This window comes from Duganella sp. FT27W (genome assembly GCF_009295655.1).
Taxonomy (GTDB): domain Bacteria; phylum Pseudomonadota; class Gammaproteobacteria; order Burkholderiales; family Burkholderiaceae_D; genus Rugamonas; species Rugamonas zoogloeoides.
In genome coordinates, this window is record NZ_WHIV01000001.1 from 1,202,829 (window position 1) to 1,318,171 (window position 115,343).

The 115,343-nt window shown below is 63.4% G+C and carries 92 protein-coding genes, 4 tRNA genes and 1 pseudogene (2 of these 97 cut by a window edge); 36 read left to right on the forward strand and 61 right to left on the reverse strand.

Features of this window, described 5'->3' with window-relative positions; translation table 11 throughout:
* Together F8197_RS05130 and F8197_RS05135 are read left to right on the forward strand one after the other, a co-directional pair.
* Positions 1–359, forward strand: partial view of a diguanylate cyclase domain-containing protein gene (locus F8197_RS05130; RefSeq protein ID WP_227012072.1) — the final stretch only. 1,630 nt of this gene lie to the left of the window's left edge; the window shows 359 of its 1,989 coding nt (coding positions 1,631–1,989); its start codon lies off the left edge, out of view; its stop codon occupies positions 357–359.
* 70 nt (positions 360–429) lie between these two features.
* A complete protein-coding gene (locus tag F8197_RS05135) occupies positions 430–1,734 on the forward strand; it encodes an NCS2 family permease (protein ID WP_373996794.1) in 1,305 nt (434 codons plus the stop codon).
* A 221-nt stretch (positions 1,735–1,955) separates the two neighbouring features.
* Here F8197_RS05135 and F8197_RS05140 read toward each other — a convergent pair whose 3' ends face one another.
* The 4 genes and pseudogenes from F8197_RS05140 to F8197_RS05155 form a co-directional block, all read right to left on the reverse strand.
* On the reverse strand, positions 1,956–2,345 hold the full coding sequence (locus F8197_RS05140) for a hypothetical protein (RefSeq protein ID WP_152880482.1): 390 nt from the start codon (positions 2,343–2,345) through the stop codon (positions 1,956–1,958).
* Between the two features lie 151 nt (positions 2,346–2,496).
* Positions 2,497–2,955 (reverse strand): hypothetical protein, encoded by a 459-nt coding sequence (locus F8197_RS05145; protein WP_152880484.1) that lies wholly within the window; start codon positions 2,953–2,955, stop codon positions 2,497–2,499.
* Between the two features lie 854 nt (positions 2,956–3,809).
* A pseudogene (locus F8197_RS05150) lies at positions 3,810–4,112 on the reverse strand (transposase); the annotation flags it as partial.
* A gap of 341 nt (positions 4,113–4,453) precedes the next feature.
* Entirely contained in the window at positions 4,454–4,900 is a 447-nt protein-coding gene (locus tag F8197_RS05155; protein WP_152880488.1) for a hypothetical protein, read from the reverse strand.
* A gap of 269 nt (positions 4,901–5,169) precedes the next feature.
* Between F8197_RS05155 and F8197_RS05160 the strand changes: the two genes are divergently transcribed.
* Entirely contained in the window at positions 5,170–6,207 is a 1,038-nt protein-coding gene (locus tag F8197_RS05160) for a hypothetical protein (protein ID WP_152880490.1), read from the forward strand.
* On the opposite strand, the gene F8197_RS05165 is transcribed toward F8197_RS05160, so the two are convergent.
* Positions 6,191–6,487 carry a hypothetical protein gene (locus F8197_RS05165; RefSeq protein ID WP_152880492.1) on the reverse strand — a complete coding sequence of 99 codons (297 nt, stop codon included), beginning with the start codon at positions 6,485–6,487 and terminating at the stop codon, positions 6,191–6,193. The genes F8197_RS05160 and F8197_RS05165 overlap by 17 nt on opposite strands.
* Before the next feature lie 122 nt (positions 6,488–6,609).
* Between F8197_RS05165 and F8197_RS05170 the strand changes: the two genes are divergently transcribed.
* Both F8197_RS05170 and F8197_RS05175 read left to right on the forward strand, forming a co-directional pair.
* The gene (locus F8197_RS05170; protein ID WP_152880494.1) at positions 6,610–7,068 is read left to right on the forward strand and encodes an Lrp/AsnC family transcriptional regulator; all 459 of its coding nucleotides are present in this window, start codon (positions 6,610–6,612) and stop codon (positions 7,066–7,068) included.
* An 87-nt stretch (positions 7,069–7,155) separates the two neighbouring features.
* Positions 7,156–8,226, forward strand: coding sequence for a diguanylate cyclase (locus F8197_RS05175; protein WP_056145192.1), 1,071 nt, complete (start codon positions 7,156–7,158; stop codon positions 8,224–8,226).
* Here F8197_RS05175 and F8197_RS05180 read toward each other — a convergent pair.
* Complete coding sequence (locus tag F8197_RS05180) at positions 8,216–8,641, reverse strand: DUF4124 domain-containing protein (protein WP_193333335.1); 426 nt, start codon at positions 8,639–8,641, stop codon at positions 8,216–8,218. The two genes, F8197_RS05175 and F8197_RS05180, sit on opposite strands and share 11 nt — an antisense overlap.
* A gap of 172 nt (positions 8,642–8,813) precedes the next feature.
* Here F8197_RS05180 and F8197_RS05185 point away from each other — a divergent pair, with 172 nt between their 5' ends.
* Positions 8,814–9,563, forward strand: coding sequence for a YdiY family protein (locus F8197_RS05185; protein WP_056145188.1), 750 nt, complete (start codon positions 8,814–8,816; stop codon positions 9,561–9,563).
* 13 nt (positions 9,564–9,576) lie between these two features.
* The gene (gene purT, locus F8197_RS05190; protein ID WP_152880498.1) at positions 9,577–10,785 is read left to right on the forward strand and encodes a formate-dependent phosphoribosylglycinamide formyltransferase; all 1,209 of its coding nucleotides are present in this window, start codon (positions 9,577–9,579) and stop codon (positions 10,783–10,785) included.
* 65 nt (positions 10,786–10,850) lie between these two features.
* On the opposite strand, the gene F8197_RS05195 is transcribed toward purT, so the two are convergent.
* From F8197_RS05195 to F8197_RS05210, 4 genes are read right to left on the reverse strand one after another with little or no spacing between them, the layout of a single operon-like run.
* Positions 10,851–11,660, reverse strand: coding sequence for a LytTR family DNA-binding domain-containing protein (locus F8197_RS05195; protein WP_152880500.1), 810 nt, complete (start codon positions 11,658–11,660; stop codon positions 10,851–10,853).
* A 32-nt stretch (positions 11,661–11,692) separates the two neighbouring features.
* On the reverse strand, positions 11,693–12,832 hold the full coding sequence (locus F8197_RS05200; protein ID WP_152880502.1) for a sensor histidine kinase: 1,140 nt from the start codon (positions 12,830–12,832) through the stop codon (positions 11,693–11,695).
* The gene (locus tag F8197_RS05205; RefSeq protein ID WP_152880504.1) at positions 12,829–14,313 is read right to left on the reverse strand and encodes a carotenoid oxygenase family protein; all 1,485 of its coding nucleotides are present in this window, start codon (positions 14,311–14,313) and stop codon (positions 12,829–12,831) included. The genes F8197_RS05200 and F8197_RS05205 overlap by 4 nt, the downstream gene beginning before the upstream one ends.
* A gap of 8 nt (positions 14,314–14,321) precedes the next feature.
* Positions 14,322–14,738: a DUF2141 domain-containing protein gene (locus tag F8197_RS05210; RefSeq protein ID WP_152880506.1), complete on the reverse strand. Its 417-nt coding sequence runs from the start codon at positions 14,736–14,738 to the stop codon at positions 14,322–14,324.
* A 161-nt stretch (positions 14,739–14,899) separates the two neighbouring features.
* Between F8197_RS05210 and F8197_RS05215 the strand changes: the two genes are divergently transcribed.
* Positions 14,900–18,643, forward strand: coding sequence for a CHASE domain-containing protein (locus F8197_RS05215; protein ID WP_152880508.1), 3,744 nt, complete (start codon positions 14,900–14,902; stop codon positions 18,641–18,643).
* Here F8197_RS05215 and F8197_RS05220 read toward each other — a convergent pair.
* Positions 18,588–20,252 (reverse strand): methyl-accepting chemotaxis protein, encoded by a 1,665-nt coding sequence (locus tag F8197_RS05220; RefSeq protein WP_152880510.1) that lies wholly within the window; start codon positions 20,250–20,252, stop codon positions 18,588–18,590. The genes F8197_RS05215 and F8197_RS05220 overlap by 56 nt on opposite strands.
* A 94-nt stretch (positions 20,253–20,346) precedes the next feature.
* Positions 20,347–21,297: a 2-hydroxyacid dehydrogenase gene (locus F8197_RS05225; RefSeq protein ID WP_152880512.1), complete on the reverse strand. Its 951-nt coding sequence runs from the start codon at positions 21,295–21,297 to the stop codon at positions 20,347–20,349.
* Between the two features lie 135 nt (positions 21,298–21,432).
* Between F8197_RS05225 and F8197_RS05230 the strand changes: the two genes are divergently transcribed.
* Positions 21,433–26,514, forward strand: coding sequence for a response regulator (locus F8197_RS05230; protein ID WP_227012073.1), 5,082 nt, complete (start codon positions 21,433–21,435; stop codon positions 26,512–26,514).
* Between the two features lie 10 nt (positions 26,515–26,524).
* On the opposite strand, the gene F8197_RS05235 is transcribed toward F8197_RS05230, so the two are convergent.
* From F8197_RS05235 to cyoA, 7 genes are read right to left on the reverse strand one after another with little or no spacing between them, the layout of a single operon-like run.
* Positions 26,525–27,091: a response regulator transcription factor gene (locus F8197_RS05235; RefSeq protein ID WP_152880514.1), complete on the reverse strand. Its 567-nt coding sequence runs from the start codon at positions 27,089–27,091 to the stop codon at positions 26,525–26,527.
* Positions 27,081–28,442, reverse strand: coding sequence for an ATP-binding protein (locus F8197_RS05240; protein WP_056145155.1), 1,362 nt, complete (start codon positions 28,440–28,442; stop codon positions 27,081–27,083). Before F8197_RS05240 ends, F8197_RS05235 begins: the two co-directional genes overlap by 11 nt.
* Complete coding sequence (locus tag F8197_RS05245; protein WP_152880516.1) at positions 28,429–29,256, reverse strand: SURF1 family protein; 828 nt, start codon at positions 29,254–29,256, stop codon at positions 28,429–28,431. Before F8197_RS05245 ends, F8197_RS05240 begins: the two co-directional genes overlap by 14 nt.
* Complete coding sequence (cyoD, locus tag F8197_RS05250) at positions 29,253–29,669, reverse strand: cytochrome o ubiquinol oxidase subunit IV (RefSeq protein ID WP_026637143.1); 417 nt, start codon at positions 29,667–29,669, stop codon at positions 29,253–29,255. Before cyoD ends, F8197_RS05245 begins: the two co-directional genes overlap by 4 nt.
* On the reverse strand, positions 29,666–30,295 hold the full coding sequence (cyoC, locus tag F8197_RS05255; RefSeq protein ID WP_019921061.1) for a cytochrome o ubiquinol oxidase subunit III: 630 nt from the start codon (positions 30,293–30,295) through the stop codon (positions 29,666–29,668). Before cyoC ends, cyoD begins: the two co-directional genes overlap by 4 nt.
* On the reverse strand, positions 30,288–32,303 hold the full coding sequence (gene cyoB / locus F8197_RS05260; protein WP_373996795.1) for a cytochrome o ubiquinol oxidase subunit I: 2,016 nt from the start codon (positions 32,301–32,303) through the stop codon (positions 30,288–30,290). The genes cyoC and cyoB overlap by 8 nt, the downstream gene beginning before the upstream one ends.
* Positions 32,300–33,307: a ubiquinol oxidase subunit II gene (cyoA, locus tag F8197_RS05265; RefSeq protein ID WP_082488895.1), complete on the reverse strand. Its 1,008-nt coding sequence runs from the start codon at positions 33,305–33,307 to the stop codon at positions 32,300–32,302. Before cyoA ends, cyoB begins: the two co-directional genes overlap by 4 nt.
* Positions 33,308–33,438: 131 nt before the next feature.
* On the opposite strand from cyoA, the gene F8197_RS05270 reads away from it, so the two are divergent.
* Entirely contained in the window at positions 33,439–34,788 is a 1,350-nt protein-coding gene (locus F8197_RS05270; RefSeq protein ID WP_056145145.1) for an MFS transporter, read from the forward strand.
* A 165-nt stretch (positions 34,789–34,953) separates the two neighbouring features.
* Entirely contained in the window at positions 34,954–35,826 is an 873-nt protein-coding gene (ppk2, locus tag F8197_RS05275) for a polyphosphate kinase 2 (protein WP_227012120.1), read from the forward strand.
* Between the two features lie 57 nt (positions 35,827–35,883).
* On the opposite strand, the gene F8197_RS05280 is transcribed toward ppk2, so the two are convergent.
* The 8 genes from F8197_RS05280 to F8197_RS05315 all read right to left on the reverse strand — a co-directional run bounded on the left by F8197_RS05280 (position 35,884) and on the right by F8197_RS05315 (position 39,666).
* A complete protein-coding gene (locus F8197_RS05280; RefSeq protein ID WP_152880520.1) occupies positions 35,884–36,330 on the reverse strand; it encodes a hypothetical protein in 447 nt (148 codons plus the stop codon).
* A gap of 37 nt (positions 36,331–36,367) precedes the next feature.
* Positions 36,368–36,787: a hypothetical protein gene (locus tag F8197_RS05285; RefSeq protein WP_227012074.1), complete on the reverse strand. Its 420-nt coding sequence runs from the start codon at positions 36,785–36,787 to the stop codon at positions 36,368–36,370.
* Positions 36,788–36,906: 119 nt separating this feature from the next.
* Positions 36,907–37,335 carry a hypothetical protein gene (locus tag F8197_RS05290; protein WP_152880524.1) on the reverse strand — a complete coding sequence of 143 codons (429 nt, stop codon included), beginning with the start codon at positions 37,333–37,335 and terminating at the stop codon, positions 36,907–36,909.
* Between the two features lie 26 nt (positions 37,336–37,361).
* On the reverse strand, positions 37,362–37,796 hold the full coding sequence (locus F8197_RS05295) for a hypothetical protein (RefSeq protein WP_227012075.1): 435 nt from the start codon (positions 37,794–37,796) through the stop codon (positions 37,362–37,364).
* A 38-nt stretch (positions 37,797–37,834) separates the two neighbouring features.
* A complete protein-coding gene (locus F8197_RS05300) occupies positions 37,835–38,239 on the reverse strand; it encodes a hypothetical protein (protein ID WP_152880526.1) in 405 nt (134 codons plus the stop codon).
* 28 nt (positions 38,240–38,267) lie between these two features.
* Complete coding sequence (locus F8197_RS05305; protein WP_193333336.1) at positions 38,268–38,711, reverse strand: hypothetical protein; 444 nt, start codon at positions 38,709–38,711, stop codon at positions 38,268–38,270.
* Between the two features lie 26 nt (positions 38,712–38,737).
* On the reverse strand, positions 38,738–39,214 hold the full coding sequence (locus tag F8197_RS05310; protein ID WP_152880530.1) for a hypothetical protein: 477 nt from the start codon (positions 39,212–39,214) through the stop codon (positions 38,738–38,740).
* Between the two features lie 32 nt (positions 39,215–39,246).
* A complete protein-coding gene (locus F8197_RS05315; protein ID WP_152880532.1) occupies positions 39,247–39,666 on the reverse strand; it encodes a hypothetical protein in 420 nt (139 codons plus the stop codon).
* 151 nt (positions 39,667–39,817) lie between these two features.
* On the opposite strand from F8197_RS05315, the gene F8197_RS05320 reads away from it, so the two are divergent.
* Positions 39,818–40,189: a glyoxalase superfamily protein gene (locus tag F8197_RS05320; protein WP_152880534.1), complete on the forward strand. Its 372-nt coding sequence runs from the start codon at positions 39,818–39,820 to the stop codon at positions 40,187–40,189.
* Positions 40,190–40,293: 104 nt separating this feature from the next.
* Here the strand turns inward: F8197_RS05320 and F8197_RS05325 are convergent, their stop codons facing one another.
* The gene (locus F8197_RS05325) at positions 40,294–41,478 is read right to left on the reverse strand and encodes a cyanophycinase (protein WP_227012076.1); all 1,185 of its coding nucleotides are present in this window, start codon (positions 41,476–41,478) and stop codon (positions 40,294–40,296) included.
* Between the two features lie 173 nt (positions 41,479–41,651).
* On the opposite strand from F8197_RS05325, the gene F8197_RS05330 reads away from it, so the two are divergent.
* The 3 genes from F8197_RS05330 to F8197_RS05340 are packed head-to-tail and all read left to right on the forward strand — an operon-like array spanning position 41,652 to position 44,235.
* Complete coding sequence (locus F8197_RS05330; protein ID WP_152880536.1) at positions 41,652–42,113, forward strand: hypothetical protein; 462 nt, start codon at positions 41,652–41,654, stop codon at positions 42,111–42,113.
* Positions 42,110–43,003 carry a lipopolysaccharide assembly protein LapB gene (locus tag F8197_RS05335; protein WP_152880538.1) on the forward strand — a complete coding sequence of 298 codons (894 nt, stop codon included), beginning with the start codon at positions 42,110–42,112 and terminating at the stop codon, positions 43,001–43,003. Before F8197_RS05330 ends, F8197_RS05335 begins: the two co-directional genes overlap by 4 nt.
* 5 nt (positions 43,004–43,008) lie before the next feature.
* A complete protein-coding gene (locus F8197_RS05340; RefSeq protein ID WP_193333337.1) occupies positions 43,009–44,235 on the forward strand; it encodes an ATP-binding protein in 1,227 nt (408 codons plus the stop codon).
* Between the two features lie 10 nt (positions 44,236–44,245).
* On the opposite strand, the gene F8197_RS05345 is transcribed toward F8197_RS05340, so the two are convergent.
* Entirely contained in the window at positions 44,246–44,515 is a 270-nt protein-coding gene (locus F8197_RS05345) for a GlsB/YeaQ/YmgE family stress response membrane protein (protein WP_019921041.1), read from the reverse strand.
* Positions 44,516–44,744: 229 nt separating this feature from the next.
* Between F8197_RS05345 and F8197_RS05350 the strand changes: the two genes are divergently transcribed.
* The 3 genes from F8197_RS05350 to F8197_RS05360 all read left to right on the forward strand — a co-directional run bounded on the left by F8197_RS05350 (position 44,745) and on the right by F8197_RS05360 (position 50,389).
* Entirely contained in the window at positions 44,745–45,254 is a 510-nt protein-coding gene (locus F8197_RS05350; RefSeq protein WP_152880542.1) for a TspO/MBR family protein, read from the forward strand.
* A gap of 115 nt (positions 45,255–45,369) precedes the next feature.
* Entirely contained in the window at positions 45,370–47,616 is a 2,247-nt protein-coding gene (locus F8197_RS05355; protein WP_227012077.1) for a TonB-dependent receptor, read from the forward strand.
* Between the two features lie 7 nt (positions 47,617–47,623).
* Complete coding sequence (locus F8197_RS05360; RefSeq protein WP_227012078.1) at positions 47,624–50,389, forward strand: hybrid sensor histidine kinase/response regulator; 2,766 nt, start codon at positions 47,624–47,626, stop codon at positions 50,387–50,389.
* A 99-nt stretch (positions 50,390–50,488) separates the two neighbouring features.
* Here the strand turns inward: F8197_RS05360 and F8197_RS05365 are convergent, their stop codons facing one another.
* From F8197_RS05365 to F8197_RS05395, 7 genes are all read right to left on the reverse strand, one after another.
* Positions 50,489–53,848, reverse strand: a complete 3,360-nt coding sequence (locus tag F8197_RS05365; RefSeq protein WP_227012079.1) for a DUF6250 domain-containing protein — start codon at positions 53,846–53,848, stop codon at positions 50,489–50,491.
* A 25-nt stretch (positions 53,849–53,873) separates the two neighbouring features.
* Entirely contained in the window at positions 53,874–56,462 is a 2,589-nt protein-coding gene (locus tag F8197_RS05370) for a TonB-dependent receptor (protein ID WP_152880544.1), read from the reverse strand.
* Positions 56,463–56,619: 157 nt separating this feature from the next.
* Positions 56,620–57,615: a FecR family protein gene (locus F8197_RS05375; RefSeq protein ID WP_152880546.1), complete on the reverse strand. Its 996-nt coding sequence runs from the start codon at positions 57,613–57,615 to the stop codon at positions 56,620–56,622.
* Positions 57,612–58,121, reverse strand: coding sequence for a sigma-70 family RNA polymerase sigma factor (locus tag F8197_RS05380; RefSeq protein WP_152880548.1), 510 nt, complete (start codon positions 58,119–58,121; stop codon positions 57,612–57,614). Before F8197_RS05380 ends, F8197_RS05375 begins: the two co-directional genes overlap by 4 nt.
* A gap of 105 nt (positions 58,122–58,226) precedes the next feature.
* Positions 58,227–60,884, reverse strand: coding sequence for a hybrid sensor histidine kinase/response regulator (locus F8197_RS05385; RefSeq protein ID WP_152880550.1), 2,658 nt, complete (start codon positions 60,882–60,884; stop codon positions 58,227–58,229).
* A gap of 66 nt (positions 60,885–60,950) precedes the next feature.
* Complete coding sequence (locus F8197_RS05390) at positions 60,951–62,105, reverse strand: glycerate kinase (RefSeq protein WP_152880926.1); 1,155 nt, start codon at positions 62,103–62,105, stop codon at positions 60,951–60,953.
* A gap of 17 nt (positions 62,106–62,122) precedes the next feature.
* Entirely contained in the window at positions 62,123–63,445 is a 1,323-nt protein-coding gene (locus F8197_RS05395; protein ID WP_152880552.1) for an MFS transporter, read from the reverse strand.
* Positions 63,446–63,665: 220 nt separating this feature from the next.
* On the opposite strand from F8197_RS05395, the gene F8197_RS05400 reads away from it, so the two are divergent.
* A complete protein-coding gene (locus tag F8197_RS05400) occupies positions 63,666–64,823 on the forward strand; it encodes a sugar diacid recognition domain-containing protein (protein WP_152880554.1) in 1,158 nt (385 codons plus the stop codon).
* 101 nt (positions 64,824–64,924) lie between these two features.
* On the opposite strand, the gene F8197_RS05405 is transcribed toward F8197_RS05400, so the two are convergent.
* Positions 64,925–66,526: a methyl-accepting chemotaxis protein gene (locus F8197_RS05405; RefSeq protein ID WP_152880556.1), complete on the reverse strand. Its 1,602-nt coding sequence runs from the start codon at positions 66,524–66,526 to the stop codon at positions 64,925–64,927.
* Positions 66,527–66,806: 280 nt separating this feature from the next.
* Here F8197_RS05405 and F8197_RS05410 point away from each other — a divergent pair, with 280 nt between their 5' ends.
* From F8197_RS05410 to F8197_RS05435, 6 genes are all read left to right on the forward strand, one after another.
* Positions 66,807–68,204, forward strand: a complete 1,398-nt coding sequence (locus F8197_RS05410; protein ID WP_255472827.1) for a protein adenylyltransferase SelO — start codon at positions 66,807–66,809, stop codon at positions 68,202–68,204.
* Between the two features lie 14 nt (positions 68,205–68,218).
* Positions 68,219–68,617 (forward strand): peptide-methionine (R)-S-oxide reductase MsrB, encoded by a 399-nt coding sequence (gene msrB / locus F8197_RS05415; protein ID WP_019921027.1) that lies wholly within the window; start codon positions 68,219–68,221, stop codon positions 68,615–68,617.
* Positions 68,618–68,634: 17 nt separating this feature from the next.
* A complete protein-coding gene (locus F8197_RS05420) occupies positions 68,635–69,264 on the forward strand; it encodes a septation protein A (RefSeq protein ID WP_019921026.1) in 630 nt (209 codons plus the stop codon).
* Positions 69,261–69,533, forward strand: coding sequence for a BolA family transcriptional regulator (locus F8197_RS05425; protein WP_019921025.1), 273 nt, complete (start codon positions 69,261–69,263; stop codon positions 69,531–69,533). The genes F8197_RS05420 and F8197_RS05425 overlap by 4 nt, the downstream gene beginning before the upstream one ends.
* A 134-nt stretch (positions 69,534–69,667) precedes the next feature.
* Positions 69,668–70,450 carry a peptidylprolyl isomerase gene (locus F8197_RS05430; RefSeq protein WP_019921024.1) on the forward strand — a complete coding sequence of 261 codons (783 nt, stop codon included), beginning with the start codon at positions 69,668–69,670 and terminating at the stop codon, positions 70,448–70,450.
* A gap of 98 nt (positions 70,451–70,548) precedes the next feature.
* Positions 70,549–71,328, forward strand: a complete 780-nt coding sequence (locus tag F8197_RS05435) for a peptidylprolyl isomerase (protein ID WP_152880558.1) — start codon at positions 70,549–70,551, stop codon at positions 71,326–71,328.
* 258 nt (positions 71,329–71,586) lie between these two features.
* On the opposite strand, the gene purL is transcribed toward F8197_RS05435, so the two are convergent.
* The gene (gene purL / locus F8197_RS05440) at positions 71,587–75,597 is read right to left on the reverse strand and encodes a phosphoribosylformylglycinamidine synthase (protein WP_152880560.1); all 4,011 of its coding nucleotides are present in this window, start codon (positions 75,595–75,597) and stop codon (positions 71,587–71,589) included.
* A gap of 273 nt (positions 75,598–75,870) precedes the next feature.
* Between purL and F8197_RS05445 the strand changes: the two genes are divergently transcribed.
* Entirely contained in the window at positions 75,871–77,508 is a 1,638-nt protein-coding gene (locus F8197_RS05445) for a response regulator (protein ID WP_193333339.1), read from the forward strand.
* 11 nt (positions 77,509–77,519) lie between these two features.
* Here the strand turns inward: F8197_RS05445 and F8197_RS28505 are convergent, their stop codons facing one another.
* The 5 genes from F8197_RS28505 to F8197_RS05465 form a co-directional block, all read right to left on the reverse strand.
* Entirely contained in the window at positions 77,520–77,669 is a 150-nt protein-coding gene (locus F8197_RS28505; RefSeq protein WP_157094826.1) for a hypothetical protein, read from the reverse strand.
* Positions 77,670–77,779: 110 nt separating this feature from the next.
* Complete coding sequence (locus F8197_RS05450) at positions 77,780–78,592, reverse strand: sterol desaturase family protein (protein WP_152880564.1); 813 nt, start codon at positions 78,590–78,592, stop codon at positions 77,780–77,782.
* Between the two features lie 9 nt (positions 78,593–78,601).
* Positions 78,602–79,375, reverse strand: a complete 774-nt coding sequence (locus tag F8197_RS05455; protein ID WP_152880566.1) for a PEPxxWA-CTERM sorting domain-containing protein — start codon at positions 79,373–79,375, stop codon at positions 78,602–78,604.
* Between the two features lie 165 nt (positions 79,376–79,540).
* On the reverse strand, positions 79,541–81,595 hold the full coding sequence (locus F8197_RS05460) for an ATP-binding protein (protein ID WP_152880568.1): 2,055 nt from the start codon (positions 81,593–81,595) through the stop codon (positions 79,541–79,543).
* Complete coding sequence (locus F8197_RS05465; RefSeq protein WP_152880570.1) at positions 81,592–85,227, reverse strand: hydantoinase B/oxoprolinase family protein; 3,636 nt, start codon at positions 85,225–85,227, stop codon at positions 81,592–81,594. Before F8197_RS05465 ends, F8197_RS05460 begins: the two co-directional genes overlap by 4 nt.
* Positions 85,228–85,323: 96 nt before the next feature.
* Here F8197_RS05465 and F8197_RS05470 point away from each other — a divergent pair, with 96 nt between their 5' ends.
* Entirely contained in the window at positions 85,324–87,108 is a 1,785-nt protein-coding gene (locus F8197_RS05470) for an NAD(P)H-hydrate dehydratase (RefSeq protein ID WP_152880572.1), read from the forward strand.
* A gap of 145 nt (positions 87,109–87,253) precedes the next feature.
* Here F8197_RS05470 and F8197_RS05475 read toward each other — a convergent pair whose 3' ends face one another.
* Positions 87,254–88,798 carry a hypothetical protein gene (locus tag F8197_RS05475; RefSeq protein WP_152880574.1) on the reverse strand — a complete coding sequence of 515 codons (1,545 nt, stop codon included), beginning with the start codon at positions 88,796–88,798 and terminating at the stop codon, positions 87,254–87,256.
* Between the two features lie 14 nt (positions 88,799–88,812).
* Positions 88,813–89,541, reverse strand: coding sequence for an ABC transporter ATP-binding protein (locus F8197_RS05480; RefSeq protein WP_056145050.1), 729 nt, complete (start codon positions 89,539–89,541; stop codon positions 88,813–88,815).
* Positions 89,542–89,572: 31 nt separating this feature from the next.
* On the opposite strand from F8197_RS05480, the gene F8197_RS05485 reads away from it, so the two are divergent.
* Positions 89,573–90,223 carry an arylesterase gene (locus tag F8197_RS05485; protein ID WP_152880578.1) on the forward strand — a complete coding sequence of 217 codons (651 nt, stop codon included), beginning with the start codon at positions 89,573–89,575 and terminating at the stop codon, positions 90,221–90,223.
* Complete coding sequence (mnmH, locus tag F8197_RS05490; protein WP_152880580.1) at positions 90,220–91,281, forward strand: tRNA 2-selenouridine(34) synthase MnmH; 1,062 nt, start codon at positions 90,220–90,222, stop codon at positions 91,279–91,281. Before F8197_RS05485 ends, mnmH begins: the two co-directional genes overlap by 4 nt.
* Before the next feature lie 64 nt (positions 91,282–91,345).
* On the opposite strand, the gene F8197_RS05495 is transcribed toward mnmH, so the two are convergent.
* The 12 genes from F8197_RS05495 to F8197_RS05550 form a co-directional block, all read right to left on the reverse strand.
* Positions 91,346–93,256, reverse strand: a complete 1,911-nt coding sequence (locus tag F8197_RS05495; RefSeq protein WP_152880581.1) for a SurA N-terminal domain-containing protein — start codon at positions 93,254–93,256, stop codon at positions 91,346–91,348.
* A gap of 239 nt (positions 93,257–93,495) precedes the next feature.
* Positions 93,496–93,572, reverse strand: a tRNA-Asp gene (locus F8197_RS05500).
* A 47-nt stretch (positions 93,573–93,619) separates the two neighbouring features.
* Positions 93,620–93,696 (reverse strand) — tRNA-Asp (locus tag F8197_RS05505).
* 54 nt (positions 93,697–93,750) lie between these two features.
* A tRNA-Val gene (locus F8197_RS05510) sits at positions 93,751–93,826 on the reverse strand.
* Positions 93,827–93,879: 53 nt separating this feature from the next.
* Positions 93,880–94,152: an HU family DNA-binding protein gene (locus tag F8197_RS05515; RefSeq protein ID WP_019921008.1), complete on the reverse strand. Its 273-nt coding sequence runs from the start codon at positions 94,150–94,152 to the stop codon at positions 93,880–93,882.
* Positions 94,153–94,367: 215 nt separating this feature from the next.
* Positions 94,368–96,779 (reverse strand): endopeptidase La, encoded by a 2,412-nt coding sequence (gene lon, locus F8197_RS05520; protein WP_026637127.1) that lies wholly within the window; start codon positions 96,777–96,779, stop codon positions 94,368–94,370.
* A 280-nt stretch (positions 96,780–97,059) separates the two neighbouring features.
* Positions 97,060–98,328, reverse strand: a complete 1,269-nt coding sequence (clpX, locus tag F8197_RS05525) for an ATP-dependent Clp protease ATP-binding subunit ClpX (RefSeq protein ID WP_019921006.1) — start codon at positions 98,326–98,328, stop codon at positions 97,060–97,062.
* A gap of 159 nt (positions 98,329–98,487) precedes the next feature.
* Positions 98,488–99,126, reverse strand: a complete 639-nt coding sequence (gene clpP, locus F8197_RS05530) for an ATP-dependent Clp endopeptidase proteolytic subunit ClpP (protein WP_056145035.1) — start codon at positions 99,124–99,126, stop codon at positions 98,488–98,490.
* Positions 99,127–99,249: 123 nt separating this feature from the next.
* Positions 99,250–100,590: a trigger factor gene (gene tig, locus F8197_RS05535; protein WP_026637126.1), complete on the reverse strand. Its 1,341-nt coding sequence runs from the start codon at positions 100,588–100,590 to the stop codon at positions 99,250–99,252.
* Between the two features lie 31 nt (positions 100,591–100,621).
* A tRNA-Leu gene (locus F8197_RS05540) sits at positions 100,622–100,708 on the reverse strand.
* Between the two features lie 170 nt (positions 100,709–100,878).
* Positions 100,879–103,986 (reverse strand): efflux RND transporter permease subunit, encoded by a 3,108-nt coding sequence (locus tag F8197_RS05545; RefSeq protein WP_152880583.1) that lies wholly within the window; start codon positions 103,984–103,986, stop codon positions 100,879–100,881.
* Positions 103,983–105,065 carry an efflux RND transporter periplasmic adaptor subunit gene (locus tag F8197_RS05550; RefSeq protein ID WP_227012080.1) on the reverse strand — a complete coding sequence of 361 codons (1,083 nt, stop codon included), beginning with the start codon at positions 105,063–105,065 and terminating at the stop codon, positions 103,983–103,985. The genes F8197_RS05545 and F8197_RS05550 overlap by 4 nt, the downstream gene beginning before the upstream one ends.
* Positions 105,066–105,281: 216 nt before the next feature.
* Between F8197_RS05550 and hpnC the strand changes: the two genes are divergently transcribed.
* The 5 genes from hpnC (at position 105,282) to F8197_RS05575 (ending at position 110,025) form a co-directional block, all read left to right on the forward strand.
* The gene (hpnC, locus tag F8197_RS05555; RefSeq protein ID WP_152880587.1) at positions 105,282–106,133 is read left to right on the forward strand and encodes a squalene synthase HpnC; all 852 of its coding nucleotides are present in this window, start codon (positions 105,282–105,284) and stop codon (positions 106,131–106,133) included.
* Between the two features lie 38 nt (positions 106,134–106,171).
* Positions 106,172–107,005, forward strand: coding sequence for a presqualene diphosphate synthase HpnD (gene hpnD, locus F8197_RS05560; protein WP_152880589.1), 834 nt, complete (start codon positions 106,172–106,174; stop codon positions 107,003–107,005).
* The gene (gene hpnE, locus F8197_RS05565; protein ID WP_152880591.1) at positions 106,992–108,452 is read left to right on the forward strand and encodes a hydroxysqualene dehydroxylase HpnE; all 1,461 of its coding nucleotides are present in this window, start codon (positions 106,992–106,994) and stop codon (positions 108,450–108,452) included. Before hpnD ends, hpnE begins: the two co-directional genes overlap by 14 nt.
* Before the next feature lie 147 nt (positions 108,453–108,599).
* Positions 108,600–109,208: a DUF1700 domain-containing protein gene (locus tag F8197_RS05570; protein ID WP_227012081.1), complete on the forward strand. Its 609-nt coding sequence runs from the start codon at positions 108,600–108,602 to the stop codon at positions 109,206–109,208.
* A gap of 10 nt (positions 109,209–109,218) precedes the next feature.
* A complete protein-coding gene (locus F8197_RS05575) occupies positions 109,219–110,025 on the forward strand; it encodes a head GIN domain-containing protein (RefSeq protein WP_152880595.1) in 807 nt (268 codons plus the stop codon).
* An 87-nt stretch (positions 110,026–110,112) separates the two neighbouring features.
* On the opposite strand, the gene F8197_RS05580 is transcribed toward F8197_RS05575, so the two are convergent.
* Positions 110,113–111,372, reverse strand: coding sequence for a TIGR03862 family flavoprotein (locus tag F8197_RS05580; protein WP_152880597.1), 1,260 nt, complete (start codon positions 111,370–111,372; stop codon positions 110,113–110,115).
* A gap of 33 nt (positions 111,373–111,405) precedes the next feature.
* Between F8197_RS05580 and F8197_RS05585 the strand changes: the two genes are divergently transcribed.
* Positions 111,406–111,645 (forward strand): hypothetical protein, encoded by a 240-nt coding sequence (locus F8197_RS05585; protein WP_152880598.1) that lies wholly within the window; start codon positions 111,406–111,408, stop codon positions 111,643–111,645.
* Here F8197_RS05585 and moaD read toward each other — a convergent pair.
* Genes moaD through thrC form a run of 3 tightly spaced genes read right to left on the reverse strand, consistent with a single transcriptional unit; the run spans position 111,642 to position 114,606 of the window.
* The gene (gene moaD, locus F8197_RS05590) at positions 111,642–111,896 is read right to left on the reverse strand and encodes a molybdopterin converting factor subunit 1 (RefSeq protein WP_152880600.1); all 255 of its coding nucleotides are present in this window, start codon (positions 111,894–111,896) and stop codon (positions 111,642–111,644) included. The genes F8197_RS05585 and moaD overlap by 4 nt on opposite strands.
* Complete coding sequence (gene glp, locus F8197_RS05595) at positions 111,896–113,101, reverse strand: gephyrin-like molybdotransferase Glp (RefSeq protein WP_152880930.1); 1,206 nt, start codon at positions 113,099–113,101, stop codon at positions 111,896–111,898. The genes moaD and glp overlap by 1 nt, the downstream gene beginning before the upstream one ends.
* Before the next feature lie 26 nt (positions 113,102–113,127).
* Positions 113,128–114,606 (reverse strand): threonine synthase, encoded by a 1,479-nt coding sequence (gene thrC, locus F8197_RS05600; protein ID WP_152880602.1) that lies wholly within the window; start codon positions 114,604–114,606, stop codon positions 113,128–113,130.
* Positions 114,607–114,842: 236 nt separating this feature from the next.
* On the opposite strand from thrC, the gene F8197_RS05605 reads away from it, so the two are divergent.
* On the forward strand, positions 114,843–115,343 hold the beginning of the coding sequence (locus F8197_RS05605) for a bifunctional diguanylate cyclase/phosphodiesterase (RefSeq protein ID WP_152880604.1). It continues 2,259 nt past the right edge of the window; the window shows 501 of its 2,760 coding nt (coding positions 1–501); its start codon is at positions 114,843–114,845; its stop codon lies off the right edge, out of view.

Below are 115,343 nucleotides of genomic sequence, written 5' to 3' on the forward strand. Positions count from 1 at the left end.
CCATCAACGACAGCCTGGGCCACGCGGCCGGTGACGCCGTGCTGTGCGAATTCGCCACCCGCCTGGGCGCCAACGTGCGCGCGGCCGATACGGTGGCGCGCATTGCCGGCGACGAATTCGTGATCATCTTCGAGCAGGTGGACCAGGCCGACGAAGCGGCGCGGATGGCGCAAAAAATCGTCGCCGCGATCCGGGTGCCATTCACCGTGGAAGGCGCGTCCAGGCTGGTCACCACCAGCATCGGTATTGCCCTGCTCGACGGCGACGACCTGGCCCCAGCCGCGCTGGTGGCGCGCGCCGACGCCGCGCTGTACCAGGCCAAGCGCCAGGGCCGCGACGGCTACGCGCTGGCCCCATGAAAAAAAAGATAGCCCATCCGTGCTATTGTTCGCCCTCGAAAAAAAAACGCCGCTACCGCAGGAGCCCCCCGTGTACTCTCATCAGTCCCCGATTTCCCGATTTTTCCAGCTCCCCGAGCATGGCAGCAATGTGCGCACCGAGGTGGTGGCCGGCATTACCACCTTCCTGACGATGGCCTACATTATCTTCGTCAACCCCACCATCCTCGGCGACGCCGGCATGCCGCGCGACGCAGTGTTCGTGGCCACCTGCGTGGCTGCCGCCATCGGCAGCCTGATCATGGGCCTGTACGCCAACTACCCGATCGGCATGGCGCCAGGCATGGGCCTGAACGCCTATTTCGCCTACGCCGTGGTGCTGGGCATGGGGGTGCCGTGGCAATCGGCGCTGGGTGCGGTCTTCATTTCCGGCTGCCTGTTCTTCCTGGTGAGCATTTTTAAAGTGCGCGAGCACATCGTCAACGGCATCCCGCACTCGTTGCGGGTGGCCATCACCGTGGGCCTCGGTTTGTTCCTGGCCCTGATCGCCATGAAAAGTTCGGGCTTGGTGGTCGGCAGCCCCGCCACCCTGGTCACGGTAGGCGACATGCACAATCCGCATACCATCATGGCCGTGTTTGGCTTCCTGCTGATCGTCACGCTCGACCGCCTGAAAGTGCCTGGTGCTTTGCTGATCGGCATCGTTGCCGTCACCGTATTGAGCTTCTTCTTCGGCGGCAATACCTTCAACGGCTTCATGTCGCTGCCGCCGTCGATCGCACCGACCTTCTTCCACCTCGACCTGTCCGGCGCCCTGTCGATCGGCTTGTTCAACGTGGTGCTGGTGTTCTTCCTGGTGGAATTGTTCGACGCCACCGGCACCCTGATGGGCGTGGCCAGCCGCGCCGGCCTGCTGGTGGGCGGCAAGATGGCACGCCTGAACAAGGCGCTGATGGCCGACAGCGGCGCCATCCTGGCCGGTTCGATGCTGGGCACGTCCAGCACCACCGCCTACCTGGAGAGCGCGGCCGGCGTGCAGGCCGGTGGCCGCACGGGCCTGACCGCCGTAGTAGTCGCGGCACTGTTCCTGGCCGCACTGTTCTTCGCGCCGATCGCCGGCGTGGTGCCCGCCTACGCCACCGCGCCCGCGCTGCTGTTTGTCGCTTGCCTGATGCTGCGCGACCTGGTGGAAGTCGACTGGACCGAGACCACCGAAAGCGTGCCGGCCGCCATCACCGCGCTGGTGATTCCGTTTACCTATTCAATCGCGCACGGCATCGCCTTCGGCTTCATCACCTACGCCGGCCTCAAACTGCTGACCGGCCAGGCGCGCCAGGTCAAGCCGGTGGTGTGGATTATCGCCGTGGTATTCCTGGTCAAGTACAGTTACACCTGATATGGCTGTAAATGAGCGATAAGGTTTGACACCAGGGCTGGTATAAAGCCGGCTTTTTTTAAATATTCCGTGAACACATTCATATTTGCCACAAACGGTCTCCAAACCGCGGGAGTTACGCTAATTGATGTAGTAAAGTCTGGGTAATTTACAGGGTTAGCGAAATATTGCGAATGACCGTTGTCGCCCCAAAGCAGTCGTTGGCCATCGTGTGTCAATGCCTAAACCTTGGCGGGCCAGATTGCTTCACGAATCTCTGGTTCATGCTTCGAAAAAACGCTGACGCATGCACCAGCGGTCACGATGATCCACTCACGTTGCTGCTCGGTGTAGCCCAAGCGCACTTCTTCTTCCTTCGCCCAGCCACCATCGAAGACCTCAAGGACGGGATAACCTGAAGGAAAGTCCTCAGACATCCAATACTCCGCTAGCGCGACTTCGTCCAAAAGCCTGAAGCCATCAACCTGGGAAAACGTAACCTCGACGCCGTCATCCCTGTTGCGGTTTCGAAGGACGCGTATCGACAAGCGGCCGTCGTAGGAAACAGAGTGGATGTCTGCGCCCCAGTCAAATTGCTCTTGGCATCCAAATGGCCGCGCTTTGATTGGCATATATGTCGTCTCTATAAGGCTTGATGTGCGTGGTACAACGGTTATGGAGACACGGCCGGGCAGTCGATGGGCAACGACCGCTCCTGGCCGGTTGTAGCCGTAAGGCGAACGGATGCTTCTGGCTGGTCACGGTCCAATATCGCAGCATAACTTAGAGTTGAGGATACAGGTAGCCAGCCCTTCCGGAAAAAAGGCCGGGTGCCCACGCTGCGCAGTGGCCTACGCAGCTGACAGTCGCACTCTGCCCTGCTACGGACTCAAGTTCCACAATGCATACAAAGGGTTCACCTCTGATATCGGTATAGCCGACCTGTACTCGAGCGTTAAACTGCACAGTAACCGTCGCTCGTTTTAGGGAATTCCAGGCGACGTTCTGCTTAAACAGCGCTGGGCGCAAAATAGCCGATTGCTCAGCAGCGACGCTAGTGGTGATTTTATTAGCTGGGTAGACATCCCCAGAAATGAGATTAAGCTCGACGCGCCACGGTGCAGCGCGCGCAATGCTATACAGCACACCTAATGTCCAGAAACCTTGGTAGTCATTGTTGCGGCTGATGAATCTCGCAAGTAGGCCGGAAGCGCCGTGCTTGAGGCGGGAACGAATTTTCATGAGTGGTCCTAAAAGGGCAAGCGCCCTTTAAGCCCATCCGCGATGCGGAGCACTCCATCATATCACCACTGTGACGCTCCAGGCCATGTCGCATTACCCACTGTCGCGGCAAAATTCCAAGGTCCGCTCTTGGCCGAAAGCTGACAATCGGCAGCGCTAATTTATCTGTCGAATTTCGTACCACATTTCGAGCAATGAACAGCGGGAGAAAATGGATTTTGACTTCTATTGGTGGCACCGCATGATAAACAAAATTTGATGCCTCTCAAGTTCATAACAGTGATAAGCACTAACATTGCCATGAAAAACCATGAAAACGGTTGAGAAAAGTCAAGACGCGACGAGGCGAAGGCTCCGAACAATACTGAGGCTCCGACCACCAATACGGGGTGTATCCTCCGTTTCAAAGCTGCATTTTTACTCCCGAATAAAAATACGGTCGATACGATTCCAAGAATTATCCATATGATCAAAAAAAAATTATAGCTGCCACTACTACTCATGATTCCTCATCTATTAATCTGATTAAGATATACCCAATCGTTGTTGAACTATTAAATTTAGCTGTCGTAAAAAATGTCCGCTCTTGGCCGCTTGCCGCCTATCGCTGCATTTCACATTTTGACCCCTGATAGTTCCAGCGGCCGCCACTGTCCAGGCATCCGTCAATCGCAATCTCACGCCAAGCCCATACCGAAACAGCAGCAATACCCAGGAGCGCTCCAACCAAAAGAAGATAACGACTTCGTTTCTTACTCGGTTTTTCCATTCCGTCTGCTTGTGGCCGTTCTCGACCGGTCGTGTCAGCATAGCATGTTGCTGCTGAGAAAACATCATGATCTGCCCCGATACGCTGCTGTGAGGGCCTTCGCGGCCGTCCTGCGCGGCTCGAGAAATCCGGGAAAATAGCTGCCTATATGGGGCTTTGGAATCTTTAAGTCGACCTTACCGGCCCGGGTTTCGTAGCCACGGTCTCGATAACCGTTGCGGCTGTTGATACGTTCGTCGCTGCGCTCGCCGTAAGCTGCCTGGCAAAGCGCCTCGACGTCCATTTCCATGAGTCGCTGCAGAGCGTGCTGCAACGTCTGGCGGATGAAATCTGCATCTGCCCCCCCCTTTTCGGCAAGCTCAGATAATGCGATAGTGGTGTCGGTCATTGCGATTCCTAAAGTGGTTTTGTTAAGGTCTTCGTCAACCCAACATTACCTCAAAAATCACAATGACCACCTTCTCGCAACCTTCCTAAACGCCATCTCTGGCGAAGTCTTCATACACCACGTCGTGGGACACCATCCATCCACGAACCGAATCCGGAAGTGTAGCTGTGGGAACCGTTCATAATTAGGTAGTTCCGCTTTACATCTGCTGGTAGCTTGATGCCATGGCGTCGTTCCACTTGTTCAAATAAGGCCTGGTCTGCGGGTGCTTCAGGATGTTCGTTTTCGGACGCAAGTTGGTGGTGGATGTCAGGCCCGAAGCGACCAAAGCGATCTTCGCTTCAGTAACTTGCTGAGGGAGCTGACCGGCTCTCCCGGGCGGGATCATGCGTCCGGCAATAGCCGGCGTGATGCACGATACCAGCGGCCTGACCGTCCGCGTTAATGGTCACGGTCAGGGTGAACTGATCACCCCAGTGGTGCTTGTAGTAGTGAATGCGGGGCCAAGGTTGAGGTGCGAAGTCGAGCGTGATTCGTGCTGCCGAGATTTCTTCTAGTCGGATATTCGAGAGGTCTGCCAACTTTGCAAGAAGGCGGCGATAGCGCACCAATACGATTCCGAACTCGGACGACGGCGGTTGAATGGTTGACGTCAGAAGGTCGAATATTACCGTGGACTCACCATGTTGCTCTGCAAGCGAGCGCAGTTGGCCAATTGACCAGTAGCCATCCAATTCGTTGTTCCGGCTAGCAAACGAGCCGCACAAACCGCTGGCGATATTCGTCAAGTGCGCCCCTCTTGGCATACGTCGGTCCTTTTCAATTAATCTGGGGCGCTACGCTGAGCTGCGACCGCACGTTATTGGCTGACAGGATATCAGCTTGCCTACCAAAAAAAACTCACTAATTATCACCCACGCCTGCGCCAACAACAGCGATCCCGACAGCATTCCGTACCAGTGCATGCGGCTTTCAATTCATATTAATTTGACAAACCTGCGCCAAGTGTTATACCTTGGTAGAACGGTAAATCAGTGATCAACGGCGAAATGCGCGTATGAAAAGCGAAGCGGACGAAATTGCCGCCAGGTTCTTGGTTGCAGCCCAGAATGCGGGCGGGACGCCAGCGGATGAGAGGGGCCCGGTTCCGCAGGATATAGTTCGCCTTGCAAGGAAGATTAGCAACGCCGCCCGTGAAGTCTGCAGCTCGCGTTTCAAGCATTGGGCCTGTGCGATCTCCGCGCTGGCGCTGTGCAGCGTCTTAATGGCTGCCCATGCAGCATCACCTGTGAACCAGGCATCGTCGACTCCTGGCGAAGTCGAAGTCGTCAACATCACCGGTACCAGAGATCCGGCCATGCGCACCTATCGCAGCGTGGTACGGGGCCTCGACGCTTTTGACGAACACCGGCACCTGGCGCCCAACGCCGCACTACGTTTCCGCTTCGCCCACACTGCAACAGTGCTTAAGCCGGGTACCGTGACCAATAAACTGGAGGCCGGCCCAGCAGCCAGCGATGTCGATGGGCTATCCCTCCGCTTGGCCAGCGACGATGGATCGGTTCCGAGAACCATCGACGCCGACGGCCGATTCGATATTCTACACAGCCAGGCCGCTTATGACGCCGATGCCACCTTTGTCTTGAATAAAAAGAGCGGACTGTTCACGTACTATCCCGACATTCGCTCGCCCGGTCTCCCACAAAACGTGCGTCGCCTCGGACACCTGCGGCTTGAGTGTTTCGTTTGGCAAGCTATTGCGCGGGAAGAGATATCGTTGGTGACAAAATTAATGCTCAGCGCACTGTTCCGGTCGAGCGACTTTTGCGCCAAAAGAAATTTTCGTCTGGGTATGCCTGCCTACGGCCAACTCGCCAGGGTGACGATATGGAACGGTGCGGGACGTGGCGAGTTCTCCTTCGACGGCACGACGTACTCGGTCCCGATTGGTCCGAGCGCTTTCAGCGACGATGCCTTGATCACGCTGGAATACGTTTCTCAGGGAAATTCTCCCTCGAGGGCTCCACAACAAACTGAAGATCCCTTCTTCGACAATGGCAGCCATTTTTCAGAGCATCTCAGCAACGCAGGCTGATGTCGAACGTTGCTGGTTGATAGTCTGACTTATTCGCCGACAATTCCCGGATCGGCAGCACGCCGACCAGGTTGTGCAGGCGCATCCGGCACAAGGTCAGCGGTTCAGGATCCTGGCCGGCGAGCCGCAACACCACTTCCACGCCACCGGGCGTGGAAGTGGTGCGCAATGCCCGCAGTTCGAGGTCGAGTCGGCGAACGATGGCCAATACCTGCTCCAGGGTGGCGATGGGAGCGTCCGGCTCCAGGCAAAAGCGATAGCTGGTCTGATGAGGTTTCATGCCTCCAGAATACTGCCCAGCGGCGGGAATAGGCTCCCTGATTTCCTGCGATCTCCGCAATTTCAAAGAAACATTACCCATCTTCGGTACAATACCTGGAATAATCTTCTTTTGATATCAAAATGGAAATCGACGAAATCGATCGCCGCATCTTGCGTGAACTGCGCCGTGACGGGCGCCTGTCCAACACCAGGCTGGCCGAACTGGTCGGCCTCTCCACCACGCCGTGCTGGAACCGCGTGCGCGCGCTCGAACAAGCCGGCCTGATCGAGGGTTACACGGCGCTGCTCAGCCAGACAGGCCTGGGCTATCCGGATACCGTCATCATCGAAGTCACGCTCGACCGCCACGACGACGACATCTTCGACAAATTCGGCCGGGCGCTGGCGGACTTGCCGGAGGTGATGGAAGCCTACCTGCTGACGGGCGACTACGATTACCTGATCAAGGTGGCAGTCGCCGGCACCGCAGGCTACGAGGAATTTCTGCGCCGCAAACTCTACAAGCTGCCAGGACTTAAGCACAGCCGCTCCACCTTCGTGTTGCGCTGCCTGAAAAAGACCCACTCTGTGGAACCCTGAAAACCACACTGTCTTCGGCGCCACACTCGGAGAGCTTGTTATTCGTTTGCCAAAAAACATATACTAGCGCAATAACATTTGGCAATCATGCGTAAACTTCTGGCTTATTCCTATTCCATCAGCGATCCCCGGCATCGCCAACAGTTTTTTGAAGAAGTCCATCACATCGTGGCGCTGACCCAGGCGTTCGGCTTGCTGGCATGGCTGGTCACGGTGACCCTGGTGCTCGATACCTACGGCAGCGCACGCGCGCCCGTATTGTGGGGCTTGCCCGTGATGGTGATCACGCTGGCGATGAGCTTGCGCGCCCGGGCGCTGACCCCGCTCCTCATCAGCGGCGCGCTGGGCGCACTGGCGACGGCCTGGGCCTATCGCGGTTTCCTCAACTATAGCGACCATCCCGGGCTGTGGGTATTACCGCTAGGTATAACCATTTCGCTGGCGGCGGCGCCGGTGTTCTGCAGCCTGCTCAACTACCTGGCCACGGCCTGCGGTTGCTGGCTGATCCTGGCGCTCGGCCACTTTCCAGCGCAGCCGGGCCATGTCAACTTCTACCTGGGGCTGGTGGCGGTGATCGGCACGCTGTGCATCGGCGCGTACCTGAACGTTTATTTCCTGACCCTGCGGGTGAATAACTACCGCGTACGCGAGGAGTTGACGACGCTGGCCTTCAAGGACAGTGTCACGGGATTGAACAACCGCCGCAAGTTCACTCTCGATGCGCGCGCGGCGCAAGCACGCACCGACGCCACGCCGCTGCAATTCCTGATGATCGATATCGACGACTTCAAGGTCATCAACGACACCCTGGGCCACGATGCCGGCGACGAAGTACTGCAACGCACGGCCGAGGTCATCGGCAGGCTGTCGGCCGGTCACCTGTGTGGACGCCTGGGCGGTGAAGAATTCGGGGTGGTGCTGGCCGGCAGCGCCGACGCGGCGCGCCAGTTTGCTGCGCTGCTGCTGGCGGAGGTACAGACCGCGTGCCAGCCCCCACGCACGGTCAGCATTGGAATTGCCGAACTATGCAAGAAAAGCGATCTGGCGCTCAGCTACCGCGATGCCGACCAGGCCCTGTATGCCGCCAAGCGCGCGGGCAAGAACCGCTACGCCGAGGCTGCGCCCCGGCTGGCAATCGAACGCACGATCAGCGGGTAGCCACGGTGCGGCTCTGGCGTCGCATGTCGTCGCGCATCAGCATCGTGGTGCGCGCGGTTTGCAGGGTGACGACGTCGGTGCCGGCGGCATTGCGTACCAGCGGACGCGGCAGGTCGGCCCAGCGGCTGCGCGTGAGGCCGGTCGAAATGGAGGCGGACTGGGTCGCAGCAACATCGTCGGTCAGGTGCGCGGACTGCGCGCCGGTGGTGACTATCAGCCCGGCTGCGCCGTTGTCGCTGACGTCGTCGTTGACGGCGCGGCTGTTGCGCGGGCACGGTTCGTCGGTGAGGGTGACGCGGCCTTCGGCATCGACGCAGCGGTTGACCTGGGCCTGGGCGCTGCCGGCAGCTGCGGCCAGCGCGGCGCACAGCAGGATGGCGGCGGTGGCGCCCGTGATCGGATGGTTGGTATTCATGGCCGCCTCCTGGCGTGTTTTGTAGCGATGCGCCATGATCGCGCGCCGCGCGCGTGTAATCTGTACGGAACCACACGCAGGCATGCCTCGGGTACAATAGCACCTCATCCGTAACCCTTTAGCAACGTTGCCTGGCCCGCCCATGGCGCCATGGAACCCGCTCACCATGCCTATGAAATCTTCCCTGCTCGTTACTCCGCTTGCCCTGACCCTGTTATGCGGCAGCGCCGCCGCGATCGATGGCCCGCCGCCGTACGGCTGGAGCACCTCGGCCGAACTGGGCGCCATCTCCACTTCCGGCAACACCGTTGGTACCTCGGTCACTGGCAAGATCGATGCCAAGCAAGAATTGCCCGACTTTAGCAACGAGTACATACTGGCCGGCTATTTCAAGGATGAACAGATCACCAACGAAGACGGCAGCAAGTCGCGCCAGCGCTCGGCGCAGCGCTACTCGGTGTCGGGCAAGACCGCCTACAAGCTGATGGAAGACAACGACCGCCTGTTCGCATTGGCCACCCACGTCAACGATAAATTCGGCGCGTACACCACCTATTCGACCGTCGGCGTCGGTTACGGCACCCGGCTCTACAGCGCGGAAAACCTGACCATCGACGGCGAACTCGGTCCGGGCTACTTCCGCGGCGAACGCTCCACCGGCGAAACGGAAAACGGCATGACGGTGCGCGCCGCCGGCAGCCTGAAGTGGCGCCTGAGCGAATCGGCCCTGTTCAGCCAGCTGGTCACGGTCGAACGCGGCACCTCGAACACCCACTCCACCGCCGAAACCTCGCTGTCCACCAAGATAAACACCACCATGCAGATGAAGGCGGCGTTCAGCGTGCGCAGCGACACCAGCGTCCCGGACGACAAGAAAAACACCGATACCCAGACCTCCGTCACCCTGGTCTACTCGTTCTGATATTTTGACCGCCATGAATACTGCACGCATTATCGGCACGCCGCTGTCGCCGTCCGCCACCAAGGTCATGTTGCTCGGCTCCGGCGAATTGGGCAAGGAAGTCATCATCGCCCTGCAACGCCTGGGCGTGGAAACCATCGCCGTTGACCGCTATCCCAACGCGCCCGGTCACCAGGTCGCGCACCGTGCCCACGTCATCGACATGACCGACGGCGCCGCGCTGGCGGCATTGATCGGGCAGGAGCAGCCGGACCTGGTGGTGCCCGAGATCGAGGCGATTGCCACCGATACCCTGGCCGCGCTGGAACTTGCCGGCAAGATCACTTGCATCCCCACCGCGCGCGCCGCCCAGTTGACCATGAACCGCGAAGGCATCCGCGTGCTGGCTGCCGAAACCCTGGGCCTGGCCACGTCGCCCTACCGCTTCGCCAGCAGCCTGGCCGAGCTGGAAGCCGCGACCGCGCAGATCGGTTTTCCGTGCGTGATCAAGCCGGTGATGTCGTCGTCGGGCAAGGGCCAGTCGAAAATCGACAGCGCCGCCGAGGTGCAGGCCGCCTGGGACCATGCCGCCGCCGGCAGCCGGGTCGATGCGGGCCGCGTCATCGTCGAAGGCTTCATCGATTTCGATTACGAGATCACGCTGCTGACGGTGCGCTCGATTGGTGAGGACGGCCAGGTCACCACGCAGTTCTGCGAGCCGATCGGCCACGTCCAGGTGCAGGGCGACTACGTGGAATCGTGGCAGCCGTGCCGCATGCATCCGCTGGCCTTGCAGCGCGCGCAGGACATCGCCGCCCAGGTCACCGGCGACCTCGGTGGCCTGGGCCTGTTCGGCGTGGAGCTGTTCGTCCGTGACGACATGGTGTGGTTCTCGGAAGTGAGCCCGCGCCCGCACGACACCGGCATGGTCACCATGGCCACGCAAACGCAAAGCGAATTCGAGATCCACGCCCGCGCCATTCTCGGCCTGCCGGTCGATGTCTCGCTGCGCGCGCCAGGCGCCTCGGCCGTGATCTACGGCCAGCACGAAGCCCCAGGCATCGCTTTCGAAGGCCTGGCAGACGCGCTGCGGGTACCGGGCGCGGACGTGCGCCTATTCGGCAAGCCGGAATCGTTCGCACGGCGCCGCATGGGCGTGGCGCTGGCCACCGCTGCCGACACCGATACCGCGCGCGAACGCGCCAAGCTGGCCGCGTCCAAGGTGCGGCCCGTCATCGCCTAGAACCCGCCACGTGCGAGGCGCGCAGGCAGCGTCTCGTTCCCTGCCGGGACAGGTTCCCGGTCACATTACATTTGCCGGAACAGGTCTGCGTAATTCCGGCTCACCACCAGTTGCTCGGGGCGGTCCTTCAGCTGCACCATCAACCTGCCCCGAAAATCGTGGCGCGTGCCCGCCACGTGGCGCGCCGCCACGATCACACTGCGATGGATCTGCCAGAACTGCTGGGCATCGAGCTGCTCGCGCAGCTTGCTGATCGGCGTGCGGATCAGGCACTCGCCATCGGCCAGCACCACGCTCGTGTACTTGTCGTTGCTCTGGAAGTACAGCACCTCGTCCACCGCAATCAGGCGGGTTTGCTCGCCCTGTGACGCGCGTATCCATTGCAGCGGTGCCGCTGCTGGCGCCGGCGTCGGTGCCGGTGCCGAGAGCGCGGCCGGGCCGCCCAACTGCGCCAGCAAGGCCCGCAGCGCGTCCAGCGGCGGCGCCGCTGCAACTGGTGCGGCCAGCGCCGCCTTCAGTTTCCCCGCTGTTTTCGATAACCGTTCCAGCGACGCCGGCTTGAGCAGGTAGTCGAGCGCTGAGTGCTCGAACGCCTGCACCGCGTACTGGTCGTAGGCGGTGACGAACACGATCTGCGGCGGCGCCGGGCTTTCGATCAGCCGCGCCACCACGTCCAGTCCCGTCAGACCGGGCATGCGGATATCGAGGAACACCACGTCGGGCGCCTCGTCGTCTATCAGGCGCAACGCCTCGAGGCCGTTGGCGGCGCGGCCCACCACGCGCAGCTCCGGCCACACGGCGGCCAGTTGCTGTTCCAGGTAATCGCGCAGGTGGGCTTCGTCGTCGGCGATCACCGCGCGCGGAGAATTGTTCATATTGGTAGCGATATGGTTGATGTGATCCTCGTTCAGCGGGACGGCAGCGGCAGGACGATGCGTACCACCACGCCACTCGGCTGGTTTTCCAGCAGTTCGACTCTGGCCTCGGCGCCGTACAGGGTGCGCAGACGTTCGCGCAGGTTGCCCAGCCCTACCCCGCCGCCCGGCTTGGTCGACTGCGTGCCGGACAGCCCGGCGCCGGTATCGGCAACCGTGAGGCACAGGCGGCCATCGGCAACGGCGGCGCCTATGGTGACCTCGCCGCCGTCGACCTGCGGTTCCAGGCCGTGGGCGATGGCGTTTTCCACCACCGGTTGCAGCAGCATCGGCGCGATGGCGATGGCGCGCAATTCGTCAGGTACGTCGATGCGATAGCGCAGGCGCGGGCCCATGCGTACGGCCAGCACGTCGAGGTAAGCGGCCAGCAGGCGGGCCTCGTCGCCCAGCGTCGACGATTCACTGCGGCTGGTATCGAGGCTGGCGCGCAGGTAGTCGATGAAGCGCTCGAGCATGTAGCGCGCCTGGTCCGGCCGGGTGCCGATCAGGCTGACTACGTTGGCCAGCGTGTTGTACAGGAAGTGCGGTTCGATCTGCGCCTGCAAGGCGCGCAGGCGTGCTTCGGCCAGCAGGCGCGCGGTGGCTGCCGCCGCCTCCTTCTGGCGCGCCTCGTCCATCGCGGCCTGGATGCGCCGCTCGGCGTTACGCCGCACCATGACCATGAAGCCGGCGATCACCGCCGCGATCAGGGTACATTCGAGCAGCACCACCGGTCGCGCCAGCAAATGCAGCGCCGGGCCGCCGCTGAGCAGCACGTTGGCCAGCGCAATCGCCGCCAGCACGCTGGCCACGCTGAACACCACGTGCAGCGCCACCCTGGGCAGTCCGCGCAGGCGCCGTGGCAAATTGTCAAACCAGCGGTTGAGCAGCACCATGCCGCCATGGATGAACAGCCCGCACAGGTTGGCCACCAGCAGCATGTGCAGGAAGTAGCGCACCACCGGTGGGCCGTCGTCGGAAAACGCGGTGCGCGCGGCGGTCAGCACGGCTGCGATCAGGGTGCTGAAGATGGCCGTGTAAAGCGCGTTGCGCCAGCGCGAGGCCGGCCAGCGCCGCAAGCCGGGAATCAGCTCGAGCGGGTGGGCGGATACGATGATGTCGGGATTTTTCATGCCGCCAGAAAGTTACCATGAAAACACACCGGAGCGCGATAGGCGAGCCGCGCCAACGCCACCGGGCCGTCCTTGACGTTGCGTGCATCGAACACGGTCAGCACGGTCTGGCCGCGCCGCGTATCCTGCGCCACGCCCACCACGTAGCCGTCCGTCTCAGACCTGGCGCCACTGCGCGGCACCAGCACATGCTCCTCGACCTGCCAGCCAGGGCCGAAGCGGTAGCCATCGACCTTGCCGCTGTCGGTATCGACCAGGTTGACGGAATCGAGCGCTTGCGCCGTGCTGCCCGCGCCAACGCCGAGCACCAGCAGCTTGCGGTGGCGGCGCGACACTACCTGCGGCGCCACCCGTGGAAATTCGCTGACGCCGAACAGCCGCGCCTCGCGCGCCTGGCCGCTGGCAAAATCAAGCGTGATCTGCACCGCGCTGCTGCGCTGGGCTTCGTACGGGCGCATGTCGCCGCGCATCGGCAGCGCCGGTTCCGGCACGATATCGCCCGCGTGCAGCACGGCGTCGAGCCGGATGCAGTCGCCGTCATCCCACGCATTCCCAAGATGGAAGACCGAACGCGCCGGCAGCTCGAACACCTGGCGCACGGTGAGCGTGGCCTTGTCCACCACCACCGCACGCAGCGGCCGCTCGCCGCCCTGCCAGCGCAGCCGCTCGGCCAGGCTGCGGCCCGGGGCGTCCAGTGCATACGGCGGCACCAGGAACACCAGGTGGCGCGCGCTGACCACGAAATCGTGCACCATGTTCAGCTGCGGCACCGGCAGCATGGCCGTGCGGATGACGGCGCCGCGCACGTCGAGCCGATAGATGATCAACTGGTCGGCGCCGGGCAGGTTACCGAAGTTCCACAGGCCGCCGTCCGGGTCATGCTTGGGATGGGCGGAAAACGGCATCGCTTTCAGATCCGGGCGCCAGGTCTTGATGCCGCGCGTGGACAGCGTGTCGGGATCGAGCTCGGTGGCCGAACCGCCTTCCCACAGCGCATACACGCCACCGTTGAACGGCAGCAGATTGGTGTTGGCGACGTTGATGGTATCGTTGCTGCGCACCGGGGCGCGGTCGATCCGGGTACCGAAGGCGCTGTAGAGAAAGCGTCCCGCGCGGGTCTCCTGCTCGAATTTCTGGGTGGCGACGAAGCGCCCGCGATGGTGGACCTTGCCATCGGCGATGGTCCAGCGCTGGGCAAAGCCGTCACCGTCGAACCAGTGGTGATAGCGTTCGCCCCCCAGTTCGAACCGGCCGGGGCCGTTGCGGTAGAACACCCCTGCCAGGTCTGTCGGCAAGCGTCCGAGCACGGTCGCATCGCCGGCCAGCTCGCCCGCGAAGTCGGCGTACGGAAGCAGGCGGGCGTCGCCGTCGAGGGCAGCATGGAAGCTGCGGTACGTAGCGGTATCGGCCAGCGCGGTGGCGGAGACACCTAGGGCGGCGAGGCCGGCGCAGCGGGAGAGAAATTGGCGGCGTGCTGGCATGATGAACCTCAGCGCAGGTTGACGGCGGTGGCAAGGCCGGCGGCCGGCAGCGTGAAGCGCGCGGCGTCGAAGCCGGGCGCGCCGCCCTGCCCCATGGCGTTGTTACTGAAAGCGAAGTCCTCGACCGGCATGCCGACCGGGTTCATGTCCAGCTGATTGTTGGCGTTGGCGTCGTGGTACACGACAAACGCGTAGTCGCCGGGGGCGAGATCCTTGACGTCGATGCGCACGGTGCCGGCGACCGCCGGCGCCACCAGCGCGCGCACCGGCTTGCGGCGGAAGGTCTCGGCCGAATCGAACAACGCCACCATCACCCGGCCATCGGCGCTGGCCACGCCCTCGACCGCAATCTGGAGGTCTGCGGCATGGACGAACTGCGCGGCAACGGTGATGAACAGGGCTGCGAGATGGTATCGGAAAGACATGCTGTGCTCCATGTGGTGGGAATGACCACACTGTAAGGAACGGCCAGGTGTTGCGTGGAGCGCTGCGACGAACGGTATCCTGGCGGCGCCAGTTGCACCATGGTGGCGCCAGTTGCAGCGGTACGTTATAGTCATTCCAGACACGAACCACGAGAGCTGCCATGCCCGCAGTGCCACCAACCGTTACAGCTCAATCAACCCGAGCCCCGGCAGCCGCGAATTCCGATTTCGATCCCCTGCCGCCGCAGGGCCTGGGCCGCAACCACCATCCGGGCGCGGGCGCCCTGCTGCTGCTCACTGCCAGCTACGCGATCGTGGCGGGACTTAGCCTGCAGCTGGGCTTCGCCCACACCAACGCCACGCCGCTGTGGCCACCGTCGGGCATGGCCCTGGCGGCTATCATCCTGCTTGGCTATCGCGCCTGGCCGGCCATCATGCTTGGCGCCTTCCTCGCCAACCTGGTCACTTTTTATATCAACGGCCAGCCGCTGTCGGCCACGCTGGTGCTGGTCTCCACCGTGATCGGCGCCGGCAACGCGTTCGAGGCGCTGGCCGGCGCCTGGATGATGCGGCGCTACACCGACGGCGCGCAACCGCTCGGCCAACTGCAAAACGTCTATAAATTCGCCCTCGTGGCCATGGTCATGAGCATGGTCGGCGCCGGCATCGGCGCCAGCGCGCTGGTGGCGGCCGGGCTGGCGCCGGCGGGCACCTTCGGTACCGTGCTGCTTACCTGGTGGGTGGGCGACACCGCCGGCGTATTGCTGGTGGCGCCGGCCATCGTGATCTGGCGGCTGCGCCCGCCCCCGGGCTGGCACGAGCGCGGCGCGCTGCGGGTGGCGCTGGAGGTGGCGGTGTCGCTGGCGCTGCTGGCGGCGCTTGGCGCGGCCATCTTCATGCGCAGCTATACCGGCGACGATGCGCTGGGCTGGTTGCCGTACCTGTTCGTGCCCTGCGTGGCCTGGGCCGCGCACCGTTATGGCTTGCGCGGCGCCAGCGCCGTGTGCCTGCTGGCGGCCGGCGCCGCCGTGCTGGCCACCGTCAACGGCCAGGGGCCGTTCGTGGCCGGCACCCTCAACGACGCCCTGATCGCGCTCGATACGTTCGTGGTGCTGTGCAGCCTGATCGGCATGGTGCTCAGCGCCGACGCCGCCGAGCGCCGGCGCCTGCAAGCGGGCGTGCTGCAGCACAGCGCCGTGCAATGGGCCACGCTGCTGCTGGGTGTGGCGCTGACGGTGCTGGTGTGGCACCTGGTCACGGTGGGTACCGAGCGCCGCGCGCGCGAGCATTTCGAGGCCGACAGCCGCGACATCGCCGAGCGCATCACGCGCCGCATCTCGCTCTACGAATCGGGCTTGCGCGCGGCGCAGGCGCTGTTCCAGGCCGAGCAGCAACCGAGCCGCGAACAATGGCGCGGCTTTGCCGCCGGCATGGACTTGCAGCGCAATTTCCCCGGCGTGATGGGCCTCGGTTACGGCGCCTTCATCCGCAAGGGCCAGCGCACCGCGCTCGAGGCGCAGGTGGCGCGCGAAGGCTACCCCGATTTCCGCATCTGGTCGCGCGAAGGCGTGGCCGACCTGGGCATGTACGTGCCGGTGTACTACCTCGAACCGTTCATCGGCCGCAATGTGATCGCTTTTGGCTACGACATGCTGTCCGAGCCGGTACGCCGCGTGGCCCTGCTCAATGCGGGCCGCAACGGCCAACCGGCCCTCACCGACCGCGTGGTGCTGATCCAGGATGCCCAAGGCGGCGGCCAGCCGGGCTTTTTGATGTACTTCCCGGTGTACCGGCGCCAGGCCGGCCTGCGCCCGGATGCCACCCCTGAGCAGCGCATGGCGGCGCTGCAGGGCTTTGCCTACAGCCCGATCCGGGCGGCAGACCTGATGGCAGGCCTGATGGGCACCGGCGTGCACGATATCCGGCTCGAGGTGTTCGACGGCGACAGCACCGCCCCCGGGCAGCGCCTGTACGCCAGCGCCCCCGACCGCAGCGCAGCCGACCAGCTGCAGTATCCGAACCCCTACCAGGACGTACAGACGCTCGACTTGCTGCAACACCGCTGGACCTTGCGCTTTACCTCGCTGCCGGCCTTCGAGCGCGCCATCGACCGCCAGAAGTCGCACATCGTGCTGCTGGCGGGGATGATCATCAGCCTGCTGTTCTTCGGCGTGGTGCGCGCGCTCACCGCGCGCCACCTGTATGCCACCGGCCTGGCGCGCCAGATGACGGCCGCGCTGCGCGAATCGCAGCAGTCGCTGATCGTGGCCCGCGACCAGGCCGAAGCGGCCAGCCGCGCCAAGACCGAATTCGTCGCCAACATGAGCCACGAGATCCGCACGCCGCTCAACGCGGTGCTGGGCATGGCCCACCTGCTGGACCAGACCGCGCTGGCGCCGCCGCAGCGCCAGTACGTGGGCATGATACGGTCGTCGGGCAGCTCGCTGCTGGCCATCCTCAACGACGTGCTGGACTTTTCCAAGATCGAGGCAGGCCGCATGGAACTCGAACCGTCTCCGTTCGCACTGGCGCAGGTGCTCGAAGCGGTGGCCACCATCATGAGCGTGAACGCCGGCGAGAAAAACCTGCACCTGGCCATCGGCGTCGATGCCGGCGTGCCGGCCCAGCTGGTCGGCGACAGCCACCGCCTGCAGCAAATCCTGGTCAACCTGCTGGGCAATGCGATCAAGTTCACCGAACAGGGTTCGGTGGTGCTGCTGGTGGAAACACTGCACGCCGAGCGGCAACAAGGCGGGCCCGTATCGCTGCGGTTCACCGTGCGCGACACCGGCATCGGCATCGCGCCCGAACGCCTGGCGCAGTTGTTCGCGCCGTTTTCACAGGCCGATGCATCGATGACGCGCCGCTTTGGCGGCACCGGCCTGGGCCTGACGATTTCACGGCGCCTGGCGGACCTGATGGGCGGCGCCATCGACGTGCGCAGCACCCTTGGCGCCGGCAGTGATTTTGTCCTGACCGTGCCGTTGCAGCGCGGGGCCGACACAGAAGAACCCGGCATGCCCCGCACCGGCAACCAGCAAGCGCTGCACCTGCTGCTGATCGGCGACCAGGGACCGGGCGCCGGCTACCTGGGACGCACGGTGGCGTCCTGTGGCTGGACGTCCACGCCGGCGGCCGGCGGGGACCACGCCCTCGAATTGCTTGGCGATCCGGCGCAGCACTACGATGCGGTGCTGCTGGACTGGAATATGCCGGGCCTGTGCGGCCGCGCCATCCTGCGCCAGTTGCGTGACGACGTCCGGCTGGGCGGCCGCCCGGTGATCGTGATGGTCAACGCCTATGAGCAGGGCCGCCTGCTGCTGGTGGAAAGCGAACAGGACGCCGACGGCGTGCTATTAAAACCGGTGACCGCCGCGCGCCTGCATGAAGCGCTGAAAGCGGCGCTGAAGGAAGCGCCGCACCACCACGCCGCGCATGAACCGCTTCCGGCAGCGCCGGTACCGCAAGAGGCCTCCGAGCAGATACGCCTGGACGGCGCGCACCTGCTGCTGGTCGAGGACAACCCGGTCAACCAGCTGGTCGCCCGCAGCATGCTCGAATACGCAGGCGCCCACATCACCGCCGTGGACAATGGCCGCGCCGCCATCGACGCGCTACGGGACAGCGTCAACGGCGGCGACCACCACTACGACCTGGTGCTGATGGATGTGCAGATGCCGGAGATGGACGGCTTTACCGCCACCGGCCTGATCCGCACCGAACTCGGCTTGACGCTGCCGGTGCTGGCCATGACCGCCGGCGTGATGGAATCCGAGCGCGAGCAGTGCATTGCCTCGGGCATGAACGACTTCATTGCCAAGCCGATCGATGTCGAACAGATGCTGGCGGTTATACGGCGCCATTTGCCGCAGGACCGGCGGGCAACAACACCGCCGAGCGCCTGAGCGCCGGCCGCGCCTTCGCTGCTGCCGCCACGACCGTGGTGTCCTCGGCGGCGGCGCCGTCGATGCGGAACGAACCAACCAGCGCAGCCAGGTCGCGCGCCTGCGCCTGCATGGCGTCGGCGGCAGCTGCCGCTTCTTCCACCAGCGCAGCGTTTTGCTGGGTCACGCCATCCATTTCGCCGATCGCCCGGCCCACCTGCTCGATACCCGCTTCCTGCTCGCCGCTGGCAATACTGATGGCGCCGATGATCACGGTCACCTGCTCCACGCTGGCGACGATATCGTCCATGGTGGCGCCGGCCGCCTGGGCTTGCGCGCTACCGCTGGCGATGCGCTCGGCCGAGGCGGTGATCAGCTTCTTGATTTCGCGCGCGGCATCGGCCGAGCGCTGTGCCAGCGACCGAACTTCGGAAGCCACGACCGCGAAGCCGCGTCCCTGTTCACCGGCGCGCGCCGCTTCCACCGCTGCATTCAGCGCCAGGATATTGGTCTGAAAAGCGATGCCGTCGATCACGCCGGTGATGTCCGAAATTTTACGGGCATCGTCGTTGATGCCGGCCATGGTGTTGACCATGTCGCGCACCGCGTGGCCGCCCTTGCCAGCCACGCCGGAAGCCGACACCGCCAGGGTATTGGCCTGGCGCGCGTTGCTGCTGTTTTGCTTCACGGCCGTGGTCAGCTCCACCATTGCCGACGCGGTTTCCTGCAGGGCACCGGCCTGGTGCTCGGTGCGGCGCGACAGGTCGAGGTTGCCGTTGGCGATCTCGCGCGAGGCGGCGTCGATGGCGACTGCGCCGTCGCGCACCCTGCCCACGGTATCGGCCAGGCGCGCCGTCATGTGGCTCAATGCATCGAACAACTGGCCGATTTCATCGCGGCGGCCATGATTGATCACTGCATGCAGTTCACCGGCGGCCACCTGCTCGGCCAGCGCCACCGCCTGCGTGAGCGGCTGCACCACGCTGCGGGTCAGCATCCAGGCCAGCACGATGCCCGCCGCCAGCGCTGCCGCGCCGAGCGCTGCCAGCAGCACGCGGCTGTTGCGGAACTGCTGGTCGGACGCCGCCGCCAGCGCGGTCGCCTCCTGGGTCTGCCAGGTGAGCAACTGGTCGAGCGCGCCCGTGTACTGCTTGAAGGTGGCGCCCAGGCGGGTGTCGAGCAGGCTCTCGACGTCCTGGATGCGGCCCATGTCCTTGAACTTGAACAGGTCGGCGCGCAACGCCATGTACGCCGCTTTTTTTGCCGCCACGGCCTGCAGCAGCGCCGCTTCCGGCGCTTCGGCCGGCAGGGCTGCCAGCTTGCGCTCCATGGCCTCGGCCTGGCGGTCGCCGGCCACCAGCTGCGCCATGAACAGGTCCGATACTTCCAGGCTGTCGCTGCGGGCCACGGAAATCGCCCGCAGACCATTGAGTTCGGCCGCGCCCAGCAGCTCGGAAGTGAGCTGCTCGCGCGCCAGCTTGTCGTGCACGAGGTTGGCAGTGGTGTCATTGGCCGATTGCAGGCGCCACAACGAGACGGCCGACATGCATGCCATCAGCAGCAGCAGCGCCGCGAACGACGCCACCACGCGCATGCCGGTATTGAGTTGAGGGAGTTTCAGCAAGGTCATATTAATTCCACAGGGTAAGCAATGTTGCCACGATGACAGCAATCATACCTTGTGAATGTGACGCGCCGATGACGCCCCTATGCCGAAAGCAAGATTAGTTCACTGGAGTCAATAATTGGTTGCCGGCGAAATGTGCCAGCAGGTTATCGACCACCAGTTGTCCCATGGCGTGGCGGGTCTCCACGGTCAGGCTGCCGACGTGCGGCGTGAGCACCGCGTTGTGGACTTCACGCAACGCTGGCAGCACGCGCGGTTCGTCGGCGAACACGTCGAGCGCGGCCATGCCCAGCGTGCCATCGCGCAGCGCATCCACCAGCGCCGCTTCGTCCACCAGGGCGCCGCGCGAGATGTTCACCAGCGTGCCTTCCGCGCCCAGCGCGGCCATCACCTCGGCGTTGATGGCGTGGCGCGTGGCCGGCGTGCCGGGTGCGCACACCACCAGGTAGTCGCTGGCGCGCGCCAGGTCCAGCAGCGAGTCCGCACGTGGCGTGGCCACGCCGTCGATGGCGCGCGGCTGGAAGTACTGGATGGCCATGCCGAACGCCTCGGCGCGGGCGGCCACCGCCTGGCCGATGCGGCCGAACCCGAACACGCCGCAGGTCTTGCCGCGCAGGGCGCGCGTGGGTTTCAGCGCCACGCCGGCCTCCCATTCGCCTGCACGCACGTAGCGGTCCAGCGCCGGCAGGCGGCGCGCCGCGGCCAGCAACAGGGTCAGCGCGTGGTCGGCCACGTCGTCGGTCAGCACGCCCGGGGTGTTGCTCACGGCCAGGCCACGGGCGCGGGTGAGGTCGAGCGGGATGGCGTCGAGGCCGATGCCGTTGATGGCCACCATTTCCAGCTTGGGCAACTGGTCGAGCAGCGCCTGGTCCACGCCGATGGCGGCGGTGGTGAGCACCGCGCGCACGCCCGCTGCGACCGATGCGATATACGCGGCGCGCCCGTCCTGCGGCTGGCGCCACACGTGGTGGCAGTGGAAATGCTGGTCGAGTTGTTCCATCACGGACGCGGACGGGCTGGCGGCAAGTACCAAGACTTCAGGTTTCATCGGGATTCCATGTGTTGTAAAGACTGGTAGCAATTGTACTGGGCAGCTGCATTTCACGCTGGTACTCGTGGACTTTCCACAGGGTATTCCGTATGCTCTTAGCAATAGATTTGCCTGACGGGGAGCGTTGCTTAGTTGAATATCCAGCCCGGAGTGCCGCAAGTTATCCACGCCGGCTGGCGCCGGCTGCTGGCGTTCGTCCTCGTGCTGGCAATGTCTTCGAGCCTGGGATTGACGCCGGCGCGCGCTGGCCAGGAACGCTGGGACAACCTGGCTACCCCGCTGTTCGAGCACCTGGGTCTCGACCAGGGCCTGCCCAATCCGGTCGCAACGGCACTGGCGCAGGATGGCGATGGCTATATCTGGGTGGGTACCCAGGCCGGGCTGGCCCGCTGGAACGGCTACCGCTTCCGCAGCTTCGTCCACGTTGCCTCCGACCTCGGTTCGCTGCCAGGCGACTTCATCCAGGCGCTGCACACCGACCCGGGCGGCCGCTTGTGGGTAGGCACCGCCAACGCCGGGCTGGCGATGTTCGACCAGCGCACCGAAAAATTCGTGCGTCCCGCTGACGAACTGAGCCACGGGGCCATCAACGCGATTGCCAGCGACAGCCAGGGCAGGCTGTGGGTCGGCACGCCCACCGCACTCAAGTTGTACAACGTGGCAGATGGCACGGTGCGCAGCTACACCCGTGACAACGCCCCCGGCCTGCCCGCCAGCGATATCCGCGCGCTGATGATGGACCGGACCGGCACGCTGTGGATCGGCACCGCCAGCGGCCTGGCGCGCCTGCGTCCCGGCGGCACCATCGTGCAGGTGCCGGTGGCAGTCAACGGTCTCGGCGAATGGCAGGACGCGGTGCTGGCGATCGGTGAAAACCGCCAGGGACAAATCGCTTTCGGCACCATGAAAAGCGGGATCGGCGTGGTCGGGCCGCAGGGCGAAAGCGCGATACTGGTCAAGCCCGCCGGCGTGTCCGACCTCGAAGCGAACATGGTGCCGGGCATCGTCGAAATCGCCCCCGGCCGCTGGTGGGCCACCACCAACGGCAACGGCATTGTCGAATACCGCACCGACCATCGCGCCAGCACCCGCATCCTGCACCAGCCGGCGGTCCAGGCCAGCCTCTCGCACGACCGCAGCGGCGCCATGCTGCGCGATCGCAGCGGCATGATCTGGGTCGCCACCGAGCGCGGCGTGGACAGCTACGACCCGCACACGGAAGCGATCGATTCGGTGTTCGGCGCCGAGGGCCAGCTCGAAGCCGGCATCACCGCGCTGCTCAACGATGTCCACAACGACGTCTGGATCGCGCTAGGCGACCGTGGCCTCGACCTGGTGGACCCGAGCGGCAATCGCCGTGCCCTGCTGCGGCCCAACCCGCACCAGCCCGATGCCGCCCTGCCCAACCGCATGATCCTGGCGCTGGCCGAGGCCACACCCGGCGAAGCCTGGATCGGCACCCAGGCGGGGCTCTACCTCACCAGCGAACATGGCAGCCAAGTGCGGCGGGTGGCGCTGCCGCAGGATAATCCGTACCCGGGCATCAAGGCCATCCTGCCGCAGGACGGCAAGCTGTGGCTGGGCACCTTCCACGGCTTGCTGCGCTACGACAGCGCCACCGGCATCGTCCGGCGCCAGGTACGAGGCGCGCCCGAGCACGGCGGCCTGACCGACAACCGTATCAACGCCATGGTGATCGATGCCCATGGATCGCTCTGGATTGCCACCGGCAACGGCTTGAACCGGCTCGATCCCGAGACCGGCGCAGTGGAGCAGATCATGGCCACGCCCAACATCTCGACGGAACTGCCGGCAGCAGTGCTGAACGCACTGGTCTTCGACGCCCGGGGCCGGCTGTGGATTGGCACCCAGGGCGGCGGCATCTGCGTGATGACGGGCCGCGATGCGCGCGGCAAACCGGTGTTCGAGCGGATGGCGCCGACAGCAGGCCTGCCCGGCATGGCTACCAGCACCATCATGAGCCTGCAAGCCGATCCGGCCGGCCGCATCTGGGCCGCCACCGGCGACAGCATCGTCGTCATCGACGCCAACACCTTCAAGGCCCACGCCATCACGCGCGCCGACGGCCTGGCGTTCCGCACCTTTTACCTGGGCGCCAGCGCGGTCACCACCGACCGCGACCTGATCTTTGGCGCCACCACCGGCATGGCGGTGATCTATCCCGATCAGCTGGCCGACTGGAACCACCGGCCGCCGGTGGTGATCAGCGCGGTGCGCATCGACCAGCGACAGCTCACCGCCGCCCAGCTCAATGGCGACGGCGGGCCGGCCATCAGCCTGCGCGCCGACAGCCAGGGCTTCGACGTGGAACTGGCGGCGCTCGACTACTCGGCGCCGCAGCGCAACCGCTATGCCTACATGCTCGAAGGCTTCGACCGCACCTGGATCGAGGTCGATGCCAGCCGCCGCATCGCCAGCTATACCCACCTGCCGGCCGGCGATTACGTGCTGCGCATGCGCGGCAGCAACCGCGAAGGCGCGTGGACCACGGAAGAACTGGCGATGCAGGTCAAGGTGCTGCCGCCGTGGCACCAGACCTGGTGGGCATGGCTGGCCTACGGCCTGGCGTGCTGTCTGCTGGCCTGGGCCATGGTGCGCTGGCGCCTGCGCCAGTTGCAGCTCAAGGGCGAAGATTTGCAGGCGCTCGTGTATTCACGCACCCAGCACCTGGAAAAGCTCAACGCCATCGTCCGCTCGATCAACGAGCAGCTCGATTTCGACGCGCTGCTGCACACCATCTTGCAGGAATCGACCGCCGTCCACGGCGTCGATTCGGCGCTGGCGCTGGTGCGCGAGGATGGCAGCGACATGCTGGGCCTGCGCGCCGCGTGGGGCCGCATCGACGTTGCCGACGACGCCTACCGCATCGACCTGCGCCAGGCCGAGGCGCGCTACGCGCCGGCGGGCTGCGAGATCGCGCCGGACATCTTCAAGATTCACCATGACCACGCGCTGCCCGGCGACGTGCATGCGCTGCTGTCGGTGCGGGTGGTGATCGACGGCCAGGTCGAGGGTTACCTGATCTTCGAAAACTTCCAGTACCAGGTTTCGTTCAATGACAGCGACATCGACCTGCTCAAGGCCTTGAAAGAGCCGTTCGTCTCGGCCTACCAGAAGGCGCGCGCGCTGCGCGCCATCGAGCGGGCGCGCCTGAACGCCGAAGCGGCCACCCGCGCCAAGAGCGAGTTCCTGGCCAATATCAGCCACGAGATCCGTACGCCGATGAACGCCATCCTCGGTTTTGCGGGCCTGGGCACGCACCTCGATATCGGCTCGCAGCCGCTCGACTACTTCCGCAAGATCGGCCGCGCGGGCCAGAGCCTGCTCGAGATCATCAACGACGTGCTCGATTTTTCCAAGATCGAATCGGGCAAGCTGGAACTGGAAGCGCTGCCGTTCGACCTGCTCGACACGCTCAATCAGCTGGCCGACCTGTTTTCCTGGCGGGCGTCGGAACGGGGACTGGAACTGGTAATCTGGGCCACGCCCGAGGTGCCGTCGAACCTGCTGGGCGACCCGCTGCGGCTCTCGCAGATCCTGGTCAACCTGGTGGGCAACGCCCTGAAATTCACTGCCAGCGGCCAGATCGAAGTGCGGGTGCAACTGGCCGCGCCGGTGGCCGAACAGCCGGTACCGCCCGGCATGGTGGCGCTGTGCTTCGCGGTCGAGGACAGCGGCCTCGGGATCAGCCCCGAGCAGCAGGCGCGCCTGTTCCAGGCTTTCTCGCAGGCCGACGCCAGCACCACGCGCCTGTACGGCGGCACCGGGCTCGGACTGGCGATCTCGCAGCAGCTGGTGCGCAAGATGGGCGGCGTGATCACGGTTGACAGCGAACCGAACGTGGGCAGCAGCTTCAGTTTCACGGTGCAGATGCAGGTGGCGGCAACCCAGGGCCAGCGCCAGGCGCCGGTGCCCGAGGCGGCGCTGGGCAAGCGCGTGCTGATCGTGGACGACAACAACTCCGTGCGGCACAAGCTCAAGGCGCAGCTGACGGCATGGGGCCTCAAGCCGGCGGCGGTGGCGTCGGGCGCCGCAGCGGTGGCGGCGATGCAGCTGAACGACTACGACATGCTGTTGATCGACGCCGAGATGCCCGACATCGACGGCATCGAAACCCTGCAACGGATTGCCGAAGACGGCGAACTGGCGGCCGTGCCGCCGGTGCTGATGGTGAGCGCCTATGCCCGCGAGCATCGCTTCCAGGGCGCCGAACTGCTGCGCACCACGCCCTTCATCGACAAACCCGTCAACCCGTACTTGCTGCGCAGCGCGGTGCTGATGGCGCTGGGACTCGAAGTTGGCCAGGGCACGGTAAAACTGGCGCCGCCGCCCTCGTTCGCGGTGCAGCGCATCCGTGGTGCGCATGTGCTGGTGGTGGACGACAACAACATCAACCTGCAGGTGGCCAGCGAAATTTTGCAGCGCGCGGGCGTGCGGTCGGACCTGGCGTTGAGCGGCGACGAAGCCTTGCGCATGCTCAGCGACCGCAAGTACGACGCCGTGCTGATGGACATCCAGATGCCCGACATGGACGGCTACCAGGCCACTGCCCTGATCCGCGCCGACGACCGCCACGCCAGCCTGCCGATCATCGCCATGACCGCGCACGCGGTGGCCGGCTACCGCGAGCGCTGCCTGAACATGGACATGAACGACTACGTGACCAAGCCGATCAACCCGGAAACGCTGTACACGGTGCTGGCAGCCTGGGTTGCGCCCGACCCTGCCAGCGCGGCGGCAGTGACGGCACCGGCGCTGTTGACACACGCGCTGCCGCCCGCGCCAACGCCGGTGCCTGCCATCGCACAAACCTTGCAGGCATCGCAGGCACTGCAAGCACCCGCGCCGCCGGCGCCATCGATGCCCGGCATCGACATGACAGCCGCCCTGGAGCGCCTGGGCGGCAACGCAGCCCTGCTCAAACGCCTGCTGGCGACGTTCGCCAAGGACTTCGAACCATCGCAACGACTGATCCGGGAAGCGGTGGACACGGGCCGCTGGCTCGACGCCGCCGATCTGGTCCACAAGGTGCGTGGCGCGGCCGGCAACATCTCCGCCACCGAACTGTATGAATCCGCCACCGCGCTGGAAGACCGCCTGCGCGCCCAGCACGAAGACCTGCAAGGCTTGCTGGCCGCCTTCAACCATGCCCTGGGCATCGTCATGCAAAGCGCACGGGCCGACGCCGCCTGAGCTGGTCAGGTCATTTGACGCGCTGTTTTTCCAGCTTGCGGGCCAGCGTGCGGCGGTGCATGCCCAGGCGGCGGGCCGCTTCGGAGATATTGAAATCGGTCTCCGCCAGCACCGTATGGATGTGCTCCCACTCCAGGGTTTTGACCGATGTGGTGCGGTTGGTGACTTCGACTTCGGCGGTGCCGGCCACGTGTTCGAACGCGGCTTCGATGTCGTCGGTGTTCGACGGCTTGGCCAGGTACTGGCAAGCGCCCAGCTTGATCGCTTCCACTGCCGTGTTGATGCTGGCGAATCCCGTCAGCACCACGATCAGCATGTCGGGGTCGTGCTGGTGCAACATCTGCACGCAGGCGAGACCCGACGAATTGCCCTTGAGTTTGAGGTCCACCACGGCGTAGCCGGGTGAGTTGTCCATCAGGGCCGCGCTGGCTTCATCGACGTTCTCGGCAAGTAACACCCGGTAACCGCGCCGCTCGAACGAGCGGCCCAGGGTGCGGGCAAAGGCCGCGTCGTCTTCGACCAGCAGAAGTACGCGTTCATCCGATACGCGTTGATCGGCGACGGGTTCAGTAATCATGTGCTTGTTCCGGTTGTATGGCGATGGCCGACAGCGGCAGGTGAACCCGCACCACCGCCCCGCCCTCTTCACGATTGCTGGCGGCCACGGTGCCGCCCAGCGTGCGCGCCACGTTCACCACCAGGAACAGTCCGAGTCCACCGCCCGGCCGTCCTTTGCTTGAATTATACGGCTTGCCGAATTGCGCCAGGATCGCCTCGGCAAAACCGGGGCCGGCGTCGGTCACCGTCAGTACCAGCGCATTTGCCTCGATCACCGCGTCGAGCCGCAGCCAGCGCGGCGACGCTTCCAGTGCGTTGTCGAGCAGGTTGCTGATCATCTGCTTGACGGTCGAGTCGGCCACGACCGGCAAGTCCACCTCGACGCGGTTGTCGAACTCGAATTGCTGCACCGGCCGGCCGATGCGCCATTCGGCTGTCACGTCGTACAGGAAATCGTCGAGCGTGGTTGCTTCCGACGATTCGCCGCGCGTCTCGCCGGCCGACAGCAGGATGCCGCTGACGATGGTCTTGCAGCGCTGGAGCTGGGTCTGCATTTCGCCGATCTCTTCGAGCAGTTCCGGGTTGCCCTTGAACTCGGGCATATGCTTCCAGTCGCCGAGGATGACGGCCAGCGTGGCCAGCGGCGTACCAAGTTCGTGCGCCGCGCCCGATGCGAGCAAGCCCATGCGTACGATATGTTCTTCTTCGGCCGCGCGCTGGCGCAGGTCGGCCAGCTTGCTGGCCGTGGTGCGCATATTGCGCATGATGCGGTTGACGAACACCACCAGCAGCGCGGCGTCGATGATGAAGCACAGCAGCATGCCCTGCACGTACAGGCTCATGATGCCGCGCTCCTGGTCCAGCGGCAGGCGCAGCGGCTCCGAGAACAGCGCCAGGCCGGCGATGCAGAAACCGGTAACGCCGGCAATGGTCCAGGTGGACCAGGTTTCCAGCAGCACCGCGCCTAAAATTACGTGCAGCAGGTACAGGAACACGAACGGATTGGTGGCGCCGCCGGACAGGTACAGCTGCGCCGTCAGGCTGGCCACGTCGACCGTCAACGCCAGCAGCAGCTCGCTGTTGGACACCACCTGGTTTTCCTGCCAGCGCAAGGTGCTGGCAATATTAAAAGCAATCAGGCAGGCCAGCACATTGAGCATGGCCGGCATCGGCAACTGCACGTCGAGCAGCATCGAGGCAATCGCGATCGTTGCCACCTGGCCGACCACGGCGATCCAGCGCAGCTGGATCAGCTGCTGCATGTTCTTGTGGCCGGCCGCGTGGGTGATCGAGTTGGCGGCTGCCAGCGGCTCGATCACCGGCGTCGGCCGGCTGCCATGGTCGAACGGGTTCTTGTTAGCTTTCGCCATTCACGCCTTCTTGTTTACTGCGGCGGGCATCGCGCACCACCCACACGGCAGCGGCCACCACCATCAGCGCCAAACCATACCAGGTCAGCGCATACACCAGGTGGTTGTTGACGAACGATACCACCGTCAGGCCGCCTACCGGCACGGCGGTTTCTCCCGGCACGGGCAAATTGGCGGCCGCAGCGGAGGCCGCGTCGGCGTCGATGAAGTATGGCGCCACGGCCGGCAAGCCGCGCGCCTCGGCAATCGCCCTGGTGTCGCGCGTGTACCAGTAATTGCGCGCCGGTTCGTTCTTGCGCAGCGAACTGGCGATCTCGCTCAGGCGCAGCAGGCCCGATACCGTGCTTGGCGCCGGCGACGACTCGGCCAGCGTACCGCAGGCATCGGCTCGCACTTTCGGTGGCGCCGGTTGCGCGCGCCAGCCGCCCGCGCCAGCCGGCACGAAACCGCGGTTGACCATGACGATGCCGCCGTCGGCCGTGCACAGCGGCGTCAGCACCCAGTAACCGATGCCGCGGTCGAGCGAGGCCAGGGTCAAGGTGTCGGCGCCAGGCAGGTACGTGCCGGTGATGCGCACGTGGCGATACTCGTCGGTCTCGGCGCTGACCAGCGGCCACTGGGCCACGGTGGGTGCGTCGATGGCCGGTGCGTGCACGCGCTGGTCCACCCGTTCGATCAGGGCCAGCTTCCATTGCAGTCGATAGACTTGCCAGGTTCCCAAAGCAAAAAACCCTGCAAACATCAACCCGGCCAAAATGGCCAGGCTGATGCGCAGGGTGCGGGAACGCTGGCGCTGTTCAGCGCCGCCCGTCATTTCATCTCATGCATGTTGTGCACGTCGTCACCCATCGAAGGCATCATGTTGATGTTCATGTGGTACATGACCCAGATCGAACCGGCCATCACGATGATCAACAGGATCAGGGTAAACAGCGTGGACAGCAGGGTCCAGCCGCCTTCGTTCTTGCCGTTCATGTGCAGGAAGTAGATCATGTGAACGACCACCTGGACGGCGGCGAAGCCGAGGATGACGAAGGCGGTGGTGCTCGACTTGTCGAACACCTTGGCCATCACCAGCCAGAACGGAATCGCGGTCAGGATCACGGACAGCACGAAGCCGATCGCGTATTCCTTCATCGTGCCATGGTTGCCATCGTCCTGCTCGTGATGACCATGGTCGTCGTGGCCGTGGTGGTCGTGACCACCGTGATTAATTGGCGCGCTCAAGGCAGAACTCCCATCAGGTAAACAAAGGTAAACACACCGATCCAGATCACGTCCAGGAAGTGCCAGAACATCGACAGGCACATCAGGCGACGGCGGTTCTCAACGGTCAGGCCGTGCTTTTTCACCTGGAAGATCAGGGTGACCAGCCAGATGATACCGAACGTCACGTGCAGGCCGTGGGTACCGACCAGTGCGAAGAACGAGCTCAGGAACGCGCTGCGCTGCGGACCGGCACCCAGGTGTATCAGGTGCATGAACTCTTCGATTTCCAGGAACAGGAAGGCCAGGCCGAACAGGCCGGTCACGATCAGCCAGCCGATCACCGCGCCGACCTTGCGGCGCTGGGCGGCGATCATGGCGAAGCCGTACGTGATCGACGACAGCAGCAGGAACGCGGTGTTCAGCGCGATCGTGCCCAGTTCGAACAGCTCGGCGCCGGTCGGGCCGCCAGCATAGTTGCGGCCCAGCACGGCGTAGGTAGCGAACAGGCCGGCGAACAGCAGGCAGTCGCTCATCAGGTACAACCAGAAGCCCAGCAAGGTGCTGTTCTCCGGGTGGTGGTCGCGCGTCCAGTAACGCGCGCTTGGGTCGGCGCTCGCGGCGCCGTTAGCGGTAATTTCAGACATGACGTTCCAGCAGACGAGTATGGGCTTCTTCGGTACGAACTACTTCTTCCGCAGGGATGTAGTAGTCGCGCTTGTAGTTGAACGTGTGGGCGACGATCGCAACCATCATGGCCACGAAGCTCAGGCCGGCCAACAGCCACATGTGCCAGATCAGGGCGAAGCCAAGCACGAAGCTGATGGCGGCGATGATGAAGCCCATCTCCGTGTTCTTCGGCATGTGGATGGCAACGAAACCGCTCTTCGGACGCTGATAGTTGTTTTCTTTCATATCAGCCCAGCTGTCGCTGTCGTGCACGACTGGCGTGAACGCGAAGTTGTAGTCTGGCGGTGGCGACGAGGTCGCCCACTCCAGGGTACGGCCGCCCCATGGGTCGCCGGTCACGTCGCGCAGTTTTTCGCGGTTCATGAAGCTGACATACAGCTGGATCAGGAAGGCGCCGATACCGGCTGCGATGATCAAGGCGCCGATGGCAGCGATGATGAACCATTTTTGCAGCGAAGGATCGTCGAAGTGGTTCATGCGGCGGGTAACGCCCATGAAGCCCATCACGTACAGCGGCGTGAACGCCACCCAGAAACCGACCAGCCAGCACCAGAACGATACCTTGCCCCAGAACTCGTCGAGCTTGTAGCCGAACGCTTTCGGGAACCAGAAGTTGATACCTGCGAACAGACCGAACACCACGCCGCCGATAATTACGTTGTGGAAGTGGGCGATCAGGAACAGCGAGTTGTGCAGCACGAAGTCGGCTGGCGGAACAGCCAGCATCACGCCGGTCATACCACCGATGACGAAGGTCAGCATGAAGCCGATGGTCCACAGCATGGGGACTTCAAAGCGGATGCGGCCCTTGTACATCGTGAACAGCCAGTTGAAGATCTTCGCGCCCGTCGGGATCGAGATAATCATCGTGGTGATACCGAAGAACGAGTTGACGCTGGCGCCCGAACCCATGGTGAAGAAGTGGTGCAGCCATACCAGGTACGACAGGATGGTGATCACGACGGTGGCGTACACCATCGAGGTGTAACCGAACAGGCGCTTGCCCGAGAAGGTCGAAACGATTTCCGAGAACACGCCGAATACCGGCAGGATCAGGATGTACACCTCTGGGTGGCCCCAGATCCAGATCAGGTTCACGTACAACATCGGGTTACCGCCGAGTTCGTTCGTGAAGAAGTTGGTGCCGACGGTACGGTCGAGCGACAGCAGCGCCAGGGTCACGGTCAGGATCGGGAACGACGCAACGATCAGTGCATTGGTGCACAGCGAGGTCCAGGTGAACACCGGCATTTTCATCAGGTCCATGCCTGGCGCGCGCATCTTGACGATGGTCGCGATCAGGTTGACGCCGGACAGTGTGGTACCCACCCCGGCCACCTGTAATGACCAGATATAGTAATCGACCCCCACATCAGGACTTGCCAGCACGCCCGACAGTGGCGGGAACGCCAGCCAGCCGGTCTTGGCGAATTCACCGATGAACAGCGACGCCATGGTCAGCATCGCGCCGAAGGTGGTCATCCAGAACGAGAAGTTGTTCAGAAAAGGGAATGCCACGTCGCGCGCGCCGATTTGCAGCGGCACCACGTAGTTCATCAGGCCGGTTACCAGGGGCATGGCCACGAAGAAAATCATGATCGTGCCGTGGGCGGTAAACACCTGGTCGAAGTGGTGCGGTGGCAGGAAGCCGGGATTGTCGCCAAAGGCCATGGCCTGTTGCGCACGCATCATGATGGCGTCGGCAAAGCCGCGCAGCAGCATGATGATACCGAGCACCATGTACATGATGCCGATGCGTTTGTGGTCGATACTGGTAATCCAGTTGCGCCACAGGGTACCCCACAGTTGGAATTTGAACATGAGGGCCAGGAACAGTATGCCGCCCAGCGCCACGCCCGCGAAGGTGCCGATCAGAATAGGCTCGTGGAGCGGGATGGCCGCCCACGACAACTTACCCATGATCAACGAAGTTGATGTATTCAGGTTGGTATCAGACATGGTCATTCTTTACGGATAGTTGGTGCGGCAACCGCAGCGGTAGCAACGTCGGTTTCGCAAACTTCTGCTTCCAGTTGCTTGGCGACGGCAGCGGCTTTGACGCGCTTGGAATCGCTATGCATCTGCTCGTTCATGCACACGGTGCCATCGACCACGCAACGGTTGACGACGCGGTCGAACAGGCCCTGCTCCACGGAGGCGAAGTGCATGATCGGGTGCTTGATGGTCGGCTTGTCCAGGGCAATGAATTCAGCGCGGTTGAGCTCGCCACCACCGGAGGCCTTGGTCTTGGCGACCCAGGCGTCGAAGTCGGCTTGCGTCACGCCGTGGTACTTGAAGCGCATCTGCGAGAAGCCGGCGCCGCTGTAGTTGGCCGAGAAGCCGTCGTACACGCCCACCTTGTTCATCACTGCGTTCAGTTCCGTCTGCATCGAAGGCATGGTGTAGATCATGCCGGCCATTGCCGGGATGTAGAACGCGTTCATCACGGTCGACGACGTCAGCTTGAAGCGGACCGGCACGTCGATCGGGGTGTACAGCTCGTTCACGGTGGCAATACCCTGTTCCGGGTAGATGAACATCCACTTCCAGTCCAGTGCCACGACCTGGATTTCCATCGGCTTGACGTGGGCGGCCAGCGGACGCTCATGGTCGATGCGCGACAGCGGACGATACGGATCGAGCAAGTGGGTGTAAATCCAGGTGATCGCGCCCAGCACGATGATGATCAGGAGCGGTGCGCCCCAGATCAGCAGCTCGAGCTTGGTCGAGTGGTCCCAGTTCGGTTCGTATTTGGCGGAAGTATTTGACTTCCTATAGCGCCAAGCGAACAGACAGATCAAAAACATAACAGGTACGATGATCAACAACATCAGCAAGGTTGAAATGACAACCAGATCAGCTTGCTGTGCAGCGATATCTCCGGACGGGTTCAGCACCACCGTGTTGCAGCCAGCTAGCCACAACAACGGTGCGAGGAACAGTCCACGGCGGACGAGAGGAGGAATCATGCGGTAATTTTCGTTACTAATGATGGATAACATGCTACTGTACCAATCACGGGTGCTTCATGCTATTGGACACTTTGTCCTACCGGCCATGGACGCGCGTGATAACTATTAACTCACAAAGAGACGAGACCATGGCCAACACGACTACACTGAATGGCGTCCAAGCTGGCGTCCACGAACAACCCCAAACCAGCCAGGGCGCCCGCAACATCAATGCCAGGGATGGGCATATTTCTCCAGGTGAGATAGCAATCGGCGTGGTGATCGGCCGCGCATCCGAGTATTTCGACTTCTTCGTGTATGCCATTGCTTCGGCACTGGTGTTCCCGTCCGTATTCTTTCCGAACTACAGCCGGCTTGACGGAACACTATACGCTTTCGCGATTTTCTCGCTAGCGTTTATCGCCCGCCCGGTCGGGACTGTGGCGTTTATGGCAGTTCAACACCATTTCAAGCGAGAGACCAAGCTCACCCTGGCGCTGATGGTGATGGGTGTGTCCACCGCAGGTATTGCTTTCCTGCCAAGCTTCGAGTCGCTGGGCACCACCGCCATCTTGCTGCTGGCACTGTTCCGCATCGGCCAGGGTATCGCCCAGGGCGGCTCGTGGGACGGTCTGCCATCGCTGCTGGCGCTGAACGCACCCGAAAACAAGCGCGGCTGGTACGCGATGCTGGGCCAGCTCGGCGCGCCACTGGGCTTTGCGATTGCCGCCGGTCTGTTCGCCTACCTGATGGCAGCGCTGTCGTCGGCCGACTTCCTCGACTGGGGCTGGCGCTATCCGTTCTATGTGGCCTTCGCGATTAACGTCGTGGCCTTGTTCGCCCGCCTGCGCCTGGTAACCACCACCGAGTACTCGAACCTGCTCGATGACCGTCAACTGGAACCGGTAAGTGCTGTCGAACTGGTGAGCAAGCAAGGCCGCAACATCGTCATCGGCGCGCTCGCAGCCCTGGCATCGTACGCGCTGTTCCACCTGGTAACGGTGTTCCCGCTGTCGTGGGTGGCCATTAACGAATCGCGTTCGCTCACCGGCGTGCTTGGCGTGCAGTTGCTGGGCGTGGTGCTGATGACCATCGGCATCATCATTTCCGGTATTGTTGCTGACCGTTACGGCCGTCGCCGCACCCTCGGTACGCTGGCGACCCTGATTGCCATCTTCAGCGTGGCCGTGCCGTTCCTGCTCGACGCCGGCGAAAGTGGCCAGAACATCTTCATCCTGCTGGGCTTTGCGCTGCTGGGTTTGTCGTACGGCCAGGCTTCGGGCGCCGTGACCGCCAACTTCGAACAACGCTTCCGCTACACCGGCGCGGCGCTGACCTCGGATCTGGCATGGCTCGTCGGTGCCGCGTTTGCACCGCTGGTGGCATTGGGCGTATCGACCCACTTTGGTCTCGCTTATGCCGGCCTGTACCTGCTGTCGGGCGCGGTTGCTTCGCTGGCGGCACTGAGCCTGAATCGTCGCCTCGATATTCGTAACTGATAAATATATATAGTTACTTCAGTGAGAAGGGTCGCGCAAGCGGCCCTTTTTTATGGCGTCATCGGCGCGTCATATTTGGCAGATACATTATTGAAAGTCCAAACTGAGGAGTGTTGCGTGAATCTGAACCAGGAACAATTACTCGAGCGAGTGCATTTCGAGCTGATGGACGGCTACGACGAAGAACTGGAAATGGAACTCGAAGACCGCGAAATCGACCCGGTCACCCGCAAGGTCATCGAGTACGAGCGCACCGAGTCGGCCAAGGAAGAGCGCCGCCTCTATTTCCGCGAGCTGTTCCGCCTGCAGGCCGAACTGGTCAAGCTGCAGGACTGGGTCGTGCATACCGGCCACAAGGTCGTGATCATTTTCGAAGGCCGCGACGCCGCCGGCAAGGGTGGCGTGATCAAGCGCATCGTCCAGCGCCTCAATCCGCGCGTGTGCCGCGTCGCTGCCCTGCCCGCCCCCAACAACCGCGAACGCACGCAGTGGTATTTCCAGCGCTATGTGTCGCACTTGCCCGCTGCCGGCGAGATCGTGCTGTTCGACCGCAGCTGGTACAACCGTGCCGGCGTCGAACGCGTGATGGGTTTTTGCAGCGACGAGCAGTACGAGGAATTCTTCCAGGACGTGCCGGAATTCGAGCGCATGCTGGCGCGCTCGGGCATCCAGGTCATCAAGTACTGGTTCTCGATCTCGGACGAAGAGCAGAATGCGCGTTTCCTTGGCCGTATCCACGATCCGCTCAAGCAGTGGAAACTGAGCCCGATGGACCTGGAATCGCGCCGCCGCTGGGAAGAATATACGAAGGCCAAGGAAATCATGCTGGAGCGCACCCACATTCCGGAAGCGCCATGGTGGGTAGTGCAAGGCGTGGACAAGAAAAAGGCCCGCCTCAACTGCATCCACCATCTGCTGTCGCAAATGCCTTACGTGGAAGTGCCGCACCCGGAAATCACCCTGCCCGAGCGCGAATACCATGACGACTACGTGCGCCGCCCGGTGCCTGCGGAAATCATCGTGCCGGAATACTACTGATACGAAAAAGGCGCGCTCCGACTGGATGCGCGCCTTTTTTTGCCCTGCCATTATGGATCAAGCAGACAGCTGCGTTCCCAGCGCGCTGAAGATCAACTCACCGGGCTCGCCAGGGCGCCACACCAGGCCGCCGGCGATATTGTCGTTGGTTAGCTGGTTCCACTGGAAGAACAGGTTGCGGGTCGGATCGGTACTGCTGGTGATGAAGGTTGCCGGTGGGCCCAGGAAAGTGAACAGCGCCAGGCCGGTGATCGGCACCGGCCGCAAGCCGGTCACGAATGGAATGGTGACCGAGCCATCGATCCGGTAGGCGAACAGATCGAACGTGGCCTGCTGCTGCACTTGCGAAAACAGGCTGGCCACGTCACCGGTACCGGGCTTGGCGGCATTAGCGGCCTGGGCCGGATCGACTGGCTGGGTGAAGTCGATGCTGAACCGCAAAGTACCGAACAGCGTCAGTCCCTGCGCAGTTTTCAGCAACAGGGTGAAAACGGATTCGTCCATGATAATCTCCTTCGATATGAATTCGGGGTGACCAAGCTCAGAATGGCAGCTGCAGCTGGAAGCCCAGCAGGCTGAAGACCAGTTCAGCCGGTTCACCCGGACGCCACACCAAGCCACCGGCGATCTGGTTGCCAGTGATCTGGTTGAACTGCACGAACACCTGGCGGGCCGGATCGGTGCCGCCCAGTACCGTGGTGATCGGGCCGGCCGCCGTGGCCAGCGCCACCCCTTGCAATGGCACGCGACCAAAGCCGGTCAGCAGCGGAATCGACACCGAACCTTCCACCGGCAACACGACTGCCGTGATCACGCCGATCTGCTGGTTCTCGGCCAGCAACGCCGGCACACCGCCGTCGGGCACAGTTGCCAGCGGATCGGTAAAGCGATAACGCAAGGTGCCGAACAGCGTCAGGCCCTGCTCTCCGGTCAGTATCAGGTTGTAGATAAAGTCGTTCATCATGACCTCCCATGGATAGCTAAGAAATAAAAAAACGCCCGACCCGTGCAGGCCGGACGTTCAGCTTAGCCAGCCGCAGTGAGCGCCATCCTGATCCATTCGACATTTGCCGTCGCTAGTCAGGCAGGTGCACGCACCAGCGTTCCCAGCAGGCTGAAGGTCAACTCGCCCGGCTCACCGGAACGCCACACCAGGCCGCCGCAAACGTGCTCGGGATCAAGCTCGTACAGTTGCATGCCCACGTTGAAGCGCTGATCGGTCGAGGACAGAAAGGCCGTCACGAAAGGACCGATGAGCGGGAACCAGGCCGTCCCTTCCAGCGGCACCGGCGCCAGGCCAGTCAACAAGGGAATGTTGATGCTGCCCTCCATCGGATACACGAACAGTTCTGTTGTGCTCTGCTGCTGCACTTGCGCCAGCAGTTGCTCGGTGCCGGCCGGCGAGCGATCGAGCGGTTCCGTCGCCACTACCTGGAAGCGCAGCGTGCCCAGCAGCGTCAAGCCCTGCGCCGTTCTGAGCAGTAAGGTGTAATAAGCCAATTCGTCCATGACACTCTCCTTCTTGGATGTATCGATCAGAACGGCGACGGCGTGGTCGTGCCCAGGAAGCTGAACACGAGTTCGGCCGGATCGCCGGGGCGCCACAAAACACCACCGGCAATGCGCAAACCATCGATATTGTTGAACTTGACAATCGCCTGGCGTGCCGGATCGGCGCTACCGAGCACATACGCCAGTCCGGCAGCCGGCGTGACCAGCAAGGCGCCGGTCAGCGGCACGCGGCCGAAGCCTGTCAACAGCGGTATCGACAGAGAGCCTTGCACCGGGTACACGACCACTGTGGCGGTACCCAGTGGCTGTGCCGAACCACTCGCCACGGTCAGGGCCGAAGCGGGTGGTGGCGCTGCCGTTCCTGCCTGCGATTCGAGCAGCACGCGAAAGCGCAAGGTACCGAACAGGGCGTAACCACCCTCGCCGGTGAGCAACAACCTGAAAATAATCTCGTCCATCATGTCCTCCATGGTGTGGTGATATGAGCTGCCCACGCTCAGGCTGGCAGCGCGATGCGCCTGCCGAGGAAGGCGTATTCCACGACATTCGAATTCGGCAGCTGCGACAGCAAGCCACCGGCGATGCGTTCGAAACCGATGGGATTGAATTGCACGGTCAGTCCCCGCGCCGCGTCTTCGCTGTAGAACCAGTTCAGCAGCGGCTGCCCCATCTGCACGTAGATCGCGAAGCCGCTCAACGGCACCGGCTGCATACCGGTCAGGAACGGGATGGTGATACTGCCACGCGCCGGATACACCACGCCGCCGATCGTGGCAGCCTGCTGCTGCCGGTCCGCACTTGCATCGAGTGCAGTGGTGAAGTCGATCGAGTACCGCAACGTCCCGAGCAAGGTCAGACCCGTTGCGCTTTTCAACAGCAAGCTATAGATATTCTCATCCATGACTATCTCCCTGGTTGATGATGTGGCGTCATGCCAGCGTGCCCACTTGCCGTGCCAGCAGGCTGAGCGGCACGGTCAACGCTGTGCCCGGCGGCCCCGGTTGCCATAGCAGTCCGCCCACCAGCGCGACGCGGGAAAAGAAGCCGAACTGCAGCACCACCGAAGGCGTTCCGGTGTTGAACAGCACCGCCGACAGCGGGAAGCCGACCGCCGAATAGATCACGCCGGTCAGGCGCACCGGGGCCAGGCCGGTCAGCAGCGGCACGGTCAGCGTTCCGGCCAGCGGCGCTTCGTTGATCTCGATGTATTGGGCTTGCGACGGCGCCTGGCTGCGCAACTGTTCAAGGATTGCGGGCGGCTGACCGGCACTGTCCGGCAGGACAGTGCCGGGATCGTAGTCGATGCGCAGGGTCCCGAACACGCTCAGGCCCAGTTCGCTGGTCAGCAGCAAATTGTAGATACTCTCGTCCATCATGACCTCCATGGTGTAATGCCTTGTCAGGCAGAAGAACCGTCAAGCCGGCAAGATTTGCCGCTTGCCCAGCAAGCCGGCAAGATTTGCCGCTTGCCCAGCAAGCCGAAACTGGTATTGATCGGCCCCCACAACAGGCCGCCGCCGATCTGCTCGTTGTTGACCTGGTTGAAGCACATCAGCACGCGGCTGTCGTCGGCAAACAGCCGGGTGACGATCGGCGGTCCCATCTGGATGAAGAACGCCACATCGTCAACGGGGATGGCGCGGTTGCCGGTCAATAGCGGAATCGTGACCGTGCCTTCGGCCCGGTACACCAGCGCAAAAATGTTTTCCTGCTGCTGTTGCTGCTGGTGGTGAGCCTGGCGCAATGCCGGCAAGGTGAAGACGTTCCTGTCTCCTCCCTGGTCGGCCTCCAGGCTGCTCAAGCGGTAGCGCAATACGCCGAACAAGATCAGCCCGCCACGCGATTTCAGGAGCAGGTTGTACACAAACTCATCCATAGTGTTTCCTTCCATAACAGTTGGGAGTGACATCAGAAGGCGCGCGGCAGCTGGCGCGCCAGGACGCTGAACACCAGTTCGCTGTAGTTGCTGGCGCCCCAGATCACGAAGCCGCCGAGGTCAGGGCTGCCGAACGGAAAAAGCTGGATGCCGGCTGATGGCCGCGCGTTGCCGCTGTCGAGGGCGAACGAGAACAGGCCGGCGGCGGTGGCAAAAGCAATGCCGCGCAGCGGTACCTGGCGAAATGCCGCCAGTAACGGCAGCGAAATTTCACCTTCGATCGGCACCGGCACCAGTTCCTGCGTGACGGGCACCAGCGGCTCGGACGCCTGGGCCGGCAAGCGGACGCTGCCGGTGGACGTGTCGGGCTCGATACGACGCAGGCGCAAGGTGCCGAACAGGCTCCAGCCCTGCTCGCTTGTCAGAAACAGGTTATAGATTTCATCTTCCATCAGTACCTCCAGAGTGGGTAACGGGAACACATGACTCGCGATGAGCCTGTATCCAGCGTAGCCAGCCGGACGCCACCGATGCTGACGCAATCGACATGCGCACCCACATCGGGCGTACTATTCAGGGTCTGAATTTCCGTGGAGATTAAAAATGCAAATTGGTACCGTCACACCGCTGCTCAGAGTGTTCGATGAAGAAAAAGCGCGCGCGTTTTATATCGATTACCTCGGATTTACGCGCGACTGGGAACATCGCTTCGAGCCGGGCATGCCGCTGTACCAGCAGGTATCGCGCGGCGCCTGCGTGCTGCACCTGACCGAACACCACGGCGATTGCTGCCCCGGCGCGGCGATCCGCGTAACGGTGGACGACATCGACGCGCTGCACGCCGAACTGGCCGCCAAGCCATATCGCTATGCACGGCCCGGCATCGAAGAGATGCCGTGGGACAGCAGGGAAATGTCGATCAAGGATCCGTTCGGCAACCGGCTCACGTTCGTGCAGGTGGCCGACCAGGTTTGAAGAAGGAGATGGGAATTTACGGAACTAATGGGTCGTGGCAGCAAACGCCTGGTAAAACCGCAGCGCGGACGCGAAGTCGTTCACGCCCACGAAAACGTGCGAAATCATTGGTACCAGGGCCGGGTGATTTTCAGCGGCCGCACATCGAGCCGCATATTGAGGACCGTGTACGCTTCCGATGCAGCCGAGGAATAGCCAGTGGTGGCAGCGTCGCGGGTGAGCTTGAATTCGAAGCCCAGTTCCTGGTGCGGCTCGCCCGGGCCGGCGGTGGCGATGCCGATTGCCTCTGTCTGCGAGCTGTCCACCAGCTTCGACATCATGATCAGGATGGTGTTGTGGCCCAGCACATCGGCCGAGAACACCGGGTCGGAATAATACGGGTTGGCCGGATCGACCTTGCCTTCGACCTTGTCTTCGGACGGCGTGTACTTGTGCAATTTGAGGTCGTACTTATCGCCGCGATCGAGATAGCTCAGGCGGGCGTTTTGCAGGTTGAACTGCTTGACGTCGCTGTTGACGGTGGCACGGGTAAGGTCCACCACCAGCGCGCCCTGGTAGCCCAGCACTTCCACTTCGCGCTGGGCATTGATCACCACGGCCGAGTTCTCGTCGATGCCGATGCCAAGCTTATAGCCTTTCTTGAGCATGGCCGGCAGCATGCGGGCGAAGCGTCCGCGCGCCAGCAGGTGCTGGTCGATAAAGATGTCGTCGCCCACGAAGCCGAGGCCCAGGGCCAGCTCGCGGCCATTGACGCCTTCGCTCAGGGTGCCGAACACGGTTTTCGCCTCGTAATACATGGTGGTGCTCATGATGGCGGCGCCGGCGCTGGTGCCGAAGATCACGCCGCCACGCCGATAGACGTCCCAGATCGCTTCGAGCACCTTGGTGCGGCTGCCGTCGGGGCGCACCAGCGCCTGCGTGATCAGGGCCTGGTCGCCGCCCGAAAAATACACGCCGCCCGCGTCGCGGATCGATTGCGCAATGGTGTCGTCGTCGGCATCACGGCGGTAGTCGCGGTCTTTCATGCGAACGGCCAGCGGCACCACGAAGGCGTTGGCGCCCTGCTTGTTCAGGCCTGCGGCCGCGTAGGCCCCGGAACGGACCGGGTTGCCGGCCGCGCTGGGCAGCACCGCGATGCGGGCGCCGGCGCCACCGGCCAGTTGCACCACGCGCTGCCAGATCACGGTATTGTCACCGCGCACGGCGCCGCCGGCGATCACCAGTGAGCCCTTGGGAGGCGCTTCGGCCGCCGCTGCCTGCGGTACCGTCAACATCATTGAAATGGACATCGCCACCACCATCGCCGCCCGAACAATACTTACCATGCCTGCCATCCCCGGAATCACTATTGAATATGCCCGCGCCAGTGCGCGCAGGCGTAAGACTACCATATGGGCAACAAATTAATTGCCCGGATCGGCGCGAGTTGCTACCATGCGGCCTTGCCGACCACAACCTCCCCATGCGCGAACATCTGCTTACCCCCTCGCTGTCGGCCACTACGCGGCCAGTCACGCTGTACTCCGTCCAGTCGAGTTTCCTGGTTGCCTTCCTGGGCGGCCCGGTGGCCATCCTGCTGTATAGCAGTCTGAATTCCTGGCGCCTGCGCCGCACCGGAGATATTCCGGTGATTGTGCTGGGCGCCGGCGCGGTAGTCGGCCTGGTGTACGCGCTGCTGTTCCAGCCGATGCTGTTTGCCGGCCTGGTCGAGCTGCTGGGCAACGACACCTTCCGTGCACTGCGCACCGTGTTGTCGCTGGCGATCTGCGGCGTATTCTATGGCCTGCACCAGAAGCAGCACCGCTCGGCCGCTTTCTTCCACGACAAGCCGCCGTCGCCGTGGATTCCGGCCATTATCTGTATCGTTGTCGGTTATGTCAGTTTCTTTCGCCTGTTTGACGTGATCAAGGGAATAGCGTCATGAGCGAAAACGCCCTGCTTTCCGCGCGCGACTACGCGCTGCAAATCGAAGGCCTGCTCGAACGCAACCGCTATGCCCATGCCCGGGTATTGATCGGCGAAGCGCTGGCGCACTACCCGAACGACAGCACGCTGCTGTTTGCCGCTGCCCGCGTCGATTACGACACCGGCGCCCGCGACGAAGCCCGCCACACGCTGCAACAAATCCTGGCCCACGATCCCGACGACTACGCCGCCCGTTCGCTGATGGTCAACGTGCTGCAAGACCAGGGCGACCTGCCGCAAGCGGAACTGCTGCTGATCGAGCTGATCCGCGAGTACCCGGAAGCGGGTTTCCAGTACGCGCGCTATGCGCTGCTGATGTACCGCACCCTGCACATCGAAAAAGCCCAAGCGCTGGCGCGCGAAGCCTTCCGGCTTGACCCGAACAACGAGCTGGCCCTGACCACGTGCCTGATCGGCGACATCATCGACGGCCGCAAGGGCGCCGAGCAGGCCGGCCTGGCGCGGCTGCTGCAAGGCCACCCGGAAAGCGAAAACACGGCCCGCATGCTGATCACGCACTTGCTCAGCCGGGGTCGCTACAAGGCCGCCAAGCGCATCGCGGTGGAGCTGCTCAAGCTGTATCCGAATTCGCGCGAGGTACTGGAACTGGTGGTGCAGCTCGATGCGCTGAGCCACTGGAGCATGTTGCCGCTGTGGCCCCTCAACCGCTGGGGATGGGCAGCCTCGGGCGCACTGTACGTGCTCACCCTGCTGGGCCTGAACCTGGTCCGCAACCAGGCGCCGCTGTTTGCCAGCGCCGCCACCTGGACCCTGCTCGGCTACTGTGCCTATTCCTGGATTTATCCATCACTCTTGACGCGCTGGCTCAAACGCCGCGCAGGACTCTGACCGCCATGACCATGACACGAGAAGCCTACGAAGCGGCGCTGGTGAGCGACCCGTTCAATATCGACTCCCGCCTCGGCTATGCACGCCTGCTGCTGGACGCGCAAGACGCGCCGGCTGCTTTAACCCAGTTCGAACTGGTGGTGCGTCAGCGCCCGGACGCTGCCAGCCTTGGCGGCAAGGCGCTGGCATTGCTGGCCCTGGAACGCACGTCGGAAGCGCTGGAAGCGTACACGGCGGCGCGCCAGTACCCGGACTTCACCGCGCACGACGCGCTGGAACAATTGCAGCAAAAGGCACGGCCGGCGACCGGCCCGGTGCTGTCGGTGGTAGGTGGCGGCGCCAAGGTGGTGCCCTTGAAACCGCAGGCGCCGGACCAGGTGCGCTTTGCCGACGTGGGCGGCATGGAAGACCTCAAGAAAACGCTGCGCTTGCACATCATCGAACCATTCCTGCGCCCTGGCCTGTTCGCCAAATTTAAAAAGAGCGGCGGCGGCGGCATTTTGCTGTACGGCCCGCCCGGCTGCGGCAAGACCATGATCGCGCGCGCCATCGCCAACGAGTGCAATGCCTCGTTCGTGTCGGTGGGCATCAGCGAAGTGCTCAGCATGTGGCATGGCGAAAGCGAACGCGCGCTGGCCCAGTTGTTCGAGAAAGCGCGCGCGCAAAAGCCGTGCGTGCTGTTCTTCGACGAACTCGACGCACTGGCTTTCTCGCGCAGCAAGGCGCACAGCGAAAATAGCCGCACCATCGTCAACGAATTCCTGTCGCAGCTCGACGGCTTCGAGCGCGACAACCGCGACGTACTGTTCCTGGCCGCCACCAATATGCCGTGGGACGTGGACCAGGCCATGAAACGCACGGGCCGCTTCGCGCGCCAGCTGTTCGTGCCGCCGCCGGATGCCGAAGCGCGCAAGCACATCATCGAACTGAAGCTGCGCGACATCCCGGTGCAGGACGTCGACGTGGACGCGCTGGTCACGGCCACGCCCCACTACTCGGGCGCCGACATCGACGGCCTGGTGGACCTGGCCAAGGAAAGCACGCTGCACGACATCCTGTCCGGGGCGCCGGAACGGCCGATCGGCCCGAAGGACATGGAATACGCCCTGGAGCAGATGCAGCCGTCCACCATCGAATGGCTGAAAACCGCGCGCAACCTGGTGCGCTACGCAGGCAGCGACGACAGCTACCGCGACGTCGAGAAGTATCTCAAAAAGACCAGGTTCGCCTGATTGTCCGCGGTCATCGCACCCGGCCGCGCCGGAACAGGTTGACGATGGCCAGCAGGATCAGCGCACCGAGGAACGACACACCGAGCGACGCCAGGCTGAAGTCGTCGGAGTTGATGGTGCCGGTGCCCAGCACGGGCGCCAGCAGCCATCCGCTCAGCAGCGCGCCGACGATGCCGACCACCACGTTGAGCAACAGACCTTGCTGGGCGTCGGTTTTCATGACCAGGCTGGCCAGCCAGCCCAGGATGCCGCCTATGACTATCCACAGTATCAGATTCATCTTTTCCCCCTTGTAGTTGAGTGTGCCTGATGAGCGCGCCTGAGAGACGGCACGCCGACCGGTCGGTTGATTATGCGGAGCCGGGGCGCGCGCGCCTATCGGCACTCGTCGCAAGCTGGTGTCGGAAGACTCCTAAGCTATGCGCGGCCTGCGGCCATATGTATGCTGGCGAACGGAGTGTGTATCCACCTTCGGTCACCATCTGCTAAACCGTTACGGAGCACCGATCATGACCACGCACGCCCTTCCCCCTTCACGACCACTGCAACTGCCAGCCCTGGCCGGCTGGGTAGTGTTCACCTTCGTGTTTGCCGCCATCGGCGCGTTTGCCACGTCGCAGGCCGGCGCGTTCTATCAACAGCTCGACCGCCCCGCGTGGGCGCCACCGGCCTGGCTGTTCGGGCCGGCGTGGACGGTGCTGTATGCCCTGATGGCGGTCGCCGCCTGGCGCGTGTACCGTACCGCGTCCGAGCGCAGCGTGCGGCCCGAGTTGACCTTGTACGTGGCGCAGCTGGCGCTCAACGCGCTGTGGAGCTGGCTGTTCTTTGCCTGGCACAACGGCCCGTTGGCGTTTGCCGAGATCATCGTGCTGTGGCTGGCGATTGCCGCCACCATCGTCGCCTTCGGCCGGCGCGACCGCGTGGCCGGACTGTTGTTGCTGCCCTACATAGCCTGGGTGACGTTCGCCGGGGTGCTTTGCTACAGCATCTGGCAGCGCAACCCGGGCGTGCTGGGCTGAAGTCATGACACCTTAGCATGAAAAAATAGCAATCAGGAAATTGTGTTGTTCTAGCAGCTACTAAAAGTGAAGCCAAGCTGATAGACTGCGAGGTTTGGCTTTTCTTACTGCTTTCATGTTGAAATCTTGCGTTCCCGACCACGCCGCCACACTGGCATTGACCTTGTCGTCGCTGAGCCTGTTGAGCTGGGCGCCCGCTGCCGCCCAGGATCAGGCGGGCGCGGCCCTGCCCGAGGTGGTGGTCACCGCCCAGCGCACGCCAGCGCTGGAATCGAAGACGCCGGTGTCGATGACGGTGCTGGGCGAACGGCAACTGGTCGAACGCGGTCTCGATAACCCCGGCGACATCGGCGCCGCCATCCCCAACGTGGAATTCGACAATGCCACCGACGGCCTGCGCATCACCATGCGCGGCGTATCGAGTGCCGATACCACCGGCAAGGGCGATCCGTCCGCCGCGTTCATGCTCGATGGCGTCTATATCGCCCGGCCGCAAATCCAGAACCTCTCGTTCTACGACCTGGAACGGGTGGAAGTACTGCGCGGACCGCAAGGCACGCTGTACGGCCGCAACACCACCGCCGGCGCCGTCAATGTCATCTCAAAAACGCCGGTCGATACCTTCGCCTTCGATGCCCATGCCGGCATCGGCAACTATCGCAGCCGCGAGGCCGGCGCCATGCTCAACGTGCCGGTCAACGACATGCTGGCCCTGCGCGCGGCCGTGGTGGCGCACCGCCACGACAGCTACCTGCGCAATGGCCAGGGTACCCCGTACGCGCTGGGACTGGACCGCGACGACGTGTCCGCGCGCCTGTCCGCCAGGATCAGGCTGCACCGCGACGCCACCCTGCTGCTGCGGGCCGACCACAGCCGGGTGGACGACAACAACGACAGCTTCGTTCCCGACACCAATTTCTATTCGGGCGTATCCGCCGGCACGCCGGTCTGGCAAGGCGGCAGTACGCGCGACCTGCTCACCAACCGCTTCATCTCGCCCAATTCAACGCCATCGCAGGGCTACAGCCACAAGACGACGTCCAGCCTCGGCGCCGACCTGCAATGGGACCTGGGTGCAGCGACGCTGTACTACCTGGGCGCGCACCGCGACTACGACCAGCAGCAGCTGACCAACTCCTACTACCGCGTGGCCCCAGGCGTGGCGCTGGGCGTGCACCAGGACTTCGACGGCTGGTACCGGCAAGACTCGCACGAAGTGCGCCTGGCCAGCAAGGCCACCGGGCCGCTGACGGGACAGGCCGGCGTGTATTACTTCCGCGAGCGGTCGTCGCAGTCGTACACGTTCCGCGACCTGGAAGCGGCCGGCCTGACGCCGTATTACGCCTTCCCGCACGGTCCCACGCGCTCGGCCAGCAAGGCGCTGTTCGGCCAGGCCACCTACCAGGTGCGCGGCGACCTGCGCCTGACGGCTGGCGCGCGCCGCACCATGGACAAAAAATCGCGCTACGGCGCCACCAGCTTCCAGCAGGCCAGCGTGTTCAACCCGGCCACCGACCTGCAACTGCTCAACGCTGCCGACCTGGCCACCAACCAGACCACCTGGCGCCTGGGCGCGGACTTCGATGTCACGCCATCGACCATGGTGTACGCGTCGATTGCCACCGGCTACAAGGCCGGCGGTTTCAATGACGGCTGCATGGCGGGCGCGCAGGCGCTGGGCCTCACCTGTAACCCGGCGCTGGCCGTGCCGCGCACCACGCTGGTGTACCAGCCGGAGCAACTGCGCGCTTACGAAGCCGGCGTCAAGACCCGCTTCCTCGACCAGCGCGGTGCGCTCAATGTCTCCGTGTTCAGCTATGACTACACCAATTTGCAGCTCTCGGGTGTGGCCGTCGTGGCGGGCGCCCCACGCTTCATTACCGGCAATGCCGGCGAGGCCAGCGTCAAGGGACTGGAACTCGAGGGCCGGTTCAACCTGACCGCGCAGGACCGCCTGGTGTATGGGCTGTCGCTGTTGGACGCCCACTACGTGCGCTACTCGCCGGACGGCGTCCACTCGTGGAACGGCAACAAGCTCGATCGGGCCCCGGCGCACACCGTGTCGCTCGGCTACGAACGCAGCATGCGCGTGGGCGACGGCGTACTGGCGGCGGGACTCGACACCCGCCGCAGCGCCGACTATGAGATTGCCGTGGCGTCGCAACTGCTGCGCTACCGGGTACCGGCACGCACCGAGACCGGCGCCTCGCTGCGCTACACCGTGGCCGGTGGCGCCTGGAGCGTGCTGGCCCGGGTGAAAAACCTCGAGAACAAGGTCCGCCCGATCAGCATCGACAGCTTCGGCATGGCGGTGCCGAGCGATCCGCGCACGTTCGATCTGCGCGTCGATTACCGTTACTGATCCCGCCATGACCACGCCGTCACTTTCATTCTTCCTGCCCGCCTGGCGCAGGCTGCTGGCGTGGTTGGCGATGCTGCTCTGGATGCCGGTACTGGCGCTGGCGCAAACACCGCTGCAACTCGATTCGGGCCGCGACGTCATCGACGCATGGCCGGCGGTGACGGTGATGACAGATCCGGGCGGCGCCATCACGCCGGAACAGGCCCTGGCGCAGCCCAGCCGCTTTACCGCGCCCACGTCCGCACATGCCACGCTCGGTATGCACAAGGACGTGGTCTGGCTGCGCATTCCGGTCACGGTGCCGGCCTACAGCAGCGGTCACTGGGTGCTCAGCATCGACTACGCGGTGGTCAACCGGGTGGACGTATACGTGGCCACCAACGGCACCATCGAGCGTCACATCGTCACCGGCAACTTGCAGCCGGTGGCCGAACACGCGCCGCGCACGCGGGTGCCGGCCGCACAGCTGCAACTGGCGCCGGGCGCCAGCCACGTGCTGCTGCTGCGGGTGGAAAATATCGGCGCCATGATCCTGCCGGTGCGGTTGTCGCGCCCCGCCGCCTTCCACGCCGAGTCGCTCGACGAGCAGATGCTGCAAGGCCTGGTGCTGGGATTATGTGTATGCCTGCTGATTTACAGCCTGGCGCAGTGGCAGAACCTGCGCGAACCGCTGTTCGGCAAATTTGCGCTGATGGTCGCCGGGCTGACGCTGTTTTCAATGGAGTTTTTCGGCCTCGGCAACCAGTACCTGTGGCAGAACAGCGTGTGGATGAGCATCCACGCCGGCGGCCTGTTCGCGCTGGCCGCCAGCTGCGGCGCCTACCTGTTTGTCGAGCAGGTGCTGGCCCGGCCCGGCCAGGACCGGCTGTTCAGCCGCCTGATGAAAGGCGGCGCCGCGCTGTGCGTGGTGGCGGCCGTGGCTTACGCCACCGACCTGATCGACGTCGGCGCGCTGGTGGCCATCGTCAGCACGCTGGGCATCATGCCCATGCTGATCGGCCTGCCCGGCGCCTACCTGCGCGCGCGGCGCGGCGATGCGGTGGGCGTCTACCTGTTGCTGGGCTGGTCGGTCAGCTTCTCGACCTCGGTGGTATTGAGCCTGGTGATCAATGGTGCGCTGGCGGCCAATTTCTGGACCATGCATGCGCTGCAGTTCGGGAATATCTTCGACATGCTGCTGTTCATGCGCATCCTGGGCCTGCGCACGCGCGACATGGAACTGGCGATGCTGCGCGCGCAGGAAGCCACGCGCGCCAAGTCGGAATTCCTGGCCCACATGAGCCACGAAATCCGCACGCCGATGAACGCCATCATCGGCATGAGCCGGCTGGCCTTGACGACCGCGCCCGACCCCAGGCTGCGCAATTATCTCGACAAGATCCTCGGCGCCGGCGAACACCTGCTGGCGGTGCTCAACGACATCCTCGATTTTTCCCGCATCGAAGCGGGCAAGATGCGCCTCGAGCACGTACCGTTCGACCTCGCCGACGTGCTGGAGCCACTGGCGCCGCTGGCGGCCACCGGGTCCGCCACCTTGAGCACGCGGGTGCAAACCGGTGTGCCCACGCGCCTGGCCGGCGATCCGCTGCGCTTGCGCCAGGTGATGATCAACCTGGTGGGCAACGCCTTCAAGTTCACCGAGCGCGGCGAAGTGTCGGTGACGGTGGACCTGGTGGCGCGCGCCGCCGACAGCGTGGTACTGCGCTTTACCGTCGCCGACACCGGCATCGGCATGACCCCGGATCAGGTACGGCGCCTGTTCCAGTCGTTCAGCCAGGCCGACGACAGCATCGCCCGCAAATACGGCGGCACCGGCCTGGGCCTCAGTATCTGCCAGCAGCTGGTGCGGTTGATGGACGGCGACATCCAGGTCAGCAGCACACCCGGCGTGGGCAGCCGTTTCAGCTTCACGGTACGCCTGGGCATTGCCGGCGCGGCCACGATGGCAACGGCTGCGGCGCCCACGTTCGACGCGGCAGCGCTGGCCGGCGCGCGCATCCTGCTGGTGGACGACAACGCGAACAACCGCGAAGTGGCGCACGACTTCATGACGGCCGCGCGCTTGCAGGTCGATGTCGCGTGCAACGGCCTGGAAGCGATCCGCATGGTGCAGGCGGGCGACTACGACCTGGTGTTGATGGATGTGCAGATGCCGGAACTCGACGGCCTGGCCGCCACGCGCCGCCTGCGGTCTCTGTCGCGCTACGACAAGCTGCCGATCATCGCCATGACCGCGCACGCCCTGCCCGCCGACCGCGCCAAGAGCCTGGCCGCCGGCATGAACGACCATCTGACCAAGCCGATCGACCCGGACCTGCTGTTTGCAGCGCTGGCCAGATGGATTGCGCCGCAGGCCTGGGCGCAGCGCCGTCCTTCATCCGTGCCAGTGCCGATAGCAATAGAAGGATCAACCGGGAGCACCGCAGTTCATGTCCCGCTCCCGCAAGCGCCCGGACTCAACTGGGACCGAGCCCTGCGTCTCGCCGGCGGCCAGCGCGCCAGCCTGGACCTGCGCATCCGCAGCTTTGTGCGCGAATATGCGGCCGCGCCCTCAATCATCCGCGCCGCCGCAGCGAGCGGCGACCACGCACCATTACAGCGGCTGGCCCACGACCTGCAAGCCACCGCCCCTTACGTGGGCGCCGGCCCGGTAGCCGCCGCAGCGCAAGCGCTCGAACACGAACTGAAAGCCGGCCAGGCCGACACCATCACCGGCCTGGCCAACCAGCTGGCCGACGACCTGCAACAATTGGTCGCCACCCTCCAGCAATAGCTTCGGGGGCAGTGCCGACATCCGGACACAGGCTCGGCAGCCACATGGCTAAGCTCCTGCCCAAATGTCGGCACCTGCCCCGAAGCTGTGTGAGGCCGATCAGGCGATGCGGCGGACCTGGAAGTTCTCCACTTTCTGGCGCGACTGGGTGGTACGGAAACCGAAGTAGCCACCGCCCGCCTGCGGGCCCGGAGCGTTGAACCACTCGCGGTCGTCCACGTACAGGCGCGTGCCCTTGGCGTCTGCGACGATGCGGATGCGGTACGGCTGGTTGGCTTTCAACAAGTATTCCGGCGCCAGGTACTCTTGCAACAGCTTGCGCTCACCGGTGCCGTCGTAGGTGCGGAAGCGCGAGGTGGTGTTGGTGTTGCCGCCAATGCCGGCGTAGAACATCGGCACCTTGTCGTAGTCTTCCAGCTTGCCGGAGCGAGTAAACGGATCGGCGCCCAGTTGCGCCTCCCAGAAGAAGTTCAGATCGGACAGGCGCTCGTGCGGTTTGCCCTCGGCCAGTACGGTGCGGGTAAAGCTGATTTCGTAGTGGCCGATCAGCTGTTTGCGCAGCCATACCGTCAGTCCGCGTTCGGCATCGAGTATCAATGCGCCTGACGACGCGAACGCCGCCTGCTCAGGCTTGCCGGCTTCCGCCTCCACCGCCCACGCGCGCGGATCGAAGCGCTGGAAATTATCCGCCACCACCGCCTGACCGATGGCGTCGAGCGCCACCATGCCCATCGCCCCCAAAGCCCACTGGGCGATGGCGTTGGTGGAGATGGCCGGCGCTTCCTCGATCTCGCGCAGCACCAGCGGCGGTTTCACGCGGCGCGACACCAGGTCCTTGTCCACCAGGCCGGCCTTGCCCTCGTAGAACTGCGCCCAGGCGCGCTTGAGCAGTGCCGGATCCTGCCACTGCACGGCGGCGTAGCCGAGCAGGCGCGCGTGGCCCTGGCCCAGATTGAGCTTGCCGAGGCTCTGGCCCAGCTCCGCCTTCTGTTGCGCCTCGGTGGCGTTGTACAGGCGGCAGTAGCGCAGCCAGGCGTCGCGGAACGCCGGTTGCGGCACGGTGCGTATTAATTCGCTGCAAATTTCCGGCAGGCCGAACACCGCGCTCAGGTGCGAGACGCTGATCTTGCGCTCCTTTTCGACGATGAAGGCGCCGGTGCGCAGGTTCATGGTGCCGCCGCCGGCCAGGAAGCCTTCGGGCTGGGCGGCGATGCTGGCCATCGACCGCAACAGCTTGTCGCGGATCTCGGGCTGGCCGCTGCGCTCCCACGCGGTAAACCACGCGCCGGCAATGGCGCCCCAGTCGGTGCCGAACGACACGCTGGCATGGTTTTCCGGATCGATGGTCGGCGCCACCTGGCCGATCTTGCGGCCCGGGATCACCGTTTGCAGGCGGTTGACGGCATCGGTCTGCGCCGTCATCAGGTCGCCGATGCGTTCATCGGCGGTCAGGTAATACATGAAGCGGCGGTTGATCACGGTGGAGATGCGCAGCTGCTTGGCGCTGTCGCCCCAGTGCTGCACATTGTGGCGCGACCCCAGTGGCGCGAACGGGCCGATATGGTGGACATCGACCTCGCCGGTGTGGCGCGTCATGGCTTCGGCCATGCGGAACACGTCGGCGCGGCCCGTGTGCAGGTAGTAGTGCCACAGCCAGATGTCGGTGCTCAGCTCCGAGTTGTCCCAGGCATAGCCGCCGACATCGTAACGCCACACGTGGCGCTGGTTGTCGTACGTGTGCATCACGTCGCCGAAGTCCCAGAAGCCGTACCATTTGCGGTCCTCGACCTGGTTGCGGTAAAAGTCGAAGCTCCACGCCAGCTGCTTTGCCAGCTTCGCTTGCGCGGCATTCGGTTGCGCCACCGCCGGGCTCCAGTAGTCGCTGAACACGCCCGCCTGGTAAATCCGTTCGGAACTGGCAACCAGCAGCGGCGGCGACTGGATGCGGCGGCTGATCGACACCAGGTCCTCGTTCGATGGCGTGGCTGCCAGCAGCTGCCATTGCAGCTCGCTGGTGCGGGCCACGCCCAGCGGCGTGCCGAAGCCCTGTTCGTAATCCTCGTAGGTGATGTCCAGCGCGTCGCGCTGCTTCTCGTGGGTATCCTCGCCCATGCCGTCATGGTAGAAGCGCAGGTCCATGGCCGGCGCGTTGGGCGCCCACAGCCACATGGTCACCGTCGCCTGCGCGGTTTCCGCGCCCTGGATGTCGATCTGGCCCGGATAGCTTTGCCAGAAATTGCGCACGCCGAAAGCCACGCCGCCATCGGGTGCGCCGACGTACGCGGTACCGGAAGCGCGCGCGCCGCTGGCCGCGTGAATCCAGCCGTGTCCCGCGCTGGTGCGCTTGCTGATCGAAAAACCGTCCGAGTGCGATTGCAGCAGCGAGTAGCTGCCGAATGCCGGAATGTATTGCAGTCCCATTTTGACCTGCGCGCCCATTTGCGCCAGCGGCACCGCGCGGCCATTGAGCTGCGCGTCGTAGACGGCGGCGCCCGAGTCGCGGCGCAGGCCGGTCAGCCCTTTGACCGCTTCGGCAAACACGCCGCCATTGTCGCCCACGAAACGCACATGGCGGTCATACAGTTCGGCGGCCAGCGGTACGCCGAAACGCAGGCCCACGCCACGGATGTAGGACTTGGCCGGATCGGCGTCGTACACCAGCGTGTGCACCAGGCGCACCGCGTCGGAATTCTTGTAAAAATACAGGCGCACCACGAACGGCAGCAAGGTGGCGCCGTCCGCATGGCGATGGCTGCCGTCGATGCGCACCACCACGCGCTGCGCGCCGTTCTGCTCCAGCGTCACCTTGTCGATGGCGCCGTCATAGGCACGGCGGCTGGCGCCCCGGGTCTCGTCATCGAGCGCCCCATCGACCAGCAGCACCAGGCGGCCGTCGCGCAGCAGCTGCTTGCCGCTGCGTTTCATGGCCGTGACCAGCACCGCGCCCGACCGTGGCAGCGAGCACTGCAGCACGCCCGTATCGATCTCGATTGCACCAGCACTCTCTTTTGCCAGCGGCGCGCCGGGCTTGACCGCTTTGGCGGCGTCGCCGACCAGCGGATGCAGGCTGTAGCCCGCTTGCGGCAGGCCGCCTTTGGCGTCCGGCGGCAGCGCATGGGCCGACCATTTCAGCGAACCGTCCGGCCAGTAGGCCAGCGGCCACGATTGCACCGGCTGCGCAGCGCCACCGGCGCTGCGCAATTCGAAACCGGCATCGCGCGGAATGCGGCCTTGCGGCCATGGCACGCCCCAGGTAGCGCCACCAAAGCTGGCGGGCTGGCCTTCGAGCCACTGCAACGGGGTTTCTCCCAATTGCGGCGGCCCGGCGCGGCCGGCGCGATCGACCGTGGCCGGCGCGGTGGCGGCGACAACGTTCGATGCCTGGGTGAGCGCCGCAGCGCCCCCGGTCAGCAACGATGCCAGTTTGATGAATTGACGACGCTCGAATGATGCACTCATGCCTGCCTGCTCCGTAACTGTTTACCTAGTATTTGTATGTCAGTGTCGCGCCAACCGTGCGCGCTTCACCCAGCCAGCCCCAGACCGTGCCGTAGTCGCCGGCGCCTGTGCGCCGGTAGTACCGCTTGTCGAAGGCGTTGTTAATCCAGAGCGATGCGCTCCAGTCTCCTCGTTCCAGCTTACCACCGGTGCCGGCCGAAAACGAGGCCAGGCCATAACTACTCACCCGGGTGAGCGCCGAGTTATCGACGGTGCCGAACATGTCGCCGCGATAGGCGTAGCGGGCGCTGACGAAATTATCGAGACCGCCTTCGGTGCGCCAGCCATAGCGCGCATTGGCGTTCCAGGTCACCTTCGGTGCGTTGAACACGCGTGCGCCGGTCAGGTCGCACGATGCTGGCGGACGTGGTGACAGCGTCACCTCGGGCGCGCAGCGCGCGTTGCGGTAATCGGTGTAGCGGGCGTCGTTATACACGCCGGCCAGATCGACCGTGAAGTTGCGGGTGAACGCGGTGCGCACGGTGGCTTCAAATCCGCGCGAGCGGAAGGTACCGGCGTTCATCAAATAAGTTTGCTGGTCTTCCGGGTTGTAGCCCTGGGTCTGAAAATCGCTGATCTCGGTCTGGAAGATGTCGGCCTTGAGGGAAACCTTGTCGTTCCACAGCGCGCCCTTCACGCCCAGTTCCACGGTCCGGGTTTTCTCGGGTTTGACGTACAGCGAGTCCAGCCCTGCCTGGCGCGCGGCGCCGGCCGAGATATTCAGGCCGCCCGATTTTTCGCCGTACGACGCGGCCAGGTAGCTGCTCCAGTCGTCGTTCAAGGTATGCCTGAGCACCAGCGTGCCAGATGGCAGCGTGTGGTACTCCTTCAGGTAGCCGGAATTGAACGCTACCCGGTTGTAGCGCACGAACTGGCCGCCCTTCTCCTGGTAGTTCACGCGCACACCGCCCGTCAGGTCCCAGTCCGGGGCGATGTGCCAGGTGCCTTGCGCGTACGGCGATACCATGCGGTCGCGCAGCGTGCCGAGACGGATCACGTCGAGATTGTTGTACGTGGCGGAGGCCAGGTAAATGCCGGGCAGCGGGCCAGGGCCATAGCGGGTATGGGCTACGGTGTCCATGTTCTGGCCCAGGTGCGTCAGGCCCAGCGCGTAGTCGAAACGTTCGCCCAGCGGCGAATCGAGACGGAATTCCTGCGACCAGGTGCGGTCGCGCACGGCGGTGCCGGTGTTGTTGTAGATGTTGACGCTGAAGCCGTCGGCCATGTTTGGTTCGGACCGGAACGAGCGCACCGACGACACCGAGCTCAGCTTGTAGCCATTACCAAAATTCCACTGCGCCACCGCCGACAAGCCGCCCTGCTTCACATGGATGCTGTTCTCGTCGTCGAGATCTACATTGGGACCGAACACGATGTTGTTGCCAATCAGTCGCGAGCGGGTGACGTAGCCGTCCGTGCCACTAAAGACATTGGTGGCCAGCAGCACCGGCGTGGGCGCGCTGTTGCTGATGCTGTAGTCGGCCGACAGGCGCAGGCTGAACGCATCGCCCTGCGTGTACAGCGCTTGCGCGCGCAGGCCGGAACTAGAACCGCCACCGAGCTTGTGGCCGTTGCGGATGTTCGTCACCGGGCCGTCGTTGTTGCTGTAGACGGTATTGAGGCGGCCGGCCCAGTGTTCGGACAGGGGTCCGGACAACATCGCGCGAAAACGCCGGTAGCCGTTCTGGCCGACCGCGAACGACGTCGATGCCTCGGGCGTGGCCGACGGCGCGCGGGTATGAATGTTCAAGACGCCGCCGGTGGCGTTGGCGCCGAACGCCGTGCCTTGCGCGCCACTGAGCACCTCGGCGTAGGCGATGTCGCCAAGGCCGTTACCGAGCATGCCGGCGCGGGCCAGGTACACATTATCGACGTAAATCGCCACGCTGCTCGGCATGCCGATATTGGCGTCGCCGCTGGCCTGGCCGCCGCCGTCGCCCACGCCACGGATGGTGATCTGGGTGTCCGACGGATCGGTGCTCTGGATCACCAGGCCGGGCACCAGCTGCTGCAAGTCTTCCAGCGTGGTCAGGTTCTGCTCTTCGATCTGGTCGCCGGTGACGCGATACGACGACGTGGGCGCGCGCTGCGGATCGTCGGTCGCCTCATCAAAACGGCCCACGCGGCTACCGCTCACCGTCACCCGGGCCAGCACCTCGCCGCCGGGCGGCGCAACCGCTGCAGCCGGGGCAGCGGCCGGCGCCCGCAACGCCACCGGCGCCATCAGGGCTTTGACCGGCGGCACGGCGGCAGCCGGCGGCGCCGCGCGGCGGATGGTCAAGGTGCCACCGCTGGCGCCCAGTTCGAAACCGGTGCCTTCCAGCGCGCGCCGGATCGCTTCGGTTGCGCTGTAGGTGCCGTTGACGGGCGCCGAGCGCACCGTTTCCAGCAAGCGCGGATCATAGGCCAGCGCCACGCCGCTGTCGGCGGCAATGCGCAGCAGGGTCTTGTCGAGCGGCGCGCCGGCCAGCTGGTAGGTTTGCCTGGCTTGTTCCTGCGCCAGCGCGGCCGGCGCCACCAGTAATTGCATCGCTGCTGGAATGGCCAGCAGGGCCAGTTGGTAAGTCTTGTTCACGAGCTGCCTCACAGTGTAGTGCGCCTCCGCTGAGACGCTTCACACCCATGTGCAACGAGAATGCAAAAGCGTCAGCGCCGGTTGAAAATATTTATTTAGGGGCAGCGTGACCCGGTCAACGTGACCCGGTCAGCGTGACCCGGTCAACGTGACCCGGTCAGCTCAACACCGTCAGATAGCGGCCATACCGCGTGACAGTGACCGGCAAAGCCTCGGCCACTTGACGCAAGGCGGCGTCGATATCGTGCAGGCGGAAGACGCCGCTCACCAGCCGCGCGGCCGCATTGTCGCTGGCGCGCAGGATTCCTGGCCGGTAGCGGCCGAACACTTCCAGCAGCTCGGCCAGCGGTGCGCGGTCGGCCACGTGCACGCCGCGCGTCCAGCCGCTGACGGCAGCAAACGACAGGTCGCTGGCGCGGGCGCCGTCGCGGTTGAAGTAGCAGGCCTGGCCGGCTTGCAGCCGCAGCGCGGCATGGCCATCGGGACGCACCATGGCGCTGCCGGAACGCACGGCCACCACGCTGCGCTCGCGCAGGCGACCCACCGTGAGCTCGGCGCCGTCGGCCTGCACCACGCCGTGCGCGGTGGCGACGTTCAATGGAACACTGGCGTCCGCAGTGCCAGGCGTGAGCAGCAACTGGCCGCGCTGCAGGTGCAGGCTTGCCGTGCCGGCAGCGCCGGTCCCGCCTTGTAGATAGATCCGGCTGTCGGCGTCGTAGGCCATCGCCGTGCCGTCGGCCAGCGTGGCGCGGCCGCGCTGGCCAATGGCGCCGCGCCAATCGGCATCCAGACCCAGTTGGTGATAGCCGGCGCGCGCGCCCCAGGCGCCCACGCCCACCACCAGCAGGCCGAAGGCGGCGCGCAACGCGCGGCGGCGTTCATCGGAAGGCGCGCGCAAGGCCGCCGCCATGGCGGCATCGGGGCCACCGCCGGACGACGTCGCACCGGCGCGTCCGCCCAGGCGCACCAGGCGCTCCTGCAAGGCGTCCCAGGCCTGAGCATGGACAGCACTGGTGGAGTACCAGCGGGTGAAGTCGCGCAGATCATCGGCAGCGGCATCAGCATCGGTATCAGCGGCGGCCTGTCCGTCGCGCAGGCGTACCTCCCACTCCACGGCCTGGCGCCAGGCCAGGCCGGCGGCGTCAGTGCTCATGCGTTGCCGCAGCAGGCCAGCAAGGCTTGCGCGATGTATTTGCGGACCATGCTCACGGAAACCCCGAGCCGCGCCGCGATCTCGGCATAACCGAGTTCCTCGTACTGGCTGAGAATGAAAGCTTCACGCGCGCGGGCGCTCAAGCCAGCCAGCGCAGCGTCGATGCGCACCAGTTCCTCGACCGCCATGCAAACATCTTCGGTCGAGGCGTGCCAATGGTCAGGAGTTAATGCCAGTTGGGCCAGGTAGTCGCGTTCGAGGTCGCGGCGGCGCCAGAATTCCCACGTCAGGCGGCGGCCGATGGTGGTCAGCAGCGCGCGCGGCTGGCGTACCTCTGCGATGTCGTCAACCTGCGCCAGTTCCGTGAAAGCCGATGCAGCCAGGTCTTCGGCATCGTGGCGCGAGCCCACCAGGCGCTGCATGGCGCCGGTGAGCCAGCCATAACTGCGGCGAAATTCGCTGCCGAGGAGGTGCGCGCGGGCGGAGTCTATAGATACGGAAGTCATGATCCGCACTATATTCGTCTCGCTTGCGATATAAAACGAACGAAAACAAATAAGCTATGGAAGAATTCGCGCTATGACAAAAGCGCATGGCAGGCGCGCTTTTGGTTATCGCTCCAGGGTGGCGCGGCCCAGGTGGCGCGCCAGAATCGAGAACATCTGTTCGACGTCGATCGGCTTGCCGATAAAGTCGTCCATGCCGGCCGCGATGCATTGTTCGCGCTCGCTGGCCATCACGCCGGCCGTCATGGCGATCACCGGCAGCGACAACCGCAGTTCTTCGCGGATGATGCGGGTGGCGGTAAAGCCGTCCATCACCGGCATTTGCACGTCCATCAGCACCAGGTCGCAATCGAGGCGGCGCAGTTGCGTGACGGCGTCCTCGCCGTTCTCGGCCACCGCCACCCGCGCCCCGGCCTGTTCCAGCAGGCCGCGCGCCACCACCTGGTTGATCGGATTGTCTTCCACCAGCAGGATGCGTACGCCAGCGAGCGCCGGCTGGGCGTTATCGTCCGGTGCGGCCGGCTCCTGGCCGTGGGCGCGCGCGGCCTGCACCGCCTCCAGCAGGCCCACCGCCGTCACCGGCTTGGCCAGGCAGGCGGCAATGCGGGCGTTGGCCATGTCTTCGGCCACCAGGTCGCGGCCATAGGCGTTGAGCATGCAGATCAGCGGCGCCTTGATCTCGGGCTGGAGGGCGCACAGTTCGGCCATCTGCCAGTCCACCAGCACCGCATCGTACACGGCGCCATTGCGCAGCAGCGCAATCGCCGCCTGCGCGTTGGCGGCGACGTCGCAAGTCCAGCCGGCAGCGGCGATGGCCTGGGCGATGCAGTGTCGGCTGGTGGCGTTGTCGTCGGCCAGCAGCAGGTGCTGCGGGGCGACGGACTGCGCGGCATCGACGGTATCGATGGCTTCGCTGACGCCGAGCGGCACGGTGATGCGGAATTCGCTGCCCTCGCCCGGCATGCTGTGTACGTCGATCTGCCCCTGCATCAATTCGACCAGGCCCTTGGAAATGGTCAGCCCCAGCCCGGTACCGCCGAAGCGGCGCGTGGTGGACAGGTCGGCTTGCGTAAACGGCGAGAACAGCCGCGCCACCTGCTCTTCGTTCAAGCCGATGCCGGTGTCCTTGACCGCAAAGCGCAGCAGGCTGGCGCCGCCCGGCGCCGGCAGCCGGGACACCATCAACGACACTTCACCGCGCTCGGTAAACTTGATGGCATTGCCGGCCAGGTTGACCAGTACCTGGTGCAGCCGCAGTGCGTCGCCGACCAGGGCCCGCGGTACATCGGCATCGACGCCGATGGCCAGCTCGAGATCCTTGTCGCCGGCGCTCACGCTCATGATGGTGGCCACCGCGTGCAGCACGTCGTCGAGGCGGAACGGCGCGTGGTGCAGTTCCACCTTCCCGGCCTGCATCTTGGACAGGTCGAGGATATCGTTGAGGATGCCGAGCAGCGACTGGCCCGAGGTGCGTATCATGTCCAGGTAGCGCGCCTGTTCCGGCGAGACGCCGGTGCGGCCCAGCAGGTGCGCCACCCCCAGCACGGCGTTCATCGGCGTGCGCAGCTCGTGGCTCATGTTGGCGACAAAAACGTCCTTGGCGGCATTGGCCGCCTGCGCTTCACGCATCGCCGATTCGAGCTGGCGGGTACGGTGTTCGATCAGGTTTTCCAGGTGATGGCGGTAGCGCAGCAGCTCCGACTCCACGCCGTGCAGGGTGTCGAGCGCCTGCGCTGCCTCGTGAAACGCAGCCGGCGGTACCGGCCCCTGGCGCGCCTTGCCGCCCAGCGCCATCGCCGCCGTGGTGAGCGAACGCACCGAGCGCTCGATGTTGCGCGCGAAGTGCCAGGCCACGCCGAAGCCGGCGGCGGTGACCACCGCCAGGAACGCCATGATCCAGGTGATCGAATCGAACACCGCGGCATACACGGCGCTGCGCGGCACGCCGATCACCACCGCCCAGCCGCTTTGCAACGACCGGCTGTACATCGAATACACGGGGATACCTTCGAGGGTGGTGGCCTCGATCGCGTCTTCCTGGCGCAGCCGGAATTGCGACATCAGGGTGGGCGAGACTGGCCGGCCCACGTATTTTTCCGGATCGTGGGTGCGCGCCACCAGCACGCCATTGGCGTCGAAAATGCCGGTCACGCGGTCGGCCGGCAGCAACTGTTCGCGCAGCACCTGGCCCAGGCGCTCGGGCACGAAGGCCACCGAGATCACGTACACCACCTTGCCATCACGGATCACCGGCGCGTGGATCGCCGCCAATGGACGTTTCAGCGCGCCGGCATAAAACAGGTTGGAAATCAATGGCTTGCCGGTCTTGAATACCTGGGCGATGCGCGCTGCGCTGAACGGATCGGGATAGACTTCGCCATATGGGCGGGCGGTGTTGAGCAACTGGACCGAATCGCGGTCGTGCAGCACGAAGTTATAGCCGGGGAATTCCGGGCGCAGCACGTCGGTGGCCTGGCGGTAGAAGGCGGCGAAATCGCGGCTGTCGATGCTGGGGGAGTTGGCCAGGGCCAGTGCCACCGTGATGCCGGTGTTGAGGTCGCGATCAACCGCCTGGATCAGGGCCCGGGCGGTGATCAGCGTATCTTGCTGGATGGTCTTGCGTTCGCGGACGATGAAGTTGTTGGTCAGCAGCGCAATGCCGAGGATGGCCGGCAAGGCGCAGGCCCAGACCAGGCTGTAGAGCTGGGAGCGTATGGTCGGCAACCTGGCCACGTACTTCTGTTCACCCTGGTGCGGCGCCATGAAAATCCTTCCTGCGGGCGTGCGTACATGCATTGCCGCAGGAAATGACTTTAGCACAGACTGGAGTTAGCTCCCTAATTGTGTTCCCAGGCGCAACACTGCAGCGATGTTGCGCGCCGAGGTACGCACGTTGTAGGCGGCGTCGGCCAGCGCCCGCTCCAGCGTGCATGGGCAATTGACCACGCTGAACACGGCATCGATGCCATGACCGTGGATGACGCCCGCGCCCGGTTCCAGGCTGCCGGCGATGCCGATCACCGGCTTGCCGTGGCGCTTGGCCACGCGCGCCACGCCGATCGGGGTTTTGCCGTGGATGGTCTGGCTGTCGATGCGCCCCTCCCCGGTCAGCACCAGGTCGGCGTCCGCCACGGCGGCATCCAGGCCCACGGCGTCGGTCACGATCTCGCTGCCCGGGCGCAAGCTGCCGCCCAGGAAAACCAGCATGGCCGCACCGATGCCGCCGCCCGCGCCCGCGCCGGGCAGATCGGCCACATCGGCCAGGTTGCGGTCGAGGTCGCGGGCGATCACGGCCGCGTAGTGGCGCAGGTTGGTATCGAGCAGCGCCACCATGGCCGGCGTGGCGCCCTTTTGCGGGCCGAAGATGTGAGAAGCACCCTGCGGCCCCACCAGCGGATTGCTGACGTCGCACGCCACATCGAACACGCAGTCCTTGATGCGGGCGTCGAGCCCGGACAGGTCGATCCGGGCCAGCGCGTCGAGCGCGCCGCCGCCCGGCGCCAGGTCGCGCCCCGCCGCATCGAGCAGCCGGCCGCCGAGCGCCTGCACCATGCCGGCGCCGCCGTCGTTGGTGGCGCTGCCGCCGATGCCGAGCACGAAGCGGCGCGCGCCGGCGTCCAGCGCGTCACGAATCAGCTCGCCCGTGCCATAGCTGGTGGTGTGCAGCGGGTCGCGGCGGTTGGGCGGGACCAGTTCCAGGCCGCTGGCGGCAGCCATTTCAATCACTGCCGTCTGGCCGTCGCCCATGATGCCGTAGAAGGCGTTGACCGGCTCGCCCAGCGGGCCACGCACCGACAGGTCCACGCGGCGGCCGCCGCTGGCGTCGATCATGGCTTGCACCGTGCCTTCGCCACCGTCGGCCACCGGCACCTTGACGTAGAGGGCGCCCGGGAAGATTTCGCGGAAGCCCGCTTCGATTTCATTGGCAATCGCCATCGCGCTCAAGCTTTCCTTGAACGAATCGGGAGCGATAACGAATTTCAGTTGCTTGTTCATGATAATTATCGATTCACTAACTTGGCCGGTACCCGCAGGACCAGCAGCGCGCCGAGCAGCATCACCGCCGACAAGACATACAGCGCGGCATCGGTGCTCTGGGTGGCATCCTTGATCCAGCCGACCAGGAACGGGCTGACGAAGCCGGCAATCTGGCCCAGCGAGTTGATCAGCGCCAGACCGGCGGCGGCAGCGGCGCTGCCGAGGAAGGCGGCCGGCAGCGACCAGAACATCGACAGTGCGGCCAGTGCACCCATGGTAGCCATCGACAGGCCCACCATCACGACCAGCGGATTGGTGGAGAAGTTGGCGGCCATCATCAGACCGAACAGGCCCATCAGCATCGGCGCACTGACGTGCCAGCGGCGTTCGCGGTGTTTATCAGCCGAACGGCCGGCCCACACCATGAACACGGCAGCAAACAGGTAAGGAATGGCGCTGAGCCAGCCGACGGTCTGGGTGTCGTAGCCGAGCGACTTGATGATCGATGGCAGCCAGAAGTTAATTGCGTACACGCCCATCTGGATGCTGAAGTAAATCACGCCCAGCATCCACACGCTGCCGTTTTTCAGCACGTCGCCGATCGACTGGCCGACGGTGCTGGTCGCCTGGCGCTGCTTTTCGTCGTCATCAAGCGCGGTCTGCATGGCGGCTTTTTCTTGCGTGCTCAGCCACTTGGCCTGGGCGATGCCGTCATTCAGGTAGAAGTACACGGCCACGCCCAGCAGCACGGTCGGCAGACCCTGCAGCAGGAACAGCCACTGCCAGCCGGCCATGCCGCCCTGGCCGGCCGAGAAGTGCGCCAGCATCCAGCCCGACAGCGGTCCGCCGATCAGGCCCGAAATCGGGATCGCCGACATGAACAGCGCCATCACCTGGCCGCGCTTTTGCGACGGGAACCAGTGGGTGAAGTACAGCACCATGCCCGGGAAGAAGCCAGCCTCGGCCACACCGGTGAAGAAGCGCAGCACGTAGAACGAGGTGGGCGTGGTGACGAACAACATGGCGGCCGACAAGGCGCCCCACATGATCATCATCACGGCGATCCAGCGCCGCGCGCCCAGTTTATGCAGGATCAGGTTGCTTGGCACGCCGCTGAGGACATAGCCGATGAAGAAGATGCCGGCGCCGAGGCCGTACACGGTATTGCTCAGGTTGAGCGCGTCCATCATCTCCAGCTTGGCGAAACCGACGTTGACGCGGTCCAGGTAGTTGAAGAAGTAACAGACGAAGATAAACGGAATCAGATGCCAGGTGGCTTTTTTGTAGGCGCCGTCGAGTACGGCACCGGCCGCGGTGGCGGTGGTGGTGGTGGTGGAATTGCCCATGCAGGTCTCCTAGATGTTGTAGTGTCATGACGACTGACAGCGCTGATTATCTGGAATCGCTGCATAAAAATCATCGGCCGAATGCACGAGAATCGACAGTCAACACGGCAAAATACTGGGCAAACGCCTAAATATTTCCCTGGAAAAACGACTTTCGAGCGCAATCCGTCGTTCCTTGGCACAATGGCGGCTGCAGTTAACCCACCACGAACAGCTAGCCATGACCATCTTGAACAGCGCGTTGGCGCAGGACATCGTCACCCGCACGATGAAAATCATCCCGTACAACGTCAACGTGATGGACGCCCATGGCAGCATCGTCGCCAGCGGCAATGCTGCCCGCATCGGCGAGTTGCACACGGGCGCGATGCTGGCCCTGGCCAAGCAGTTGCCGGTCGAGATAGATGCGGCCAGCGCCCGCAATATGCACGGCGCCCAGCCCGGCATCAACCTGCCTTTGAGCGTCAACGGCCAGCTGTGCGGCGCCATCGGCCTCTCGGGCGCACCGGACGACGTGCGCCAGTTTGGCGAGCTGGTACGGTTGACCGCCGAAATGATCCTGGAACAGGCGCAACTGACCGACGCCCTGCAACGCGACTCGCGCTACCGCGAAACCTTTGTACTGCAACTGATCGCCAGCGATCCCGGCGCCCGGTCCGGGCTGGAATCGTGGGCGCGGCGCCTGGGCGTGGACTTCCGTCGTCCGCACGTGGTGATGTTGCTGGAACTCGACGACCGGGCGGCCGGCACGGTGGAAGCACTGAGCGAAATCCAGCGCCTGCAGCTGCGCCTGCTAAGCCGGCAGCCGTCGGCATTGACGGCGGCGGCCAGCTCGCACGAGCTGGTCATCCTCGATTTTCATGACAGCGTGGCCTCCACCGATGTTCCGGCCTGGGCCCAGCGCAAGCTCGAGGCGCTGGCGACATTGCTCGATGAAGAAGGCGCGCAAGCTCATGGACTGACGGTGGGGATCGCCCTGGCAGGCCTGGATAACGTGGCGATCTCGTACCAGAGCGCGCGCACGGCGGCGCGCATCGGCCGCGCCCGCGATGGCGGACGGCGACGCTACAGCTATTACGACCAGGCGTTACCGGTGTTGTTATCGGGACTCGATGCCGGTTGGCAGGCCGAGCAGCTGCGCCAGCCGATGCTGCGCCTGCAGGCGCAGGACAAGAACAAGGAACTGTTGCAGCGCACGTTAGAAACCTGGTTCCGCCACGACAGCCACCTGGCGGCGACGGCGGAAGCGTTGCACATCCACCGCAATACGCTCGACTACCGGCTGCGCCGCATCGGCGAAATTACCGGGCTTGATCTGTCGCGGCTGGAAGACCGCTTTTTGCTCTATGTGTCGCTGCTGCTGGCAGACGTCGGCTAAGAACCTGTCCCGGTCGGGAATGAGGCGCTGCTTGCGCGCCTCGGCAGCGGGGCCGGCGTCGCTCGTCATCGCATGGCCCGGCCTGGCGTGGCCCGGCCAGTTCAGCGGCCCAATGCCAGGACCGGACGTTTGGCGCCATGGCCCAAACGCGGCGCCGACTGCGCATCGACCTTGAAGGTACTGACCAGCTCTTCCAGCGTGGCCGCCTGTTCCTGCAACGAACCGGCCGCTGCTGCCGCCTCTTCCACCAGCGCCGCATTTTGCTGCGTCACTTCATCCATCTGGGCGATGGCCTGGTTGATCTGGTTGATGCCTTCGCTCTGTTCTTCGCCGGCCACCATGATCTCGCTGATGATGCCGGTCACGCGTTCGACACTGCTGACAATCTCATCCATCGTCGCGCCGGCCTTGTCCACCAGTTGCGAACCGGCATCCACCTGCTCCACCGACGCCGTGATCAGTTCCTTGATTTCCTTGGCGGCCGCCGCCGAGCGCTGGGCCAGGTTGCGCACTTCCGTCGCGACCACGGCAAAGCCACGGCCCTGTTCGCCAGCACGGGCCGCTTCCACTGCCGCATTCAGCGCCAAGATATTGGTCTGGAACGCAATGCCGTCGATCACACCGATAATGTCGGCGATCTTGCGCGACGAACCGTTAATCGTGCTCATGGTATCGACCACTTGCGACACCAGTTGGCCGCCCTTGCTGGCCACGTCCTGGGCGGTGACCGCCAGGTGATTGGCCTGGCGCGCGTTGTCGGCGTTGTGGCGCACGGTGGTGGTCAGTTCTTCCAGCGACGACGCGGTTTCTTCCAGCGCGGCAGCCTGGTTCTCGGTGCGGCGCGACAGATCCAGGTTGCCCTGCGAAATTTCCGCGCTGGCGGTGGCGATCGAATTGCTGCCGTTGCGGATGCCGCGCACGGTGGTGGACATCTGGTCCTGCATCTTGATCAAGCCCTGCATCAGGCTGCCCATTTCGTCGTCACGTTCGACGCGGATATCGTTGGCCAGGTTGCCGCCCGCGATCTGGTCGAAGTGGCCCAGCGCGGCGCGCAGCGGTTTGAGGATGGCCGACAGCAGGCGCAGGGTCGAGAACACGATCAGCACCATGCCGCCCAGCAGCGCGATCAAGAAGCCCACCTCGAAGGCACTGAAGAACGACTGGCTGTCGTCGTAGTGTTTGCGCGCGCCGTCGAGCTGGTATTTTTCCAGCTTGTTGGAGGCGGCATCAAAAATGCCGAATTCCTTGCTCATCTTGTTCATGGCCAGATCGTCGATTTTCTCGGCGTTTTGCGACTTGATCGCGGCCATCAGCTCGCGCAGGAAGCCGATATAGACCGTGCGCTTCTTGTCGAGGTCGCTCGCCAGTTGCTGCTCTTCACCCGTCAGCGGCAAGTCCAGGTAAGCCTTCCAGGACCTGTCGCCATCAAGAATAAAGCCTTCGGCACGGGCCAGCGTCTTGTCCAGGTCTGAGGCATCAGGGTGGAACACGCCGCGATCGATGACAAAGCGTGCACGATTGAGGAAGTTCTTCGACTCGGTCAGAATGAGCACCGACGCCATCTGGTTCGAATACACATCCTTGAGCGCGAAATTCACCTTGTTCATGCCGAACAGGCTGACCGCGCCGATGGAAATAATCAACAGGCCAAGTACTGCCATCGAGACAATCAGCCGGGTACGGATAGTGATGCTAGTGAACATGGGATCCTGGAGCGCAAGGTGGGAAATGTGAAATCTGAGAAATGCTGCAAGGCAATATTTTAAGTGGAAGTACGTATTTCCGTCAATCAATTTATCAATGAAGTAACTTACTATTAGCAAGCATGTGCATGCGACGCACTTGGCTGTGCTGCGGTAAAATCGCGCTTTCCGGCCCCTGGGCCGGGTGCTCTTCACAGGAACCATCATCGCTACCAATCTGACCTCGCTGCCGCTGGACAATTCTTTTGCGTCCCTGCCGCCCGCGTTCTACACCCGGCTGATGCCAACTCCCCTGCCCGCGCCGTACCTGGTGGCGGTCAGCCCGTCGGCGGCACAACTGCTCAAGCTGTCGCCGGACCAGGTCGCGGACAGCCTCGACATCCTGGTCGGCAATGCCGTACCGGAACAGGGGCAACCGCTGGCAGCCGTGTATTCGGGCCACCAGTTTGGCGTGTGGGCCGGCCAGCTGGGCGACGGCCGCGCCATCCTGTTTGGCGCGGCCGCCACCGATAACGGTCCGCTGGAACTGCAATGGAAGGGCGCCGGCCAGACGCCGTACTCGCGCATGGGCGACGGCCGTGCTGTGCTGCGGTCCTCGATACGTGAATTCCTGTGCTCGGAAGCCATGCATGGCCTCGGCATACCGACGTCGCGCGCGCTGTCGATCGCCGGCTCCAGCCAGGGCGTGATGCGCGAGACGGTGGAAACAGCTGCCGTCGTGGTGCGCATGGCGCCCAGCTTCGTGCGCTTCGGCTCGTTCGAGCACTGGTACTACCGCAAGCAGAACGAACAACTGAAAGTGCTGGCCGACTACGTCATCGACCATTTTTATCCCGACCTGCGCGCCAGCGACAACCCTTACCAGGGCCTGCTGGCGGAAGTCACGCGCCGCACCGCGCACATGGTCGCCCAGTGGCAGTCGGTCGGTTTCATGCACGGCGTGATGAATACCGACAATATGTCGATTCTGGGCCTGACCATCGATTACGGTCCGTTCGGCTTCATGGAAGCGTTCGACGCCGACCACATCTGCAATCACACCGACCAGCAAGGCCGGTACTCGTACGCGAACCAGCCGCAGGTTGGCCACTGGAACTGCTATGCGCTGGCCCAGGCCCTGCTGCCGCTGATCGGCGAGCCGGAAGACGCGCAAGCCGCGCTCGACGTTTATCAGCCCGCCTTCGCCGCCAGGCTCGACGAACTGCTGCACGCCAAGCTGGGCTTGACCCAGCTGGACGCGCATGCCGATGCCGACCGCGCCCTGTTCGACGCCATGTTTGCTGTCATGCAGGCCAATGGCGTCGATTTCACGCTGTTCTTCCGCCGCCTGGGCGGCCTCAAGGCAGCGGACGCCAGCGGCGACGAGCCGCTGCGCGACCTGTTCATCGACCGCCCTGCTTTCGACGCCTGGGCCGGGCAGTACCGACAGCGCCTGCAAGCCGAGCACAGTGTCGATGCCGACCGCCAGCTTGCGATGAACCAAATCAACCCCAAATACGTGCTGCGCAATTACCTGGCCCAGGTGGCCATCGACAAGGCGCAACAGCAGGACTACTCGGAAGTGGCGAAATTGCTGGCAATCTTGCAGCACCCGTACGACGAGCAGCCCGAGCACGACCACTACGCCGCCTTGCCCCCCGACTGGGCCAGCCATCTCGAAGTAAGTTGTTCTTCTTAAGAAAGATCTAAGCCATGACCAATAAAGTCACCAAGTCCGACGCCGAATGGCGCGCCATGCTCGATCCGATGGAATACCAGGTTACCCGCCACGCCGCCACCGAACGCGCCTTCACAGGCAAGTTCTGGGATCACCACGAACACGGTATTTATACCTGCGTCTGCTGCGACACGCCGCTGTTTCGCTCCGACACCAAGTTCGACTCCGGTTGCGGCTGGCCCAGCTACTTCGAAGCCATCGATCCGGCCAACGTGATCGAGAAAACCGACCGCACCCATGGTATGCTGCGCACCGAAATTCTGTGCGCCGTGTGCGACGCCCACCTGGGACACGTGTTCCCGGACGGCCCGCCGCCAACCGGGCTGCGTTATTGCATCAACTCGGCGTCGTTACGGTTCGATCCACAAGAGTAAATAAATACTGAGGCAACATGAAATTCCTGTTCGACTTATTCCCGGTCATCCTGTTCTTCGGCGCCTATAAACTGGCTGGCATGCATGCCGAAGCAGCCCAGGTGTTCACCAACACCTACCTGGGCAGCATCATTTCGGGTGGCAGCGTGACGCCGGACCAGGCTCCCATCGTGCTGGCCACGGTGGTCGGCATCCTGGCCACCGTGCTGCAGATCGCCTATCTGAAAGTGCGCGGGCGTAAGGTCGAAGGCGTGATGTGGTTCTCGCTGGCCATGTTCGTGTTCTTCGGCGGCCTCACCATTTACCTGCACGACGAAGCCTTCGTCAAATGGAAGCTCAGCATCGTTTACTGGTCGTTTGCCATCGGCTTGCTGGTTAGCGACCTGGTGTTCAAGAAAAACCTGATGCGCAAGTCGATGGGCGAGTTCGTCGAACTGCCCGATGCCGGCTGGAGCCGCATCAACTTGGCCTGGATCGCCTTCTTCACGGTGATGGGCGTACTGAACTGGTATGTCGCCTTCGTGCTGTTCAAGGGTAATACCGACGCCTGGGTCAACTTCAAGATGTTTGGCACCACCGCGTTGATGTTCGTCTTCATCATCGGCCAGACCGTTTACCTCTCGCGTCACATGAAAGAACAGCCATGAACGATACCCGCATCGAACGCATCCGCAGCAAGATGGAAGCGGCCCTGGCCCCGGTCGAATTGACGCTCAACGACGACTCCCATTTGCACGCCGGCCATGCCGGCGCCGCTTCCGGAGGCGGACATTACAGTGTCAGAATCGTTTCGTTACAATTTGAGGGGCAGAAACTCGTCACAAGACATCGACTCGTGTATGATTCCGTGAACGATATGATGCATAAAGAAATTCATGCATTGGCCATTACTGCATTGGCACCGTCCGAAGTATGATGTTGTGCCGGTGGGGTGGACCCAGGCTATTGGTTTCAGAAAATAATCGAACACAAAACTGAACAAAAACACAGATAGCAGATCTAACTCCCTCCTCCGGTTTTCGCTAAATCTTCCCCCTACAGGAATTAATAATGACTTTCAAGCCAGCCCGTTTGCTGATTGCACTTCTCGCCGTTGCCGCCGTACCTGCTTTCGCACAAAACGTTGCCGTTGTTAATGGCAAAGCCATCCCGAGCTCGCGTGTTGACGCCGTCGTCAAGCAAGTCGTCGCCCAAGGCCAGCAGCCGGATTCGCCACAGTTGCGCGAACTGATCAAGAAAGACCTGATCGGCCGCGAAGTAATGATGCAAGAAGCCGAGAAACAAGGCTACGGCAAAAATGCAGCGGTCAAGGAACAACTGGAAAACGCCCGTCAGCAAATCATCACCAATGCTCTGGTGATGGACTACGTCAAGAAAAACCCGGTATCGGACGCCGACGTCAAGGCCGAGTACGACAAAGCCGTTGCTGCCGCTTCGGCCGAAAAAGAGTACCACGTGCGTCACATCCTGCTGGCGACCGAAGCCGAAGCCAACGACGTGATCGCCAAGCTCAAAGGCGGCGCCAAGTTCGAAGACCTGGCCAAGCAGTCGAAAGACACCGGTTCGGCTGCCAACGGTGGCGACCTGGACTGGGCTACCCCATCGTCGTTCCCACCAGTGTTCTCGCAAGCATTCGTCAACCTGCAAAAAGGTGGCGTGACCGAGAAGCCAGTGCAAACGCCTAACGGCTGGCACGTGATCAAGGTGGACGACACCCGCGCTGTAAAACTGCCGCCGCTGGAAGAAGTCAAGGGCCAGGTACAAGAAGGCCTGATGCAGAAGAAAGTACAAGCTTACCAGGAAGAACTGGTTAAAAAAGCAAAAGTGCAGTAATGTTCTGCAAGGCGGCGCCCTAGTGGGCGCCGTTTTTCATTTCAAGTTGGTAATATGCGCATCCAAGTGCAATCTCAAGCTTTTAAAGGATTTAAATAATGATGTTGAAACCAGCCCGTCTGTTGTTAGCCATGATTGCTGTTGTTGCAGCGCCCGCCTTTGCGCAAAATCTCGCCACCGTGAATGGCAAAGCCATTCCGGCTGCCAAGGCAGACCAAATGGTCAAACAAGTTGTGGCCCAGGGCCAGCAACCTGACAGCCCGCAATTGCGCGAAATGGTCAAGAAAGAATTGATCGGCCGCGAGGTAATGCTGCAGGAAGCCAATAAACAAGGTTATGGCAATAAGGCCGACGTCAAAGCCGCCATCGATAACGCCAGCCAGAGCATTATCATCAACGCCATGCTGGCCGATTATGTGAAAAAGAATCCGGTCAAGGATGCCGATATCAAAGCCGAGTACGATAAATACAAGGCAGCCAACGGCGGCAAGGAATATCACTCGCGCCATATCCTGGTCACCACCGAACAGGAAGCCAAGGACATTATCACCAAGCTGAAAGCCGGCGGTAAATTCGAAGAGCTGGCCAAGGTGTCGAAAGACGGTTCCGCCAACAATGGCGGCGACCTGGGCTGGATGTCGCCAGGCAAGCTGGTCAAGCCGTTTGCCGATGCGATGGTGGCCCTGAAACCAGGTGCGATCACCGAAACCCCGGTCAAGACCGAGTTCGGTTACCACGTGATCAAGCTGGACGAAGCACCACGTGACGCCCAGTTCCCACCGTTTGACCAGGTCAAGCAGCAGATCTCGCAGCAAATGCAACAAGGCAAGATCGCCGCCTACCGCGACGAACTGCAAAAGAAAGCCAAGGTTCAGTAACCAGGAACCGGACAGCTTCAAGGCTGTCCTGAGCTAACCAGCGCCCGGCCTCGTGCCGGGCGTTGGCGTTTACGGACTTCCACGCTTGTACCGAACCAGTTTTTGGCACGTTCCAGCTGCTTTCCAGCTTGATTCGCACCATATGTTCGAGATAGTCCTTCCATCCGGACTGAAACACAGCCACCCGCCCCGATTCAGACAAAGAAAAACCGGGCCGCTGCTTGCGCAGGGGCCCGGTTTCAACTGAGCGGTTAAAACTTAACTGACGAACTTGCGTGCGTTACGGAACATGCGCATCCATGGCGATTCTTCGCCCCACGCCTCCGGATGCCACGACTGCTGCACCGTGCGGAATACGCGCTCGGCGTGCGGCATCATGACCGTGAAGCGGCCATCAGCGGTGGTGACCGAGGTCAGGCCCTGCGGCGAGCCATTCGGGTTATACGGATAGGCTTCGGTTGCATCACCACGGTTATCGACAAAGCGCATGGCAGCGACGGCTTCGGTGATATTCCCGGTTTGGGTAAAGTCGGCATAACCTTCACCGTGCGCAATCGCGATCGGGGTTTGGGTACCGGCCATGCCGTTGAAGAATATCGATGGGGAATCCAATACTTCCACCATCGCAAAGCGGGCTTCGAATTTCTCCGATTTATTCGTGGTGAATTTTGGCCAGGCATGGGCACCGGGAATAATCGATTTCAGATTACTCATCATCTGGCAACCATTACAAACGCCCAAGCCGAAACTGTCGCCACGCGCAAAGAAGCGCGCGAATTGTTCCGACAACGCCGTATTAAACAGGATGGTTTTAGCCCAGCCCTCGCCCGCACCCAATACGTCACCATACGAGAAACCACCGACGGCGATAATACCCTGGAAGTCGTCGAGCTTGACGCGGCCGGCAATCAGGTCGCTCATGTGGACATCGACCGCAGTAAAGCCGGCCTGGTGCATGACATAAGCGGTTTCGATATGCGAGTTGACACCCTGCTCGCGCAGGATGGCAACGCGGGGACGCACGCCGGTGGCCAGGAATGGCGCGGCGATGTTCTCGGCCAGGTCGAACGTGACCTTCGGCTGCATGCCTGGATCCTGTTCGTCGAGCAGGCGGTCGTATTCGGCGTCGGCGCAGGCCGGGTTGTCGCGCAGGCGGGCGATGCGCCAGCTGGTTTCGCTCCACAGGCGGTGCAGCGCGCTGCGTGGCTGGCTGTAGATCAGCTTGGCATCGCGGGTGAACTCGATCACGCCACGGTCGTTCGGTTTGCCGATGATGTGGCTGCAGGCGCCCAGGTTGAAGCTGCGCAGCACATCCATGACCAGCGATTTTTCGTCGGCGCGGACCTGGATCACGGCGCCCAGCTCTTCCGAGAACAGCGCGCGCAGGGTTTGCTCGTTGCGGCGTTCGGCGATCTGGCCGGCCCAGTTCTTGGCGTCGCCCTGGTCGGCGCCATGGCCTTGTTCAAGGGTCAGGATGTCGAGGTTGATCGACAGGCCGGCACGACCGGCAAACGCCATCTCGGTCAGCGTGCCGTACAGGCCGCCGTCGGAACGGTCGTGGTAGGCCAGCAGCTTGCCGTCACGATTGAGTTGCTGGATGGCGGCGAAGAAGCCTTTCAGGTCTTCCGCGCTGTCCACGTCCGGCGTGTCGTTGCCCAGCTGGTTCATGACCAGCGACAGCGCCGACGCGCCCAGGCGGTTCTTGCCACGACCGAGGTCGATCAGGATGATCGAGGTCTCGCCGGCATCGGTCCTGATCTGCGGCGTCAGCGATTTGCGCACGTCATAGACCGGTGCGAATGCCGAGACGATCAGCGATACCGGCGACAGCACGGCCTTGGCATCATCGCCCTCTTTCCAGGTGGTACGCATCGACAGCGAATCCTTGCCGACCGGGATGCTGATGCCGAGCGCCGGGCACAGTTCCATGCCCACGGCCTTGACGGTGTCGTACAGCGCGGCGTCCTGGCCCGGCTGGCCGCAAGCAGCCATCCAGTTGGCGGACAGCTTGATGTCGGAAATGTCGGCAATCGGTGCGGCAGCAATATTGGTGATCGCTTCAGCCACGGCCATGCGGCCCGAGGCGGCGGCGTCGATCACGGCCAGCGGCGTGCGCTCGCCCATGGACATCGCTTCGCCGAGGTAGCCTTCAAAGCTCATGGTGGTGACGGCGCAGTCGCCGACCGGCACCTGCCATGGTCCGACCATCTGGTCGCGCACCGACATGCCGCCCACGGTGCGGTCGCCGATGGTGATCAGGAACGATTTGTCGCCCACGGTCGGCAGCAGCAGCACGCGCTTGGCAGCCTCTTCCAGGTCGATGCCGGTCAGGTCCAGCGCCGGCAGTTCGCGCACCACGTGTTCGACGTCGCGCTGCATTTTTGGCGGTTTGCCCAGCAACACGTCCATCGGCATATCGACCGGGTTGTTGCCCAGTTCGGGATCGATCAGCTTGAGCTGGCGTTCCTCGGTAGCGGTGCCGACCACGGCAAACAGGCAGCGCTCGCGTTCGCACAGGGCCTGGAACAGCGGCAGGCTGCTTGGTGCGATGGCCAGCACATAGCGTTCCTGCGATTCGTTGGACCAGATCTCTTTTGGCGCCATGCCGCTCTCTTCCAGCGGAATCTTGCGCAGGTCGAAAATCGCGCCGCGTTTGGCGTCGTTGGTGATCTCCGGGAAAGCGTTCGACAGGCCGCCGGCGCCGACGTCGTGGATCGAGATGATCGGATTGTCCTGGCCCAGCTGCCAGCAGCCGTTGATGACCTCCTGGGCGCGGCGTTCCATTTCCGGGTTGCCGCGCTGGACCGAGTCGAAGTCCAGGTCGGCGGTATTGGTGCCGGTGGCCATCGACGAGGCAGCGGAACCGCCCATGCCGATACGCATGCCGGGACCGCCGAGTTGCACCAGCAGGCTGCCGACCGGGATGTCGTTCTTGTGCGTGTGTTGCGACGAGATATTGCCGATGCCGCCAGCAATCATGATCGGCTTGTGGTAGCCGAACACGGTGGCCGCGCCAAACTGGGCGCTGACGTTTTGCTCGTAAGTACGGAAGTAGCCGCCCAGGACCGGACGGCCGAATTCGTTGCTGAACGCGGCGCCGCCGAGCGGACCGTCGATCATGATTTGCAGTGCCGAAGCAATGCGGTCCGGCTTGCCATAGGCTTTACCGTCGGCGTCGACTTCCCACGGCTGCACGGCGCCCGGCAGCAGCAGGTTCGAGACCGTGAAGCCGGCCAGGCCAGCCTTCGGCTTGGCGCCGCGGCCGGTGGCGCCTTCGTCGCGGATCTCGCCGCCGGCGCCGGTGGAGGCGCCCGGGAATGGCGAGATGGCGGTCGGGTGGTTGTGGGTTTCCACCTTCATCAGCGTGTGGGTCAGCTCGGTGACCGGCGCATATTCCTGGCCGGCACCTTGCGGGAAGAAGCGCATCACGGTGGCGCCTTCCATGATCGACGAGTTGTCGCTGTAGGCGACCACGGTGCCCTTCGGCTGCAGCTCGTGCGTATTCTTGATCATGCCGAACAGCGATTTCGGTTGCGCCACGCCGTCGATGGTCCAGTCGGCGTTGAAGATCTTGTGGCGGCAGTGTTCGCTATTGGCTTGCGCGAACATCATCAGTTCGACGTCAGTCGGGTTGCGGCCGGCGCGGGTGAACGCCGCATCCAGGTACTCGATCTCGTCCTGCGACATCGCCAGGCCCAGGTCGGTATTGGCTTGTTCCAGCGCACCGGCGCCGGCGCCGATGACGTCCACGGTTTCCAGTGGCTTGGCGTCGAGCGTACGGAACAGGCCGGCCGCTTCGTCCGGGTGGCGCAGCACCGACTCGGTCATGCGGTCATGCAGCAGGCTTGCCACCGTCAGCACATCCTGGTCCGACAGCTTTTTCGGCGCGCCGATGCTGCTGCCGAGGATGCCGGCTTTCAGGTTGATGCGGAACGCGATGCCGCGCTCGACGCGCTTGATGTGCGCCATGCCGCAGTTGTGCACGATGTCGGTGGCCTTGGAAGCCCACGGCGAAATGGTGCCGAAACGCGGGATCACGAAGAATTCCTCGACCGCCCCGTCAGCGTTGTCGGCGTGAGCCGGTTCGCCGTAGGTCAGCAGCGCGCCGAGGCGGCTGGTGTCGTCGGCCGACAGCGGCTGGGCGGCATCGATGAAGTGGACATAGCGGGCCTGGACTGCGGCGACCTGGGGAAGCGCGGCTTGCAGTTGGTTTAACAGGCGTTGGCTGCGGAAGGCGGACAGGGCGTTGGAGCCCGGGAGTATCAACATGATGGAGGAGTAGTTGATGCAGCGTGGCTGCGGATTAAAGGTAGAAAGCGAAAATTAAACACAGGCTTGGGCTTGCAGAATTCCTTTTGCGCGCATTATACCCTTTCCCACCCTCGCCATACAGCGCCAAGATGACCCCGAAACGTGCCGCCAAGTATTCCGCAAGCAACATTTCACGCCTGCCACGCGCCGAAATGCGCCTTGTGCAACGCAAAAACGCGTGCTTTGAACGACCTTCGGTTATGCTAGAACCAATCTGAATGGATGGAAAACATGGCCGAATATAGCGAGTTGTCGGTATTGATCGTGGACCCGAATCCGGGCATGCGCGGCAGCCTGCACAATATGCTGAACCAGTGCGAGATCACCCGTATCGAATACGCGGTGGGATCGGGCACGGCCATACGCCAGCTGACCAAGAAGCAATTCGACATCGTGCTGTGCGAGTACGACCTCGGCAACGGCAACGAGAACAGCGGCCAGGACGGTCAGCAGTTGCTGGAAGACTTGCGCCATCATCGCCTGATCCCGGCGTGGACGATCTTTATCATGATCACGTCCGAGGGCGTGTACAGCCGCGTGATCGGCGCGGTGGAGCTGGCCCCGACCGATTACGTGCTCAAGCCGTTCACCGTGGACGCCCTGCTGCAACGGATCCGCCGCGCGGTGGAGCGGCGCGAAGTATTCTGGCCCGTTTACCAGCAGGTTGCGGCCGGCAATATCCGCAAGGCGATTGCCGGCTGCAAGGACGGCGAACAGACCAATGCCCGCTACGCTGCCGACTATGCGCGCTTGCGGGCCGAGCTGCTGGTGTCGATCGACGACCTGGCGGAGGCCGAGTTCGTGTACCAGGCCATCCTGCTCACCCGCCCTACCGCCTGGGCCAAGCTGGGCCTGGCGCGCTGCCAGTTTGGCCTGGGCAAGCTGGTTGAAGCCCAGCAAACCCTGACCGACCTGCTGCAACACCACACCACCTTCATGGCAGCCTACGATTTGCTGGCGCGCACCTTGCAGGCGCTGGGCCAGCAGCAGTCGGCCAAGAAGGTGCTGGAAGACGCGGTGGAAATTTCACCGCACATGGTGCGCCGCCTGCGCCACCTGGGTGAGGTGGCGTTTGCCACCGGCGACGTCGGTGCTGCCGAGCGGGCGTTCAAGCAGGTCGTCAACAAGGCCAAGTATTCCGAATTCCGCGACCCCGAGGACCACGTCAAGCTGGTCAAGACACTGGTCAAAAAAGGCGATGCCCACCAGGCCGGCGGCGTGATCCGCGACATGGAGCGCTCGCTGCGCAGCAATGCCAACACCGATACCTGCCGGGCAATTGCTGCCGGCATGGTGCAGGAAATGGCCGGCAACCTCACGGCCGCCGCCACCGAGCTGACCATGGCGGTCAACAATATCGCCAACACGCGCGGGCTGTCGAGCGGGCTCAAGCTCGACCTGATCCAGAGCTGCCTGAACGTCAAGCTCGACCAGCAAGCGTCTTCCGTGATGCTGGACCTGATGAACGACGACGCCAGCGGCGTGTCGATGGACGATGCGGTGGACGTGTTTGAAAAGGCGGGACGCCACGACCTGGCGCAAGGCATGGGCGAGCAGATCAGGATGCAGGTGGGCGAACTGCTGGCGCACGCTGCCGAAAAAAGCAAGCAAGGCGACCTGCGCGCAGCGGTGGATACCCTCAATGCCGGCCTGCGCAAGGCGCCGGCCAATATGGCGCTGCTGCCGGCCGCCGCGTCGGCCATCCTCAAGCAGCTCGACGACATGGGCTGGGAGGCGCCGCTGGCCGAACAAGCCGTGTACCTGCTCGAACGCATGCGCAAGATCGACGCGCACCACCCTGCGCTCGATGCGTTAATGGCGCAATATCATCACACCCAGCGCAAGTACGGTATCGCTACTTCGGCGTAATTGACCGATAGTTAGCGGTAAAAGATCATGGTGCCAGGCATGCTGGACCACTGATTGATCAGGCACCACGACGCGAAATACAGGCCGCAGAGAAAGAATGCCGACAGCACCGCCGTGTTGGCCGACGAGCGCCCGCGCAAGAGTTTTTTCAATCGATGCAAGGTAACCTCCAGCACAGCATAAAAGTCCGACTGTACTGCGGAGCAACGTTGTCATCAAGTCCAGCGGCGATGGTATCGCCAGCCGATACCATCGGTACCGTGTTGAAAGCTCAGCGCGCTTTGGGGGCCGGCGCCAGCGGGTCGAGCAACTGGCCGGCCAATGTCGCGGGTTGCGGCGTGTCGGTGCCGACCTCGGCCGGCCAGTGGCGCGGCAGATAATAGGTGCCGAACAAGCGGTCGAGCACCGGCAAGGTCGAGGCGTAGTTGCGGTTGATGTGGTCGTTGCGGCTGTGGTGCCAGTGATGGAAGGCCGGCGTGGAGATCAGCCATTCCAGCGGACCGAACCGCCAGCGCAGGTTGGCGTGGATGAAGAAGCCCCACAACGTCCCCACCACCAGCAGCGCGGCTGGCGCGGCGGTACCGGCCATGGTGGGACCGGCCAAACCCAGCAAGTACAGCGGCACCAGGCCGAACAGCCGCGTGATCACCATGTCCACCGGATGGGTGCGGGTATTGGCCAGGAAATTCATGTGCTCGGTGCTGTGGTGCAGCGCGTGGAAGCGCCACAGCCAAGGCAGTTCGTGGCTGAGCCGATGGCCCCAGTAAAACCCGGTTTCGCCGACGATGAACACCAGCGCCACTTTTACTGCCAGCGGCAGGCCGGCGATCGCGCCGGTCAGCGGCTCCGGCACCACCTGCCGGGCCAGCACCGCCAGCAAGGCCGTCGGCACACCGAGCAAGACAATCGGCACCATGCTGCTGATGATGTAATACGCGATATTGTGCGCATGCTCGCGGCGCGGCCGGGGCGCATGGCGCGCACCGAACCAGCGCTCCAGTGGCACGAACACCACCGTCAGCAGCACCAGCCAGGCGGCCAGGCGCACCGCGGTGGCGGCAAACCCGGCCAATGTCTCGGACATGGAAAATGCTTACGCCAGAGCGGCGCTGCCACGCTGGCGACGGCGCGCCAGGAAACCGACCAGGCCGAAACCGCCAAGCATCATGGCCCAGGTGGTTGGCTCCGGTACGGCGGTCAGGTTGACGCCATCGAGCAGCAGGAACGGCGGCGCGCCCGGCGCGGTGGTTTGCGCCAGGAACGACAGCACCTGGCTGGTGCCGGACGCCTGGAAGGTCATGGTGGCAGTCTGCCAGCCGCTGAAGCCGCCGCTGGTGATGCTCAGGCCGCTCGAGTTGGCGCTCTGGTCGCCAAACATCACGTGCCAGAAGTTATTGGTGTTGGCGCCGGTGAAACCGACTTGCTGCGCCAGCGCGTAGTCGAACGTCAGCTGGTAATAGGCATCCTGTTTCAGGCCGGTGATGGTTTGCGCCAGCGTGCCCGGGCCGTACAGTGCATCGGATGCAAAGATATTGCCACCGTTGGCCGACGCTGCGTAGCCGTTGCTGACGCCATCGACTTCGCTCCTGAGCCAGATGACCGAGTCCCAGGTCTTGGCGGTGTTGGCGTCCAGGACGAAGTTGTAGCCGCCGCCGTTGCCTTCGATACTCGTGCTGGTCCAGCCGGACAGCGTGGTGCGGTCGTCCTCGTTGGTCGGCGACGCCGACAAACGCTTGTTGTTGCCGTTGGTGGTGTCGTCAAAATTGCCGTTGGTAACCAGATTGGTCGCGGCGTGGGCCATGCCTGCGCTCATGGCGACAACGGCAGACAGGGACAGCAAAAGGGACTTGAGGCGCGTGGTGGACATGAAGCAGGCTCCAAAAAATTTAACAGGCAGTGGAAGTGGGCAACTGACGGCGATTTTTGGGCCGGCTCGAAGACAAGGCGCGATCTTACCAGAACTGGATCAAAAAAAACTAAAGTATCCTAAAAACAATTTAAATATGCAGAAAATAATACTTCAGAGAATTTATTATTGCTCGGAAGACCGGTTCAGCACGTGTCGCACCTTGCGCGCAAGCGCCTCGCGGGAATACGGTTTGCCCAGTAACTGCACACCTGCCTCCAGCCGGCCGCCGTGGACGATCGCGTTCTCCGCGTAGCCGGAGGTGTAGAGCACTGCCAGCCCAGGCGTCTTTTGCCGCGCCAGTCTGACCAGGTCGGTACTTCGCAGCGAACCTGGCATCACCACGTCCGTAAACAGCAGGTCGATGCCGATGCCGCTGTCGAGAATGCTCAAGGCTGCCGTGGCATCGGCGGCCTTGAGGACCGTGTAGCCGAGTTGCTTGAGCAACTCGACCGCCGTATCGCGCACGCCTTCGTCGTCTTCCACCACCAGCACGGTTTCGCTGCCGCCCACTACCGCGTCGGCTTCCGGCGGCGCCGTGCAGTCCTCGTGTTCGTCGAGGCAGCGCGGCAGGTAGAGCTTGACGGTGGTGCCGCTGCCTACTTCGCTGTAAATATTGATGTGGCCGCCCGATTGCTTGACGAAGCCAAATACCATCGACAGTCCCAGGCCGGTGCCCTGCCCTTCAGGCTTGGTGGAAAAGAACGGATCGAACGCCTGTTGCACAACTTCGGGCGGCATGCCGCAGCCAGTGTCGGTGACAGCGATGCGCACGTATTGTCCGGGCTGGACTTCCGCGTGGCGTTTCGCATACTGCTCATCGAGGCTGGCGTTGGCCACTTCGATGGTCAGCCTGCCGTGGCCGTTCATGGCGTCGCGGCCATTGATGCACAAGTTGAGCACGGCGTTTTCCACCTGCGCGGTATCGACCAGCGTACTCCAGATGTCGGGGGCGATGACCGTGACCACATTGACCGTCTCACCCAACGAACGGGTCAGCATCTCGTCCATGGCAGCAATCAGCGTGCCCACCTTGACCACGCGCGGCGCCAGCGCCTGGCGCCGGCCGAACGCCAGCAGGTAGCTGGCCAGCCGCGCACCACGCTGCACCCCGCCCAGTGCGCTGTCCACGTAGCGCTGGCCGCGGGCGTCGCCCGCCACCACGTGCGACAGCAAGTGCAGGTTGCCGGCGATAACCTGCAACAGGTTGTTGAAGTCGTGCGCGACGCCGCCGGTCAGATTGCCCATTGCCTCCATTTTATGAGCCTGCTGCAGCGCCGCCTCGGTGCGTTTGAGGGCTTCGGCAGCCGCCCGTTCGGCGGTGCTGTCGCGGCCGATTCCCAGCAGAAAATTGCCATTGAGTGCGTTGGTCCAGTCGATGTGCACGTACTCGCCGTTGCGGTGGCGCATCCGGACTTCGAGCCTGGGCGTGCCGCGACCATGCCGGATGGCGCGCAGGCGCCCCAGTACGAAGTCCTGTTCGAGCGGATGAACCAGCGCGGTGAATGGCGTGCCGGCCAGTTCGCCCTCGTCCCAGCCCAAGGTGCGGCTGAACGCGGGATTGATGGCTGCCACGGTGTCGCTGGCGTCGAGCAGTGTCATGGCATCGCTCGACAGTTGCCAGATGCGGTCGCGGTCCTGGGTCAGCGCCTGCAACTCGTCCTTCAGGGCTGACGAAAAGCGCGCCGTCTCGCGCATGGCATGCACCTTGGACGTGGTTTCCACCACCGTGTCGAGCACGCCCACGGTAACGCCATGTTCATCCAGCACCGGGCTGTAGCAAAAAGTAAAAAATGCCTCCTTGCTGTGACCGTCGCGGTCCACCATCAAGGGAAAGTCTTCGATGAAGGTGGAGCTGCCAAGCCAGGCGCGGTCGAGGATCGGCTTGATATCGTCCCAGACCTCGCTCCATACCCGCGCCAGCGGGCAGCCGAGCGCGTCGGGCTTCTGGCCCATCAGCAGCAGGTAGGCGTCGTTATAGATCATCAGCATGTCCGGGCCCCAGAACAGGCACGATGGAAAATCCGAGGCAAGTATCAGGTTCACACTGACGCGCAGCGAAGCTGGCCAAGAGGCAATGTCGCCCAGTCCGGTGCCGGCCCAGTCGTGGGCATACACCCGCGCCGCCATCGGGCTGGTCAGTTGCGCCGGACGGCTAGTCGTCGCCTGACCGATGATCATGGCAGCACCGTGCCATAACCGCCACCGCCCGGGGTTTCGATCACGAAAGCGTCGCCGGCCTGCATGTCGGTCTTGCCGATGTGACCCAGCTGTTCCGTGGTGCCGTCAGCGCGCACCACGGTATTGCGGCCCAGCGCACCGGGGTAGCCGCCGGCCATGCCGAACGGCGGATAAATACGGTTGTTGGACAGGATCGCTGCCGTCATCGGCTCCAGGAAGCGCACGGTGCGCACGCCGCCGTCGCCGCCGCGCCATTCACCGGCGCCGCCACTGCCGGCGCGGATGCGGTAGCTCTCCAACCGCACCGGGAAGCGGAATTCGAGGATCTCGGGATCGGTGAGGCGCGAATTGGTCATATTGGTCTGCACCACGCTCACGCCGTTGAAGCCGGGACCGGCGCCGGAGCCACCGCTGATGGTTTCGTAGTACTGGTATTGCGCGTTACCGAACGTGAAATTGTTCATCGTGCCCTGCGCTGCCGCCATCACGCCCAGCGCGCCGTACAGGGCGTTGGTAATGCAGGTGGACGTTTCCACGTTGCCCGACACCACGGATGCCGGGTAGTGCGGATTGAGCATGGAACCGGGCGGGATGATCACGCGCAGCGGTTTCAGACAGCCGGCGTTGAGCGGAATCTCGTCGTTGACCAGCGTGCGGAACACGTACAGCACCGCCGCCATGCACACGGCCGACGGCGCATTGAAATTATTGTCGAGCTGCGGCGACGTGCCGGTAAAGTCGATCTCGGCGCTGCGGGTGTCGTGATCGACCATCACGCTCACTTCGATCTGGGCGCCGTTGTCGAGCTGCAGCCGGTAGCTGCCATCGCGCAGCGCGCTGATCACGCGCCGCACAGCTTCTTCGGCGTTGTCCTGCACGTGGCCCATGTAGGCACGTACAACGTCGAGGCCGAAGTGGGCGACCATCTTGTGCAATTCTTCCACGCCCTTCTGGTTGGCGGCTACTTGCGCACGCAAGTCGGCCAGGTTCTGGTCGGGGTTACGCGCCGGGTAGCGGGCGCCGGCCAGCAACGCCCGGGTTTCCGCTTCGCGCAGGCGGCCGCCTTCGGCGCCCGCACTTGCCCCATCGACCAATTTGAAATTGCTGATCAACACACCCTCTTCCTCGATCACGCGGGAATCGGGCGGCATCGAGCCGGGGGTGGTGCCGCCGATATCGGCGTGGTGGCCGCGTGAGCCCACATAGAACAGGATCTCGGCGCCGGCCTCGTCGAACACGGGCGAGATGACCGTAACGTCGGGCAGGTGGGTGCCGCCGTTGTACGGATCGTTGAGCATGAAGACGTCGCCGGCCTGCATGCGGCCGGCATTTTCGCGCATCACGGTCTTGATGCTCTCGCCCATGGAACCGAGGTGCACCGGCATGTGCGGGGCGTTGGCGATCAGATTGCCGTCGGCGTCGAAAATCGCGCAGCTGAAGTCCAGCCGCTCCTTGATGTTGACCGAATACGCCGTGTTTTGCAGCCGCAGCCCCATCTGCTCGGCGATGGACATGAACAGGTTGTTGAAGATCTCGAGCATGACCGGGTCGGCGCTGGTGCCGATCGCCCGGCGCGCCGGCAGCGCGGCCACGCGGCGCAATACCAGGTGGCCGCGCGGCGTGGCCTCGGCGCGCCAGCCCGCTTCCACGATGGTGGTGGCATTGGCCTCGGCAATGATGGCCGGGCCGTCGATCAAGGCGCCCGCGTGAATATCCGCGCGCTGGTACAAGCCGGTTTGCAGCCACTGGCCGCTCGCGTACATCGGCACCACGGCGCCGGGCGCCGGTGCGGTGGCCGCATCAGTCATTGCATCGACGGGCGCGGCTTCGGTAGGCGCATCGGATGCGCCCACCGCCTCCACCGACACCGCCTCCACGATCAGCGCCCTGCCCTGCATCAGGAACGAGTAGCGCTTGCGGTACGCGGCTTCGAACTGTGCGCGCATGGCCGCGATGCCGTCGGCCTGGTCGAACAGCACGATCAGCGCGGTGTCGGTGCCCTCGTAGCGCAGGTGCACGCGTTCGATCAGGGTGATGCGCTCGTGCTCCACGCCCTGGTGCAGCAGGTCGGCGCTGGCTTGCCGGCCCAGCGCGTGCAGCCGCGCTTCGAGGTCGGGCAACGCGTCTTCGTCGAGGCGCGCTTCCACCGCTGCTTCGCGCATGCTGGACTGGTCGGCCAGGCCCATGCCGTACGCCGACATCACGCCGGCCAGCGTGTGCACGAACACGGTTTTCATGCCCAGCGCATCGGCCACCAGGCACGCATGCTGGCCGCCGGCGCCGCCGAAGCTGGTGAGCGCGTAGTCGGTCACGTCGTGGCCGCGCTGCACCGAGATCTGCTTGATGGCGTTGGCCATATTGCCGACCGCGATGTCGAGGAATCCTTCGGCGACCTGTTCGGGCGTGGTGGGGTTGCCGGTGGCGGCGGCAATCCGCGCCGCCAGTTCCACGAAGCGCACCCGCACGGCCTGGGCGTCAAGCGGCTGGCGGCCGTCGGCGCCAAACAGGTGCGGAAAATGCTCGGGCTGGATCTTGCCCAGCATGACGTTACAGTCGGTGACCGCCAGCGGGCCGCCGCGCCGGTAGCTGGCCGGTCCCGGATTGGCGCCGGCGCTGTCGGGACCGACGCGGTAGCGGCTGCCGTCGAAGTGCAGCACCGAACCGCCGCCGGCCGCCACGGTGTGGATGCTCATCATCGGCGCGCGCATGCGCACCCCGGCCACCTGGGTTTCGAACACGCGTTCGAACTCGCCCGAGAAATGCGAGACGTCGGTGGACGTGCCGCCCATGTCGAAGCCGATCACCTTGTCGAAACCGGCCAGCTGGCTGGCGCGCACCATGCCGACAATGCCGCCGGCCGGACCACTGAGGATGCTGTCCTTGCCCTGGAATGCCCTGGCATCGGTCAGCCCGCCGGACGACTGCATGAACTGCAAATTCACGCCCGGCAGCTCGCGCGCCACCAGGTCCACGTAGCGGCGCAGGATCGGCGACAAATAAGCATCGACCACGGTGGTGTCGCCGCGCGCGACCAGTTTCATCAAGGGACTGGCCTGGTGCGAAACCGACACCTGGGTGTAGCCGATGGCACGCGCGGCCTCGGCCACGCGATTTTCGTGGGCGTGATACCGGTAGCCGTGCATGAAGACGATGGCCAGCGAACGCAAGCCCTTGTCGTAGGCCGCTTGCAGCGCCACGCGGGCGGCGGCCAGGTCGAGCGGCACGACCGTCTCGCCGTGGGCGCCCATGCGCTCGTCGATTTCGATGACGTCCGTGTACAGCAGTTCGGGCAGCACGATATGGCGGTCGAACAGGCGTGGCCTATTCTGGTAGGCGATGCGCAGCGCATCGCCGAAACCGCGCGTAATCGCCAGCACGGTCGGCTCGCCCTTGCGCTCGAGCAGCGCATTGGTGGCCACCGTGGTGCCCATCTTGACGGCGGCAATACGCTCGACCGGAATCGCCTCGTGCGGCGCCACGCCCATCAGTTGCCGGATACCGGCAATGGCGGCGTCGGCATAGTGTTCGGGATTTTCGGAAAGCAGCTTCAGCGTGCGCAGTTGGCCATCGGGCGCCAGCGCCACGATGTCGGTAAAAGTGCCGCCCCGGTCGATCCAGAATTGCCAGTCCATGCATGCCTCGTCACTGTCGGTAAAGCGGTTATTGTAGTGCGTGATGCGGCGCTCGCCTAACACGGCACGCGCAATCACCGATGTTAAGATGACAGCATGAGCCCACTTTATTGCACCACCGAAATCCGCGCCATCGAACATGCCGCCACTGCCGTCTTGCCCGAGGGCGAATTGATGCGGCGGGCCGGGCTGGCTGCGGCGTCCGCTGCGCTCAGGCTGCTGCCAGGTGCAGCTTCTGCCGCAGCTTTGGCGGGTTCGGCGCCGGTCGCGGCCCCGGTATCGGCACTGGATCCGGGTCCGGGCCTGGTTGTGAGCGAGGTTCCGGTTGCGGGCGCGACTCCGGGCTCGGTTCCGGCTATTGCTCCTGCACCGGGGCCGGTACTGGTGTTGGCCGGTCCCGGCAACAACGGTGGCGACGCGCTGGAAGCAGCCGCACACCTGGCCGATGCGGGGCTTGCGGTGACGGTGCTGCACAGTGCACCAGCGGGCACCCAGTCGCCGGAACGCGCGGCCGCCTGGCAGCGGGCCGCAAGCAGCGGTGCGCATATCATCGATATGTCGTCGCCTGCGGCGCAAGCCACCGGCGGCAGGCAACAGCGGCAAAGCAGTGACGCGCCGCTTACCGCCACCTGGTCAGCCGAGGCGCAGCCATTAACCGAGAGCCAAAAGGCGACCAGCAGCGACAAGAACACCATCGAAGAACTTGCGGCAACCGCCCTGCCCTCGGCCCACTGGCAACTGGTCATCGACGGCCTGTTCGGCATCGGCCTGGCCCGGCCTCTCACCGGAACGCTGCGCGCACTGGTGGCAGCGGTCAACCAGCTGAACTGCCCGGTGCTGGCGCTGGACGTGCCGAGCGGCCTCGATGCGGACACCGGCGCCATCGTCGGCCCGGACGGCATCGCGCTGCGCGCCAGCCACACCATCACTTTTATCGGTGACAAGCCGGGCCTGCACACCAACGAGGGCCGCGATCACGCCGGGCTGGTCGAGGTGGCTAACCTCGATATCGCGCCGTCGCTGTTCCCGCCCGCCCGCCTTCACCTGAACGGGCCGGACCTGTTCGCCGGCCACTTGCACGCACGGCGCCACAGCGGCCACAAGGGCACTTACGGCAGCGTGGCGGTGATCGGCGGCGGCGCCGGCATGCGCGGCGCGCCTATCCTGTCCGCGCGCACGGCCCTGCACGCCGGCGCCGGCCGCGTGTACGTATTGTTTCCTGACAATCCGCTGCCAGCCGACAGCGGCCAGCCCGAGCTGATGTGCCGCCTGGCCGAAGGCTACGACTTCGAACAAGCCACGCTGGCGATCGGCCCCGGCCTGGGCGACTCGGCTACAGCAGCGCAGTTGCTGGCGCGCGCCATCGCCAGCAATAGCGCACTGCTGATCGACGCCGACGCCCTCAACCTGCTGGCCCGCGACCCGGCCTTGCAACAGGCCCTCGCCCACCGGAAAAGCACCGCCGTGCTCACGCCGCATCCGCTGGAAGCAGCGCGGCTGCTGGGCACCAAAGTAGCCGACGTGCAGGCCGACCGCGTGGCGGCAGCGCGCACGCTGGCCGCGCGCCTGCAAGCGGTGGTGGTCTTGAAAGGTTCGGGCACGGTGATCGCCGCACCGGACGGTGAATCGGTGATCAACCCCACCGGCAACCCGGCGCTGGCCACGGCCGGTACCGGCGACGTGTTATCGGGACTGTGCGGCGCCCTGCTGGCGCAAGGCTGTCCGCCTTGGCCGGCGGCGCTGGCGGCCGTTTGGCTGCATGGCGCGGCAGCAGACGAACTGGTCGCTGCCGGCATCGGCCCGATCGGCATGACGGCCGGCGAGCTGATACCGGCCATTCGCGCCGCGCTGAACTGGCTGGCGCGGCGGAAAGCAGATTAAGTCACTGCGGATAATTTCTGGTGAATTCCCGTTTGCAGCACCGGCGCTCTGCGTCGTTGGTCACCGCTGGCAACGTTCGCTGTGCGCCCCCGGTAAGCGCCTTGCAGCGCATCCGGGGCTGCTCGCCATAGATCCTGGTACTTGCTTACCTCCGCACCAGGTCCGCTTCAATCGCCTTGAGGAAAGCCCGTTGCGACCATTCGAGGTCATTGACTACAATGGCCGGCGTATAGAACGTGGCGGCGCTGCGCGGTCGGTTGACCACCACCTTGGACGGCACCACCACCGACGCCAGGCCTGACTTGAGCGGTTCGAGCCGGATGTCGGTGTACGACGAGTCGGCCGCGCTGGGCGCGCCGATCAGTTTCGTGTTCGGGAACAGCGAGAACACGTCGAGCGCTTCGAGGCAGGCGCCGGTGCATTGGCCCGGCACCACCACGTACACGGGCTTGGTGAACGGGGCCGGATCGCCGGGCAGGTTCTCGGCGCGGTCGCTGTCGCTGACCGGGTCGCGGCGGGCCGGATCGGGATAAAATTTTTCATCGCGGGACTGCGCGGCCAGCATGCCTTGAGCGACCACGGCCGGATCGTAGCCAAGCTGGCGGCGCTGCTGTTCCGACAGGTCTGCTGCTTCGAACGACGTGTGGGCGATGTTGGCGAACGACGCGCGCCACAGCACCGCCTGGCGCGCCTGCGCCACCTTGAGGCGGCGGTTGACGCGGGCTTCACCCCACAGCGCACGCGCCAGGTTCAGGCCCCAGACGGCATCGCCGCCCTGGTTGCCGCGCAGGTCGATCACCACGGCGTTGGCGTCCAGGTAGCGCTGGCGGTTGGCCTGTACTTCGGCCAGCATGGCGCCGTAGGCTGCGCGCTCGGTGTCGTTGGGCTGGAACGTCGGCAGCGCGAACCAGTGCAGGCCGTAGCGCGGCGTGCTCACGCCGATCGGCTGGGTCACACCGTTAAAACTGTCGTCGCGCAGGCGTTGGGCCGCTTCGTCCATCGCGCGCCAGCTGAGCGTGAGGCGCGATTCGCGGCCTTCGTCGATGAAGATGCACTGGACCGGCAAGGTAATAAAGGGGTTACCCTGGTCGATGAAGACGTCGGGCGCGAACGTCCACCACGGGCCGGTGCCGCCGCTGCGCTGGCCGAAGCCGAACACATTGGTCTCCACCAGTTGCGCGATCGGCTTGCCGTCGCAGTCGGCGATGCGCGCGCCCACGGCCGGGCCGCCGGGCGTGGTGGCGGCCACGAACATATTGTCGCCGCGCCAGGCGGTGATGAAGCCGGGCCAGCGCGGCGGCGCCGGCGGCATGTCCTTCAGTACCACGCCGGCACGGCCATCGCCAAGCAAGGCGTTGAAGTGCTGCAGCGCGGCCGCGTAGCCGGCGCCGTCGCGCACCCTGGAAGCCAGCGCCTGGCCGCCTTCGCGCGCTTTTTCAAGATTACGGGCAAAATCGGGGTTGGCCGGATCGACCGTGCCCGGGTGGTCGTCGAGCGTGATCAGGTAGGCAGCTTCGACATCGGCGACTGCGGCCTGGCGCCACTGCTCGGCGGACATGGTGGGAGCCGGTGCCGGCATCGGCGCCGGCCGCTGGACCGGAGCCTGGGCATAAGCGGCGGCCACGGCAAAGGCCAGCAGGGAACCGGCGCCGAATCGGCGCGCGGATTTTTTAAAAGATGCGATCGACATGCTTGCTCTCCTGATCACACCAGCCGCCCGGCGGCAATCGTGATCGTGCGGCCGCAGCGCGCAGCCATCGATTGGTCGTGCGTGACCAGTACCAGGGTGGAGCCATGCTGGCGGTTCAATTCGAACATCAGCTGGATCACTGCTTCGCCGGTGGCCGCATCGAGGCTGCCGGTCGGTTCGTCGGCAAACAGCAACGGCGGTTCGCTGACGAACGCGCGCGCCAGGGCCACGCGCTGCTGCTCGCCGCCCGACAGATATTTGGGATAATGCTTGAGGCGCGACGACAGGCCCACCCGGCCCAGCATCGCTTCGGCCTTGTCGCGCGCGCCTGCCACGCCGGCCAGTTCCAGCGGCAGCATGACGTTTTCCAGCGCGGTCAGGTGCGCCAGCAACTGGAACGACTGGAACACAAAGCCCAGCTTTTCCTTGCGCAGCGCGGCGCGGCCGTCTTCATCGAGCGCATAAATATCGACGCCGTCCAGGATCACCTTGCCGGCGCTGGGCGTGTCCAGCCCGGCCAGCAGGCCCAGCAAGGTGGACTTGCCGGAACCGGACGCGCCCACGATGGCAAGCGTCTCCGCCCGTTGCACGGTAAAATCGACCTCATGCAGGATCGTCAGTTCGCCGCTGGCGTCGGCCACGCGCTTGGCGAGGCCGCTGACGACGATGGCGGCCGAGGCGTGGTTCGCCGCAGCACTGGCGGCGGTCACATCGGCTGCATTGAATCCGGGACCATCCGGCACGAAATTGGAAGACGCTTTAGGGAAATCAGGCATGCGCAATATGGAAATGAAGTTAGCAAAGAAACTGAGTGTACACGTAGCGGCGGCCTGGCTCATGGTGGCGGCAGCGGCGAGCGCTCATTCTGCACCAAAAACCGTCCTCGTGCTCGGCGACAGCCTCTCTGCGGAGTACGGCCTGGCCCGGGGCACGGGCTGGGTGGCGCTGGCAGAAAAGAAAGTGAAGGACCAGAAACTCGATGCCGAAATCGTCAACGCCAGCGTCAGCGGCGAGACCACCAGCGGCGGCCGTAGCCGCCTGCCGGCCCTGCTGACCAAGCACAAGCCGGCGCTGGTGGTGATCGAACTGGGGGCCAACGACGGCCTGCGCGGCCTGCCGGTGGCCGCCGCCCAGGCCAATCTCAAGGCCATGGCGGATACAGCCGGCAAGTCCGGCGCCAAGGTGATGCTGGTCGGCATGCGCATCCCGCCCAACTATGGCCGCGATTACTCCGAGAAATTCTACGCCATGTACGGTACCCTGAGCCGCGAGCTGAAAGCGCCGCTGGTGCCGTTCATGCTCGATGGCGTGGCCGAGAAAACCCAACTGTTCCAGCCCGACCGCCTGCATCCGCTGGCCGAGGCCCACCCTACCATCCTCAACAACATCTGGCCCGTGCTGGAAAAATCGATCAAGGCAAAATGAAATATCCGGAAGTGCTTGGCATCGCCGAGGTCCTGCCCCAACTCGCCAGCTTCGACGCCATCATCGACGCCCGCAGCCCGTGCGAATACGCGCAGGACCACCTGCCCGGCGCCATCAACGCACCGGTACTCGACGACGAGCAGCGGATACGCGTGGGTACCATGTACAAGCAGGTGGGCTCGTTCGAGGCCAAGAAGCTGGGCGGTGCGCTGGTGGCAAAAAACATCGCCAACCATATCGAGCAGCTGTGGCTTGAACAACCGCGCGAGTGGCGCCCGCTCGTGTATTGCTGGCGCGGCGGCAACCGCAGCGGCGCCATGGCCCACATCCTGTCCAAGATCGGCTGGCCCGTGGTACAGCTTGACGGCGGCTACAAGGCGTTTCGCGCCGAGGTCAACGCTGCGCTGGAATTGGCGCCACAACTGCGCTTCAAGGTAATTTGCGGCACCACCGGCAGCGGCAAGAGCCGTTTGCTGGAAGTGCTGGCCGCGCAAGGCGCGCAAGTGCTGGACCTGGAACAACTGGCCGCGCACCGGGGCTCGGTACTAGGCCACCTGCCCAGCCAGACGCAACCGAGCCAGAAAGCGTTCGAGACGCGCATCTGGAATTGCCTGCGCCGGTGCGACCCGGCCTTGCCGGTGTTCGTGGAATCGGAAAGCAAAAAAGTCGGCAACCTGCGCGTGCCGGCCGCGCTGATGGACACCATGCGCGGCGCCGACTGCATCGCGCTCAACCTCAGCCGCGCCGACCGCGTGCGGTTGTTGATGGAAGACTACGCGCATTTCCTGGTCAGCCCGGCCACCCTGAATGCGCAACTCGAACATTTGACCGCCTTGCATGGCAAGGAAAAGATCCGCCGCTGGCAATCGATGGCAGACAGCGGCGCCATGCCGCAGCTGGTAGACGAATTACTGGCCGAGCATTACGATCCTGCCTATTTGCGTTCGATCGACCGCAATTTCGTGCGGTATGGCGATGCTGTGCCGCTGGCGCTTAGCGATATCGGCGCCGCCGATTTCCTGTCCGGCGCGCGCTGGCTGATCGAAAACGTCAATTGAAATTTTTGGAACTGCAATAAAAAAGGGCCGCGTGATGAACGCGGCCCTTGTTACGTGTTGCTGATTACTCTTTAACTTCCGTCACGGTGGTAGTGACGATAGGCTTGAGGATCTTGACCTTGGCGCGCTGCTTGAGCAGCTCGATGTACTCGTACATCTCTTGCTGGGCAATGATGGTACCAATCTGTTCGGCTTCCTGCTTGCGACGCTCGGCATCCTGCTCGGCAGGCTGTTGCACTTTGCCGATGCGATACACGCTGTAACCCATGCCTGGCAGCTCCACGCCCACGTAGGCTGGCAGTTTGCTGGTATCGGCTTTCATCACTTCTTGCAGGGCCACGCCGTTCAGGCCTTCCGGCTTGCTGCGCGACACCAGCTTGGCAGGACCGAAACCGGTGGCGTCGCCAGCCTTCCTGGCGGCAGCCAGTTTCTCGGCGCCGGCCTTGCTGGCCAGCTTGGCGGCTTCTTCCATCGTCACGCGCTGGCGGATCGCCGCGTCGACTTCGGCCAGCGGACGCTTGGAGGCCGGTTTGAACTCGACGATACGGCCGGCAACCAGGGTGCTTGGCGCCACTTCGATCGCTTCGGTATTGCTCTTCTTGGTGATCGAGTCGTTCGAGAACAGCGCAGTCAGGAACTTGGCGTTGTTGTACGGCGCAGGACCAGCTTGCGGCGAAGGCGTGCGCGAGATATTGCTGGCAGTCTCGATTTTCAGGCCCAGCTTGTCGGCAGCAGGCTTCAGGCTGTCCGATTGCTCGTACACGGTGTTGGTGAACGCTTCAGCCATTTCCGAGTATTTTTTCGACGCTTGCGAGGTTTTCAGTGCATCGGCCACTTCGGTTTTCACCGATTCCAGCGGCTTGACCACGGCAGGCTTCAATTCGGTCACGGTCAGCACGTGGAAACCATAGTCCGACTGTACCGGATCGCTGATCTCGCCCTGCTTGAGCTTCATGACAGCAGCTTCCAGCGGCGCCGGCAGGCTGCCCTTGGTCACGTAATCGAGGTCGCCGCCCTGCTCGGACGAAGGATCTTCCGACTTGGCTTTGGCGATCTTGGCGAAGTCGCCCGGCGTTTTGCGCACTTCGGCGGCAATCGCTTCGGCCTTGGCCTTGGCAGCTGCCGTGTCGGCAGCGCTCGCGCCTTTTTTCAGTGCGACCAGGATGTGCGCGGCACGGCGGCTTTCCGGGGTGGTGAACGCAGCCTGGTTGGCCTCGTAGTACTTGGCGATGTCGGCGTCGGTCACTTTTACCTGGCTCAGCACGGCATCATTGTTGAGCACGACGTATTCGATCTTCGCTTGTTCCGGGATTTCGAAGAACTTGCTGTTCTTGTCGTAGAATGCCTTGACCATGGCGTCGGTCACTTTGACTTGCGGCACGAACTCGGTGATCGGCAGCGCCAGTTCCTGCACTTCACGCTCTTGCGAACCGATGTTCGACAGCGTGGTCGCGACCGCGCGCGGAGCGAAACCGGTGCTTTGCACGGCGCCGCCCAGCTGTTGCAGGGCCATGTCGCGGCGCATGCGAGCGTCGTTCATGGCCGGCGTCAAGCCTTGCGACGCCAGGATGGCCTTGTAGCGTTCCATGTCGAAGTTGGCGGCGCCGCCAAACAGGTCCATGATCGCGCGCTGCAGTTGCGCATCGCTGATGGTCAGGTTGGAACGGGTTACTTCCACGCCGATCGCGCGTTCGGCGATCAACTGGTCGAGGATGTTTTGCTTGAACTCGGGCGTGTCGAACATTTTCTGGTCGAACTGCTCGCCCATGCGCTGGCGATAGCTGTCGAGCTGGTTGCGCAAGGCGTTGTCAAATTCTTGCTGGGTCAGCGGTTGACCGCCGACTTTGGCGATGGTGGTCGCATCGTCGCCAAAACCTTTGTAGCTTTCGAGACCGACTAAGGCAAACGACGGGACGATGATGATCGCCAGGAGAATCTGCATCAAACGTTGATGATTACGAATAAATTCAAACATGGTCAGCCAATTCGGATTGATAGGGACTTGCACATACAAAAATGGCGAACTCGCGTCCGCCAATTCCACCGGATTTTACAGCGCACACACCTCTATAGCAAGGGTAATCATGGCAGCTTGCTATGGGCGGCGAGCTCGTGTTTAAGCTGAAATTAATCAGTTTTAAGATTATCTTGGCGAAATATAACGCACAAAAGAAAAACCCCGCAGCTATTACTAGCTGCGGGGTATCTTGTTCTTGGCGGAGCGGACGGGACTCGAACCCGCGACCCCCGGCGTGACAGGCCGGTATTCTAACCAACTGAACTACCGCTCCTTTGGTACTTCCATTTACTGCTTTTGCTGCACAATCTAACAAGTTGCTGGCGGAGCGGACGGGACTCGAACCCGCGACCCCCGGCGTGACAGGCCGGTATTCTAACCAACTGAACTACCGCTCCAGCAAACTTACTAGGTGCAACATTTTACTACAGGTCACTACATTTTGCAAACCCTGGTGGGCGGTGAGAGGCTCGAACTCCCGACCTAAGCCTTGTAAGGGCTCCGCTCTACCAACTGAGCTAACCGCCCCAGTTTTTGCCATCGCAAGCAGCTTTGTTACCTTGGCTGCTCACCGAAGTCCGTTAGTTTACAGCATCTTTCAAAGCTTTGCCAGCTTTAAATTTAGGAACTTTTGCTGCTTCAATGGTGATCTCTTCCTTGGTGCGCGGATTGCGGCCGGTACGGGCGGCGCGTTCGCTCACGGAGAAGGTACCGAAGCCGACCAGGGTCACGCTGTCGTTCTTTTGCAGGGTGGTGGTCACGCCGTCGATTACGGCATCCAGCGCGCGCGCAGCAGCAGCTTTCGAGATATCAGCGGAAGTAGCGATATGGTCGATCAATTCAGTCTTATTCAAAGCAGTTCCCCGTCACATAAGTTATAACATTTAGCCCGTCGGTTTATCGTTGATGCATTTGATAAATCGCGGCCGAGAAAAATCTCAGGCCGTATTAAACAAGCCAGCATACTTCCCTGTCAAGGTTGGCACTGTAGAAAAGTAGGTAAAAATAAAAAACAGGCGCCATAAAAGCGCCTGTTTTGGTAAAACAAGATACTAAAAACGAATAAGTGTTAGTGCTTTACCACTTCCGTTTGGCCGTCGGGTTTGGCAGCGGCAGCAGCCACCGCTTCCACCGGCGCGGTTTCCGTTAGCGGTTCAGGCTGGCGTTCCAGGGCCACTTCCAGCACTTTGTCGATCCAGCGCACCGGCACGATCTCGAGCTTGTTCTTGACGTTGTCCGGGATGTCGGCCAGGTCCTTGACGTTCTGCTCGGGAATCAGCACGGTCTTGATGCCGCCGCGCTGGGCCGCCAGCAGTTTTTCTTTCAGGCCACCGATCGGCAATACTTCGCCGCGCAGCGTGATCTCGCCCGTCATGGCCACGTCGGCGCGGACCGGAATGCCCGTGAATACCGACACCATCGCCACCGTCATCGCCGCGCCGGCCGATGGACCGTCTTTTGGCGTTGCGCCTTCCGGCACGTGGATGTGGATGTCGCTCTTCTCGAACACTTCGTTCTTGATGCCGAGGCGGTTGGCACGGCTGCGCACCACGGTGCGGGCCGCTTCGATCGACTCTTTCATCACGTCGCCCAGGGTACCGGTGCGGATAACGCCACCTTTACCCGGCATCGACACGGCCTCGATGGTCAGCAGATCGCCACCCACTTCGGTCCAGGCCAGGCCAACGACTTGACCGATCTGGTTTTCTTTCTCGGCCACGCCAAAATCGTAGCGGCGCACGCCCAGGAACTTGTCCAGGTTTTTCGGCGTGACCAGCACTTTTTTGTCGGACTTTTTCAGCAGCAGCATCTTGACGACCTTGCGGCAGATCTTCGAGATTTCGCGTTCCAGCGACCGCACACCGGCTTCGCGGGTGTAGTAGCGGATGATGTCGCGCAGCGTGGCTTCCGATACAGAGATTTCCTCTTCCTTCAGGCCGTTGTTCTTGATCTGTTTAGGGAGCAAGTAACGCAGCGCGATATTGGTCTTCTCGTCCTCGGTGTAACCGGACAGGCGGATCACTTCCATGCGGTCGAGCAGCGCCGGCGGAATGTTGTACGAGTTCGACGTCGCCACGAACATCACGTCCGACAAATCGAAGTCCACTTCGATGTAGTGGTCCGAGAACGTGTGGTTCTGTTCCGGGTCCAGCACCTCGAGCAGGGCCGACGACGGATCGCCACGGAAATCGGCGCCCATCTTGTCGATCTCGTCAAGCAGGAACAACGGGTTGCGCACGCCGACTTTCGACAGCGATTGCAGCACCTTGCCCGGCATCGAACCGATGTAGGTACGACGGTGACCGCGGATCTCGGCCTCGTCGCGCACGCCACCCAGGGCCATGCGCACGAACTTGCGGTTCGTGGCGCGGGCAATGGACTGGCCCAGCGAGGTTTTACCCACGCCCGGAGGACCCACGAAGCACAGGATCGGTGCTTTCAGTTTGTCCACGCGTTGTTGCACCGCGAGGTATTCCAGGATGCGTTCCTTGACCTTGTCCAGGCCATAGTGTTCGCCTTCCAGTACTTTTTCGGCGTTCGACAGGTCGTTGTTGACCTTGGATTTTTTCTTCCATGGCAGGCTCACCAGCGTGTCGATATAGTTGCGCACGACGGTGGCTTCGGCCGACATCGGCGACATCAGCTTGAGTTTTTTCAACTCGGCGGTCGCCTTGTCCAGCGCTTCCTTCGGCATCTTGGCCAGCGCGACTTTCTTCTCGAGTTCGTCCAGGTCGGCGCCATCTTCGCCCTCGCCCAGTTCTTTCTGGATGGCCTTGACTTGCTCGTTCAGGTAGTACTCGCGCTGCGATTTTTCCATCTGGCGCTTGACGCGGCCACGGATGCGTTTTTCCACTTGCAGGATGTCGAGCTCGCCTTCGAGCTGGCCCAGCAGGTGCTCGAGGCGCTTGGCCACGCTGAAGATTTCCAGGATGACTTGCTTCTGCTCAAGCTTGAGCGGCAGGTGCGCAGCCACGGTATCGGCCAGGCGGCCGGCGTCGTCGATGCCCGACAGCGAAGCCAGGATCTCAGGTGGAATCTTTTTGTTCAGTTTGACGTACTGGTCGAACTGCTGAACGATGGCGCGGCGCATCGCTTCGATTTCCGAATCGTCGCCCAGCTCGGAGTCGAGTGGCGTCAGGTCGGCCACGAAGTGCGTCGGCGTGTCGGTGATCTTGTTGATGCGTGCGCGCTGGGCGCCCTCGACCAGCACCTTGACGGTGCCATCAGGCAGCTTGAGCATTTGCAGAATATTGGCCACGCAGCCGATTTCATAGATATCGGAAGCAGAAGGTTCATCCTTGGCAGCCGCTTTTTGCGCAGCAAGCATGATGCTCTTGCCCTGCTCCATTGCGGCTTCCAGCGCCTTGATCGATTTCGGGCGTCCTACGAACAGCGGTATCACCATATGCGGAAAAACGACGACATCCCGCAACGGCAATAACGGCAGTTGAGTTTGCTCTGTTAATTTGGAAGTTGTCATGGCGTACCTTATGTGAAAGCGTGAAGATGATGTGGCGATGGTCTGCCCAATCACAAGACCGAACTACAAGAAATAATACTACGGATGAAAGAATATTGCCCGGAGCGTAGTCACGTGACGGTCTCGCTGATAATCCAATAAAAAAAGCCACGCGCAACAGCTGCTGTCACGCGTGGCTTTTCGATGGAAGCCTGCTCTGTCTTGATTTAAATTGTACTGCCTGGCCCGGAGGATGCGAAAAGATTTTTACATCGATCCGGGATAAGTGTGCACCTCTTAATTAATTCTCACCAGAGGCTTTAGCCTGTTCCTGGTAAATCAATAAAGGTTTGGCGCCGCTGGTAATGGTATTTTCATCAATAACCACTTTTACGACATTGGTTTCATTCGGCAGCTCGTACATGGTATCGAGCAGCGCATGTTCCAGGATCGAACGCAGGCCACGGGCGCCGGTCTTGCGCGCCAGCGCCTTTTTAGCGATCGCGTGCAGGGCGGCCGGACGAATTTCCAGCTCGGCGCCTTCCATGTCGAGCAGCTTGGCGTATTGCTTGACCAGTGCGTTCTTCGGCTCGACCAGGATCTGGATCAGCGCTTCTTCGGTCAGCTCGGCCAGGGTGGCGACCACCGGCAGACGTCCGACCAGCTCGGGAATCAGGCCGAACTTGATCAAATCTTCCGGTTCCGCATCGAGCATCACTTCGCTGTTGCTGCGCTCTTTCTTGCTCTTCACGCTGGCCGAGAAACCGATGCCCGATTTTTCGGAACGGTTGGAAATGACCTTGGCCAGGCCGTCGAACGCACCGCCGCAAATGAACATGATGTTGGTGGTGTCGATCTGCACGAAGTCCTGGTTAGGATGCTTGCGACCGCCTTGTGGCGGCACCGAGGCCATAGTGCCCTCGATCAGTTTCAACAGCGCCTGCTGCACGCCCTCGCCCGACACGTCGCGGGTGATCGACGGGTTATCCGACTTGCGCGAAATCTTGTCGATCTCATCGATATAGACAATGCCGCGCTGGGCTTTTTCCACATCGTAGTTGCAGCTTTGCAGCAGCTTCTGAATGATGTTTTCCACGTCTTCACCCACGTAACCGGCTTCGGTCAGGGTGGTGGCGTCGGCGATCACGAACGGCACGTTGAGCATGCGCGCCAGGGTTTGCGCCAGCAGGGTTTTACCCGAGCCGGTAGGGCCGACCAGCAAGATGTTGCTCTTGGCCAGTTCGATATCGTCTTTTTTACCGAGGTGCTTGAGGCGCTTGTAGTGGTTGTACACCGCCACCGACAGGATGCGCTTGGCCGTTTGCTGGCCGATCACGTACTGGTCGAGCAGATCCTTGATCTCGTTCGGGGTGGGCAGGTCCGACTTGGCGCCGGTCACCGATTCCACGGCCGAAGTTTCGTCGCGGATAATGTCGTTACACAGATCGATGCACTCGTCGCAGATGAACACCGACGGCCCGGCGATCAATTTCTTTACCTCGTGCTGGCTCTTGCCGCAAAACGAGCAGTAAAGTAATTTTTCGCCGCTGGAGGTTTTTTTGTCTGACATGGGGCAATTTTCTCTAGTTACAGGAGGCAAGCATGAATGCAGAAATGTCCGCTAAGCCACATGCTACCCGAAATAAAAACGAAACGCCCGAACGTTTGATCGCCCGGGCGTTTCATGGCAATTCGTCAGCGATATTGCGGAGATCGCGAAGCCCGCAGATCAGGCACGATTGGTCAGTACCTGGTCGATAATGCCGTACTCTACCGCTTCTTCGGCCGACATGAAACGGTCGCGATCGGTATCTTTGGCGACCTGTTCGATCGATTGACCGGTACGGTCAGCCATGATCGAGTTCAGGCGATGGCGCAGATACAGGATTTCCTTGGCCTGGATTTCGATATCCGAAGCCATGCCTTGCGAACCACCGGAAGGCTGGTGAATCATGACGCGCGAGTTAGGCAGCGAGAAGCGCTTGCCCTTGGCGCCGGCAGCCAGCAGGAAGGCGCCCATGGACGCGGCGATGCCGGTGCACAGGGTGGACACTTCAGGCTTGATGAACTGCATGGTGTCAAAGATCGCCAGGCCGGCCGATACCGAGCCGCCAGGGGAATTGATGTACAGCGAGATGTCCTTGTCCGGATTTTCGCTTTCCAGGAACAGCAGCTGGGCCACGATCAGGTTGGCCATCTGGTCGTTGACAGGGCCAACGAGGAAGATCACGCGTTCCTTGAGCAGGCGCGAGTAGATGTCGTAGGAGCGCTCACCACGGCCACTCTGTTCGACCACCATTGGAATCAAGCCGAGGGCTTGGGTGTCCAGTGCCGGATTACGGTCGGGGGTACCAAAATAACCAGTCATTCTTTTTCCTTGTGAAGCAGCTAGGGCCCAGAGGGAGGAACGGCGGCGTCAGCGATATCGCCCCGCTTGCGCGGAACGACGATGCTTGCGCCGCCGATTGCACTCTATTCTAGCCTAGCTGGATTACGCTTGTGCGTTGCTTCCCATCAGTTCGTCAAAGGCAATACCTTTGGCCGAAGTTTTCGACAGGCCCAGCACGTAGTTGACGACGTTTTCTTCCAAAACAAGGGCTTCGACTTCAGCCAGACGACGACGATCGCTGTAGTAGTACTTCAGCACTTCGCGTGGGTCTTCATAGCTTTGGGCGAAATCTTCGATTTGCGCTTTGACTTGCTCAGGCTGGGCTTGCAGGTTGTTTTCGCCGACCAGTTGCGACAGGATCAGGCCCAGGCGTACGCGACGCTCGGCCTTGTCTGCGAACAGTTCTGGTGGGAATGGCACGTCCTTGACGTTCATGCCGCGCTGCGCCATGTCCTGGCGGGTGATTTCAGCCAGACGCTCGGTGTCCTGGGCGATCAGCGACTGTGGCACGTCCAGGGTGGCGGTTTTCACCAGCGCATCCATGACGGCTTCCTTGTTGCGTGCTTTCACACGGCCAGCGACTTCGCGTTCCAGGTTGACTTTGATGTCTTCGCGCATTTTGGCGATGTCGCCGTCAGCCACGCCCAGCGACTTGGCGAACTCGCCGTCAACTTCCGGCAGGTGCGCCCATTCCAGCTTTTTCAGGGTGATGGTGAACGAGGCGGTTTTGCCGGCCACGTCTTTACCATGGTAGTCCTCTGGGAAAGCCAGTGGGAAGGTCTTGGCTTCGCCAACTTTCAGGCCGATGGTCGCAGCTTCGAATTCCGGCAGCATGCGGCCTTCGCCCAGCACGAACGGGTAGTCTTCAGCTTTGCCGCCTGGGAATTCAACGCCGTCGATCGAACCGACGAAGTCAACGGTAGCGCGGTCGCCGTTGGCAGCAACTGGCTCGCCGCCGTCGCCGTGTTCGCCAGCTTCGCCCTTGGTGTGGAAGTGCACGCGCTGCTTGCGCAGGATGTCGATGGTCTTGTCGATTTCGACGTCGGTGACGTCAGCTTTGACGGTTTCGATTTCCACGGTGGTCAGGTCGCCGACCTGCACTTCCGGGTAAACTTCGAAAGTCGCGTCGAAGGACAGCACGCCGGCTGGCGACTCTTCCTTCGGCTGGATGTTCGGGTAGCCGGCAACGCGCAGTTGGGCTTCGTTCGCGGCGTCGTTGAAAGCACGGCCAACTTTATCATTCAGCACTTCGGTTTCGATCTGATAACCGAATTGTGCTGCGACCATTTTCATAGGTACTTTGCCCGGACGGAAGCCTGGTGCTTTAGCCGTTTTGGCTTGCACTTTCAGGCGCTTCTCTACTTCAGCGCGGACTTCGGTCAGCGGGAAGGAGATCGTGATACGACGTTCGAGTTTGCCCAAGGTTTCGACTGCAGTTGCCATGTAAAAATCGTCCAAAAAAATATAATACAGTTGGTGCGAGGAGGGGGACTCGAACCCCCACACCATTGCTGGCGTCAGGACCTAAACCTGGTGCGTCTACCAATTTCGCCATCCTCGCGGCATGTTTGCACAAAAGCAAAGGGCGACCCGTAAGTGAAAACGGTCGCCCTTACCCCGGTAGACTCGGGGGCTTTCAACTTCAACGCGATATTCTAACGGGTTTTTTAGCGAAATGTGGTGTTTTTTAAACCAACCGGATTAATGCACCATTTTTCGCTTATTTTCCCGCTATTCCACGCCATTAGCAGGTTTCGGAACCGGCTTTTTGACCCGGAACCACGCCGCATACAACGCCGGCAGGAACAACAGCGTTAATGCCGTCGCCAAAATCAGTCCACCCATGATGGCCACCGCCATCGGGCCCCAGAATACCGAACGCGACAATGGGATCATCGCCAGTGCTGCGGCGGCGGCCGTCAGGATGATCGGCCGGCACCGGCGCACGGCCGATTCGACGATCGCGGTCCACGGATCGTGGCCCGCAGCAATGTCCTGCTCGATCTGGTCCACCAGGATCACCGAGTTACGGATGATCATGCCGAACAGTGCGATGATGCCCAGGTTGGCGACAAAGCCCAGCGGCCGGCCCAGCAGCAGCAAGGCCATCGCCGCCCCGGCCACGCCGAGCGGCCCGGTCAGGAACACCAGCAGCGCCCGCGAGAAACTATGCAGCTGCAACATCAACAGCGTGAAGATGATGAAGATCGCCAGCGGCAGGTTGGCCGCAATCGACGCTTCGGCCGTACCGCTGTCGGCTGCCGCCCCCTTGATGGTGATCGCATAGCCGGCCGGCAAGGCCGCGCGCAAGGCCTTCAGTTCCGGTTCGATCTGGCTCGATACGGTCGGCCCCTGGATATGGTCGCCCACGTCGGCCTGCACGGTGATCGCCCATTCGCGCCCTTCGCGCCACACCACGCCCGGCTCCCACACGAAATGCGCGCGCGCCAGCTGGCTGATCGGCACGTACTTGCCGCTGGCGGTCGGGATATTGGTGTCGTTGAGCACGGAAATCGTGTTGCGCTCCTCGATCGGCTGGCGGATCTGGATGTCGATCAGCCGGATATCCTCACGGAACTGCCCCACCGTGGTGCCGGACAGGATGGTATTGGCGGCGCGCATCACCGTTTGCGACGTGACGCCCAGCGCGCGCATCTTGTCCTGGTCCAGGTCCAGGCGCAGCACCTTGACCGACTCGTTCCAGTTGTCATTGACGCCGATCGCATTCGGATTGGCGCGCATGATGTCCTTGACCTGGTCGGCAATCGCGCGCACCTTGGCCACCTCGGTGCCGGTCACGCGGAACTGCACCGGGTACGGTACCGGCGGGCCGTTCGGCAGCAGTTTCACCCTGCCGCGCACTTCGGGGAAATCTTTTTCGAATACCTTGGTGATCTGGTCACGCAGCGCCGCCCGCGCCGCCAGGTCCTTGGGCAGCACGACGATTTGCGATACGTTGGTCTGCGGGAAGATCTGGTCGAGCGGCAGATAGAAGCGCGGGCTGCCGGTACCGACGTAGCTGGTCACGCTGACCACGCCCGGTAATTTCGTCACGAATGCCTCGAATTTTTTCACCTGCGCTTCGTTGGCGGCAAAACTCGTGCCTTCCGGCGTCCACAGCTCCACCATCAGCTCGGGACGGCTGGAATCGGGGAAGAACTGTTTCTCGATGAAGTTGAAGCCGTAGATACCGAGCGCAAACACCAGCAAGGTCGCGGCAATGGTGGTCTTGCGGAACTCCACGCACCAGTTGACCACGGCGCGGAAGCGGCGGAAACCGGGCGTATCGAAAATATCGTGCTCGCTGTGACCGTCGGCATGCGGCTTGACCTTGAGCAGCAGGAAGCCCAGGTAAGGCGTAAACGTCACTGCCACCACCCACGAAATGATCAGCGCCAGGGCATTGACCGAGAACAGCGAGAATGTGTATTCGCCGGCGGTGGACTTGGCCAGGCCGATCGGCAGGAAGCCCGCCACCGTGATCAGGGTGCCGGTCAGCATCGGGATCGCAGTGGACGTGTAGGCGAACGTGGCCGCGTCAAACCGCGACATGCCCTCCTCCATCTTGCGCACCATCATTTCCACCGCGATGATGGCGTCATCGACCAGCAGGCCCAGCGCAATGATCAGCGCGCCAAGCGAAATCTTGTGCAGGTCGATATCGAGCATGCGCATGAACAGGAACGTCACAGCCAGCACCAGCGGGATCGACAGCGCCACTACCAGACCGGGGCGCACGTCGAGGCGGAACGGCTTGGTGTGCAAACCGAGCGCGACAAAGCTCACCGCCAGCACGATCAGCACCGCTTCGATCAACGTATGGACGAACTCGCCCACCGATGCCTTGACCGCCTCGGGCTGATCGGACACCCGCTCGAGCGTGATGCCGACCGGCAGCTTGGCCTTGATCTCGGCCACGGTTTTTTCCATGTTCCGGCCGAGGACGATGATGTTGCCGCCCTTCTCCATCGACACGCCCAAACCGATCACTTCCTTGCCATTGAAACGCATCTTGTCGCCCGGCGGATCCTGGTAGGCGCGCTTGACGGTGGCAAAGTCGCCGAGGCGGAACGTGGTGCCGTTGGCGCGCAGTTCCAGCTGTTCCAGGTCTTTCGGTGTTTTCAGGGCGCCGGTCACCCGCACTTGCAGGTTATCGGTGGGCGTGACCAGCACGCCGGTCGATTCCACGCTGTTTTGCGTGGCGATCTGGTTGGCAATGGTTTCAATCGGGATGCCAAGCTGGGCGAATTTCTTGTGCGAGAACTCGATGACCAGCTTTTCATCCTGCACGCCGAACAGCTCGACCTTGGCGACCGTGGGCACCTTGAGCAGGCGCTGGCGCACGAAATCGGCGTATTCCTTCACCTCGGCATAGTTGAAACCGTCGCCGGACAGCGCGAAGATCAAGCCATAGGTATCGCCGAACTCGTCGTTGAAGAACGGCCCGACCACGCCCGGCGGCAAGGTGCCGGCAATATCGCCGATCTTCTTGCGCACCTGGTACCACGACTGCGACACGTCCTTGGGCGACGTCGATTCGCGCAATTTCAAAATGATCAGCGTCTCGCCCGGCTTGGAATAGCTGCTGATTTCATCGATGCCCGGGGTTTCCTGCAGTTTCTTTTCCAGCTTGTCGGTGACCTGTTCGGCCATTTGCAGCGCGGTTGCGCCCGGCCACATGGCGCGCACGACCATGGCGCGGAACGTGAACGGCGGATCTTCGTCCTGGCCCAGGTTGCTGTAGGCAAGCGCACCGCCGATCAGCAACACCGCGATCAGGTAGCGCGTCAGTGGAATATGTTCGAGCGCCCAGCGCGAGAGGTTGAAGCCACCTTTCATTTGGCAGTCCCGGCGACTGCCTTCGATGGCGCCACCGGCACATCGTTACCGAGGATGGTCACTTTCTGTCCCGGCTTGAGCAGGTTGACGCCAGCAGTGACAACCGACTGCCCCGGCTTGACGCCGGCGGACAGTACCAGGTCGTTGCCGGCAGCGCCCGCCACGGTGACCGGCACCAGCTTGACGGCGCCGTTTTCCACCACCCACACCGAGGTGGCGGATTTTTCGTGGAACAGCGCCGTCAACGGCACCTTGATCTGCGGCGTGGCCGTGCGCGAAGCGAACTGCACCACGGCGGTCATGCCCAGCCTGGCGTCCAGCGTGTCGGGCACAGTCACCTTGGCGGTGTAGGTGCGCGTGGCCGGATCGGCCACCGGCGAAATTTCGCGGATCTTGCCGGCGACCGAGCGGCTCGGATCGGCCCACAGCCGCACGTGCACATCGGTGATCTGGCGCAGCGCATCGACCTTGTCTTCCGGTAAGCCAATAACAATTTCCTTTTCGCCGGCCTTGGCCACCTGCACCACCGGCGTACCCGGCGACACCACCTGCCCCACTTCGGCATCGACCTGCGTGACCACGCCATCGACGTCGGACGTCAAGGTGGCGTAGGCCGCCTGGTTGGACTGGCCGCTGTACAGCGCCTGCTGGGCATCGACCGAGGCTTGCGCTGCGCGCAGGGTCGATTCCTTTTCGTCGAGCACGGCCTGGCTGACGAAGTTCTTGCCGCGCAGCTCGCGGTAGCGCTGGGCGTCGGCCTGGGCCAGGTCGCGGCTGGTTTCCGCCGAACGCAGCGCGGCCATGGCCTGCGCCTGCGACAGTTTCAGATCCTGGGGATCGAGCGCCATCAGTACCTGGCCGCGCTTGACCAGCGTGCCGACATCGACCTTGCGGCTGACGATCTTGCCTCCCACGCGGAAACCGAGGCGCGATTCCACCCGCGCCCGCACCTCGCCGGCGAACTCGGCATTGACATCGACATCGCTGCCGGCCAGCACCATCACCCGCACCGGGCGGATATCCTCGGTCTTTTCGACCGGCTTGGAACAGGCCGCAAGCGCTGCACACGCAACTGCCATATAAATAGTGGAAATACGAGGGGTGAAACGGGGAAATCTGGAGGAGACCACGATACTTTCCTTTTCCTTGCTCTGAGCGGCTTGAGGCACTACCATTACGGGTTGGAAATAAATGACTTTCCGTTAATTAATTATATGCCGAGCAAACTGGTTTGCAAATGACTTTTAAGTCATTTAATCCGGAAATTTGCCAATTTTGCTTTGGGTCAAGACTACATGTCGGTAGAACACTACGAAAACTTTCCTGTCGCTTCCATTTTATTGCCGAAAAGCTTACGTCCGGCCGTCGAGGCCATCTATGCTTTTGCCCGCAGCGCCGACGACCTGGCCGACGAGGGCGACGCCACGCCGGAACAGCGCCTGGCGGACCTGAGCGCCTACGAAGCTGCGCTCGACCTCATCGCTGCCGGCGCCACCGATCACAGCCCCATGTTCGAACGGCTGGCCGTGGTGGTGCGCGAGTACGACCTGCCGCTCGCGCCCATGTACGCGCTGCTGTCCGCCTTCAAGCAGGACGTGACGGTGCACCGCTACGCCACCTACGGCGCCCTGCTCGATTACTGCGCGCGTTCGGCCAACCCGGTCGGCCACCTGATGCTGCACCTGTACGGCCAGGCCACCGAAGAAAACCTGCGCGACTCGGATGCCATTTGCAGCGCGCTGCAACTGATCAACTTCCTGCAGGACGTGGCGATCGACCTGCACAAGGAGCGCATTTATTTGCCGCTGGAAGACCTGAACCGCTACGCCATCCTGCCCGGCGCACTCGACGCACCGGACTCGCGCCCGCGCTGGCGCGCCATGATGAAGTTCGAAGTGACCCGTGCCCGCGCCCTGATGCACAGTGGCGCGCCGCTGGCGCTGCGCATGAAGGGCCGCATCGGCTTCGAACTGCGCATGGTGGTGCAAGGCGGCCTGAAGATTCTCGATGAGATCGAGCGCGTGCAATACGATGTGTTCCGCCACCGGCCCAAGCTGGACCGGCGCGATTGGGTAGGCGTGTTCTGGTCGGCCGTACGCATGAAGCAAAGGATGAAATCGGCCCCGTTACAGGGCGCGACACTATAAAATAGCGGCTTCGATAGGCCAACCTTGCTTTTTTATTCATGTCCCCCGACGACTACTGCCAGCAAAAGACCGCGCAAAGCGGCTCCAGTTTTTATTACAGCTTCCTGTTTCTCACGCCGGAGCGTCGTCGCGCCATCACTGCCCTGTACGCATTTTGCCGCGAGGTGGACGACACCGTCGATGATTGCACCGACGAGTCGGTCGCCCGCATCAAGCTGGAATGGTGGCGCAAGGAAATCGCCGGCATGTATGAAGGCCGCCAGTCGCACCCGGTGACGCAAGCGCTGCAACCGCATCTCGCGGTGTACAACCTCAAGCAGGAACACTTGCAGGCCATCATCGACGGCATGGAGATGGACCTGAACCAGACCCGCTACCTCGACTACGCCGCGCTCACGCGCTATTGCTGGCACGTGGCCAGCGTGGTGGGCATCCTGTCGGCCAGCATTTTCGGCGTCACCACGCCGCAAACCTTGCAGTTCGCGGAAAAACTGGGGCACGCATTCCAGCTCACCAACATCATCCGCGACGTGGGAGAAGACGCGCGCAAGGGCCGCATCTACCTGCCAGTGAACGAATTACAACAATTCGGCGTTACCGCCGCCGACCTGCTGAACGCCCGCCACTCGGACAAATTCGAGCAATTGATGGCGTTCCAGGTGGCGCGCGCCCAGCAAGCGTACGACGATGCGTTCGCGCTGCTGCCCAGGCAGGACCGCCGCGCGCAACGCCCGGGCCTGATGATGGCCGCCATCTACCGCACCCTGCTCGACGAAGTGCAGGCCGACGGCTACCACGTGCTGACCCAGCGCATTTCACTCACGCCGATCCGCAAGCTGTGGCTGGCGTGGAAAACCTATGTCCGTGGCTGACGGCGCCGTGGTCGATCAACCTGGCAACAATGCCGCTGACAACGCGGCTGAAAAACGCCTTGTGGCCAAGGGAGATACCGATATCAGCCGCAGCATTGCCGTCATCGGCGGCGGCTGGGCCGGCTGCACGGCGGCCGTGGAACTGGCGCGCGCCGGTTTCAAGGTCACGCTGTTCGAAGCGGCCCGCGTGCTCGGTGGACGCGCGCGCCGCATCGAAACCGACCGCAAGCTGCTCGACAACGGCCAGCACATCCTGCTGGGCGCCTACAGCGAAACCCTGCGCGTGATGCAACTTGTCGGCGTCGATCCGGCCCAGGCGCTGTTGAAATTGCCGTTACAGATGCGCTACCCGCGCGTGGCCGGCGGCCCGGGCGGCATGGACTTCGTTGCGCCAGCTATGCCGCTGCCGGCGCCGCTGCACCTGGCCGTAGCGCTGCTGCGTAGCAAGGGTTTGGACCGGGCCGACAAACTGAGCCTGCTGCGCTTTTCATCGACCGCGCGCTGGATGGGCTGGCAGTTGCACCAGGATTGCACGGTGACCGAGCTGCTGGAACGCTACGATCAAACCCCGCGCCTGACCCGCCTGCTGTGGCGCCCGCTCTGCCTGGCCGCGCTCAATACGCCGCCGGAACGCGCTTCCGCGCAAGTATTTCTGGCCGTGCTACGCGACAGCCTGGGCGCGCGCCGCGCCGCCTCCGACATGCTGGTGCCGCGCGTGGACCTCTCGGCGCTGCTGCCCGAGGCGGCCGCCAAGTATATCGAGGCGAACGGCGGCTCGGTGCGCACCGGCGCCAAGGTGCAAGCGCTGCGCTCGATCGAAGGCCGGCTGTGGCAGGCCGATATCAGCGGCGCCGCCGTGGGCGGCATGTGGAGCACCTATTTCAACGGCGTGGTGGTGGCGACCGGCCCCAACCAGGCAGCGGCACTGCTGCACGGCATCGCCGGCTGCGACACCAGTGCTGCCTGCGCCAGCCTGATCGCGCTGGAACCGGAAACCATCACCACCGTTTATTTGCAATTCGCACCCGATATCCGGCTCGACTTGCCTTTCTACGCCCTGCTTGACGATGCCGACAACCACGAGTGGGGCCAGTTCGTGTTCGACCGCGGCCAGCTGGACCCGGCCCAGGCCGGCCTGCTGGCCGTGGTGATCAGCGCCTCGGCCAGCGCCGCAGCGGAACAGCAGGACTTGCTGGCCGAAGCCGTGGCAGTGCAACTGGCAGTCGCCTTCCAGCGCCCGGAACTGGGCCGGCCGCAATGGTTCAAGGTGATCACGGAAAAACGTGCCACCCATGCCAGCACCCCGGGCCTGGTACGGCCTGCGAATGCCACCGGTTTGCCCGGCCTGGTGCTGGCCGGCGACTACACGGCCAGCGATTATCCGGCCACCATCGAATCGGCCGTGCGCAGCGGCGTGGCGGCTGCGCGCCTGCTCAAGGGTGCCTGACCGCCTTCGCCCCGGTCGAGCAGCATGCGGCCTGGCGCGCTGGCGGGTCGCCTGTACCGCAAATTACGCAGACTGTCACATGCAAGTGGCGCGGCGCGGCGGGCTTGCGTACAGTGCCAACATCGACAGCAACAACTATTGACCATCATGAAACCCGATTCCTCCCGCCAACCGTCACCGCCGCGCCACATCATCCGGACCGTCGGCTCGGTGATCGGTCTGGCCATCTTTAACCTGTTCATGGTGATTCCGGCAGCGGTGTATGCGTCGCTGCTGCTGGCGGTGTACCTGTCGGCGTTCAGTTTTTACATCGGCGGCGTGGCGGTGACGGCCAGCGGCCTGTCGGGACAAAACGAACTGGCACTGCAAGGCCCGATCCGCCAGGTGATGGCGCTGACCAATTCGCGCTTCGATACGCGCGCAGAGGAAGAAGAGGCCATGAGCTGGAAAGTGGCGATCACCGGGCGCGGCATCCAGGTATTCCGCGAATCCGACGCTGGCGGCGCCGGCAACGATGCCGCCATTGGCAGCCGCAACGCCCGTATCTGGGACCGCGCCGAAGCCATGGCCACCGGCGACATGAAGATTACCACCGATTTCGACGGCGGCGCCCGCACCACCCAGACCCTGATCGGCCTGGGACTGGTGCTGGGCGGTATCGGCCTGTGCCTGGTCTGCATCGTGCTCACCCGCTACACGGTGGTGGGCATGCGACGCTACGCCGCCATGAACGTCTCGTTGCTGCGCGGACATTGAGAGGCCCACCATGCGCTCCCTGATGAAAATCGGCTTCAGCCTGCTCTTGTTCTCCTTCGTGCTGATCGGTATCACCTACAGCATGCTGAAATCGTATGGCGCCGCCAACCCGGCCAGCAGCGCTGGCCGCTCGCTGTCGAGCGAAACCCGCAGCATCAACGCCATGGCCAAGGTGGTCGATATCACCGGCCCGATCGATCTGATACTGACCCAGGGCCCCACCGCCTCGCTCAAGGTGCGCGGCGAGCAGCGCTCGCTGGCCAATATCGGCACCGACCAGGATGGCCGTGACCTGCACATCGGCACCAAGGGCATGTTGCTCAACCCGCGCCACCGCTTGCAGGTGGAGCTGGTGCTGCCACAACTGGAGGAACTGCTTGTGCGCAGCAGCGGCAACGTCAAGGTCAGCGGTTTTAACGGCGAGCGCATGGACCTGCAATTGCAGGGTTCGGGCGACGTGGCCTTCAACGGCCGCTATCGCAAGCTCAGTGCGGCATTACATGGCAGCGGCAACCTCGCGCTCAACGCCGGCAGCGGCCAGCACGTGGAACTGGAATTGCTGGGCTCGGGCCGCATCACGGCTGCCGGCAGCTGCCAGGTGATGGAGATGCAGCTTGCCGGCTCCGGCACGCTCGACGCGCGCCACCTGGCGGCGGACCGGGTGGAAGTACTGCTCAAGGGGTCGGGCACCGGCCACGTGTTCGCCCGCAAAGCTGCCAATCTCGAGCTGCAGGGCAGCGGCAACCTGACCGTGTACGGCAACCCGGATCAGCGCGAGATCAGCCGCAAGGGGTCGGGTTCGGTGCACTGGGAGTAAACTCCGTTACCGCAGTACCCGACCGCGACAGGGTTACCGCTGCGGGACCTGGCTCATACAGGGTCAGCGGTTCAGAGTTTCAGCAGTTTAGTCGCCTGCTTGGCCGTGCAGGCTGTCCAGCCATGCCAGGGCGTCGCGGCCCGCCGCAATCCCGCTGGCAAAGCACGCGGTAAGCAGATAGCCGCCGGTCGGCGCCTCCCAATCGACCATCTCGCCCGCCACGAACACCGCTGGCGCAGCCTTGAGCATGGCGCCATCGAGCGCCTGCCACATCACGCCGCCGGCACTGCTGATCGCCTCGTCGATCGGGCGCGGGCGCACCAAACGGACCGGCAGGCGCTTGATCGCGTGCGCCAGCAAGTGCGGATCGCCATACGACTCCTTATCGAGGCATTCGCGCAGCAGCCCCGCCTTGACGCCCTTGAGACCGAGCCGGCTTTGCAGGTGGCTGGTCAGCGAACGGGCGCCGCGCGGGCGCGTTACTTCATCGAGTACCCGTTCTGGCGCCAGGTCGGGCAGCAGGTCGAGATACACCGTCGTGTGGCCGCTGGCGTCGATCTGGTCGCGCAGCGCGGCCGACAGCGCATAAATCAGGCTGCCCTCGACGCCACCACTGGTCACCACGAACTGGCCCTGGCGGCGGAACTCGCGCCCGTCCGCACCGACCGAGGTAATCGCCACCGTGGTGAGCGGCTCGCCGGCGTAGCGCTCGCTAAAATGCGCGCTCCAGTCCACGTCGAAGCCGCAATTGGCCGGCACCAAAGGCGCGACCGCCACGCCACGCGCCTGCAATAACGGAATCCAAGCGCCGTCCGAGCCGAGCCGCGCCCAACTGCCGCCGCCCAGGGCCAGCACCACGGCATCGGCCTGCACGGTCAACTCGCCATCGGGTGTTTCGAATACCAGCGCGCCGTCGTCGCTGCGCCAGCCGGTCCAGCGATGGCGCATGTGGAACCGCACACCGTGCTCGCGCAGCCGGTGCAGCCAGGCCCGCAGCAGAGGTGCAGCCTTCATATCGGTGGGGAACACCCGGTTGGAACTGCCGACAAAGGTCTGCACACCGAGGCCATGGATCCACGCGCGCACGTCCGCAGGACCGAAAGCGTCGAGCATGGGCCGCAGCGACGCCGCCTGCGCGCCATAGCGCGTGACGAAATCGGCATACGGCTCGGCGTGGGTAATGTTCATGCCGCCACGACCGGCCAGCAGGAACTTGCGGCCGACCGAGGCCATGGCATCGTACACATCGACCTGCACCCCGCCCTGCGCCAGGGTTTCGGCGGCCATCAGGCCCGCCGGGCCGCCGCCGATGACGGCGACGCGAAAAGATGGCACACTAGGCTGCATGGTGTTCAATAATCAAAATGAGAGGGAGACTGTATGGGCGCATTGTTCTGGCTGAAACGCTACCTGCTGGCAGCGTTGCCGCTGTTTGCGATCCTGACCGCCGTGGAATGGTTCAAGGGCTCCACCACGCGCGACGATTACCTGAGCGCCGCGCTGTGGGCCATGGCCGCCGCCGGCATTTTTACATATGGCCACTGGCGCCGCTACCGCCTGGCCATGCCATGCGCCAGTTGTGACGACGTCGGCGCAGGCACCAGGCCGGGCAAGCGCTAACCGCCCGTCACCGGCGGGAAAAACGCCACTTCCGCGCCGTCCGGCACCGGGGTGGCGGCGTCGCACATCACCTGGTTGCAAGCCATGCGCAATGCCGGACTGGCCAGCGCGCCGCGCCAGTTGTCGCCGCGCGCGGACAGGTGCTCGCGCAGCTCGCCCACCGTGGTGACTTCCTCTGGCAGCGCCAGTGTGTCGCTGGAAACGCCCACGGCTTCGCGCACGCTGGCAAAAAATTTTACGGTAACCGCCATCAGGACATCAACTCGCTGAACGGGATGAACCGGACCAGGTCGCCTTCGGCGATGGTGCGGTTGGGGGGATTGTCGATCACTCCATCGCCCCAGACGGTGGACGTGAGCACGCCCGAACTCTGGTTGCGGAACGGTTCAAGCCCGCCGCCGGCGTTGATGCGCGCGCGCAGGAACTCGTTGCGGCGATCGGCCTTGGGCAGATTGAAGTCCGCCCGCATGGTAAACGCGCGCGGCGCCACCGTGCCCTGCACGCCTTGCAGGCGCAGGATGAACGGCCGCACAAACATCAAAAACGTGATGAAGCTCGACACCGGGTTGCCGGGCAAGCCCACGAAGGCGGCCTGCCCCACTTCGCCAAACGCCAGCGGCTTGCCGGGCTTGATGGCGATTTGCCACATGGTGAGGCGCCCCTCCGCTTCCACGGCCGGCTTGACATGGTCTTCCTCGCCCACCGACACCCCGCCCGACGTGATGATCAGGTCGTGGCCATTGGCGCAGTCACGCAACACGGCGCGGGTGGCGTCCAGTGTATCGGGCACGATGCCGAAATCGGTGATCTCGCAACCGAGGTTTTCCAGCAGCGCGCGCAGCGTAAAACGGTTGGAGTTGTAGATGGCGCCGGGCGCCAGCGGTTCGCCGGGCATGGTCAGCTCATCGCCGGTAAAGAACACGGCCACGCGCAGCTTGCGCCGCACCGGCAGTGTCGCCAGGCCGACCGACGCGGCCAGGCCCAGCTCCTGGCTGCGCAGGCGCGCGCCGGCTGGCAGGATGGTGCTGCCGCTGGTGATGTCTTCGCCGGCACGGCGTATCCACTCGCCGGCCTTCGGCGTGTGGCGAACGATGACGGTGTCACCGTCGGCGCCGCCCACTTCGCACTGCTCCTGCATCACGACTGCATCGGCCCCTTGGGGAATCAGCGCGCCGGTGAAGATGCGCGCGGCGGTACCGGCCTGCAAAGGCTGGCCGACATGGCCGGCCGGGATACGCTGCGATACCTTGAGCACGGCGTGACCGCTGCTGCAGTCAGCCGCGCGCACGGCGTAGCCGTCCATCTGCGTGTTGTCTTGGCCCGGCACGTTCATGCCGGAGACCTGGGCTTCGGCCAGCACGCGGCCGTTGGCCGCGAGCGTGGGCACGGTCTCGATGTCGGCTACCGGACGGGCGGCGGCCAGCATCTGCACCAGCGCCTCCGCCATGGTCAGCATCGGCTTGGGGGCGTGCACGGCGCCGCTCACAGGCCGGTGTTGGCGGCGATGTAGGCTTTCATCGCCTCCACGTCGGCCTTCATGACCACGAATTTCTGCGGCAGGTCTTCGATGTTCTCGAAGCCTTCCGGACGTTCGGCGTCTTCGCCCAGCGCGTCGAGGATGGTCTCGTTGAACTTGGCGGCCAGCGCGGTTTCCAGCACGATCATCGGCACGCCCGGTTGCAGGTGTTCGCGCGCGACCTTGATGCCGTCGGCGGTGTGGGTGTCGATCACGATGCCATAGTCGTCGGCCACGTCGCGGATGGTGTCGAGGCGGTCGTCGTGGGTGGATTTGCCCGACTTGAAACCATACCTGGCCACCAGTTTGAACTCGTCGCCGTCGCTGCCCGCTTTGCCGGACAGATCGAAGCCGCCGTGGGTTTCCACCTTGTGGAACAGTGCGCGGGTGCGGTCGCCATCGCGGCCCACCAGTTCATAGACGAAGCGCTCGAAGTTGGACGCCTTGGAGATGTCCATCGACGGGCTGCTGGTGTGATACGTTTCGGACGACTTGCGCACGCGGTAAACGCCGGTGCGGAAGAATTCGTCGAGCACGTCGTTTTCGTTGGTGGCGGCCACCAGCTTGTCGATCGGCAGACCCATCATGCGGGCGATATGGCCGGCGCAGATGTTGCCGAAGTTACCCGACGGGACCGTGAACGACACTTTCTGGTCGTTCGACGTGGTCGCTTCGAGATAGCCACGGAAGTAGTACACCACCTGCGCCACCACGCGGGCCCAGTTGATCGAGTTGACGGTGCCGATCTTGTGGCGCGCCTTGAAGTCGAGGTCGTTGGAGACCGCCTTGACCATGTCCTGGGCGTCGTCGAACACGCCTTCGATGGCAATGTTATAGATGTTGGGGTCCTGCAGGCTGAACATCTGGGCGGTCTGGAACGCGCTCATTTTTTCGTGCGGCGACAGCATGAACACGCGGATGCCTTGCTTGCCGCGCATCGCGTATTCGGCCGCGCTGCCGGTATCGCCGGACGTGGCGCCAAAGATGTTCAGCTCCGCCTTCTGTTTGGCCAGCGCGTATTCGAACAGGTTGCCCAGCAATTGCATGGCCATGTCCTTGAACGCCAGCGTGGGGCCGTTCGACAGCGCTTGCAGCATCAACTTGGTGCCATTGCCCTCTTCCAGCACGCGCAGCGGCGTGATGCGCGACGCGTCATCATCGGGACGGGCGTTGCGGTACACCTCTTGCGTATACGTTTTGGCGGTGAGCGCGCGCAGGTCCGCTTCCGGAATATCGGTGGCGAATTTGCGCAGGATTTCAAACGCCAGTTCGGCGTACGACAGCTTGCGCCAGGCATCGAGTTCGGCGCCGGTCACCTGCGGGTACTCGGTCGGCAGGAACAGGCCGCCGTCGGTGGCCAGGCCGCCGAGCAGAATGTCCGAGAATTGTTGGGAGTTCGACGATGCGGCCGGCGAGGAGGCGGCGCGGGTAGAGACGTATTGCATAGATGAGAGAAGTCCGGTTGTACTGGCAACAAAATGGCGGAACGCTGCAAAATGAGCGGATATTATAGTGCGCCACGGCGATTGCGGTGAAGATCGTTGTTTTATGGCGTATTGACGGGCCGCCCACGCACGCTGCGGAGCAATTCAGCACCCGTGCGCTGGTCTCGCTGTCTTTGAGGCAATATACTGCATACGTCAGATTTTCCAGGGTTTCAAGGCGCCTGCCGCCATTCATTATGAAGTTGCCAGTCTCCCGTCAGCCCGCGCCGAGGCAGTTCGTCAGCATCCTGTGGGCCTGTTTCGGCGCCCTGTTCGTCGTCACCATCGCCTTCCTGCTCTATGTCTGGACTGAAAAGCGCATCGACCACGCCAACCAGCAGCGCTACGCCTCGCGCACGCTGATCGAAGAGCTGCGCCAGTCTTCCGACGACCTCACCCGCATGGCGCGCAGCTACGTGGCTACCGGCGATCCGCAATATCGTCGTCACTACCAGGAAATCCTCGACATCCGCGACGGCCGCGCGCCGCGCCCGCAGGGCTACGACAATGTGTATTGGGACCTGGTCGTCGAAAGCGGCCGGCGTCCGCGCCAGCCCGGCGCCGCCGTGCCCCTGATGGACCTGTTGCGCGAGGCCGGCTTTACGGCTGCAGAACTGCGCCTGCTCACGCGCGCCAAGGACGAATCGGACCGCCTGACCGCAATCGAGAACAAGGCGCTGGCCATGCGCGATTTCGGC

Bases quoted from the DNA above. Each gene is read 5' to 3' on its own strand.
- F8197_RS05140 (WP_152880482.1), bottom strand. From the start codon at position 2,345: ATGCCAATCAAAGCGCGGCCATTTGGATGCCAAGAGCAATTTGACTGG.
- F8197_RS05145 (WP_152880484.1), bottom strand. From the start codon at position 2,955: ATGAAAATTCGTTCCCGCCTCAAGCACGGCGCTTCCGGCCTACTTGCG.
- F8197_RS05160 (WP_152880490.1), top strand. From the start codon at position 5,170: ATGAAAAGCGAAGCGGACGAAATTGCCGCCAGGTTCTTGGTTGCAGCC.
- F8197_RS05165 (WP_152880492.1), bottom strand. From the start codon at position 6,487: ATGAAACCTCATCAGACCAGCTATCGCTTTTGCCTGGAGCCGGACGCT.
- F8197_RS05170 (WP_152880494.1), top strand. From the start codon at position 6,610: ATGGAAATCGACGAAATCGATCGCCGCATCTTGCGTGAACTGCGCCGT.
- F8197_RS05175 (WP_056145192.1), top strand. From the start codon at position 7,156: ATGCGTAAACTTCTGGCTTATTCCTATTCCATCAGCGATCCCCGGCAT.
- F8197_RS05180 (WP_193333335.1), bottom strand. From the start codon at position 8,641: ATGAATACCAACCATCCGATCACGGGCGCCACCGCCGCCATCCTGCTG.
- F8197_RS05185 (WP_056145188.1), top strand. From the start codon at position 8,814: ATGAAATCTTCCCTGCTCGTTACTCCGCTTGCCCTGACCCTGTTATGC.
- purT (WP_152880498.1), top strand. From the start codon at position 9,577: ATGAATACTGCACGCATTATCGGCACGCCGCTGTCGCCGTCCGCCACC.
- F8197_RS05195 (WP_152880500.1), bottom strand. From the start codon at position 11,660: ATGAACAATTCTCCGCGCGCGGTGATCGCCGACGACGAAGCCCACCTG.
- F8197_RS05200 (WP_152880502.1), bottom strand. From the start codon at position 12,832: ATGAAAAATCCCGACATCATCGTATCCGCCCACCCGCTCGAGCTGATT.
- F8197_RS05205 (WP_152880504.1), bottom strand. From the start codon at position 14,313: ATGCCAGCACGCCGCCAATTTCTCTCCCGCTGCGCCGGCCTCGCCGCC.
- F8197_RS05210 (WP_152880506.1), bottom strand. From the start codon at position 14,738: ATGTCTTTCCGATACCATCTCGCAGCCCTGTTCATCACCGTTGCCGCG.
- F8197_RS05215 (WP_152880508.1), top strand. From the start codon at position 14,900: ATGCCCGCAGTGCCACCAACCGTTACAGCTCAATCAACCCGAGCCCCG.
- F8197_RS05220 (WP_152880510.1), bottom strand. From the start codon at position 20,252: ATGACCTTGCTGAAACTCCCTCAACTCAATACCGGCATGCGCGTGGTG.
- F8197_RS05225 (WP_152880512.1), bottom strand. From the start codon at position 21,297: ATGAAACCTGAAGTCTTGGTACTTGCCGCCAGCCCGTCCGCGTCCGTG.
- F8197_RS05235 (WP_152880514.1), bottom strand. From the start codon at position 27,091: ATGATTACTGAACCCGTCGCCGATCAACGCGTATCGGATGAACGCGTA.
- F8197_RS05240 (WP_056145155.1), bottom strand. From the start codon at position 28,442: ATGGCGAAAGCTAACAAGAACCCGTTCGACCATGGCAGCCGGCCGACG.
- F8197_RS05245 (WP_152880516.1), bottom strand. From the start codon at position 29,256: ATGACGGGCGGCGCTGAACAGCGCCAGCGTTCCCGCACCCTGCGCATC.
- cyoC (WP_019921061.1), bottom strand. From the start codon at position 30,295: ATGTCTGAAATTACCGCTAACGGCGCCGCGAGCGCCGACCCAAGCGCG.
- cyoB (WP_373996795.1), bottom strand. From the start codon at position 32,303: ATGACCATGTCTGATACCAACCTGAATACATCAACTTCGTTGATCATG.
- cyoA (WP_082488895.1), bottom strand. From the start codon at position 33,307: ATGATTCCTCCTCTCGTCCGCCGTGGACTGTTCCTCGCACCGTTGTTG.
- F8197_RS05270 (WP_056145145.1), top strand. From the start codon at position 33,439: ATGGCCAACACGACTACACTGAATGGCGTCCAAGCTGGCGTCCACGAA.
- ppk2 (WP_227012120.1), top strand. From the start codon at position 34,954: ATGGACGGCTACGACGAAGAACTGGAAATGGAACTCGAAGACCGCGAA.
- F8197_RS05280 (WP_152880520.1), bottom strand. From the start codon at position 36,330: ATGGACGAATCCGTTTTCACCCTGTTGCTGAAAACTGCGCAGGGACTG.
- F8197_RS05285 (WP_227012074.1), bottom strand. From the start codon at position 36,787: ATGAACGACTTTATCTACAACCTGATACTGACCGGAGAGCAGGGCCTG.
- F8197_RS05290 (WP_152880524.1), bottom strand. From the start codon at position 37,335: ATGGACGAATTGGCTTATTACACCTTACTGCTCAGAACGGCGCAGGGC.
- F8197_RS05295 (WP_227012075.1), bottom strand. From the start codon at position 37,796: ATGGACGAGATTATTTTCAGGTTGTTGCTCACCGGCGAGGGTGGTTAC.
- F8197_RS05300 (WP_152880526.1), bottom strand. From the start codon at position 38,239: ATGGATGAGAATATCTATAGCTTGCTGTTGAAAAGCGCAACGGGTCTG.
- F8197_RS05305 (WP_193333336.1), bottom strand. From the start codon at position 38,711: ATGGACGAGAGTATCTACAATTTGCTGCTGACCAGCGAACTGGGCCTG.
- F8197_RS05310 (WP_152880530.1), bottom strand. From the start codon at position 39,214: ATGGATGAGTTTGTGTACAACCTGCTCCTGAAATCGCGTGGCGGGCTG.
- F8197_RS05315 (WP_152880532.1), bottom strand. From the start codon at position 39,666: ATGGAAGATGAAATCTATAACCTGTTTCTGACAAGCGAGCAGGGCTGG.
- F8197_RS05320 (WP_152880534.1), top strand. From the start codon at position 39,818: ATGCAAATTGGTACCGTCACACCGCTGCTCAGAGTGTTCGATGAAGAA.
- F8197_RS05325 (WP_227012076.1), bottom strand. From the start codon at position 41,478: ATGTCCATTTCAATGATGTTGACGGTACCGCAGGCAGCGGCGGCCGAA.
- F8197_RS05330 (WP_152880536.1), top strand. From the start codon at position 41,652: ATGCGCGAACATCTGCTTACCCCCTCGCTGTCGGCCACTACGCGGCCA.
- F8197_RS05335 (WP_152880538.1), top strand. From the start codon at position 42,110: ATGAGCGAAAACGCCCTGCTTTCCGCGCGCGACTACGCGCTGCAAATC.
- F8197_RS05340 (WP_193333337.1), top strand. From the start codon at position 43,009: ATGACCATGACACGAGAAGCCTACGAAGCGGCGCTGGTGAGCGACCCG.
- F8197_RS05345 (WP_019921041.1), bottom strand. From the start codon at position 44,515: ATGAATCTGATACTGTGGATAGTCATAGGCGGCATCCTGGGCTGGCTG.
- F8197_RS05350 (WP_152880542.1), top strand. From the start codon at position 44,745: ATGACCACGCACGCCCTTCCCCCTTCACGACCACTGCAACTGCCAGCC.
- F8197_RS05355 (WP_227012077.1), top strand. From the start codon at position 45,370: ATGTTGAAATCTTGCGTTCCCGACCACGCCGCCACACTGGCATTGACC.
- F8197_RS05360 (WP_227012078.1), top strand. From the start codon at position 47,624: ATGACCACGCCGTCACTTTCATTCTTCCTGCCCGCCTGGCGCAGGCTG.
- F8197_RS05365 (WP_227012079.1), bottom strand. From the start codon at position 53,848: ATGAGTGCATCATTCGAGCGTCGTCAATTCATCAAACTGGCATCGTTG.
- F8197_RS05375 (WP_152880546.1), bottom strand. From the start codon at position 57,615: ATGAGCACTGACGCCGCCGGCCTGGCCTGGCGCCAGGCCGTGGAGTGG.
- F8197_RS05380 (WP_152880548.1), bottom strand. From the start codon at position 58,121: ATGACTTCCGTATCTATAGACTCCGCCCGCGCGCACCTCCTCGGCAGC.
- F8197_RS05385 (WP_152880550.1), bottom strand. From the start codon at position 60,884: ATGGCGCCGCACCAGGGTGAACAGAAGTACGTGGCCAGGTTGCCGACC.
- F8197_RS05395 (WP_152880552.1), bottom strand. From the start codon at position 63,445: ATGGGCAATTCCACCACCACCACCACCGCCACCGCGGCCGGTGCCGTA.
- F8197_RS05400 (WP_152880554.1), top strand. From the start codon at position 63,666: ATGACCATCTTGAACAGCGCGTTGGCGCAGGACATCGTCACCCGCACG.
- F8197_RS05405 (WP_152880556.1), bottom strand. From the start codon at position 66,526: ATGTTCACTAGCATCACTATCCGTACCCGGCTGATTGTCTCGATGGCA.
- F8197_RS05410 (WP_255472827.1), top strand. From the start codon at position 66,807: ATGCCAACTCCCCTGCCCGCGCCGTACCTGGTGGCGGTCAGCCCGTCG.
- msrB (WP_019921027.1), top strand. From the start codon at position 68,219: ATGACCAATAAAGTCACCAAGTCCGACGCCGAATGGCGCGCCATGCTC.
- F8197_RS05420 (WP_019921026.1), top strand. From the start codon at position 68,635: ATGAAATTCCTGTTCGACTTATTCCCGGTCATCCTGTTCTTCGGCGCC.
- F8197_RS05425 (WP_019921025.1), top strand. From the start codon at position 69,261: ATGAACGATACCCGCATCGAACGCATCCGCAGCAAGATGGAAGCGGCC.
- F8197_RS05430 (WP_019921024.1), top strand. From the start codon at position 69,668: ATGACTTTCAAGCCAGCCCGTTTGCTGATTGCACTTCTCGCCGTTGCC.
- F8197_RS05435 (WP_152880558.1), top strand. From the start codon at position 70,549: ATGATGTTGAAACCAGCCCGTCTGTTGTTAGCCATGATTGCTGTTGTT.
- purL (WP_152880560.1), bottom strand. From the start codon at position 75,597: ATGTTGATACTCCCGGGCTCCAACGCCCTGTCCGCCTTCCGCAGCCAA.
- F8197_RS05445 (WP_193333339.1), top strand. From the start codon at position 75,871: ATGGCCGAATATAGCGAGTTGTCGGTATTGATCGTGGACCCGAATCCG.
- F8197_RS05450 (WP_152880564.1), bottom strand. From the start codon at position 78,592: ATGTCCGAGACATTGGCCGGGTTTGCCGCCACCGCGGTGCGCCTGGCC.
- F8197_RS05455 (WP_152880566.1), bottom strand. From the start codon at position 79,375: ATGTCCACCACGCGCCTCAAGTCCCTTTTGCTGTCCCTGTCTGCCGTT.
- F8197_RS05460 (WP_152880568.1), bottom strand. From the start codon at position 81,595: ATGATCATCGGTCAGGCGACGACTAGCCGTCCGGCGCAACTGACCAGC.
- F8197_RS05465 (WP_152880570.1), bottom strand. From the start codon at position 85,227: ATGGACTGGCAATTCTGGATCGACCGGGGCGGCACTTTTACCGACATC.
- F8197_RS05470 (WP_152880572.1), top strand. From the start codon at position 85,324: ATGAGCCCACTTTATTGCACCACCGAAATCCGCGCCATCGAACATGCC.
- F8197_RS05475 (WP_152880574.1), bottom strand. From the start codon at position 88,798: ATGTCGATCGCATCTTTTAAAAAATCCGCGCGCCGATTCGGCGCCGGT.
- F8197_RS05485 (WP_152880578.1), top strand. From the start codon at position 89,573: ATGCGCAATATGGAAATGAAGTTAGCAAAGAAACTGAGTGTACACGTA.
- mnmH (WP_152880580.1), top strand. From the start codon at position 90,220: ATGAAATATCCGGAAGTGCTTGGCATCGCCGAGGTCCTGCCCCAACTC.
- F8197_RS05495 (WP_152880581.1), bottom strand. From the start codon at position 93,256: ATGTTTGAATTTATTCGTAATCATCAACGTTTGATGCAGATTCTCCTG.
- lon (WP_026637127.1), bottom strand. From the start codon at position 96,779: ATGACAACTTCCAAATTAACAGAGCAAACTCAACTGCCGTTATTGCCG.
- clpX (WP_019921006.1), bottom strand. From the start codon at position 98,328: ATGTCAGACAAAAAAACCTCCAGCGGCGAAAAATTACTTTACTGCTCG.
- clpP (WP_056145035.1), bottom strand. From the start codon at position 99,126: ATGACTGGTTATTTTGGTACCCCCGACCGTAATCCGGCACTGGACACC.
- tig (WP_026637126.1), bottom strand. From the start codon at position 100,590: ATGGCAACTGCAGTCGAAACCTTGGGCAAACTCGAACGTCGTATCACG.
- F8197_RS05545 (WP_152880583.1), bottom strand. From the start codon at position 103,986: ATGAAAGGTGGCTTCAACCTCTCGCGCTGGGCGCTCGAACATATTCCA.
- F8197_RS05550 (WP_227012080.1), bottom strand. From the start codon at position 105,065: ATGGCAGTTGCGTGTGCAGCGCTTGCGGCCTGTTCCAAGCCGGTCGAA.
- hpnC (WP_152880587.1), top strand. From the start codon at position 105,282: ATGTCGGTAGAACACTACGAAAACTTTCCTGTCGCTTCCATTTTATTG.
- hpnD (WP_152880589.1), top strand. From the start codon at position 106,172: ATGTCCCCCGACGACTACTGCCAGCAAAAGACCGCGCAAAGCGGCTCC.
- hpnE (WP_152880591.1), top strand. From the start codon at position 106,992: ATGTCCGTGGCTGACGGCGCCGTGGTCGATCAACCTGGCAACAATGCC.
- F8197_RS05570 (WP_227012081.1), top strand. From the start codon at position 108,600: ATGAAACCCGATTCCTCCCGCCAACCGTCACCGCCGCGCCACATCATC.
- F8197_RS05575 (WP_152880595.1), top strand. From the start codon at position 109,219: ATGCGCTCCCTGATGAAAATCGGCTTCAGCCTGCTCTTGTTCTCCTTC.
- F8197_RS05580 (WP_152880597.1), bottom strand. From the start codon at position 111,372: ATGCAGCCTAGTGTGCCATCTTTTCGCGTCGCCGTCATCGGCGGCGGC.
- F8197_RS05585 (WP_152880598.1), top strand. From the start codon at position 111,406: ATGGGCGCATTGTTCTGGCTGAAACGCTACCTGCTGGCAGCGTTGCCG.
- moaD (WP_152880600.1), bottom strand. From the start codon at position 111,896: ATGGCGGTTACCGTAAAATTTTTTGCCAGCGTGCGCGAAGCCGTGGGC.
- glp (WP_152880930.1), bottom strand. From the start codon at position 113,101: ATGCTGACCATGGCGGAGGCGCTGGTGCAGATGCTGGCCGCCGCCCGT.
- thrC (WP_152880602.1), bottom strand. From the start codon at position 114,606: ATGCAATACGTCTCTACCCGCGCCGCCTCCTCGCCGGCCGCATCGTCG.